Raw genomic sequence first — 84,951 nt, 5'->3', positions numbered from 1 at the left:
GCAGGTCCCCTATTCAGACGCCGACATCACCGTCTACGAGGAGACCTACGAGCCCGAGGTAGCCTTCCCAGCCCAAGCCGCTGCCCCCGCGATCCCGCCGTCGAACCCGGCGCCCGCCCCCGCCGACAGCCCCGCCGTCGCTCCCGCCGCGACTCGCGAAGCGAGCGAGCCGCAAAGCGGCGAGCGGGGAGCGGACGGGAGCGACGGCGGGGCTGTCGGCGGGGGCGGGCTCACGCCCGAGTTCGCGGACATCGCCTCCATGCTGGCGGAGGCGTTTGGGCAGCCGCTCGAGGTGAGCGTGGAGCCGGCGGTGACGACCTCCGACGAGGACGCCGCGGCCGAGCTCGCCTATGATGGTGACCCCGCCTCGGACGACGGCTTCACGGCCGAGCCCGAGGAGGACGGAGACGACGACTGACATCCCGGCATGCCGGGAGACGAAAGGAGCCACGATGGCCAAGGGATTCAACATGGGCGGCATGAACCGCAACCAGATGATGGCGCAGGCCCGCAAGATGCAGGAGCAGCTCATCGCCGCGCAGCAGAAGGCCGCCGAGACCGAGGTCTCCGCGAGCGCGGGCGGCGGCGCCGTCAAGGTGACGGCGACGGGCGACATGCGCCTGACCTCGCTCGCCATCGACCCGGACGCGCTCGACCCCGAGGACGTGGAGATGCTGCAGGACATGATCCTCGCCGCCGTGAACGACGCCCTCGAGTCCGCCGAGCGCATGGCGAGCCAGCAGATGAGCGCCGTCACGGGCGGCCTCAACATCCCGGGCCTCTTTTAGGGCGGTCCTTGGCATGGTTGACCCGGTCAACGACGGGCGTGCGCTCCAGCGGCTGCTCGACGAGCTCGGCAGGCTGCCCGGCATAGGGCCGAAGTCCGCCCAGCGGATCGCCTACCACCTCCTGGAGGCGGACGTCGAGGAGGCGCGCCGGCTCGCCGCCGCGATTCTCGACGTCAAGCAGCAGGTGCACTTCTGCCCCGTGTGCTTCTCGTATGCCACGCGCGAGACCTGCGACGTCTGCGCTGACGGCACGCGCGACCGCGCATCCATCTGCGTGGTCTCGGAGCCGCGCGACGTCACGGCCATCGAGCGCACGGGGACGTATCGCGGCCTCTACCACGTCCTCGGTGGGGTCATCAGCCCCATGGACAAGATCGGGCCGGAGCAGCTGCACGTCCGCGAGCTGCTCGCCCGCCTTGCCGACGGCACCGTGGACGAGGTCATCCTTGCCACCAACCCGGACGTCGAGGGGGAGACCACGGCCACGTACCTGGCCCGGGTCATCCACCCGCTCGGCGTGCGCGTGACCCGGCTGGCGAGCGGCCTGCCCGTGGGCGGGGACCTTGAGTACGCAGACGAGGTGACCCTCGGCCGCGCCATCGAGGCGCGCCGGGAGGTCTAGCTAAGGGGGAGCGCAATGGCTGACGGACAGAGGAGGCGTCCTGCGCACGGCGCGCCGCAGGCCTCGACACGAGGGGCGCGCGACTCTCGTGCCGCCGGGGCGCGCCAGCGCCTGGCGAGCGACTCCGACCAGATTTCCACCATCCGGGCGGGGCAGGGCGCGCGGGTCACCACGAGGGGCAACGCCGCCGAGGCGGCGGGCCGCGCGCGCCGCAACGCCGAGGAGCGCTACTACGAGCGCCACCCCGAGGCCCGCTCCGCGCACGGCGGCCCGGAGCGCAGCCGCAAGAACGTCGTTCTTCTCGTCCTCGCGGCGGTGGCGGCCATGGTGCTCGTCTTCTTCCTGGGGCGCTGCGCGGCCTCGATGCTCGCCCCCGCCCCCGAAGAGAGTGCGCCCCAGCAGGGGCACGGCCAGGCCGCCCTCACCGAGGCGGAGCTCGAGTACCAGGAGCAGCAGACGCAGCATGACACCGGCTCCGAGCAGGTCGGCGTGGACGGGACCGTCTCGTACGCGGGCGACACCTATGCCCTGAGGCAGCTTGACGACGGCGCCACGGGCCTCGTCAGGACGGCCTCCGACGGCTCCGAGGAGGTTCTCGCCGAGCTGGAGGGAACGCCCGTGGCCCTGGTCCGCCGCGCGGAGACCCTGCTCGTCCCCGAGAACCGCGACGGCGGCTGGGACGTGGTCTGCTACGTGATCGGCGGCCACGGCTCCGCCACGTACGTCGCCGGCCCTGACGGCTCGATGGTCCAGGGCTCCGGCGAGGCGACCTCCGTCGAGCTCTCCGACACCACGCTGTTCGTGACGGACGCGTCGGGCTCGGTCACCGAGGTCGCCCTCGAGTAGGGCCCGGAGGGGGCGGGCGAGGCAAGGGGGCTCCCCTTGTCTCGCACGACCTTCTGAGCAGGCATTTTGAAAAAATCTGGCGCGGCAGAAACTTTTTTCAAAATTCCTCTTGCCAGAAGGGGCCGACCTATGTAAGAATAACTTCCGCGCAAGGCGAACGGGGTGTTAGCTCAGCTGGTTAGAGCGCCGGCCTGTCACGTCGGAGGTCGAGGGTTCGAGTCCCTTACATCCCGCCATTGCACCGTACGAGGGGCCCTTCGGGGCCCCTTTTTCGTATGTCTGACCACACTGGACCTTACGTCGCCGTCACCCGGTTTTTACATCTCCAAATGCTCACTTCGGAGTATCATATTCCCATCAGTTTTGAATCTGACAGGGGGACGAGGATGGGGCCCAGCGCCGAGCAGCCAACATACCGCGTTGCCGTCTTCGACTTTGACGGGACCTCCATCCGGGGTCAGTCGGGCGCGCTCTTCACCGAGTACCTGCTCCTGAGCGGCACGATGTCCCTCTCGCGGGCGCTCAGGCTCATCTGGTGGGGCATCCGCTACAAGCTGCACCTGCCGTATCGTCAGGACGAGGCACGCGAGCTCGTCCTCGGCGCCCTCAAGGGGAGGAGCGCCAACGAGGTGGACGCCCTCATGGTGGACTTCCATGACAAGGTGCTCGTCCCGCGCTACCGCGAGCGGGCGCTCGCGGAGGTGCGGCGCTGTCACGACGAGGGCATGGTGACCCTGCTCGTCTCGGCGACCTTCGACGCCATCGCCGCCGCGGCGGCCGGGAGGATGGGCTTCGACGGCTTTGCCGCCACCCACATGGAGCGCGACGAGCGGGGCAACTACACCGGCGCGGTGGACGGCCCCGTGGTGGCGGGCGCCGAGAAGTACCGCGCGGCCGCGGCCTGGTGCGACGAGCATCTGGGCGTCGGGCGCTGGGAGCTGGCGCGCGCCTACGGCGACCACCACAGCGACCAGGACCTTCTCGCCCGCGCCGACGAGGCGCTCGCCGTCTGCCCGGGCAAGACCCTGAAGGTGCTCGCCAAGCGCCGCGGCTGGCAGATTCTCGACTGGAACGCGTAGGGTTCGTCGGCGCGGGGGAGGCGCCGAGGGGAGGGACCATGGAGATATCGAGAAAGACGGACTACGCGCTGCGGATGCTCGCGGCGCTCGTGAGCAACCCGGACGGGATCATCTCCGTCCGCACCGCGGCGAAGGAGAACAGCATCCCGTACTCCTTTGCCCGCTCCATCCAGCACGACCTCGCCGTCGCGGGGATCGTCGAGAACTCGCGCGGCGCCACGGGCGGCATGCGGCTCGCCGTGGACCCGCGCGAGACCACCCTGCTCGACCTCGTCGAGGCGGTGCAGGGCCCGATCATCGTCTCCGGCTGCGCCGGCGCGCTTGCCGGCTCCGGGCCGTGCCCGCGCCGCGGCGCGTGCCACTTCACCTCCGTCTGGTGCAACGCCGAGCGGATGCTGCGCCAGCTCTTCTCGTCCGTCACGCTGCACCAGCTCGTGGTCGAGCGTCGCTCGCCCGTGTTCCGAGGCACCTTCGAGCTGGTGGACGAGGACGAGGCCCGCGAGACGGCGCACGTCGAGGGGGCCGCGTGAGCGAGGCTCCGGACCGCGGGGGGCGCGCCCTGGACGAGTTTCGCGCCCTCGTGCTCGCACGCGGGCGCGAGCTCTACCGCGACCTCCCGTGGCGCCGCACGCGCGACCCCTACGCCATCTGGATCTCCGAGGTCATGCTCCAGCAGACCCAGACCACGCGCGTGGACGGCCGCTGGCAGCGATGGCTCGAGCGGTTCCCCACGGCGGGCGCGCTCGCCGCGGCGGATGCGGCCGACGTGCTGGACGAGTGGCAGGGGCTCGGCTACAACCGCCGGGCCCTCTCGCTCCTGCGCGCGGCGCAGGCGGTCTCGGCCGCGGGCGGCGTCATGCCTGCGGAGGCCGCGGCGCTCGAGGCCCTGCCCGGGATCGGGCCGGCCACTGCGGCGGGCATCCGCGCCTTCGCCTTCGACCTGCCCGGGGTCTACCTGGAGACCAACGTCCGCACCGTCTTTCTCCACGAGCTCTTCCCGGAGGCCGAGTCCGTGCCGGACCGCGAGCTCGTGCCGCTCGTGCGGGGCACCTGCCCGCCGGACGCGAGCAACCCGGAGGACGACCCGCGCACCTGGTACTACGCCCTGCTCGACTACGGCGCCTACCTCAAGCGCACCGTGCCCAACCCCTCGCGGCGCTCGCGCACGCACGCGCGCCAGTCGCGCTTCGAGGGGTCGCACCGCCAGAAGCGCGCCGAGCTGCTGCGCGTTCTTCTCGCCCACCGCGAGGGCGCGGCCGGCGGCGCGGACTTTGAGACGATTTTCCAGGAGCTGGTTAGCGCGGAGCTCGAGGCGGGTAGAAGCGCCATAGACGCGTCCGCCGTGCGCGGGCTTCTGGACGAGCTCGAGCGGGAGGGTTTCTGCCATCATGGCGATGGCATTTGGCGTGTCTAGGTGATACAGTGTCTCAATACCGGGCGGAGGGCCCGGGGCACGTCGAGCGTCCCTGCGGGGACAGGAGAGGAGTACCAATGGCCGTTGACTTTGAGAGTTCCCAGACCAAGAAGAACCTCGAGGCTGCCTTTGCCGGCGAGTCCCAGGCCACCAACAAGTACGCCTACTACGCGAGCAAGGCCAAGAAGGAGGGCTACGAGCAGATTGCCGCGATCTTCACCGAGACCTCCGGCAACGAGAAGGAGCACGCCAAGCTGTGGTTCAAGTATCTCCACGGCGGCGAGGTGCCCGACACCCTGACCAACATCAAGGACGCCGCGGCGGGCGAGAACTACGAGTGGACCGACATGTACAAGGGCTTTGCCGAGACCGCCGAGGCCGAGGGCTTCGCTGAGATCGCGGCCAAGTTCAAGATGGTCGGCGAGATCGAGAAGCACCACGAGGAGCGCTACCTCAAGCTCGCCGAGCGCGTCGAGAAGGGCGAGGTCTTCGCGCGTGAGGGCGTCAAGGTGTGGAAGTGCCGCAACTGCGGTCACCTGCACGTGGGCGCCGAGGCCCCCGAGGTCTGCCCCGTCTGCAACCACCCCAAGGCCTACTTCGAGGAGCAGGCCCTCAACTACTAGGGTTAGTCGCCTGACCTGAGTCGGAGGGGCGGCCCCGGGCCCCTGAGCGAGGATGCGCTGAAGCGGAATCCTCGCTCAGGGGCCCGGGGCCGCCCGTCTCATGTCGCTCCTGCCGCCGGGAACTGGAAGCGCCGGTGGGGTGGCGTGTCCAGTCCCCGGTCCCACGCCCTTTGCGCCCTCGTTCCCGCTGTCGGGGCGAGGGGGTTAGAAGACTGGGGTTGTTGCGCGTTTGCGCCTGGGGGCGGTTAGCATTGCGGGATCGTTGCACCGCGGGGCGAGAAGAACGGGCCGGGAGTGCGGCCGCTCTGGGGGAGCTGCTTAGGGAGTCGGGGTTGTTGCGCCCGCCGGGGCCGGTTTGAGCTTGTGCCAGGACTGCTCTCGATGCAATGGCCTCCGTTCTTTAAGCGTGGCGCGTGCACAGCGTGCAACGCCCCACGTTTTCTAAGCGGGGGCGCCCGCGGGCTCGTTGGGGGCGCGACGAATCGCGCGGAACAATGGGGCGCCCGTGCGGCGTTTTGGCCATCTCCGGACGAGCGGTGGCCTCCGCGCCCGCGAGCGGCTGTCCCGGGGAATTATTTTCGGCCGGACGGCTCTTCTCGCCAAGCGTTCTAGCTGCGCCGATGTCCTCTTTTGAGCGCTACCGGTCAGCTTGGCGTCAGCTGCCGGGAGAGGTTTTTCCCGATGAGGCCCGCAGCCCTTTTGCGGGGAGGTAGGCTGGGGCCATGAGCATCCTGCTGTCACATACCACCGCCCTTGAGGTGCTGCGCAGATGGGAGCTGCGCGGGCGCCTCGCAAAGGGGGAGCGCTGTGCCGCGCCACCTCCGGCCGCGCCGCCCACCACAGAGGAGATGGAGGAGCTCGCCCGGCGCGTCCCGCTCGTCACGGCGTGCGCCCGTCCGCTCGAGGTGCTTGTCAGCGAGGGGCGCCCCGGGGTCCGGGGTGAGGTGAGGGCGCATCTCCAGCGCGCCCCGCTGCCCGCCGGCTCTGCGATCGAGGTGGCCCCGGGCGTTGCCTGCGCGTCCCCGGAGCAGCTTGCCGTCCAGATGGCCCCTCGGCTCACGGACCTCGAGCTCGAGGTTCTTCTCTCCGAGCTCATGGGGACCTACGCGATCTTCCCCGACGGCGAGGAAGGGATGTTCCGGCGAGAGGAGCCCCTCACCACGCCGGAGCGCACGCGCGCCCATCTGGCGAGGCTCGGCGCGCGCTCCGGCACCGCCCGCGTGCGCCGTGCCCTTGAGGCGGCCTGCGTGCGGTCGGCCTCGCCAAGGGAGACCAAGCTCTCCCTGAGGCTGGGGCTCAGGCCCGGCCGGGGCGGCTACCACCTCAACGTCCTCTCCATGAACGAGCCCCTTGAGGTGCGCCGCATTCACGACAGGATGCGGCGCGGCGTCAGGGTGCCGGACATCCTGGTGTCGAACCCCGCCACGGGCCAGGTGAGCGCGGTCGAGTACCATGGGCGCCATCATGACGGGCCGCTGCGCGCGGCCCAGGACGCGGCCCGTTCCAACGAGCTCAAGGCCCTGAGCATGAGCGAGTCCATCGTGCGGCGCGAGCAGTATGCGGACCTCGCCTACCTGGACGGGCTCGTGGAGACCATCCGAAGGGAGCTCGGCCTTCCGAGAATTGGGCTCGGCGCTGCCGAGCGCGCCCGGCGCCGGGAGCTCCGGCAGCGGCTCTACGAGGAACTTGAGCTCATTGACGGCGTGAGCTGGCAGGGGCTGGAGCGCGAGGCCAGGCGCGCCGTGCACGCGGCCGCCGCCGAGCGCGAGGGCGAGGAGCTTGCCGCATACGAGAGCGCCCGCGTTGACGTGCCCGTGGAGGCATACGGGCTCCAGTGAGGCGTCCCGGCCGCGGCGCGCGACGGGCGCGGCGTTAGACATCCGGGCGCGTTGCGGGCGTGTGCGGCGGCGCGCTTAGTATTTTGGGATCGTTGCGCGCACTCGCGCGAGCGCGGTTAGTAAAACAGAGCGGTTGCGCGCGGAAAGCGGGGCCGGACGTCCGGATGGCCTGTCAGTCCAAAAAAAATTAAAATAAACCGATAAGTACGACGTGACGAGACGGCAATCGCGGACACTCCCCGGCCGCAGTCGGAGCAACGGCCGCCATCCTCTAACCTCGCCCGCGCCCCGCTCCGCAACGACCGCCACTTTCTAACCGCCCCGCCCGCGCTGCCCCGCCTCCGTGACGCAACGGAAGCCGAGCGTCCAAACCCGCGCGTGCTCACGGCCCCAGAGGCCTCACTCGCGGGTTTTTTATGGACATCAGGTTGACGGAACGCGCAGAATAAGTGTTGTTCTGTCTGCGCATCGTTGGACGGGACGCCCGCATGGCGGGCGCGACGTACCGGACTCGGAGGAGTGAGACATGGAATCTCTCGACAGCACCCTCTATCTGAGCAACGACGACCTGTTCCTGCTCGCGAGCGGAAAGTGGTATCGGAGCTACGAGAAGCTGGGCGCGCACCCCGCGGTGGACGACGCCGGGACGAGCGGCTATCACTTCGCCGTCTGGGCCCCCGACGTCAAGAGCGTGCACGTCATCGGCGACTTCAACGGCTGGGACGAGGCCGCCAATCCGCTGGCCTGCACGGAGTCCGGCGGCGTCTGGGAGGGCTTCATTCCCGGGATCGGCCACGAGGCGCTCTACAAGTACCTCATCGAGACCGCGGACGGCCGCAAGCTCTACAAGGCGGACCCGTACGGCTTCTATGCCGAGCAGATTCCCGGCACGGCGTCGCGCACGTTTGACCTCGCCGGATATGACTGGGCGGACGGCGCCTACATGAAGGCGCGCGCCAAGCGCGACATGTTCAAGGAGCCGCTCAACATCTTCGAGGTACATCTCGGCAGCTGGCGCCGCCACGGTGACGAGCCGCAGGGCGAGCCGCGCCCCGACGGCACCTACCCGGGCCCCGGCGACCCGTTCCCCGCGCAGCGCGGCGTCGTCTACTCCTACGACGACCTCTCCGTGGAGCTTGTGGCCTACGCCAAGGACATGGGCTACTCGCACATCGAGATCATGCCCGTGAACGAGCACCCCTTTGACGGCTCCTGGGGCTACCAGCCCACCGGCTACTACGCCGCCACCTCGCGCTACGGCAACCCCAAGCAGTTTATGCACTTCATCGACGCCTGCCACGAGGCGGGCATCGGCGTGATCCTCGACTGGGTGCCGGGCGGCTTCTGCGCGGACGCCCAGGGCCTTGCCACCTTCAACGGCGGCATGCTCTACGAGCACAAGATCCACCCCAACTGGAGCACGCACCAGTTTGACTACTCGCGCGGCGAGGTCCGCAGCTTCCTCGTCTCCAACGCGCTCTTCTGGGCCGACCTCTTCCACGCCGACGGCATCCGCATGGACGGCGTCTCCTCGATGCTCTACATGAACTTCGGCATCGACGACCCGGGCCAGAAGCGCTTCAACGAGAAGGGCACCGAGGAGGACCTCGACGCCTCCGCCTTCATCCGCCAGACCAACGAGGTCATGGGCACGCTCCACCCCGACGTCATGATGATCGCCGAGGAGTCCACGGCCTGGCCGCTCGTGACGTACCCGCCCGAGGACGGCGGCCTCGGCTTCCACTTCAAGTGGGACATGGGCTGGATGAACGACACCCTGCACTACATGCAGACCGACTTCCCGTGGCGCCCGGGCAACTACCGCATGCTGACGTTCTCCTCCATGTACCAGTTCAACGAGAACTTCATCCTGCCGCTCTCCCACGACGAGGTCGTCAACGGCAAGTGCTCGCTCATCACGCGCATGCCCGGCGACTACTGGCGCCAGTTCGCGGGCATGCGGGCGCTCGCGTTCTACCAGGTCACGCACCCCGGCGGCAAGCTCAACTTCATGGGCAACGAGATTGCCCAGTTCATCGAGTGGCGCTACTACGAGGGCATTCAGTACTTCCTCGCCGAGCAGTACGAGACGCACCGCCACCAGCAGCAGTTCGTCCGCGACCTCAACCGCTTCTACAACGAGCACACCGCCCTCTGGCAGTGCGCCTTCGCCTCCGAGGGCTTCGAGTGGATCGACGCGGACAACGCCGACCAGTCGATCATCACGTTCATCCGCCGCGGCGACAAGCCCGGCGACGAGCTCGTCATCCTCATCAACTTCGACGTCAACGCGCGCGAGGACTTCCGCATGGGCGTCCCGGAGTGGGGCGTCTACGAGGAGCTCTTCAACTCCGACGACGAGCGCTACGGCGGCTCCGGCGTCATCAACACCGGCAAGCTCAAGTGCCAGGACGAGCCGTGGAACGGCCGCGAGCAGTCTGTCGTGGTGCGCGTCCCGCCGCTCGGCGGCATGATCCTCAAGAAGACGGGCACCCTGCGCCGCCCGGCCAAGAAGAAGCCCGCCGCGGCGAAGGCGGCCGCGAAGACCACCGCGAAGGCGGCGCCGAAGAAGGCGCCCGCCAAGAAGCCCGCGGCCAAGAAGGCGACGTCTCCGGTAAAGACGGCGTCATCGAAGAAGCCCGCCGCTAGAAAAACAACGAAGGCGGAGTAAACTTTTATGGGGCCACCCGAGGGGGTGGCCCCAGACGGGTGACGGCCAAGCGACAGCCGCCGCCCTCGTGCGGGCACGTCCCGCGCGCCCCCGAGTTCTTGTCGCCCGACGCTAGGAGAGGCTTTGACTGACAACAAGATCTTTGAGAACGAGCAGGACTTCGTCGAGCAGTACCGCGAGGCGTGCGTGGCGCGCTACGGCACCCCCTTTGAGGGCCTGGCCGACCACGAGCGCTTCTATGCCCTCGCCGAGCTCATCGCCAACAAGGGACGCGCCATCTTCCCGGAGTCCCACCCCAAGGGAGCCAAGAAGGTCTACTACTTCTCCCTCGAGTTCCTCCTCGGTCCCCTGCTCGACAACTACATGATCAACTTTGGCATTCGTGATCTCGTCGCCAAGGGCGTCGAGTCCATGGGCTCCGACCTCGAGACCCTCTGCCGCGAGGAGGTCGACCCGGGCCTGGGCAACGGCGGCCTGGGCCGTCTGGCCGCGTGCTTCCTCGACTCCATGGCCCACGAGGGCATCGCCGGCTACGGCAACGGCATGCGCTACCGCTACGGCCTCTTCCGCCAGTACATCGAGGGCGGCCGTCAGGTCGAGCGCACGGACAACTGGCTCGCGGGCGGCTTCCCGTGGGAGACCCGCAAGGACGGCAGCGCCGTGCTCGTGCGCTTTGGCGGGCAGGTCGTCCGCCACGAGGAGAACGGCCAATTCTGGTTCACCCAGGAGGGCGGCGAGGTCGTCCGCGCCGTGCCGTATGACGTGCCCATCATCGGCTACGGCGGCAAGGTCGTGAACAAGCTGCGCCTGTGGTCGGCCGAGCCCTACACCGAGGACTTCGACCTCGACGCCTTCAACGCCGGCGACTACGCGCGCGCCAACAAGTTCCGCTCCGACGTGGAGGCCATCTCCACGATCCTCTACCCCAACGATGCCGGTGAGCACGGCCGGATGCTGCGCCTCAAGCAGGAGTACCTCTTCGTCTCCGCCGGCCTGCAGACGATCCTGCGCACCTACGAGCGCGAGTTCGGCCCCGACTGGGAGCACCTCGGCGAGCACGTGTGCGTCCACACCAACGACACGCACCCCGCCATGTGCGGCCCCGAGCTCATGCGCATCCTCGTTGACGAGAAGGGCGTGGGCTTTGAGGAGGCCTACAAGATCTGCAAGCAGACCATCTCCTTCACCAACCACACCGTCATGCCCGAGGCGCTGGAGAAGTGGCCCATCAACACCTTCCGCAACCTCCTGCCGCGCCTCTACATGTTCATCGACGAGGTCGACCGCCGCTACCGCGAGAGCCTGGCCAACCACCTCTCGCCCAACGAGGGCAACTGGACCAACGTCCTGAGCAAGACCGCCATCCTCTGGGACGGCCAGGTCCGCATGGCCAACCTCTCGATCATCTTCTCGCACTCGGTGAACGGCGTCTCCGCGCTGCACACGCAGATCCTCAAGGACAGCGTGTTCCACGAGTTCTACGAGATGGTGCCGCACTACTTCAACAACAAGACCAACGGCGTGACGCACCGCCGCTTCCTCGGCGAGGCCAACCCGGCCTACGCCAAGCTCATCACCGACGCCATCGGCGACGGCTGGATGGACGACGCCATGGAGCTCGAGAAGCTCCTGCCCTTCGAGGAGGATGCCTCCTTCCTCGATGGCATGGAGGCCGCCAAGAAGGCCGACAAGGAGCGTCTGGCCGCCTACATCAAGGAGACCTCGGGCGTCGAGCTTGACACCAACATGGTCTTCGACGTGCAGGTCAAGCGCTTCCACGCCTACAAGCGCCAGCTCCTGAACGTCTTCAAGGTGCTCGACGTCTACAACCGCATGCTCAAGGACCCGTCCTGGAGCCCGCGCCCGACGGCCTTCATCTTCTCCGGCAAGGCGGCCCAGAGCTACACCTTCGCCAAGGAGGTCATCCGCCTCATCAACTCGGTCGCCGACGTCATCAACAACGACGAGCGCGTGAACGACAAGATCAAGGTGGCCTTCGTGCCCAACTTCGCGGTCTCCAACGCGCAGCTCATCTACTCCGCGGCGGAGATCTCCGAGCAGATCAGCGTGGCCGGCGCCGAGGCCTCCGGCACCTCCAACATGAAGCTCATGATGAACGCGGCCATCACGCTCGGCACCCTCGACGGCGCCAACATCGAGATCTCCGAGCTCGTGGGTCCCGAGAACATCAAGATCTTCGGCCTGCACGCCGACGAGGTGGAGGCCCTGCGCGCCTCCGGCCGCTACTACGCGTGGGACATGTACAACAGCGACCGCGACCGCATCGGCCGCATCGTGGACATGCTGACCGACGGCACGCTCGCGCGCCTCTCGGGCAACTTCGACAGCATCCACGACTACCTGATGGTTGACAACGACCCGGACCTGGTCCTGCGCGACTTCCACGCCTACGTCCAGGCCTGGGAGGAGCTCACCGGCGCCTACGGAGACCGCCGCGCATGGAACAAGTCGGCGCTCCACAATACCGCCAAGGCCGGATATTTCTCTTCTGACCGAACTATCCGTGAGTACATGGCGGACATCTGGCACATTTAGGCTTACGTGCGGGGGCCCTCCGCGGCCCCCGCGTCTGGTTGTCGAAAGGAGTGGGGGTATGAGTAAGAAAGAGTGCATCGCAATGCTCCTGGCAGGCGGTCAGGGCAGCAGGCTCGGTGCGCTGACGAGCAACGTCGCAAAGCCGGCGGTTTCCTTCGGCGGGAAGTTCCGCATCATCGACTTTGCCCTCTCGAACTGCGCCAACTCGGGTATCACGACGGTGGGCGTCCTCACGCAGTACCGTCCGTACCTGCTGCACAGCTACATCGGGACGGGCGAGGCGTGGAACCTCGACGAGCGCGGCGGCGGCGTCTCCATCCTCCCGCCCTACGCGACCCAGACCGGTGGCGCCTGGTACGAGGGCACGGCCGACGCCGTCACCCAGAACCTCGGCTACATCGAGACCAACGACCCCGAGTACGTCCTCATCCTGTCCGGCGACCAGCTCTACCGCATGGACTACGACGACATGCTCGAGTCCCACAAGAAGAACGACGCCGACCTCACCATCGCGGTCATGCCCGTGCCCTGGGAGGAGGCCTCCCGCTTTGGCATCCTGACCGCCGAGGAGGACGGCCGCATCACCAAGTTCTCCGAGAAGCCCAAGAAGCCCGACTCAAACCTCGCCTCGATGGGCATCTACATCTTCAACGCCGACCTGCTCGTGGAGACGCTGAAGGAGGACGCCAACGACAAGAACTCCAGCCACGACTTCGGCGGCGACATCATCCCCAAGCTCCTCGAGGCCGGCAAGCGCCTGTTCACCTACAAGTTCGAGGGCTTCTGGCGTGACGTCGGCACCATCTCGAGCTACCACGAGACGAGCATGGACCTCCTCGGGCCCAACCCCGCCTTCGACATCTTCAGCAACGAGTTCCCCATCATGAGCAACTCGTCCACCCGCCCGCCCGCGTTCGTGGGCAAGGACGCCACCATCGACGACTGCCTCGTGTCCAACGGCTGCCAGGTCTACGGCACCGCCAAGCACTCGATCCTCTCGACCGACGCCTACGTCGGCGAGCGCGCGACGGTCATCGACTCGGTGCTGCTCCCGGGCGCGAAGGTCAAGGACGGCGCCCACGTCGTGCGCGCCATCCTCGGCGAGAACTCCGTCGTGGAGGACAACGTTAGCGTCGGCAGCGTCGACCAGACGAAGGACACCGCCGTCATCGGCAACGACGTCGTGGTCGGAAAGGGGGAGAACTAATCATGGAGAAGGTCATCGGCCTTATCACCTGCAACTACTCCGCAAAGGAGTCGACCGCGCTCACCGAGAGCCGCCCCGTGGCCTCGCTGCCGTACTTCGGCCGCTACCGCCTCGTCGACTTTGCCCTCTCCAACATGGTGAACTGCGGCATCCGCACCGTCGGCATGGTCATGCCGTACAACTACCGCTCCATCATCGACCACGTGGGCTCCGGCAAGGACTGGGACCTCGACCGCAAGAACGGCGGCCTGTTCATCCTGCCCGGCTCCGCCTTCGGCACCTCCCGCACCGGCGCCCGCTTCCTGCTGCGTGACCTCGTCCACAACAAGGCCTACTTCACCCGCAGCACCTCTGACGCCGTGTTCTTCTCCACGGCCAACTTCGTGTTCAACGCGGACCTCAACAAGGTCTATGACGCCCACAAGGAGTCCGGCGCCGACATCACGGTGATCGTCAAGACCGCCTCCGAGAAGGACCCCGACGTCACCGCCTTCGACGTCGAGGACGGCCGCGTCTGCAGCGTGCACCACGGCGCCAACTTCGGCGAGACGATGTTCCTCGACTGCTTTGTCATCAACCGCCAGCTTTTGCTCGACATGTTCGACTGGTACGGCCCGACGGACTACCTCGACCTCTTCGAGGCCATGTCCGGCGACTTCGGCCGCGTGAACGTGCGCACCTACGAGTACGACGGCTACGTCGCGCCGATCTTCAACAAGCGCTCCTACTTCCGCGCCAACATGGACCTGCTCGACCCGCGCATCACTGCCGAGCTCTTCCCCGACGACCGCACCGTCAAGACCAAGACGCACGACACCCCGCCCGCCAAGTTCGAGGTCGGCTCCCACGTGCTCAACTCGGCCGTCTCCTCCGGCGACCGCATCTACGGCAGCGTGAGCGACACGATCCTCGGCCGCAACGTCATCATCGAGGCCGGCGCCACCGTGCGCAACTCGATCGTGATGCAGGGCTGCGTCGTCAAGAGCGGCGCGCGCGTCGAGAACGCGATCGTGGACCGCGCCAACGTCGTCCCCGCCGGCACCGAGCTCAGGGGCACCCCTGAGGACGTGCTCATCAAGGAGAAGTCTCGCGACTAGTACCGAGGGAGAACCACCGTGTCAACCAATGCCAAGCGCAGGAAGTTGAGGGTGCTCTTCGCGTCTTCCGAGGCCGTCCCGTTTGCCAAGTCGGGCGGCCTCGGGGACGTCGCCGGCTCCCTTCCCCGCGCCCTCAAGCACGCCGGCGCCCGCGTCGCCGTCATCCTGCCCAAGTACTCCACCATCCCGCAGGAGTACCTCGACCAGATGAAGCACGTGACGGAGTTCTACGTGCCGCTCGCCTGGCGCAACGAGTACTGCGGCATCGAGAAGCTCACGATGCAGGACCTCGACTTCTACTTCATCGACAACGAGGCCTACTTCAAGCGTGACAGCCTCTATGGCTACTTCGACGACGGCGAGCGCTTCGCGTTCTTCTCGAAGGCCATCTGCGAGGCCATCGCCAAGGTGCCCGAGCTCGAGTGCGACGTCCTGCACTGCAACGACTGGCAGACCGCGCTCTGCTGCGTGTTCCTGCGCGAGTTCTACCAGGACGTCCCGCAGTGCGCCAACGTGAAGACGGTCTTCACGATCCACAACGTCAAGTTCCAGGGCCAGTACAGCGACGAGATGCTCGAGCAGGTGCTCGGCCTCGCCCACATCCCGGCCGCCCGCGACCAGCTCCGCTGCGACGAGCGCTCCATCAACTTCATGAAAGGCGCCCTGCTCTACACGGACTTCCTCACCACGGTGAGCCCGAGCTACGCCTACGAGCTGCAGATGCCGTTCTACGGCGAGGGCCTCGACGACATCTTCCGCCGTCGCGCCGGGCAGCTGCGCGGCATCCTCAACGGCATCGACCAGTCCATCTGGAACCCCACGACGGACCCGATGATCCCGGCGAACTACTCCGCCAAGGAGATCGAGAACAAGGCCGAGTGCAAGCGCGCCCTCCAGGAGGAGCTGGGCCTGGCCCAGGACCCCACGCGCCCGCTCGTGGTCTCCATCGGCCGCCTCACGGACCAGAAGGGGCTCGGCCTCGTCCGCTACGCGATGGACCACCTCATGCAGCGCGGCGTCCAGGTTGCCATCCTCGGCACGGGCGACAAGGACCACGAGGACGCGTTCCGCTACTTCGACGCCAAGTACCCCGGCCAGATGTGCGCGCGCATCGCGTTTGACAACGCGCTCTCGCACCGCATGTACGCCGGCGGCGACCTGCTGCTCATGCCGTCCGAGTTCGAGCCCTGCGGCCTGTCCCAGATGATCGCCATGCGCTACGGCACGCTTCCCGTGGTGCGCGAGACGGGCGGCCTGCGCGACTCGGTCATCCCGTACAACAAGTACACCGGCGAGGGCACGGGCTTCTCGTTCGCCAACATGAACGGCGACGAGATGGCCGACACCCTGCTCGGCGCCTGCGAGATCTTCTGGACCGATTCTGATGCTTGGTCTAACCTGATGCAGCAGGCCATGGCGACAGACTTCAGCTGGCGCCGCGCCGCGAACGACTACATGGACATCTACCATGACCTCCACCCGGAGATCATTCGGTACAACAAGCGGAGAGACAGGTAAGTTTGAAGGCACGTCACGTCACTTCCGATTTGGAGTACAGAAGTCCGTTCGGTGCCGTCCAGCTGGGCGGCACCGTTTCGCTGTCCATAGACGTGTGGGGGGACGACGTCGTCTTCTGCACGCTGCGCGTCTGGACGGACGCCCACGGCGAGGAGCTGATCGAGATGCACGGCTCGATCGTGGGGGACTGCCTGCGCTTCTCGGCAAACTACCGCCCGGCCGAGACCGGCGTGGTCTGGTACAGCTTTGACATCGAGGCCAAGGATGGCTCGGTCTGGCGCTACGGCGCCAAGCCGGGCTGGACCACGGGCGAGGGCGCCTTTGCCTACGGCGACCCCCCGTCGTTCCAGATCACGGTCTTCGTGCCGCGCAAGGAGCAGCCCAGCTGGTACCGCAACGCGGTGGTCTACCAGATCTTCCCCGACCGCTTTGCGCGCGGGGAGGACTGGCAGGAGCGGGCCAAGACGCTCGAGCGCCCGCGCAAGGGGCCGGGGCACCGGCTCGTGGACTGGGACACGCCCGTGGACTACGAGCGCACGCCGGAGGGCGGCATCGCCGTGTGGGACTTCTACGGCGGCACCCTCGAGGGCATCCGCGAGAAGCTCGAGTACCTCGAGGACCTCGGCGTGACCGCCATCTACCTGAACCCCATCTTCGAGGCCTCCTCCAACCACCGCTACGACACGGCGGACTATCTTGCCATCGACCCCCTGCTGGGCACCGAGCAGGACTTCAGCGCCCTGTGCCTTGACGCCGAGGACCACGGCATCTCCGTCATCCTGGACGGCGTCTTCAACCACTCCGGCCAGGACTCGCGCTACTTCAACTCCTACGGGAACTATCCCGAGCTCGGTGCGTACCAGAGCCCGGACTCCCCCTACCGCGACTGGTACTTCTTCAACGAGGACGGCACCTACGCGGGCTGGTGGGGCAACGGCGACCTGCCGGCGCTCAACGAGGACAACCCCGAGTACCACGAGCTCATCTGCGGTCGGCACGGCGTGGTGCGCAAGTGGCTGCGCGCCGGCGCGCGCGGCTGGCGCCTCGACGTGGCCGACGAGCTCTCGGACGAGTTCATCGCCGACATCAAGCGCGCGCTCGTCATGGAGCGCCCGGACGGCGTGCTCATCGGCGAGGTCTGGGAGGACGCCTCCAACAAGCTCGCCTACGGCAAGCTCCGCCAGTACTTCCAGGGCAAGGAGCTCGACGGCACGATGAACTACCCGTTCCGCACCGGGGTCCTCGCCTTCCTGAGGGGCGAGATCGGCGCTCCGGAGCTGGCCGCGCGCCTCGAGCAGCTGCGGGAGAACTACCCGCGCGACAATTTCTACTCCGCCCTCAACCTGCTCGGCAGCCACGACCGCGAGCGCCTCTTCACCGTGCTCGGCGGCGCGCCCGACCCGGACTCCATCCCGGAGGGCGAGCGTGCGGGCTGGCACCTTGCTGACGACCAGGTGGGCCTCGCGAAGGCGCGCCTGTGGGTGGCCGCGCTCCTGCAGATGACGCTGCCGGGCGTGCCCTGCGTCTACTACGGAGACGAGCTCGGCCTCGAGGGGCTGCGCGACCCGTACTGCCGCGCGAGCTTCCCGTGGGACGGCAGCCGCGGGCACGCCGACTGCCGGCAGACCTATCGCAACGCCATCGCCATCCGTCGCACGCTCCCCGTGCTCGTGGACGGCGAGTTCGAGCCCTTCTCGTTTGGGGACGACGTCTTTGGCTTCTGGCGCACGGGCGCGGACGAGAGCGTGTGCGTGCTCGTCAACGCGAGCCTCTCCGAGGCGCATGACGCCAAGGTCCCCATGGTGGGCGACCTCGTCACGGACGTGGTGTCCGGCCAGGCCCCCAAGGTCGAGGGCGGCCAGGCGTCCACCTTCCTGTGGCCGCTCGGCACGGCGGTCCTGCACTTCCACAAGACGCAGCGCCTCCAGCTCCCGCTCGAGCGGGGCATGGGCGTGCTCTGCCACATCACCTCCGTCCCCAACGACGGCAAGCCCGGCACCCTCGGCGCGCCGGCCCGCCGCTTCGTGGACTGGCTCGCCGAGCACGGCCAGACCTACTGGCAGGTGCTCCCTGTGAACCCCACGGACGAGTACGGGTCGCCCTACGCGGGCGTCTCGGCCTTCGCGGGCAACACGGACCTTCTCGAGAAGGACGTGGCGACAACGCTCACGAGCCTCGAGAAGATCGGCGCCTCCGAGGACTACCTCGAGTTCTGCCATGACAACGACTACTGGCTCACCCCCTACGCCACCTTCCGCGCCATCAAGGAGCTCTTCGGCGAGGGGCCGTGGCAGAGCTGGCCCGCGCGCTACCGCCACTACAGCCCGGCGCTCACGCGCAACCCGCGCATCGCCGCCGCCGTGGAGAACCACCGCCGCCTGCAGTACGCCTTCGACTGCGAGTGGCGCGACCTGCTCGACTACGCGCACGCCCGCGGCGTCCAGATCATCGGTGACATGCCCATGTACGTCTCAGGCGACTCCGCCGACGTCTGGAGCGAGCCCGACCTCTTCGACCTCGACGAGTCCGGCCACGCCCGCCGCCAGGCCGGCGCTCCCGGCGACGCCTTCGCGCCCGAGGGCCAGGTGTGGGGCAACCCCACGTACCGCTGGGACATGCTGCGCGAGCAGAACTACGGCTGGTGGCTGCGCCGCTTCAGCCGGATGCTCGCGCTCTACGACTACGTGCGGCTCGATCACTTCATCGGGTTCTCGTCGTACTTCTCGGTGCCGTCCGGCAAGCCCGCGAGCGAGGGCTCCTTTGCCTTTGGCCCGGGCGCTGAGCTCTTCGAGGCGGCGCGCCGCCAGTTTGGCCCGCTGCCGTTCATCGCAGAGGACCTCGGCGCCATCACGCCGGCGGTCCGCGCGCTCATGAGCTCGACCGGCTTTGCGGGGATGGACGTGGTCCAGTTCTTCGACGGCGACGTCCGCGAGGCCTACGAGCCGCGCCCGGAGACCGTGGTCTACACCGGCACGCACGACAACCAGACGCTCGTGGGCTTCTGCGAGAGCCGCTTTGGCGCCACGGGGGAGGATGCCGTCGAGCTTGCGGACTCCATCCTGCGCCGTGCGCTGGCGTCTGCGGCCGACGTGGCCATCGTGCCGCTCCAGGACGTGCTCGGCCTCGGTGACGAGGCGCGCCTCAACGTGCCCGGCATCGCGGGCGGCTGGCGCTGGTTCGCGGACGCCGAGCTCGTGGAGGCCGCGGGCGCGCGGCTCTCCGAGCTCGCGGAGGAGTCCGGCCGATAGCGCGTGCGGCCCCCTGCACGCCCACGCCGCAGAAACGCCGCCAAGCCCCCGCACAGTAACTCCGCGGGGCTTCGCGACGTTCTGTGGCCGCAGGATGTCGCCTCACCCCCGCTCGGCAGCCGCGCGGGGGCTTCGCGACGTTCTAGGGTGGGGAAGTGTCGCCAAGCCCCCTGCATCAGAATCGTGCGGGGGCCTCGCGACGTTTCGCGCCAGGGAAGTGTCGCCGTAGCCCCGCACGGCGACCCTGCGGGGCTACGGCGACATCCCAGGGCGGAGGACCGGCGCCGGGCGAGAAGAACCTGTGTACGCACGCCCGCGCGGGTACAATAGCCGGGAAAACCAAGCCGCCTCACACCGACCCCGAGCCCGGGGCCGGCGCGTCCTCATGTAGGGAATCCCATGCTGATTGATCGCGTCTCCCGCAAGCTCCTCTCCGCGCCCGAGCTCGAGCCGCTCCTGCGCGAGCTCAACGCCGGGCGGGACGCCACGCTCGCCGTGGCGCAGTCGGCCCGTCCGCTCGTGCTCGCGGCCCTCTGGGCACGCGACCCGCGCCCGTGCCTCTTCGTGGTCTCGGGCGAGGAGGCCGCCGACCGCGCGGCCCGCGCGCTCGCCGCGTGGCTCGGGCAGGACGCGGTCTGCCGCTACCCGGAGCGCCGGGACCGCCCGTGGTCTGACGCCGCGCCGGACGACGCCGTGATCGGCGCGCGCTGCCGCGCCGTCGCGCGCCTCGCCGAGGGCGAGAGGTGCGTCGTGGTGGCCTCGGCGCACGCCCTGCTGCGCCGCGTGCCGCCGAGGGGCTCGGGCTACTTCGCCTCGAGCACCTTTGCGGTGGGGGAGGAGGTCCCCTTTGAGGACGTTCCGGCGCTGCTCGTGGGCATGGGCTACACCGACGCCGGGGACGTGGACGCGCCCGGCACCTTCCACGTGCACGGCGACGCGGTGGACGTCTTCCCCGCGCAGGCAACGAGCCCGGTGCGCCTGGAGTTCTTCGGCGACGAGATCGACCGCGTGCGCCGCATGGTCCCCTCCACGGGCCAGACCATCGGCGAGCTCTCCGAGGTGACGGTCTCGCCCTGCCGCGAGCTTGCCTTCACCGACGAGACCGTGGCCCGCGCCGAGCGCGCGCTCTACAACCGCGCGCAGGACAACGGCAAGATAGCCGCGGACCTCGAGCTCATTCGGCAGCGCGCGGCGGACCCGGCGCTCGATCGCTATCTGCCGGCGCTCTACGGCGGCACCGCCAGCCCGCTCGAGCACATGGGCGCGGACGCCCTCGTGGTCCTGGCCGAGCCGCGCGCCCTCTTCGACGACTGCATGCGCGCCTACGACGAGATCTCCGTGGCGGCGGGCGCCGCACACGTCTCGCTGGACGGCCTCTACACCGCGCCGCGGGAGATGGATTTCGGCAGCCAGCAGCGCCTGTCCTTCTCGTCCATCCTGCGGGCGGGCACGGGCGCGGCCACGGCCGAGCTCGCCGTGCGCCAGCCGCAGATCGCGGGCTCTGACGCCAAGCTCATGGGACGCGTGCGCCAGCTCGTGGACGATAGGGCCTCGGTGCTCTTCGCCGTGCCGGACCGCGCGGCGCGCGAGGCCCTGGAGCTGCGCTTCACCGACGAGTCCGTCCCGGTGGTGGAGTCGCTCGGAACCTCCGCCGAGAACAACGACCCGCAGGTCCCGCCCCTCGAGCGCGGGCGCGTCACGTTCATCGACGCGCCGGTGCCGGCGGGCATCGTGATCCCCACGGCGGGGCTCGCGGTCTTCTCGGTCTCCGACCTCACGGCGCGCACGGCCAAGAACCGCCGCCGCGCCCGCCGCGTGGACCCCACGAGCGTGACCTTCCCCTTCAAGCCCGGGGACTACGTCGTCCACGCCACGCACGGCATCGCGCTCTTCTCGGAGATCGTGCGCCAGGAGGTGGCCGGCCGCGAGCGCGACTACTTCCTGCTGGAGTACGCCGGCGGCGACAAGCTCTTCGTGCCCTTCGAGCAGGTTGACCGCATCACGCGCTACGTGGGCCCGGACGGCGCGAGCCCGCGCCTCACGCGCCTCAACACGGCCGACTGGTCCCGCGCCACGGGGCGTGCGCGCCGCTCGGCCAAGAAGCTCGCCTTTGACCTGGTGGACCTCTACACGCGCCGCAGCTCCGTGCCCGGCTACGCGTTCTCGCAGGACACGCCCGTCCAGGAGGAGATGGAGGCGAGCTTTGCCTACGAGCTCACGCCCGACCAGCGCTCCGCCATCGCCGACATCAAGGCGGACATGGAGGCGCGCCGCCCGATGGACCGGCTGCTCTGCGGCGACGTGGGCTTTGGCAAGACCGAGGTCGCCCTGCGCGCGGCCTTCAAGTGCTGCCAGGACGCCAAGCAGGTCATGGTGCTCTGCCCCACCACCATCCTGGCGCAGCAGCACTTTGAGACGTTCTTCTCGCGCTTTGCGCCCTTTGACCTCAAGGTGGCCGTGCTCTCGCGCTTTGTGACGCCCGCCCAGCAGCGCCACGCGCTCGAGGGCTTTGCGGACGGCTCGGTGGACGTGCTCATCGGCACGCACCGGCTGCTCTCGGCCGACGTTAACCCCTATGACCTGGGGCTCGTTATCATCGACGAGGAACAGCGCTTTGGCGTGCAGCACAAGGAGCAGCTCAAGAACATGCGCGAGCAGGTGGACGTGCTCACGCTCTCGGCCACGCCCATCCCGCGCACCATGCAGATGGCCATGAGCGGGGTGCGCGACATGAGCCTCATCATGACGCCGCCGCCCGGCCGCCTGCCGGTCAAGGTGACGGTGGGGGAGTGGGACCCCGACGTGGTGAGCGCGGCGATCCGCGACGAGCTCGCGCGGCACGGCCAGGTCTACTACGTGTCCAACCGCGTCCACACGATCGACGACGCGGTGGAGCGCGTGCGCGAGGCGGCGCCGGAGGCCCGCATCGGCGTGGCGCACGGCAAGATGAGCGCCCGCGAGGTCGAGGACGTGATGCTGCAGTTCCAGGAGCACGAGGTCGACGTTCTGGTGGCCACCACGATCATCGAGAGCGGCATCGACAACCCGCACACCAACACGCTCATCATCGAGGACTCCCAGCGGCTGGGCCTGGCGCAGCTCTACCAGCTCAAGGGTCGCGTGGGCCGCGGGCGCATGCAGGCCTTTGCCTACTTCATGTTCCCGGCGGAGCAGCCCCTTACGCCCGAGGCCACCGACCGCCTCACGGCGATCAACGAGTACCAGGACCTGGGCAGCGGCATGAAGATCGCGATGCGCGACCTGGAGATCCGCGGCGCGGGCTCGCTCATGGGCGCCGAGCAGCACGGCAACCTCTCCAGCGTGGGCTTTGACCTCTTCACGCAGATGCTCGGCGAGGCCGTGGCCGAGGCGCGCGGCGAGACACGCGACGTGGAGCAGGCCGAGGTCACGATCAACCTGCCGGCTGACTTCTTCCTGGCCGAGGAGTACCTGCCCGACGTGGACAAGCGCGTGCTCGTGTACCGCCGCCTGGCGGCGGCCGTGGACCTGGCGGAGATCGACGCGCTGCAGGAGGAGTGCGAGAAGGACTTCGGCGCGCTGCCGCTGGCGGGGCGCAACCTCTTCGACCGCGCCCGCGTGCGCATCCGCGCGCAGCGGCTGGGGTGCTCCTCCGTTGCGCTGTCCAACGGGCGGCTTCTCTACCTGGGCATCGAGGTGCCGCGTCCCGTGGCGCTGCGGCTCAAGGAGCGCGGCGCCCTCGTCTACCCTAAGACGCACAAGGTGGCCTACCCCTTCCACCGCACGGAGGAGGAGGTCATGCCCGCCGCGCTCGGCGTGCTGGAGGAGATCGGTGGCGACGACGAGGCGGAGGAGTAGCGGCGGGAGGTTCTTCTCGCCCGGCGCGCTGTTGCCGCTTACCGCGACGGCCGCGCCGAGGGACGCCCGCGCCGAGTGACAGCTTCTGACCGGACGGGGCCGATTTCCGGGCCTCATCCGGTCAAAACCCGTCACTCAGCCACGGGTGCGCCTGGATGCGGGCGCGCCCGTGGGCCCGGGGACCCGCTCTCACCCGCGTGAGTTGCCGCTTACGACACCGCGCATATCGCTTGCCGCTCCGGAGGTTTGCCGGGGCGCGAGGGCGGGTATCGGGCCCGATAGGGCCTCCGTGCCGCGGGGGCAGGCAACCACCGACCGAAAGGGGTGCGCCCATGAAGGGTTACGCAATGCTCAAGATCGGCGAGTCCGGCTGGATCGAGAAGGAGCGCCCGGCGTGCGGGCCGATGGACGCGATCGTCCGTCCGCTGGCCGTCGCCATCTGCACGTCCGACGTGCACACGCTCTGGGAGGGCGCCATCGGCGAGCGCCACAACATGATCCTGGGCCACGAGGCCTGCGGCGTCGTCGACGAGGTCGGCGAGCTCGTCCGCGACTTCAAGCCCGGCGACAAGGTCCTCATCCCCGCCATCACCCCCGACTGGAACTCCCTCGAGGCCCAGGCCGGCTACTCCATGCACTCCGGCGGCATGCTCGCGGGCTGGAAGTTCTCCAACTTCAAGGACGGCGTCTTCGGCGAGTTCTTCCACGTCAACGACGCTGACGGCAACCTCGCCCACCTGCCCGAGAACATCAACCCCGTCGACGCCTGCATGCTCTCCGACATGGTCCCGACCGGCTTCCACGGCGTCGAGCTCGCCGACGTGCAGTTTGGCGACGAGGTCCTCGTCATCGGCATCGGCCCCGTGGGCCTCATGAGCGTCGCCGGCGCCAATCTGCGCGGCGCCTCCCGCATCATCGCTGTGGGCACGCGCCCGAAGTGCGTCGAGGCGGCCAAGGGCTACGGCGCCACCGAGTTCATCTCCTACAAGGACGGCCCGATCGCCGACCAGGTCCTCGAGCTGACCGACGGCAAGGGCGTCGACCGCGTGATCGTGGCCGGCGGCGGCTGCCAGACCTTCGAGGATGCCGTCAAGGCCCTCAAGCCCGGCGGCAAGATCGGCAACGTCAACTACCTCGGCGGCGGCGACTTCGTTACCATCCCGCGCGTGGAGTGGGGCGTCGGCATGGGGCACAAGGACATCCGCGGCGGCCTCATGCCCGGCGGCCGTCTGCGCATGGAGAAGCTCGGCGCGCTCGTGAGCTCCGGCCGTCTGGACGTGGCGCCGCTCTCCACCCACGTCTTCCACGGCTGGGACCACCTCGAGGAGGCGCTCTTCCTCATGCGCGACAAGCCGGCCGACCTTATCAAGCCGGTCGTCGTCATCGACTAGCGTTACATGGTGAGTCGCGGGCGGGGGTCCTTCTCGGCCCCCGCCCGCCCGTTTGTCTGGGGGCCGCATGCGCGTGCTGGTGGTGTCCGGCTTCCTCGGGGCCGGAAAGACGACGTTCATCCAGGAGCTCGCCCGTCGCACCGGGCGTGACTTCGTGGTGTACGAGAATGAGTACGGCCAGGCGGACATCGACGCCCAGGTCCTCTCCCAGACCGACGAGCTCTCCGTCTGGGAGTCCACCGAGAACTGCATCTGCTGCTCGGGCAAGCAGGACTTCGCCGCATCTGTGCTCACCATAGCCAACACGCTGGACCCCGAGTACCTGGTCGTGGAGCCCACGGGCGTCGCGCGCCTCTCCAGCGTGCTGGAGAACGTCGACCAGGTGAGCTACGAGCGCATCTCGCTGCTCGCGCCGCTCGTGATCGTGGACGCGGTCGCCTGGGAACGTCAGCGCGAGCGCTTCTCGGACATCTACCTCGACCAGGTTGCCACGGCGCCCGTGGTGGTGCTCTCCAAGGTGCAGCATGCGGGGCCGGGCCAGGCCGCCGCCGCGCGGGCGTGGGTGGCCGAGAGGAACCCGGCCGCGCGGATCGTGGACGTGCCGTACGGGCAGCTGCCCGACGAGTTCTTCTCGGCGCTGCTGGAGCACGACCTCGACCCGGATCGGGCTGCGGCGCGCCCGGACGCGGCGCCGGCGGAGGACGAGTTTGAGAGCCTGTCTCTGGCGGGGGTCTCGCTGCCCACCGAGAACCACCTGCTGTGGTTTCTGGACGCCTTGGTCGCAGGGGTCTTCGGAGAGGTCGTGCGCGCCAAGGGCCTGCTGCCCTGCGGCGGCCAGTGGCTGCGCTTCGACGTTGTTGACCGGGCGTGGTCCGTCACCGGCGCCGAGCCGCCCGCCGAGGGCGAGAAGGACGGTGCGCTCGCGGTGTTCATCGGCCCGGAGGTGCGCAGGCCCTGGCTGCGCGAGACGCTGCTGCCGCTCGTGCGGGACGCCGTGGCCGCGGGCCACGCGGAGGCGGCGCTGGATGATGCCGGCGACTATCACGGCGAACATCACGGCGGGCACCACGATCACCATCACCATCATCACGAGTAGCGCGTTCTTCTCGCCGCGCGCTGTTGCGTCCCGCCCGGCTGAGTGACGCGTTTTGGACGGATGAGGCCCGTACGAGGCGGCCGTCCGTCCAAAACGAGCCACTCGCCCGGCGGCAGGGCGCCCCGCGGTAGAATCGCAGGCGAGAAGAACCTGCTGCAGAAGGAGCCGTCATGTCCCAGATCGCCGACCGCGTGGACGCCGAGAACGCCGCTCGCCCGGGAGCGCCGGCCACGCACCCCGAGTTCGATCGCCTGGTCCGCACGATGTGGCGCCTGCGCCAGCCGGACGGCTGCCCGTGGGACCGCGAGCAGACGCACCGCTCCATCACGCGCAACATGGTCGAGGAGGCCTACGAGGCTGTGGAGGCCATCGAGGCGGATGACGCCACGCACCTGGCGGAGGAGCTCGGCGACGTCCTGGAGCAGGTGGTCCTGCACGCGCAGATAGCCGCGGACGACGGCGCCTTCACGATCGATGACGTCATCCACGGCCTGAACGAGAAGCTCGTGCGCCGCCATCCCCACGTCTTTGGCGAGCATGCGGCGGCCGGCGACGGCGGTGAGGTCCAGGACATCTGGGACGAGGTGAAGGCCGCGGAGCGCGCCGCCTCCGGCGAGGACGAGCGGCCGCAGGGGCTGCTCGACAGCGTGCCGCGCTCCCTCCCCGCGCTCATGCAGTGCCAGAAGATCTCCAAGCGCGCCGCCAAGGCGGGCTTTGAGTGGCCGGACGAGGCGGGCGTGTGGGAGAAGGTCGCCGAGGAGCGCGCGGAGATGGAGCGCGAGGCGCCGGGCTCCCCGGAGCGCGCCGCGGAGTTTGGCGACCTGCTCTTTGCGCTCGTGAACGTGGCCCGCTGGGAGGGCATCGACGCCGAGGAGGCGCTCGCGGCCTCCAACCGCAAGTTCAGGGCGCGCTGGGCCCGCATGGAGGAGAGGGCCCGCGAGCTGGGCGTTGTTCTCGACGAGCTTGACGCTGCGGCCCTGAATGAGCTTTGGGACCGTGCGAAGGCGGAGGAGAACCTCTGAGCGCGCCCCCGTGCCGCCGCCCGTCTGGTATAACCTGACTTTTGCAGCTGAAAAGGGCGGTTCTCCACCGTCTAGCTGGGAGAACCGCCCTCTCCGCGATGACTTTTCACGACGTGGTACGCCTCAGCTCCTCGGTTTGATCGCGTCGCGAATTGTGGTGTAAGGAAGATTCGATATAGGAGCGGCCTCCGACCTAGAATCTCTTTCGACCAAGAGAAGGATTCGAGGGGACGGAGACCGCAATGGAAACTGTACAGCAAGACGCCTTCGCGATGAAGGAGCTGCTCGACGAGGATGGCGACGGACTGACGGGCCTTGCTCGGACGCTGCTCGAGGCGGGAGTCAACGAGATGATGGCCGCCCGGGCAGACGCGATGTGCGAGGCGGCCGGGACCACGAGGAACGGGCTCCGCGAGAGGCGGCTCGAGACGCAGGTCGGGATCATCACGCTCAGGATGCCGAAGCTGCGCCGGGGCACCTACTTCCCGGACGGCCTGGTCGAGAGGCGGGGCCGGGTCGACCGCGCCGTGATCTGCGCCGTCGCCGAGACGTGCGCGCTCGGCGTGTCCACGAGGAGGGTCGGGCGCGTCCTCGAGCGCATGGGGGCCGACCGGCTCTCCAAGGACGCCGTCTCGCGCATCTGCGCGGCGCTCGACGCCGAGGTGGCGGAGCTCAGGTCGCGGCAGCTCCCGGGCATGCGCCTCCCGTGCCTGTGGGTCGACGCCACCTACGTGCCCTGCCGCAGGAACGGGCACGGCGCCACCGCCGCCGCGGCCGCCGCCATCGCCGTGGGCGAGGACGGCCTGAGGCGCGTCGTCGGCCTGGCCTGCGTCGACGCCGAGTCCTACGCCAGCTGGAAGGGCTTCCTGAGGGGCCTGCGCGAGCGGGGCCTCTCCGGGGTCCAGTGCGTCACCTCCGACGCCCACGGCGGCATCGTCCGGGCCGTGCGGGAGCTCTTCCCGGGCGCGGCGTGGCAGAGGTGCGTGGTGCACCTCGAGCGCGACGTCATCGACGCGTGCCCCACGCGCGCGAAGCGCGCCGCCGCCGGGCGCGTCCTCCACTCGGTGTTCGACGAGGACGACCCCGGGAAGGTGAGGGCGCTCTACCGCGCGGCCTGCGACGTCGTCTCGTCCCTGTCGCCTGACGCCGGGGGGATCATGGAGGGGGCCGAGGAGGACGCCCTCGCATACCTCGACTTCCCCGAGGCCCACCGCCGCCGCATCAGGACGAACAACGTGCAGGAGCGCCGTGACCGCGAGATCAAGCGCCGCACGAGGGCGGTCCAGAGCTTCCCGTCGGAGGAGGCGCCGGTCCGGCTGGTCGGCGCGGTCTGCTGCGAGGCGTCGGAGGACTGGTCCGGCCGCAGGTGCATGGACCCGTCGGCGATCGAGGAGCTGTGGGAGCGCGTGGCGGCGCCATCCCCGGACCCGACGGCCGAGCAGCTGAGAAGGGCGAGGGCGAGGATCGCGGCGCTGTCGGGACTTGACGAGAGCGCGCTGGCGGCGTAGGTTCGGCTCATCAGAGATTCCGGGTGGAGGCCACTACACCACTTTTCGCGACACTACCCGCCGAGAGGGTGATTCTCGGCGGCGCGTTTTTTATGCCAGTCGTCCCGTCTGGGCTATGCGCTTGAACCAGTAGGCGCTCGCCTTCGGCGTGCGCTTCTGCGTCTCGAAGTCGACGTAGAAGAACCCGTAGCGCTTGTTGTAGCCGTTGGTCCAGGAGAACTGGTCTTGCAGGCTCCACATGAAGTAACCGGTGACGTTCACGCCGCATTCAACGGCCTTGAGGATCCAGCGCAGGTGGTCCTCGACATAGGAGATGCGCTCGGAGTCATCGACCGCGCCGTCCACGAGCTCGTCCTTGCGCCCCATGCCGTTCTCGGTGACGAGGAGTTCCTTGTAGTTGGGGTAGCGCAGGGAGATGTCCATCATGAGGTCGAAGAGCCCCTTGGGGTAGATGATCCAGTCCCAATCCGTGGTGGGGATGCCGGGGCGCAGCGCGCGCTCGCCCACGCCGGCAACGCGCCAGCGGCCGGTGCCCTTGTCACCCGTGCCGTTGTGATGCAGGTCGTTTTCGCCGTCATAGGCCTTGAGGAAGCGGCTCTGGTAGTAGTTGATGCCCATGCAGTCGTTGAGCTGGGCGGCGCGCCGCATGATGGCGAGGTCGCCCTCGGGGGCGCGGAACGTACCGCCGCTCACGGCGCACAGCGCCTCGATGCGGGCGAGCGTGTCGGGCGCGTAGTCGCCGCGGAAGGTGGCGTCGAGCAGCAGGCGGTTCTGCAGCACGTCGTCGTTGGCTGCGGCTTCGATATCCGCGGCGCTGCGGGGGTCGTAGGGATACTTGTACTCGAGTGCGTGGATGACGCCGATCTTGCCCGGATGGCCGCACTCCTCGAAGGCGAGCACCGCCCGCGCGTGGGCGAGCATCATGTTGTGCTGGGCCTGGAGGCACTCGTGCAGGCAGACCTTCTTTCCCAGGGGCCAGGTGCCCTCGACATAGCGATTGATGGTCGCCGCCGCTATCTCGTTGAAGGTGAACCAGTTCGCGACCTCGGGGAACTCCTCAAAGCAATAGCGCGCGTAGGCTTCGAAGGCGTCGATGGTGGCGGGGTTGAGGAAGTCGCCGTCGGCATAGAGCGCGGCGGGGGAGTCGAAGTGATGGAGGGTCACGTAGGGCTCGACGCCGTGGGCTCGGCAGCTGGCGAAGAGGTCGTGGTAGAACCGGACGCCCTCTTCGTTGACCGGACCGGTGCCGCCCTCGGGGAAGATGCGGCTCCAGGCGATCGACACGCGGATGCCGTTCATGCCAAAGCGCTCGCACAGCTCAAGGTCGGAGTCGTAGCGGTTGTAGAAATCGCAGGCGGGCTCGGGTGAGAAACGCCCCTGCTCGGCGAGGTAGTCGTCCCAAGCGACCTTGCCTTTGCCGTGGCTTTGGCAGGCGCCCTCCACTTGGTACGCGGCGGTGGCGCCGCCAAAAACAAAGCTGTCGGGAAAGCGCTGGGAGGTATCGGCGGGGGACATGTGGCTCATGGCGAATCCAATCTTGTTTGAAGGGCTGTTAGGGCTGAAGGGGTTAGGGGCGGTCCGGGAGAAGACGGTAGAGCGTGCTGCCCCCGGACCGCGGAAATGGGGGGCTCTATTCGAGCGCGCCGTCGCACGTGCAGGGATCTAGAGGCCCAACTGCTGGGCTACAAATGCCAGCGATGCCTCGCCGTCGCGGGTGAGGTCGATGTACTGCTTGCCGCGGGTGACGCAGCAGGCAACGCCCATACGCTCGCCGTCGGCCTTGAGGTCGTCGAAGTAGGACGCTGCCTGGGGCGCCAGGATAACAAGGTCAAAGTCCGGCATGATGTCCAGATGGCTGCCGTAAGCGTCCGCTGCGGTCTCAAGGTCGATGCCGTGCTCGCGGGCAGCTTTGGCCAGCGCGTTGGCGAGCAGGCCGGAGGTTCCGCCTCCCTGGCACAGGACAAGGACGCGACGACCGTTGAGCGCTGCATAGGGGTCGCTCGCAGCGGCGATGGTGCTGGACGAGGCGCTGGCAACGGCGTTATCAGATGCAGCGGGGGTGGTGTTGCCCGCAGATTCTTCGTCCATAGACTGGCCGGCGGCACGCTTTTTCTCTGCTGCCATGCTCGCAGCGGCCTTGGCGACGGCACCGGTGGCGACGCTTGCGGTGTCGGCCTTGCCCTGGAATGCGGCGTTCATGGCAGCCTGCTTTTGGGCGGCGCGCTGGGCGACCTCAGCCTGATCGGCCTCGGCTTCTTCAGCGCACTTCTCGCGGTCGTATACCTTGAAGAAGGGGAAATAGATGAGGAAATCGACAATCAGCAGGGCGGGGATGAGCAGGAACGCAAGGGGCTGAAGTCCCAGGCCCATGGCGATGCCAACGGGTGCGGGGGTGGTCCAGGGAAGGCTGAACATAAAGCCGTTCATACCCAAGACGTCGATGAAGAACTTGGTGATCCAGATATTGGCGATGGGCGCGAAGATGAAGGGGATGAAGAAGATGGGGTTCAAGACCATGGGCGCGCCGAAGAGGAACGGTTCGTTGACGCCAAAGCAAACCGGTACGGCTGAGGCACGGCCCACGGCGCGCATCTCTTTGGACTTGGCGAGGAAGGCGAACATGAAGCAGATCACCAACGTGGCACCAGTGCCGCCCATGGCGACGACGAAATCCTGAAGCGGTTTGGTGAGGACGGCGGTTGCGTGCTCGCCGGCCTGGTACATGGCCATGTTGAGCTCGAGGTTGGAGATGAGGGCGGCGGAGATTGCGGGCTCGATGATGGAGGGGCCGTGGACGCCTACAAACCAGAAGAGAGACATGGCGCCGTAGATGATGGCGAGGCCAACATAGCCGTCTGCCGCGGAGAAGAGCGGCTGGAACACCTGGATAACGCCTTGGGCGAAACAGAAGCCAAAGATGTTGCGGAATGCAAAGTCAAAGCCCCAGAAGAAGACCAGGCAGACGCCAAAGGGGATGATGTCCTTGAAGGTCTGGGAGATATTGGGCGGCACCTGTTCGGGCATCCTGATGGTGATGTTGCGCTTGATAAAGAACTTGTAGATGATGCCGGTGGCGAACGCGCAGATAAAGGCGGTTAGCAGGCCCTTGGATCCCATGTAGCCGTTGGCGAGGCCGGAGATGGAGACCCCGTTATCCGTGAAGCTGATGGCGTCGCTGGAGAGCAGCAGAAAACCGATGAGCGATGCGATCATGACCGAGATGAAGTTGATCTGGTTGTTCTTGGGCAGGTCGCGGTTTTGCGCATCGCAGAAGTGCTTGGCCGTGGTGGCCGCTGCGCAGATGCCGACGATGCCCATCGAGTAGTTGTAGGCCTTCATGAGCACGTCGTTGATCTCTGCGGGCCAGTAGAAGCCCCAGACGTTGGGGACGGCGCTGACGAGCAGGAAGACGCTCGACACGATGATGATGGGCATGACGGAGATGAAGCCGTCGCGAATCGCCTTGAGGTACTTGTTGCGCGCGATGGCGTTGAAGAAGGGCTTTCCCTTCTCGATGAGCGCGATGAGTTTTTCCATGGATCCTCCGTTCACATGGCAGGTTGTTCCGCAGATGTCAATAGCCAGCTGAAAACAGGTGTCTGCGGTGGGCGGCGGCTGCATGACGGGCCTGTTGCCCGGATGCGATCCCGTAATGAGCACGTGCCCATAACTACAATGAGCACGTTAACATACGGCATGCGAGATCGACCGAGCCGCCGTGAGGCGGCCTGTGAAGGGCGTGAAATCGTCCGTGAGCGGCGTTGGCCGCTCGGCGGCGATGATGATAGAGTGGGCCAGTGCATCTTGAACAAGTCGAGGGGGTGCCCGAGTGGGGCGGTCGGTAGCAGGAGAGACGGGTGCGGCGGCGGGCCGGCGCGGAACCCGCGCGGTGTCGATGGCGGACGTCGCGCGCTTGGCGGGCGTCTCGCGCCAGACGGTCTCGCGCGTGGTGAACAATCAGGCGTGCGTCGTCGAGGAGACACGCAAGCGCGTCGAGGACGCCATGGATGAGCTCGGCTTCTACCCAAGCTTCGCCGGCAGGTCCCTGCGCGGCGGGAAGTACGGCTGCATAGGCCTGTGCATGTTCGACATCACCCGCGCCGGCAACGTGGCGACTCTCGACGGCATCGTCTCCGCGGCGCGCGATTGCGGCTACGCGGTGACGCTCGTCGAGTTCGACGAGGGGGGGCCGGTGCGCCTTCGCAACGTCGCGCGCCGCCTGGCGGAGCTTCCCGTTGACGGCATGATCTTCAACACCAACCGCGCGGTGGAGGACTTCGACGAGTTCAAGCCCGTGCCCGGCCTGCCCACGATCATCATCTCGATGAAGGAGCATCCTCGTTGCACGACGATAGACTCCGATCAGTACGGCTGCTCGCGCATGGTCGTCGACTATCTGCGGGAGCGCGGCCATACGCACATCAGGCACCTCGCCGGACCCGAGGGCTCGATCACGGCCGACTTCCGCCTGCGCGGCTGGGCCGACGCCCTCGACGTTGCCGGGCTTGAGCGGCTCGAGCCCCTGCGCGGCGATTGGACGGCGGACAGCGGTTATGAGCTTGGCGTCAAGCTTGCGCAGGACAAGGACATGACAGCGCTGTACGTCGGCAACGACCAGATGGCGATGGGGGCGATGACCGCCCTGAGGGCCCATGGGCGTCGGGTGCCCGAGGACGTGAGCGTCGTGGGTGTGGACGACTCCCTGCAAGGCGTGGTGCCGCACAACACGTTGACCACGGTTCGATTTGACCTGCGCGAGCGGGGAAAGAGGACGTTCGACCACTTCTTCGCCCAGATGTCGGGGGAGGAGCGCGTCGAGGCGGTGCGTCTTCCGGGTGCAATAGTCGAGCGCGCCACGGTCGCGGTGAGACCGTAGCGCGCTCGGATTCGCATACCCTGGGGCGATGCTCGGAGTGTTTTGATTCGCCGCGAGCCCAGGGTGAGCGTGTGTGACCGTGCCGGGGCGATAGGACCTTGGCGCCCGCCTAGGCGAGCTTCGCCTCGAGCGAGGCGATTCGCTCATAGGCGTCTATGGTGAAGCGGGTCTGCTTCTCGAGCATCATGGTGGTCATGAGGGTGTCCTGGGCGTGGACCATGATGAAGGTGACGTCCATTTCGCAGCCGCCCGCCTCTTGGGAAAGCAGCCGGGTTTGGACATCGTGGGCGTCGATGAGCGCCTGCTTCGCCGAGGCGTGGAGTTCGCGCGCCCCGGCGATGTCACCGGAGCTGGCCTTCTCGCATGCGGTGAGCAGGTCGGTCTGGGCGTCCCCCGCGTAAGCGATGATTTCAAAACCGATCATCGAGATTTCTTCTTTAGATGCCACGAGGCTCCTCCTTTCTAAATGAGCACGTGCTCATTTTGGTGGATAATAAAAGATGCGTAGAGCATCCGGGCACAACGCAGCCTAGCATAGCAACAAAAGTAAACACTTTGCTATACGAATGGAGATGGATAGATGGTATGAATAGGCCGGTAAACGGTGGATAGTGCAAGATTCGAACGAATATCCTCGAAGATTACGTGAGTTTGAAATAGTTCTTGCATGATTGAAGTGTTTGATAATGTTGAATAATGTGAATAGGCACAATGACCCGCAACGTGAGCGTCATGGGAAAAGGAGGAGGGCAACATGAGGGTTGTCATCGGTTCTGACGCGGCTGGCATGCCGCTCAAGGAACTCGTCAAGGAGACGCTGATAGAGGACGGCCACGAGGTCGTGGACCTGTCCGAGACCCCTGCCGCGGACTTCGTGGACTCCGCCTGCGCGGTCGCCGCGGACCTGCTTGAGAACGAGGGTTCCCAGGGTCTTTGCTTCGACGAGTACGGCGTGGGCAGCTACCTCGCCGCCACCCGCGTGAAGGGCATGGTTGCCGCCAACATCTCCGACGAGCGCAGCGCCTACATGACCCGCGAGCACAACAACGCCCGCATGGTCTGCATGGGCTCCGGCGTCGTCGGCCCCGAGGTCGCCAAGAAGATCGCCCGTGAGTTCCTGAAGGCCGACTACGCCGCCGGCCGTCATCAGATCCGCGTCGATATGCTCAACAAGATGGCCTAAGGGGGACAAGAAATGACCAAGAAGATCGTCGCCCTCGGCTGCGACCACATCGTCACCGACGAGAAGACCTACCTGCACGACCGCCTCGAGGAGGCCGGCTACGAGGTGCTGGACTGCGGCACGTTCAGCCACACCCGCACCCACTACCCCATCTACGGCAAGGCCGTGGGCGAGGCCGTGGCCTCCGGCGAGGCCGACCTGGGCGTCGTGCTCTGCGGCACCGGCATCGGCATCACCAACTCGGTGAACAAGGTTCCCGGCGCCCGCTGCGCCCTGGTCCGTGACATGACGAGCGCCCTGTACGCCCGCCGCGAGCTCAACGCCAACGTCGTCGGCTTCGGCGGCAAGATCACCGGTGAGTTCCTCATGGCCGATATCATGCTCGCCTTCCTCGAGGCCGAGTACGAGTCCACGCCCGAGCGTGACGCCCTGGTGGTCAAGATCGACGCCGTCAACAAGGCCGACGCCGAGGCTCAGGCCGATCCGCACTTCTTCGATGAGTTCATCGAGAAGTGGGATCGCGGCGGCTATCACGACTAGTGCGGGCTTGCGTCCTGTGGCATAGCACCTCCTCATCAGACGGGCCCGGGACTCCCGGGCCCGTCTGCGCTATGCGGCGCGGGTCGCTCGAACTCACCGGCGCCCTGCGGTACATGGTGCCGCACGCCGCGAACGCCGTGGGAGTACAACCTGACTTTTGCAGCTGAAAAGGGCGGTTCTCCACCGTCTAGCTGGGAGAACCGCCCTCTCCTCGATGACTTTTCACGACGTGGTACGCCTCAGCTCCTCGGTTTCCTCACGGACGCCATGATCTCGCGCACCCTGCCCTTGGACGCGACCCGGCGCGTCAGGTCGATGCCTGCCGCCTCGCCGAGCGCGTCGGTCAGGTCGGTGCGGTAGTCGAAGATCCAGTGGTTCCCGTCGAGGCGGTGCCCAACGACGCCCGAGAGCGCCTCCTGCACCGCGCCGGCCGAGGGCCTCGACCCCGTCGCCCGCCCGACGTCGGCCTGCATCAGGCGCATGACGAGCAGCGCCAGGAAGCACACGAGGAAGTGGGAGCGGATGTGCGCCTCGGTTGACACGTAGACCGGCCGCGCGTCCACCTCCCCCTTGACCACGCGGAACGACTCCTCGATCCTCCGCAGGCCCCGGTAGCAGTCGATGACCTCCCCGTCGGCCATGTCCTGCTCGGAGGTGACGATGCAGTAGTACCCGTCGCAGCGGGCGTCCTCGGCGATCCGGGCCTCGTCGAGGACCCAGGCGGTGGCGCCGACCTCGCCGGTCTCGGGGTCCACGGGCACCGGCCTCGCGTAGCGCGAGCTCGACCTCTCGTAGGCGCGCGCCGCGTCGCCGCGCGCGATCGCGCGCAGGCTCTTCTCCACCACCTTGGCGCGCTCGGCGCGGCTCCTCTCCGCGTACCTCCTGGACCAGAACGCCACCTGCTTGACGGGCACCATGACCCTCTTCCTGCGGCCGTCCTCGCCGGTGACGTAGACCGCCTTCTCGCCGATGCGGGACTTCACCTTGTACGTCCCCTCCTCGTTCGAGGCGTAGCCCTCGTCGGCCAGCACCCAGGACCTGAGCCCGGCGTCCGCCCTGCGCACGCTCTGCGAGAAGACGTAGCCGCTGCCGTCCAGGATGCAGCGGGCGATGTTCGCCGAGGCGTTGAGGCCCTTGTCGGCGACCACGACGACCCGCTCCGGGCTGTCGGGCCCGAACCGCACGCCCGCCCCCTCCATCGCCGGCACGAGCGTCGCGACGTCGGGCGCGTTCCCCGGGAACAGCGCGTAGTCCAGCGGGATCCCGTCGGCGTCGAGGAACAGCCCCATCTGCACGATCGGGCTCGGCCGGTGCTCCTTGGAGACCCCGCGCATGCGGAAGCCGTCCTCGCCCTCGACCTCGAAGAAGAAGTTGGTGACGTCGTGGTAGAGCACGCGGGTGTCCCGGGGGCCGCGCGCCGCCTCGAGCGAGGCGTTCGCGTGCGCGACCAGCTCGCCGCGCCTCTCGTCGAGGTAGGTGAGCGCGCGGTAGACGTCGCCGAGCGAGAAGGGGCACTTGCGCGGGAAGGCGGATCTGTCCTCCCAGGCGCCCTTCTTGGACGACGGGTGGGCTATGCGGTCCCACACCAGCAGCTCGAGCACGCGGTAGGGGTCGAAGGAGACCCCCCTCGCCGTCCTCCTGCGCTCGAAGAACGACCACAGCCCCAGGTCCCGGTTGAGGTAGGCGTCCACCACGGCCGCCCCGAGCTCGACGCGGGCCTCCCCGTCGCGCTTGTCGATCCTCTGCAGGGGGCCGATCTTCACGATCACCGGCTCGGTCCCGGCGCGCCTGGCCTCGTTGCGCCTCGCGCACTCCTCGGTGAAGTGCCCGATCGGGTCGGCGATCCCGGAGCGCTCCAGGTCGTCGACGTAGCCGAGGCTCTCGACGGTGCGGGACATGTTCTTGCCGCGCTCGTCGCGGTAGGCCTCCACGATCGTGAGGTACGCGCGCCCGTTCTTCTTCTTTGACTTCCTGAGGTACATATCCGGCCCCTGACCTGCGGGAACAATATGTCCCATCATGTCATGCACCGACAAGCACCTAGTATAATAGTCATATGATCGACACAAAGAAAAAGGCCCTCTAGCAGGGCCGATGGCGCGCTATTTATCCGATACGGCTGCAAAACTCGGGAGGGCCCGTGAGCTGGGCGTTGTTCTCGACGAGCTTGACGCTGCGGCCCTGAATGAGCTTTGGGGCCGTGCGAAGGCGGAGGAGAACCTCTGAGCGCGCCCCCGTGCCGCCGCCCGTCTGGTATAACTAAGGCAGACACAGCGTACAGCCCAGCCAAACACGAACCAGAAACGAAGCAGCGGCATGAGCGAGAGAGTACTCACAAGACCCAGCCTGAGAGTCGGCATGGGGGCACGCCCGGCATCCGCGGGCGCGCCCGGCCGGCGCGTCTCGCGCGCCCAGGGCGTGGCGAGGAGGGCCCCCGGTCGGCGCGCGGAGAAGGGCGCGCCCGCGCGCGGCGACGCGGGAAGGCGTCCGTCGGACCCGTCTCTCCTGCGCGGCGTGCGGGAGGTCGACGCATCCGGCCTGCTCTCGCGCCTTCGCGCGCCGATCGTCATCGCCGCCGTCGTGCTCTTCGTCCTCGTCTCGGTCTACCCGCCGGCGCAGGGCCTCTATCGCGCGTGGCGTGACCAGGGCGTGAAGCAGGAGACGCTTGACGGGCTCAACGCCAGCATCGAGGAGTATCAGGGAGACATCAGCCGCCTCCAGACCCGCGAGGGCATCGAGGACGAGGCGCGCCGTCGCGGATTTGTGGACGAGGGCGAGGTCGGCGTCGTGCTCGAGGGCGCGCCGGAGGAGTCCGACGACGCCCCCGCCAACGAGGGCGAGGCGCTCCCCTGGTACGTGGTCATCGGCGACCTCGTCTTCCAGTACAAGGGAGAGTAGCATGACGCGCGTGGCCTGCATCGACATCGGGACCGTGACCGCCCGCCTCGCCGTGGCGGACGTCGAGGGCGGGCGCGTGACCCGCCTCATCAAGCACTCGGAGATCTGCAACCTCGGCGAGGGGGTCGACGCCACGGGACGGCTCCGGCCGGACGCCATCGAGCGCGTCTTCTCCTGCGTGCGCGGCTACGTGGCCCTGGCCGTCGAGGCCGGAGCCCCCGCGGCGTGCTGCACCCTCACGAGCGCGGCCCGCGACGCGGAGAACTCGCGCGACATGACGTCTGCGCTCGAGTCCCTGGGCCTCTCGCCGCTCGTCATCCCCGGCCGGATTGAGGGCTCGCTGACGTTTCTCGGCGTGGCCCAGGACTTCCGGGGCCGGCGCATCCTCGTGGCCGACAACGGCGGCGGCTCCACCGAGCTTGCCCTCGGGTCGCTGGGGGAGGACGGGGCGTTCGACCTCACCTACGTGCGCTCGGTCGACGTGGGCTGCCGCCGGGTGACCGAGAAGTACCTCCAGGCTGCCCCGCTGCCGACCGCGGGCGACCTGGCTGCCGCCCACGCCTTCGTCGCCGAGGGGTTTGTCCCGGCCGTCGAGGAGGGCGGGCTCTGGGCAGCCGGCTCCGAGCGCGCCGTCGCGGGCGCCCCGGAGGCGCTCGTCGTCTGCGGTGGCACGGTCACGAGCCTCGTGGCCATGGATGCCGAGCTGGAGCCCTATGACTCCGCGCGCGTCCACCTTGCCAGCCTCACGCGCGAGAAGGTCGAGGCGCTCGAGGCCCGCCTTGCCGGCCTTACCGTCGAGCAGCGCGCCGAGCTGCCGGGCCTGCAGGCCAAGCGCGCGCCCGTGATCCTGGGCGGCGCCGTTGCCATCTCCGAGCTCATGCGCCAGACGTCCTTCTCGGCGCTTCAGGCGAGCGAGTCCGACCTGCTCTTTGGCCTGGCCCTGACGGCCGCGGCCTCGCTCGACGGGACGGCCTCGCCGGTGGGCTGGCGCCCCGAGATGCATGCCCTCCCGGAGCGCCCGCTGCGCTAGGATGGTATGAGCGCGCACGCGGGGGCGTGGCGGAATTGGCATACGCAGGAGACTTAAAATCTCTCGCCGCGAGGATTGTGGGTTCGAGTCCCACCGCCCCTACCAGCGATTTCTTGCCCGGGAAGTGCCGTCCCGGGCATTTTGCTGTCGGATGGTTTCGGATGCGCTTAGGCTTTTGGGGTCATTGCGCGCCCGCGGCGTCCGCGCGTTAGCGATTTGGGCTTGTTGCGGCGCCTTGCGCATATGGGGTTAAGAAATCCGTGCCATTGCGCGCCCACGGTGGCGAGAAGAACCTGCGGGCCGCGCTCTCCGCGCCCGTCCGCGCGCAGCGGGCCCCGACGGGCCGCCGCCGGGCGCCCCGCGCCCGCAACAGCCCCGAATCCCTAACGCGCCTTGCGCCGCCACCTGCAACGACCCCAGGATACTAACCCCCACGTGCTGCCAGCGCCACAATGACCCCGAAATCCTAACGGCACCCCGTCTGGTATACTCTCCCGTGCGTCCCCATCGTCTAGTGGCCTAGGACATCGCCCTTTCAAGGCGACGACACGGGTTCGACTCCCGTTGGGGGCACCACGAGCCTGAGGCCCGGATCGCCGCGCGGTCCGGGCCGTCTGTCAGCGGGGGATGTTCCCAGCTGCCCGGCGAGAAGGCCGTCGCGCCCAAGCTACCAGTCCAGATCGTTCTTCTCGGCAAACCGCCGCGCGGATGCCACGAGCCAGTCATGGCCCTGGCACCAGTTGATGAAGTCGGGCACGTCGGCGATGATGGGCTCCGCCTCGCGCACGGCAAAGACGCTCTCCTCGAAGCCGCCCGGCGTGACGTCGGGCCGGTCGGGGAGGTAGGGCTCCACGTAGGTGGGGCGCAGCAGCGCGTAGGCCCCGCCGGGGCAGAGCTGGTCAAAGCCGCGCAGGGCGCGCCGTGCCGCGCTCATGCGGTCGAGCTTGTAGAGGAGGATCACCCGCGCGAGGTGGGACCAGGGGTCGCCCTGGCGGGAGAAGCGCGCGTCGAGCTCGTCAAAGCCCTGCTCGTCCTCCAGCCGCGCGAGCGCGAGGGCGTAGGTGTGGCGGGCGCCGAGCGGGTCGGACGGGGAGGCGTCTATCACGGAGGCGGCCGCGCGCCCGGCCATGCCGTAGCGCGCCGTGTCGAGGCAGGTCCTGGCCAGCGCCGCGCGCAGGCGCAGGTGGGGCCGGTAGAAGACGTCGTCCCAGGCGTCGCCCGCGGGCACGTCGTCCGAGGAGAAGTCGCGCTCGAGCTCGATGAGGCCCCGGAACAGGAGGTCGGGCTCGCGGTCCTCCGTGAGCAGCTCGAGCAGGCATGCGTCGAGGCTGCTCTCGTCTATCTCGCGCGCGAGGGTGAACTCCGCGTGCGCCTTCGCGAGCCTGCGCGAGCGCTCCGCCTCGAAGGCCGCGTCGTCGAGCAGGTCGTCGTTTCTGCAGCTCGCGCGATAGGCGTCGAGCGCCCGCGCGATCACGAGCATCGCGCGCTCGGGCGTGTGCTCGATGAACGACTCGGGGTTCTCGCGCACGGCGAGCACCAGCTCGGCATAGGCCTCGTCGGAAAGCGGCCCCAGCTTCTTCAGGCGACGCTGCGCGCAGCGCTCCACGAGCTCGTCCCATGCGTTCACGACTGCTGCGCCCCCTCTCCCGCCGCTATCGCCTCGCGGGCCGCCTTGGGGTCGATGCGCGCGGCCTCGCGGGCCACCCAGGCGCCGAAGGTGCCCCTCCCGGAGCGGTCCGTCCCCTCCTGCAGCAGCACGATCCCCTCGCTGACGGCGAGGATGAGCTCGTCCTCGCTATAGGGGGCCACGTGCAGCCGGGCAAACTCGCCGTCGGGGAGCTCGGCCTGGCGGATGAGCGCCATGGCGCCGCCCGGGTACTTCCGCAGCAGCTTCTCGATCCCCGTGCGCGCGACCATGGGGTTGCCGTTGTGAAACGCGAGCGAGGCGCCGGCGAGCAGGGTCCAGGCGTCGTCGGCCGGCCGGCCCGAGGCGAGCGCGGGGTAGCGCTTTGTCAGCGCCAGCCAGCCCTGCAGGTCCTCGAGCTTGGCGAGGGCGTAGGCGAGCGTGAAGCGGACGTCTGAGGTGTCGCGCGGGTCGGACGCGAGGAGCCGCTCGGAGGCCTCGGCCGCAACGCGGTTGCGGCCGCAGATGAGCGCCTCCTCCGCAAGCGAGGCGAGCCAGCGCCAGTAGGGCCGCATCGCGATGTCCGCCGCCAGGGCCGCCCGCTCGCCGCGCTGCTCGGCCAGCGCCCGGTCGCGCGCCTGCTCGCAGGAGGCGCGGACCTCGTCGGCCCGGTCGCTGAGGAAGCGGTAGCGCTCGTCGAGCGAGCTGGTGCGCGAGGACGAGAGCATGCGCACCGCGTCATGGCACGCCGGGTCGAGCCGCAGGGCCTCCTCGAGGAGCTCCTTGCCGCGCTTGATGAGGCCGGGCGCCTGCTCGTCGGAGGCAAAGGGGAGCCGCTGGTCCACCACGTCGCTCGCCATCACCACAAGGTGGAAGGCGCGGTCGGCGTCCGTCTGGGGGAGGCTGTCGCGGTCCTGCGCGAAGCGCCGCCCAAACGAGGCGAAGGCGCGCGCGGCAAGCGCGGGGTCGCCCTTGTCGAGCTCCTCCGCAAAACGCAGGCTCAGCCGCTGGTAGTCCTCTCGCCGTGGGTCGTGCGCCATGGTGCCCCCTCTCGTCTTCCTATGGTAGCCGAGAAGGGCGCGCGCCGCGCGGCTGCGATGGCGCCGGGGGGCGCCCGGGAACCCGTTTTGCGCGGGAAACAGCGCAATGTTGCCGGACCATTTCGCTATACTAAATCCGGCCGAGTCGCCGACCCCTTGACGGCCCGGGTGGTACTTCTCGTTCGGCGAAAACGGGGGAGATGGTCCCCCGCTCGAATCCGTCGCGGTGGCGGCGGCATAGGAATTGGAGGAGTGTTATGGGACGTTTCACCAACCCGCGCGACCTGTACTTTGGTGAGGGCGCTCGCCACGAGGTCAAGAACCTCAAGGGCTCCCGCGCCATGATCGTCACCGGCGGCGGCTCCATGCGTCGCGGCGGCTTCCTGCAGGACGTGGAGGCTGACCTCAAGGAGGCCGGCTTCGAGGTTGAGATCTTCGAGGGCGTCGAGTCCGACCCGTCCGTCGACACCGTGAAGCGCGGCGCCGAGGCCATGCAGAAGTTCCAGCCCGACTGGATCATCGGCATCGGCGGCGGCTCGCCCATCGACGCGGCCAAGGCCATGTGGCTCTTCTACGAGTACCCCGAGGAGACCTTCGAGCAGGCCATCGTGCCCTTCAGCTTCCCCGAGCTCCGCACCAAGGCCAAGTTCTGCGCCATCGCCTCCACCTCCGGCACCGCGACCGAGGTCACGGCCTTCTCCGTCATCACCGACTACGAGAAGGGCATCAAGTACCCGCTCGCCGACTTCAACATCACGCCTGACGTGGCCATCGTCGACCCCGAGCTCACCTACACCATGCCGCAGAAGCTCTGCGCCCACACCGGCATGGACGCGCTGACCCACGCCATCGAGGCCTATGTCTCCACCGCGGGCTCCATGTTCACCGACGCCAACGCTCTCCACGCCATCCGTGAGATCGTCGAGTGGCTGCCCAAGTCCTACCAGGGCGATCACGAGGCCCGTCAGCACATGCACGAGGCCCAGTGCATCGCCGGCATCGCCTTCTCCTCGGGCCTGCTCGGCATCGTGCACTCCATGGCGCACAAGACCGGCGCCGCCTTCACCGGCGACCACATCATCCACGGCTGCGCCAACGCCATGTACCTCGGCAAGGTCATCCAGTTCAACGCCAAGGACGAGCGCGCCAAGAGCCGCTATGCCTACATCGCCAAGGAGGTCCTGCACCTCGCCGGCGAGACCGAGGACGAGCTTGTTGCCGCCCTCGTGCAGGAGATCCGCGACCTCAACGACAAGCTGGACATCCCGCAGGGCATCAAGAACTACGGCAAGGGCGGCGTGAAGGCCGACGAGTCCATCATCGACTACGCCGAGTTCGAGTCCAAGAAGGCCGACGTGGCCGCCAACGCCATCCTCGACGCCTGCACCGGCTCCAACCCGCGCCAGCCGTCCCAGGAGGAGATGGAGAAGCTCCTCGAGTGCGTCTACAACGACGTCGACGTGGACTTCTAAGCCGCGCGTTCCCATCGCCTTTGTGGGGGTCGGGCCTTCGGGCTCGGCCCCCCTTTTTGCTGGCGAGAAGGACGGCCCGCCGCGCGCCCGCTTCCGCCCGCGCGCCGCTTCCGGTGCCCGTCCGCGCCCGCCGCGCGCCCGCTGCCCGCCGCGTGCCGCTTCCGCCCGCGCCCACCGTTTCTGCTGCCACCTCCCATCCGCTTAGGGAATCGGGGCCGTTGCACGGTCATCCCGCGCGCCCGCCTAGAGAATGGCGGTCGTTGCGGGACGACGGGGCGCGTGCGTTAGAGAATGGGGTTCGTTGCATCGCCCGCGGGCTGCCGGCGCCACGTTCTTCTCGCCTGCGGGGCCGTCCGGGCGCAATGGCCCCGGATTTCTAACAGTTCTTTAGATCAGGCCCGCAACGACCGCCGTTCTCTAAGCAGGTAGGGGCCGTAGTATCGCAACGACCGCGCTCCACTAACCCACGCCGCCCGCCGCTCGGTGTCCCCGCGCCTTTCATGACGCTTACCTTTGTCAGGTACAATGCCCCATCGGAAACAGTGCGCGAGGAGGATTGATGGGCGAGAAGAACGGCGCCGTCGCGTTTTTTGACGTTGACGGCACGCTGGTGTGGCACGACTTTGAGAAGCTGCGGAAGCGGGCGAAGGAGGACACGGCCTCCGAGGCTCTCCAGATTCGTCCGAGCGAGGCGGTCTACGAGGCGTTTTCCCGCATGCGCGCGGCTGGCAACCTCACCTTCATCTGCACCGGCCGCCACCTGCCGTTCATTCCGCAGGCGATTCGCGACCTCAATCCCGACGGCTTTGTGGCCGGGGCCGGGGCGTTTGTGTGCGTGGGCGATGAGGTGGTGCGCGCCGAGTTCATCGGACGCGACCTGCTCCTCGAGACGGCGCGCCGCTTTGTGGGCGCGGGCGTTGACGTCACCTTTGAGGGCGACGAGGACAATGTGGAGCTCAACCCCTCCGGACGTCCCGCGCGCCTGCCGGGCTCGCGTCTTGCGCGCACCGTGGAGGACGTGGCCGCGCTTGCCGCGGAGCGCCGCTACAGCAAGTTCTGCACCGCCAACGTCGCCGTCGAGGATCTGGAGCCGCTGCGCGACTTTCTCGATGCGCACTACACGATCTGCGACCTCCAGGGCGGCGTGCTCGAGTTCTCGCTCCTGGGCGTCGACAAGGGAACGGGCATCGAGGCGGCCCTCGCGTACCTGGGGCACGGGCGCGAGAACACCTTCGCCTTTGGCGACTCGGAGAACGACCTGCCCATGAGGAGCGCCGTCGAGACCTTTGTGGCCATGGGAAACGCGCTGCCCAACGTGCGTGCGGTGGCCGACTACGTGACGCTCACCGCGGCCGAGGAGGGCGTGCCCGCGGCGCTCGAGCACTTCGGGCTCATCTAGGCGCGCAGCGAGCTGTGGGTGGCTCCGCGGGGCCGTCCGCGAGCGACACTTCGCGAATGACGCCCCGCGAGTGACAGCTTTTGGACGGATGGCCGGCTTTTGAGGCCCTCGTCCGTCCGAAAGGTGTCACTCGGCGTATCGGCGGCCACCACCCGGCGCGTCGGTGCCGGCCCGCTGGCGCTACGCCGGGTGGCGCGCGTCGTGGGCGGCCACGCCCCGGCGCGCAAGCTCGCAGTCGGAGACGCAGGGGACAAAGCCCTCGCGCGTGAGCTGGTAGGCCTCGTGCCCCTTGGCGAGGAGCAAAACGACGCTCTTCTCGCCCTCCGCGAGCTCGAAGGCGCGCGCGGCCGCGGCCTCGCGGTCGATCACGACCTCATGGGGATAGCCCTCCGGGAGCGCGCGCTCCATCTCGCGACAGATGTCGAGCGGGTCCTCCGTCCAGGGGTCGTCCGCGGTGAGCACCACGTAGTCCGCATAGCGGGCCGCGACCTCGGGGAGCTCGTGGCGGCGCTCCCGTGCCTTGCCGCCCACCGCGCCAAAGACGGCGATCACGCGGGCGCCTGCGAAGGTGCCTGCGACGGCGGAGAGCAGAGACTCAAACGCGAGCTTGTTGTGCGCGTAGTCGACGATGGCGGTGAGCTGGCGGTCAGCGCTGCGATAGAACTCCATTCGGCCGGGCACGCGCGTGCGCGCGAGGCCGCGGACGATGTCGTTGGGCCCCACGCCCAGCAGGTGCGCGGCAAGCGCGGCGGCAAGCGCGTTGGAGACGCTGAAGTCCCCCGGGAAGGGGAGTTGCACACGCCGCTCCCAGCCATCGAGGTGCAGCGTGAAGGCAACGCCCTCCTCCGAGTGCGCGATGCCGTCCGCCCAGGTGTCCGCCTCGGGGCGACCGATCCCAAACGTGAGCGTGTGCGGCGCTCGCGCGGCCGCTTCAAGAACGCGGTCGGCGTGGTCCGAGTCCAAGTTCACGACCGCGGTCCTGCACTGCGAGAAAATCTTGAGCTTGGAGGTGAAGTAGTCCTCGAAGTCGACGTGCTCGACGGGCGAGATGTGGTCAAGCCCGATGTTGAGGAAGCAGGCCACGTCGAGGTCCACGCCGTAGGTGCGGTCGTACTTGAGCGCCTGGCTCGAGACTTCCATCACCAGGGCGGCAAGCGCCGCGTCGCGCGCGTTGGCAAGATGGCGCCAGAGATCCGGTGCCTCGGGCGTGGTGTTTCTCGAGGGCTCGTCCGCGCGGCCGTCGAAGGTCTCCACGGTGCCGATCATGCCGCAGCGCCTCTCGCCGTGTGCCGCGTCCACGATGGAGCGGAGCATGTAGGCCGTCGTGGTCTTGCCCTTGGTGCCCGTGATGCCCACGGTGGGAAGGTCGCGGTCCGGGTGGCCAAAGGCCTCGGCGGAGGCAATCGCCATGGCGCGGCGCAGGTCGGAGGCCACAAGGGCAGGGACGCCGGGTGCGTGCGCGGCAAGCTCGTCCGCGCGGGCGGCGTCGCAGAGATACGCCGTGGCGCCCGCGGCGAGCGCCGACTCGAGAAACGCCGGCGTGAAGGCCGCCCCCTTGCAGACGAAGAGGTCGCCGGGCCGGACGGAGCGCGAGTCGCAGGAGGCACCCGTCACGGCGACGGTGCCCGCCCCCTCGGGCGCGGGCACGGCGAGCGTCCCGGCCGCCTCGACGGCCCGCGCGATGTCTCTGAGCGTCGTAGTCTTCATAGGGCTAAGTATAGCCGCGTCTCGGCGACGCTGCGCCGTATGCTAGACTTCAGGTGCCCGGGCGATTGGCGCAGCGGCTAGCGCAGGTGCCTTACACGCACAAGGTCGGCGGTTCGAACCCGTCATCGCCCACCAGCCATCCTCCGGCCCCCGCCTGCCGCGCGCGACGGGGGCCTTTTCATGGCGGCTCGCGGCAGCTGCTAGAATTAATCCGCCCTGTGGAGGGGTCCGGAAGAAAAAGCGCAGGTCGCTGAAGCGCCAGCCGCCTACAGGGCGGATTAATTTTGAGGGGAGATGCCATGACGGAAGAGTCCGCTCGCTCATATGGCCGCACGGCCTCGGAGATGCGCCCGGTCACGCTCACGCCCGGCGTCATGAAGAACGCCGACGGGTCGTGCCTCGTGGAGTTTGGCGACACGCGCGTGCTCTGCTCGGCGACCGTCGAGGAGGGCGTGCCCAACTGGCGCAAGGGGTCGCATGCCGGCTGGGTCACCGCCGAGTACGCGATGCTGCCAGCCTCGACCAACCGGCGCACGCCGCGCGAGTATCGCGGCCGCAAGGGCCGCTCGATGGAGATCGAGCGCCTCATCGGGCGGAGCCTGCGCGCCGTCACGCGCCTCGACCGCTTGGGCGAGATTACGATTACGCTGGACTGCGACGTCATCCAGGCGGACGGCGGCACCCGCACCGCGTCGATCACCGGCGCGTGGGTGGCGCTCCACCAGGCGCTGCTCGGGCTCGTCGAGGCCGGAAAGCTCCCGCGCCTGCCGCTCACGGGGCGCGTGGCCGCCGTTTCTGCGGGCGTGGTGGGCGGCATCGCCCTGCTTGACCTGGACTATCCCGAGGACTCCCATGCCGAGGTCGACCTCAACCTCGTGGGCACGGGCGCCGGGGACATCGTGGAGGTCCAGGGTACCGGCGAGCGCGCCTGCTTCGACCGCGCGCAGCTGGACGCCCTGCTTGACCTCGGCCAGGCCGGCATCGCCCGCCTGGTGGACCTTCAGGCCCAGGTGACCGGCTATCGTGCCTAAAAGGGGTCTGTCCCCTTTTAGGCAAGTTTTCAAGGAGGAACGACATGGCTGAGACCAACATCGCCGAGCTCGACCCCGCGCGCACCGTGGTCGTGGCAACCGGCAACGCGCACAAGGTCGTGGAGATAGAGACCATTCTTGCGCCCGTGATGCCCGGCGTGCGCTTTGTGGCGCTTGGCGAGCTGGGGGACTTCCCCGATCCGGTGGAGGACGGGGAGACGTTCTTTGACAACGCCCTCATCAAGGCGTGCGCGGCGCAGGCCGAGACGGGCCTGCCCATGGCGGTGGCCGACGACTCCGGCCTCTGCGTGGACGCCCTGGACGGCGCCCCCGGCATCTTCTCGGCGCGCTGGGCCGGCGAGCACGGCAACGACGCCGCCAACAACGAGAAGCTCATGGCGCAGATGGCGGAGGTGCCCGACGAGGCCCGCTCGGCCCGCTTCCACTCCTCGGTGGTGCTCGTGCGCGGGGACGAGGTCCTGCGCGGGGACGGCGACTGCGAGGGTGTGGTGGGCCGGGAGCCCCGTGGCGAGCATGGCTTTGGCTACGACCCGCTCTTCCTGCCCGACGAGACCCCGGGCCGCACGATGGCCGAGCTCACGCTGGGCGAGAAGAACCTCATCTCGCATCGCTTCCACGCCCTGGAGGACCTCGCCGCCAAGCTGTAGGTGCCGGCGGGCGGCCCCGCCTGCGGCGTTTTTGCGCCGCTCGTCCAAATGGGTGGCGAAACATGTTGGCAATGAGGCACAATCGATAATCGTCCGGGATGGGGAGTCCCGGGTCGTCGTGGACGGGCAGGGGCCTCGACGCGACGGGTCCTTCTCATAGCTTTTGGCGGCCTCGCCCTGGTGGTCGCAGTCACATTGGCCGCGGCCGATGGGGCCGCACGGCGGGCGAGGAGCTTGCCGATCTATGGAAGGGATGCATTATGAGAATCGTTCGCGCCAAGGACTACGAGGACATGAGCCGCAAGGCGGCCGCCGTCATCGCGTCGACCATCACCCTCAAGCCCGACTGCGTGCTCGGCCTTGCCACCGGCTCCACCCCCATTGGCACCTACCAGAACCTCGTGGCCGCCTATGAGGCCGGCGAGCTCGACTTCTCCGGGGTCAAGACCTACAACCTCGACGAGTATCGCGGCCTGCCCGGCGAGCACGACCAGAGCTATCGCTACTTCATGAACGTGAACCTCTTCGACCACGTGAACATCGACAAGGCCAACACCCACGTGCCCGACGGCCTGGCCGAGGACTACGAGGCCGCCTGCGCCGCCTACGACGAGGCCGTCGCCGCTGCCGGCAGCCAGGACCTGCAGCTCCTGGGCATCGGCAACAACGGCCACATCGGCTTCAACGAGCCCGGCGACGCCTTCGTGAAGGGCACCCACTGCGTGGACCTCACCGAGTCCACCATCCAGGCCAACAGCCGCCTCTTCGACAGCATCGACGACGTGCCGCGCCAGGCGTTCTCCATGGGCATCGGCACCATCATGGCCGCCAAGATGATCCTCGTCGTGGCCAACGGCGACGCCAAGGCCCAGGCCGTTCACGACATGATCTACGGCCCGATCACGCCGGCTTGCCAGGCCTCCATCCTGCAGCTGCACCCCAACGTGGTGGTCGTGGCCGACGAGGCCGCGCTCGCCAAGTGCCCGGAGGCGTAGGCGCGCGTCGCGCATCTTGCGTCCGTCAGGGGGGCGATTCCCGGCAGGGGGGGGGTCGCCCCCCTCGTCATGCGGGTCCTTCTCGCCCGACCCCCATCCGGGAGGGGCATACACGCGAGTGTGTTCCGGGAGTGCGGCCGCACTGGGCGTAAAAAGGACGCCGGTGCGGCCCGATGGGGCCGATGCGTCAAGAAGTGCCCGCCGCGACGCCGCAGACTGACCGCACTCGCGAGCGCGGTCCACGAGTGCGGTCTGGGAGCGGGCTCGCACGCGTGGCGCCGTGCGGCAGGGGCGCCTGCCTCTACCAGACCGTGAGCGGCCAGTCCTGCGCGGCGCAGCAGATGGTGAGCCGCCCGTCAGGCGTGCGCGCCTCGGTGAAGGCGTCGTTTGCGGCCTTTGCGCCAAGCGCCCCCGCGAGCGCGCGCACGCAGACGCTCGGCCGGTTGTTCTCCTGCGAGAGGTGCATGGCCACCACGGTCTCGGTGTCCTCGCCTACGAGCGAGCCCAGGGCCTCGGCCGCCTGGGCGTTGGAGAGGTGCCCCGTCCGCCCGGCCACGCGCGCCTTGAGGTAGCCGGGGTAGGGCCCCGTGGCGAGCATGCGCTCGTCGTGGTTGGACTCGAGGGCGAGGATGCGCACGCCCGCGAGCGCCTCGCGCGCCTCGGGGCCCAGCTCGCCGGTGTCGGTGCAGAACCCAAGCGCGTCGTCGCCGGTCGAGAACCGGAACCCCATCGGGTCCGCGACGTCGTGCGAGGTGGGGAAGGCCTGCACGCGCATGCCAGCCAGCTCGAAGGCGTCGCTGTGCCCCACGATGGTGAAAGGCAGCGCCGAGAGATACGGGCGCGCCGCCGCCGTGCCCGCGGTGGTCACGAGCTCGCCCTCGAAGTGGTTGCAGAAGACGGTGAGCCCGCCCACGTGGTCGGAGTGCTCGTGGGTGAGAAGGACGGCGCGGATGCCCGCCATGTCCAGCCCGAGCTCGGCGGCGCGGGCGAGAAGCGCCCTGCGCGAGATGCCGCAGTCCACGAGGACCGACCCCTCCGGCCCCTCGATGACGGCGGCGTTTCCCTTGGAGCCGCTGGCCAGGACGTGCAGGTGAATCTCGGGGGTCATCGGTGTCCTCTCGCTGTCGTACACTCTTCCCGTGCGGCGCCGCCCGGGCCGCACGTACTAGGGTAGCCGTTGGGAGGCAGCGCATGCCAAGTGTTTCTCGCCGATATGCCATGGGCCGCAACCGCTTTGCCCGGCCGAGCGGCCGGCCGGACGAGGAGCGCGCCGCCCCCGTGGTGCTCATGGTCTCGGGCGGGGCGGACTCGACGGCCCTGCTCGTGCTCGCGGCGACCTCCGCGCTCGACATAGAGGACGGCCGCGGGACCGCCCGCATCGCCCGCGAGCGGCTGCACGTGCTCCATGTCAACCACGGCCTGCGCGGCCTGGACGCGGACGAGGACGAGGAGTTCGTCTGTGACCTCGCCGCGCGCTTCGGCATCCCGTGCACGATCCGGCGCGTGGACGTGGCGGCGCTCGCCGGGTCCGTGCCGGGCGGAAACGTGGAGAACGCCGGCCGCGAGGCACGCTACGCGGAGGCGAGCCGCCTCGCGAACGAGCTCTCCTCCCGCTTTGGCACGCCGCGCTCGGCCGCGCGCATCGTGACGGCGCACACGGCGGACGACCGCGCGGAGACCTTCTTCATGAACGCCATCCGCGGCACGGGTGCGGCGGGCCTCTCGTCCATCCCGCGCCGTCGCAACCGCATCGTGCGGCCGCTGCTGGACCGCACGCACGCGGAGCTCTGCGACCTCCTGCGCATGCGCGGGATCGTCTGGCGCGAGGACAGCACCAACGAGGACACGCACTACCTGCGCGCCTTCGTGCGCCACGAGCTGCTGCCCATCGCGCGGGAGCGCAACCCGCGCGTGGTCGCGAGCCTGGCCACGACCTGCGACATCCTCTCGGAGGAGGACGCCTACCTCACCTCGGTCTCCTCGCGCGTCCTGCGCGAGCTCACGCGGCGCGAGGCGGAGGGCCTTATCGTGCTCGACGCGGCGCGCCTCGCGGCGACCGAGGTTGCCATCGCGCGCCGGGTGGTCCGCCAGGCGATCCTCTCCGTCTGCCCGGAGGCCCGCCTCGAGGCGCGGCACGTTGCCTCGGTGCTGGAGCGCGTCGCGGTGGGGGAGGGCTCGCTCACCGTCCCGATGGGCGCGGACGCCCGCGTCGAGCACGGGCTTCTCGCCATTCGGGCGCGCATTGCGCCGCCCGCGCCCGTCGCCGCCTGGCTCGAGGTGCCCGGTCGGCTGGAGCTCCCGGACGGCCGCGCGCTCACGGCGCGCGTGCTGCGCGCCCCCGAGGGCGCGGACGCGGCGGCGCGCGCCCGGGCCCACGCGCTCGAGTGGGAGGGCGCCTCGGTGCTGCTCGATGCCATGGCGGTCGGGGTGGACCCGGCGCGCGGCGGGCGCCTCTGGGTGGACGTCCCGCACGCGGGCGAGGTGCTCTGCCCCCTGGGCATGCACGGGCAGTCCAAGAAGCTCTCCGACCTGCTTGGCGAGGCCCGCGTCCCCCTCGCGGAGCGCGCGCTCCTGCCCGTCGTGCACACCTCCCCCACGGGCTCGGTCGCGTGGGTGGCGGGCGTGCGCGCGGACGAGCGCATGCGGTGCGGCCCGCAGACGCGATGGCTGCTGGAGTTGACGCTCATCGTGGGCGAGTAGCAGGTCGTGCGCTATTCTGGAACAGTCGAGCCGCCGTGGGGCGTCGGGTGACGCCCGGAAAGGGGAGTGCCATGGAGTCGCTGCATCCCGACGTTCAGGGGATTCTGCTCAGCGAGAAGGACATCCAGGACGTCGTGAGCCGCATGGGCGCGGAGATCTCACGCGACTACGCCGAGAAGAACCCGCTGGTCGTGGCCGTTCTGCGGGGTGCCGTGGTCTTCATGGCCGACCTCATGCGCGCCATCGACTGCCCGATGGCCATCGACTTCATGGCGGTCTCGAGCTACGGCGAGGGCGCCAAGAGCTCGGGCGTCGTGCGGATCGTGAAGGACCTCGACACCAAGATCGAGGGGCGTGACGTCCTTATCGTCGAGGACATCCTCGACTCCGGCCTTACGCTCTCCTACCTCATGCGCATGCTCTCCAACCGCAACCCCGCCTCGATCGAGGTCGCGGCGTTCCTCGTGAAGGACGTGCCGGGCAACCGCCCCGCCGTCACGCCGCGCTACGTGGGCGCCCACGTGCCCGACGAGTTCATCGTGGGCTACGGCCTCGACTTCGCGGAGCGCTACCGCAACCTGCCCTACATCGGCATCCTCAAGCCCGAGGTCTACCAGAAGTAAGACGTCCGGCCCCCGGCCGGCGGGGCGAGAAGCCCGTCGCACACCGTAAGGAGAACTGTGTCCCAGCAGAACAAGCCCGACCGTCCGACCCCGCCGGGGCTGCCCGGCCCCGAGCGTCGCCGCTCCATCGTCATCTCGACGGCCATCGTCGCGGCCATCGTGCTCTACCTGGTCTTCTCGATGGGCGGGGCCCTCGCCCCGGGCAGCCAGGCGCCCGACACCCTCGCCACCAACGAGTTCGTGACCGCGGTCAAGGACGGCCGCGTGCACGATGCCACCTACAAGACCTCGGACGGCAGCGTCTCCGGCACCTACTGGCATGACGAGAAGGACGCGGAGGCGGAAAACGAGGACGCCCTCGTGCGTTACACGAGCGTCTACGTGGGCACGGACTCGCTCGCCGAGCTCATGGCCGACCATCCGGACGTCACCTACAAGATCGACACCTCGGACTCGGCGATGCTCGAGACGATCCTGCTCTCCGTGGTGCCCACGCTCCTTCTGGTGGGCGTCTTCGTGTTCTACATGAACCGGATGTCCGGGCAGCAGGACAAGACGATGTCGTTTGCCAAGACCAAGGCCAAGACGGCCGAGAGCGAGCGGCCCAAGGTCAAGTTCTCCGACGTCGCGGGCATCGACGAGGCGGTGGAGGAGCTTCAGGAGGTCCGCGACTTCCTCTCCGACCCCGAGCGCTACCACAGCATGGGCGCCCGCATCCCGCGCGGCGTCTTGCTCGTGGGCCCTCCGGGCACGGGCAAGACGCTGCTCGCCAAGGCCGTGGCCGGCGAGGCGGGCGTGCCGTTCTTCTCGATCTCGGGCTCCGACTTCGTGGAGATGTTCGTGGGCGTGGGCGCCTCGCGCGTGCGCGACCTCTTCAAGCAGGCCAAGGAGGCCGCCCCCTGCATCGTCTTCATCGACGAGATCGACGCGGTGGGCCGCCAGCGCGGCGCCGGCCTCGGCGGCGGGCACGACGAGCGCGAGCAGACCCTGAACCAGCTGCTCGTGGAGATGGACGGCTTCGAGGAGAAGTCCTCGGTCATCCTCATCGCCGCGACCAACCGCCCGGACATCCTCGACCCGGCCCTCCTGCGCCCCGGCCGCTTTGACCGGCGCGTGACCGTGGACCGCCCCGACGTGCGCGGCCGCGAGCAGATCCTGCGCGTCCACGCCGAGGGCAAGCCCTTCGCCAAGGACGTGGACTTCGAGCGGCTCTCCAAGATCACGCCGGGCTTCACGGGCGCCGACCTCGCCAACCTCATGAACGAGTCGGCCCTGCTCGCCGCGCGCCGCCACAAGGACACGATCGGCCCGGGCGAGGTCGAGGAGGCCATGGAGCGCGTGATGGCCGGCCCGGAGCGCAAGAGCCGCGTGATCACCGAGCGCGAGCGGCGCGTGATCGCCTATCACGAGTCGGGCCACGCCCTCGTGGGCCACGTGCTCGAGAACTCCGACCCCATCCACAAGATCAGCATCGTGAGCCGCGGCCAGGCGCTCGGCTACACCATGCAGGTCCCCGAGGAGGACCACTTCCTCGAGACGCGCGACGGCATGCTCGACCAGATCGCCGTCCTCCTTGCTGGGCGGACGGCCGAGGAGCTCTTCTGCGACGACATCACCACGGGCGCGAGCAACGACCTCGAGCGCGCCACCAAGCTCGCGCGCACGATGGTCACGCGCTACGGCATGAGCGACGAGCTGGGCGCGCAGGTCTTTGGCGAGGCGCAGCACGAGGTCTTCCTCGGGCGCGACTACGCCAACCACCAGGACTACTCCGCCGAGACGGCCAAGCGCATCGACGACGAGGTCGAGCGCATCATGCGCGAGGGCCACGAGCGGGCGCGCGCGGTGCTCGGGGATCGCCGCGGCCAGATGGACACGATGGCGCGCGTGCTCCTGGAGCGCGAGACCGTCGAGGGGGAGGCCGTGGACGCCCTGCTCGAGGATCACTGGGACGAGTACGCCTCACGCGAGAAGGGTGCCGGCGAGAAGGACGCCGGCGAGAAGGAGGCGCCCGAGGCGTAGCCCTCTCAGAGCATAGTGAACGGTGCTGCCGGTTATGGAGTTCTTCTGAACGCATGACCGGCAGTTTTTCTGTCTCTCACAAAAAAGTGAGAGGAGTTCCTATCAAAAACTGCGGACCTTGCCAAAGCCCTGCTCGTCAGAGAATGGGCGGCGGGGCGTAAGAGGTGGGGTACGTTCAAATAACGAGCAGCTAGATGCGGGTAACGCAAGGGTTTGGCGCGCGCCGGGATGTTACGTTCTGCAGGTGGATGCGGGAATGCTTCCGAAGGGGGTCCCGCCGGAGCGTAGCGCAGGGGAGGTATCACGGTTGGCCAGGCAAGCGCCGCAGAGCGTCCGTGTTCAGATCAACGAGACCGACCGAGCGCTCCTCGACGTGGTGGGCGAGCATGTCGGCGGGCCCAACGTGACCGCCTCCATCCCCAACCGCGCGTTCGTGGACTGCATCAACAAGTCCGCGCAGACGGTCAGGCGCTCCTGCCAAAAGCTCGAGCGGATGGGCCTCATCCGAAGCTGGCGCTGCAAGCGCGCGGACGGGAGCTTTGACGCCAACAAGTACGAGGTCACGCTCGTGGGGTGGGCGGTGCTCGCCGGCTCCCCGGAGCGGGATAAAACCTGATAATGGCTGGGGGCGGAGCGTCCCAGAGGGTCCCTCGCGCGAGTACAATGGGCCGCAGCAACGTGCGAGCGGCGGTGCCGCGAGAGGAGAGCAGCATGTCACTTAACGAGAAGAGCGTCGCCTACGGCGCGCAGAAGTCCTCCATTCGAGAGATCTCCGCCTATGCGGGGGAGCGAAAGGCCCAGATCGGGGCCGAGAACGTCTTTGACTTCTCCCTCGGCAACCCCTCGATCCCGGCGCCGGATGCCGTGCGCGCCTCCATCGAGAAGAGCCTCACGCTGCCGGCCACCCAGCTTCATGGCTATACGCCCGCCAGCGGCCTGCCCGCGGCGCGCGAGGCCGTTGCCGCGAGCCTCCGCCGCCGCTTCGGCGAGGGCGCGGCTTGCGCCGGGGACCTCTATCTCACCTGCGGTGCCGCCGCGTCGCTCTCCATCTCGTTCCATGCCGTTGTGAATGCGGGCGACGAGGTCATCGTGATTGCGCCGTACTTCCCCGAGTACCGCGTCTGGATCGAGACGGCGGGCGCCACGTGCGTCGAGGTGCTTGCCGATGCCGCCACGTTCCAGGTGGACGTGGACGCCGTCGCGGACACCGTCACGCCGCGCACCAAGGCCGTGGTCATCAACTCGCCCAACAACCCGGTGGGATCGGTCTACTCCCGCGCCAACCTCGAGGCGCTTGCGGGCGCGCTGCACGAGGCGGAGGAGCGCCTCGGCACCACCATCTACCTCGTGGCGGACGAGCCCTATCGCGAGATTACCTACGGGGCCGAGGTGCCGTGGGTGCCGTCCGTCTACGACCGCACGATCGTGTGCTACTCCTACTCCAAGAGCCTGTCGCTGCCGGGAGAGCGCATCGGCTGGGTGCTCGTGCCGCCCACCAACCCCGAGCACGACGAGCTGGTGCTCGCCGTTGCTGGCGCCGGCCGCAAGCTGGGCTTTGTCTGCGCGCCGGCGCTCTTCCAGCGCGTGCTCATGGACTGCGTGGACTGCCCGAGCGACGTTGCGGCCTACGCCGAGAACCGCCGCGCGCTCACCGAGGGGCTCTCTGCGCTGGGCTACGAGTTCATCGAGCCCGAGGGCGCGTTCTACCTGTGGGTCAAGGCGCTCGAGCCGGACGCCAACGCCTTCTTCGAGCGCGCCAAGGCGCTCGAGCTGCTGCCCGTGCCGTCCGACTCGTTCGGCTGTCCCGGCTGGGTGCGCGTGGGCTACTGCGTCTCCCACGAGACCATCGTGAACTCCCTGCCCGCCTGGAAGAAGCTGGCCGAGAGCTATCGCTAGCCGCGTGCCAAGGGGACGGAGGAGCCGCCACCGCTCCGTCCCCCGGCACGTTCTGGGAAGCGGGGACGGAGCGGTGGCGGCTCCTCCGTCCCCCTGGCACAGGGAGGTTTCGTGCTACAGAATCGCTGCGACGTCCACACCCACACGCTCTACTCGCGCCATGCCTACTCAACGGTGCGCGAGGACGTGCTCGCCGCCCGCGACGCGGGCCTCGAGCTTCTGGGCATCACGGACCACTTCAGCGACATGCTCTTTCCCAACACCGACCTCACGCACGGCAGCCTTCGCGACTACCAGCACTTCATCAACATGAGGGTCTGGCCGCGCGTCTGGGACGGGGTCCGACTCCTGCACGGCGCGGAGGCCGACATACGCACGCTCGACGGGCGCCTCTTCGGCCAGGACGTCGAGGTCGCCGAGGACATAACCGGCCGCCCGCTGGACGGCCCCGCCACGCTCTACGAGCGCGTCGTCGCCGGCTGCGACTACGTGATCGCGAGCGTCCACTACAAGGACTTCGCCGCGCGGGCCTTGCTCGCGCAGACCACCCAGATGTACCTTGGGGCCCTTGACCAGCCCAAGGTCCTCGTGCTCGGCCACACGGGCCGCGCCGGCGTCCCGTTTGACGTCGAGGAGGTGGTGGGCGAGGCGGCGCGCCGGCACAAGCTCATAGAGATCAACGAGCACAGCCTCGAGATCAGCCGCCGCGACGGCCGGACCTGGACGAGCTGCAGCAAGATTGCCGAGAAGTGCGCAGAGCTCGGCTGTCAGGTCGTGGTCAACACGGACGCGCACATCTGCCCGTCGATTGGTCATGCGCCCAACGCGCTCGAGATGCTCGAGCGGATTCACTTCCCACAGGAGTTGATAGCCACGCGCTCGGCGGAGGCGTTTCTCGCCGCCATGGAGGCCGCGGGCCTCAAGACGCCGAGCTTCTAGTCCAGGATGGCCCGCATGCCGGTTCTTGGTGTTTTTTCGCCGTCTCGGTAAGTATCACTAAGTTAGTGTCATTTTTCTACCAGCACGTTTGCGACGGACTTTTGTCTGCTACTTCGGGTATCGTTCAAAAAACACCTAGAAACGAAACTGCGGCACCACAATCGCCGCCGCGCAGAAAGGAATGCCATGTCTCGCGAGCTGCGCCTCGTCTCCTGGAACGTCAACGGCCTGCGCGCCGTCATGAAGAAGGACCCGAGCTTCGTGGACGTGGTCGAGTCCACGGGGGCCGACGTCTTTGCCGTCCAGGAGACCAAGCTCCAGGAGGGGCAGATCGAGCTCGACCTGCCCGGCTACCACCAGACCTGGAGCTACGCCGAGCGCAAGGGCTACTCCGGAACCGCCGTCTTCTCCCGCGAGGAACCGCTGCGGGTCATCAACCACATCGGCGCGCCCGAGGCGGATAACGAGGGCCGCGTCTGCGCGCTCGAGTTCCCGGGCTACTGGTTTGTGGACGTCTACACGCCCAATGCCCAGAACGAGCTCGCCCGGATTGACACGCGTCTCGCCTGGGACGCGGCCTATCGCGACTTCCTCTGCGGCCTTGCCGCCAAGAAGCCGGTTGTGACCTGCGGCGACTTCAACGTGGCCCACAACGAGATCGACCTCAAGAACCCCGGCCCCAACCGCGGCAACGCGGGCTTTTCCGACGAGGAGCGGGAGAGCTTCACGCGCCTGCTCGACGCCGGCTTCACCGACACCTTCCGCGCCCGCCACCCGGACGTCACCGGTGCGTACAGCTGGTGGAGCTATCGCTTCAACGCGCGCAAGAACAACGCGGGCTGGCGCATCGACTACTTCCTCGTGTCCAATGACATCGCCGACCGCGTGACCGGCGCGTCCATTCTCTCAGAGGTCTACGGGAGCGACCACTGCCCGGTGGAGCTCACCATCGAGCTCTGACCTGACAAAGGTGATGACAAAGGTGTCAGGTCCGCTAGCCCAGCGTGATGTAGCCGGTTCCCGCGTCGGGGTCCTCGGGGCGCGGGCCGGCGTCGGGCGCGCCAAACAGGAACGTGCGCCAGAGCGGCAGGTCGCGCAGCCCCTGCGCGTGGGCGGCCTCGTAGGAGGCCGTGAGCCTGCGCGTGCTCACCGTCCCGCTCTCGACGCTCATCTCGTCGGGATAGACCACGTATGCGCGCCCCTCGGCGGCGAGGCGCTCGACATGCTCGATGGCAACGTTGTAGCGCTCCCAGCGCGAGAGGAGGGCCTTGCGCAGGTAGGGATAATCCTTGGCAACGCGGGCATAGAGCCGTGCCTCGCGGTCCGTCGGCGGCTGCTTGCGGTAGCCGCGCGGCCGCGTTGCCACGAAGAAGAAGCGCTCAAAGCCGTCCTCCTCCGCCATGCAGAGCGGGATGCCCGCCCCCGTTCCCAGGCCGCCGTCGTAGTAGACCACGTCGTCGATGGGCAGGGGCTGCATCGCGCCCGGAAGGGTGGAGCTCGCCCGCACGATGTTCACCATGCGCACGGGGTCCGTCATGTCCTCGCGGCCAAAGCGGACGGTGCGGCCGGTGTCGCGCTCGAAGGCCTGGATGCGCACGCGCGCGGGGTTTGCGGAGAATGTCTTCCAGTCAAAGGGCAGCGCGCCCGAGGTGAGGGCCCCCTCGTAGAGCGCGTCGGCATCGAAGTACCCCTTGCCGCGCAGGACCGAGCGCAGGCCCACGGCGGACTTGGCTGCGCCGTCCACGATGAACGACTTCCTCACGCGCGTGCGGTCGCGCGAGACATAGTTGACCGTATTGCTCGCCCCAGCCGAGAGGCCGCAGACGTAGTCAAAGTGAATCCCCTGCTCCAACAGGACGTTGGCGATGCCGGCCGAGAAGCTGCCCCGGTACCCTCCGCCCTCGAACACGAGGGCGCAGTCAAAGACGTTGTTGGTGAGCGTGTCCACGATGCCTCCTTCGCGCAATTCGCCGCTCCGGCGTGCAATACCCTCATATATGCCCCAAACCCCGGCCGGGGATTCCCCGTCGACGGTTTCTCCATGACGCTAGGGAGCGCGCGGGGTGCCTCTTTTCGCGCTACCATGGCGTGAGAGACGTCGAGGGGAGAAGACCATGGCGCAGACGATCACCGACCCATCCCAGGCCGCCGCGGAGCTCTCGGAGCGCTTCTCCCGCGCCCGCCGCGCCGTGTTCTTCGGGGGCGCGGGCGTCTCCACGGCAAGCGGCATCCCCGACTTCCGCAGCGCGGACGGCCTCTACCACCAGCACTTTGCCTATCCGCCCGAGGAGATGCTCAGCCACGGCTTCTTTGTCTCACACACCGAGGAGTTCTACGACTTCTACCGGGAGCGCATGATCTGCCTTTCCGCGCGCCCCAACCGCGCGCACGAGAAGCTCGCCGAGCTTGAGCGCGCGGGGCACCTCGCGGCGGTGGTGACGCAGAACATCGACGGCCTCCACCAGGCGGCGGGCTCGCGCGTCGTCCACGAGCTCCACGGGTCCACGCACCGCAACGTCTGCACGCGCTGCGGAGAGACCTACTCAGCGGAGTGGGTCATGGCCACGAGCGGCGTGCCGCACTGCGAGAAGTGCGGGGGCCTCGTGAAGCCCGACGTCGTGCTCTACGGCGAGCAGCTCGACGAGCGCGTTCTTCTCGCCAGCGTGCGCGCCATCTCCGAGGCGGACCTGCTCGTCATTGGCGGGACGTCGCTCGTGGTGTACCCCGCGGCGGGGCTCGTCAACTACTTCCGAGGGGACGACCTCGTGATCGTCAACCGCGACCGCACCCCGCAGGATGACGCCGCCGACCTCGTCTGCGCCTGCGACATCGCCGCCGCCTTCGACTTCTAGCGCCCGGCCGGCGTCGGCCCCGCCCGGCGCCCCCGCGCCCGACAAACCTGACGCCGGCGGCGCGGCGGCCCCTTGTCCGGGGCGGTTACAATGGTCGAGTACGCCCGAACCGAGGAGGATGCCCATGCTTCGAGAGAACTACACCACCTGGCGCTGCGGCGCGCACGAGATCTCCCTCGCGCGCCCGCGCATCATGGGCGTCCTCAACGTCACCCCGGACTCCTTTTCGGACGGCGGCGAGAACCTCGACGCCAAGGCCGCCATCGCGCGCGGCCTCGAGATGCTCGACGAGGGGGCCGACATCATCGACGTGGGCGGCGAGTCCACACGGCCCGGGCACACCCCCGTCCCCTCGAAGGAGGAGGCCGAGCGGATCGTCCCGGTGGTGCGCGCGCTCGTCGCCGAGGGGGCCGTCGTCTCCGTGGACACGCGCCACGCCGACGTGGCCCGGATGTGCGTGCGCCTGGGCGCCGCCATCGTGAACGACGTGACGGGCTTCACCGACCCGGAGATGGTGCAGGTCGCCGCGGACACGGGCTGCGGCTGCATCGTGATGCACTGGAGCAAGGACTCGCTGGCAGCCCGCCCGCCGCGCCGCCAGGTGCTCCTGGACGAGTCGCGCCCCGCCGGCTCGGCCGCCCAGCGCCCCGCGACCTCCCAGCGGCGCTTCACGCTGCCCGAGGAGGCGCCCATCATGCGCAAGGTCATGGGCTTTCTGGGCGACCAGGCGCGCACGCTCATGCGCGCCGGCGTCGCGCGCGAGCGGATCTGCGTGGACCCGGGCCCCGGCTTTGACAAGATGGCAGACGAGGACGTGGTCATCCAGCGGGCCACGCGCTCCGTGGCCTCGATGGGCTACCCCGTGGTCACCGCGGTCTCGCGCAAGCGCTTCGTCGGGGCGGTCTCCGGGGTGACGGACGCCGCGGCGCGCGACTTTGCCACGGCGGGCATCTGCATCTCCGCAATCGGGAACGGCGCCCGCATCCTGCGCGTTCATGACGTCGCCGGAATCTCCCAGGCGGTGAACGCCTACTGGGCCGTCTCCCACAAGGACGCGCGGCAGGGCTTTGTGAGCCTCGGCTCCAACGTGGGGAACCGCGTGGCCAACCTCGCACGCGCCACGCAGCTCATCGACGAGATACCCCTCACCTGCGTGGTCAACGTGAGCCACGCCTATGAGACCGAGCCCGCCTATGGCATCGCCACCCCCGTGGCCAACGCCGTGGCGGAGATTCGCACGGAGCTTCATCCGCTCGTCCTGATGGACAAGCTGCTCGAGGTGGAAAACGAGCTCGGGCGCATCCGCTCCGACGCGGCCACCCGCGACCCCAAGAAGCCCGGGACGGGGCCGCGCACCATCGACTGCGACCTCATGTGGGTCGAGGGGGAGCGTCACGCGGGCGCCCGCCTCACCCTGCCGCACCCCCGCCTCGGCGAGCGCGACTACGTCATCGTGCCCATGGAGGACCTCATGCATGACCCGGCGCGCTTCCTGGCGCACGGCGGCGTGGAGGTGCTCCCGCGCGACCAGCGCGTGGGCCTGGTGACCGCCGATCTTGGGGAGGTCGCATGGGAGTAGTCTCGCTCACGCTGCGCCCGGCGGTGCCGATGGGGCACGTGGTCGGCGTGCCGTTCGTGGCGGCGCTCGGCGTGGCGGCCGCGCTCGGGGCGCGCGTGGCGTGGCCGCATGAGGTGGTAGGCCCAGACGGCGCCTCGCTCGCCTCCGTCCGTGCCCGGGCCGGATACGATGACGAGGGCGTCTACGTGTCCTGCGACGTCGTCTCGCAGGGCGAGAAGGACCTCGATGCCGCCCTCGTCGAGCGCGCCGCCCGCGAGGCCGTTGCCGCATGGGGCTCGTCTGTCGCCGCCGGCCGCGCCGCGGCGGGGCCGCTCGCGCCCGTGCTCTCCGACTACTTCGATGCCCTGTTTGGCATGGGCGAGGCCGCGGAGGTCCTGCGCGCGGGACGCGTCGTCGCCGAGGGCACGCTCGTGGCCGTGGACGTCTGGGGTCGGGCCACGGTGCGCCTCGCGGACGGGCGGGAGCTCGAGCTCGCCCCCGAGCAGGCGGAACTGCGCCCTCTTTGCTGACGGGCCCGCCGCCTCTGTCAGCTACGCGCGCTCCCGGAGCCAGATCTCGCGGATGCCGCGCAGGGTGAGGTCGGGGTCGACGGCGTCGAAGAGGTCCGTCGCCTGCGCCACCGTACGCGCGAGGCCGCCCGTACCCACGACGGTGGCGTCCGGCGCGCCCAGCTCGGCGCGGATGCGCGCCACGAGCCCCTCGGCCTGTGCCGCCGCGCCGATGACCAGGCCCGACTGCAGGGCGGACTCGGTGGAGTCCCCGAGCGCGCGGGCCGGCGCCTCGATGGGCACGCTCGCGAGCCGCGCCGCGCGCGAGAAGAGGGCGTTTGCGGAGAGCATGAGGCCCGGCGAGATGGCGCCGCCGCGATAGCGCCCCTGCTGGTCCACGACGTCGATGTTCGTGGCCGTCCCAAAGTCCACCACGATGACCGGCGCGCCGTAGGTGCCCCTCGCCGCGATGGCGTTGGCGATGCGGTCGGCCCCGACCTGCCTCGGGTCGGGCATGGCGACCTCCATCCCGTAGCCCTCGCTCGCGCGCACGACGAGCGGCTCCCTGCCGAGGTGCGCCGTGAGGCAGCGCTTCCACGCGCGCTCGAGCGCGGGGACCACCGAGGCCACGCCCGCCGCGCTCGCGTCGGCGAGCGCGAGGCCGTCCTTCGCGAAGAACGAGAGGAGGCGCGCGTGCAGCATGTCGGCCGTGTCGCTCGCGTCCGTGGACATGCGCCAGCCCCGGGCGAGCGAGCCGTCCTTCTGGAAGAGCCCCAGCGTGGTCTGCGTGTTTCCAACATCGATGGCAAGGAACATGCGTGCCTCCCGTGGCCTGCCGCCCCCGGCGGCGCGTTCTTCTCGCCTCATCTTACGCGGAAATCTCCACATATGCGCCAGGGGGTTTCTGATATAGTCATACGGCTATTGTGTCTTGGTCGGAACCAAGACGAACCCCCGCCCTGGTCGGAAACCAGGGCCGAAGAAGAGGAGTCCTGCCATGAAGCAAGGTATCCACCCCGACTACGTGGAGTGCACGGTCCGCTGCACCTGCGGCAACACCTGGACGACCCGCTCCACCAAGAAGGAGATCGTCGTCGACCTCTGCGACAAGTGCCACCCGTTCTACACCGGCACCCAGAAGCTCGTCGACACCGGTGGCCGCGTCCAGCGCTTCGCCGACAAGTTCGGTGGTGCCGCTGCCGCGCAGCTGAAGAAGGCCCAGGAGGCCAAGGCCGCCAAGGCCGCCAAGGCCGCCGAGGAGGCCGCCGCCAAGAAGGCCGCCAAGGAGGCCAAGGCCGCCGAGAAGGCCAAGCGTGCCGCCGAGTACGCCAAGAAGGCCGAGGCCGAGGCCGCCAAGGCCGCTGCCGCCGCCCCCGCCGAGGAGGCTGCTGCCGAGCCCGAGGCCACCGAGGCCGAGTAACGCCAGGCGCATGGCATGAGAGGGCGCCCCGCGGAAACGCTCCGCGGGGCGCCCTTTTTGCGTGGCCTGCGCCCCGGGCAATTTGTCGCGTGCGCCGGCGCCCTTCTCGCCGCGCGGTTGCCCGGGGCGCGTGCGAGACTCACTTGCGCAGGGAGAACACGTCCGTGTACGAGAGCGTCTCGTCATAGGGGAAGAACAGGAACGAGCCGGTGTGGGCGTAGGTCGTCATGACCTCGGCCGTCGCGGACGTTGGGTCCTCGGCGCTTCCCAGGCGCAGCGTGAGCGAGACCACGCCGTCGACGTCCTCGGGCAGCGTGGCCTCAAAGACGAGCGAGCCGTCCGCGTCGTCCACGAGGGTTGCCGTGAACGGGACGTCCTGGAACATGACGTCGCCGTCACAGCCCTGGGCGTCCTGGCCGGGGTGCGCGTGGTAGTGCGCCACGCCCGAGACGGTGCCGCTGAGCTGCGAGACGCCGCCTTCCGTCCGCGCCTGCTCGACGGCAATGGCAAGTCCCGCCCCGCGCGCCGCAAGGCACTTGGTGCCCTCCGTCTCCTGGCGCGAGAAGGTGCCCGACCACGTCCCCACAAGTGGCTCCAGGCTGCGCGTCCTGCCGTCCTCGGATACCTGCACGTCCTCGATCTCCCACTGGCCCGTGGCCGAGCGGAAGGCAAACGTCACGGTCATGCGGCATTCGTACGACTCGAAGAGCCCCGCCCGCACGCACACGAGGTCGAGCACGTCCGTCCCCTCATTGGGGTCGAACTCCTCGCGCTCGACGGTCAGCTCGGCGTCGGCGTAGAGCTCCTCCAGGCTCGCCCCGTCGCCCTGGTCGCCGAGCTGCTGGTCCGCGCGCTCGAGCACCGACCCGATGTTCGCGGCGAGCCGCTCCTGGCTGATGCCGTTGATTGCCTCCCAGGACACGCGGACGTCCTCGGGGTCGCCGACGGCGCGCCACGCCCCGTCCCGGAACGCGTAGCCCAGGGTCGCTGACTTCTCGGCGCGCACGGCGCTTGAGCCCTCGTAGACAACAAGCACCTCGGCCCGCGCCGTTCCGTCTCCGGCCGGGCTGATCGAGCGGACCTCGACGTCGCGCGCAACAAGGACGTCATCGTTGCCAAACGCCCCCGGGGCGTAGGCGGGCGCGGAGAGGCGGGAGCGGGCGTCCTCGGCGACGAGCTCCTCAGGGGGCGTTCCCGGGGCGCGCAGCGCGAGGGCGGCCCCCGCGGCGAGAAGGACGATGGCGGCCGCCACCGCTGCCGTGACGACGCGGTGCGCGCGGATGGCGGCGGCGACGGCCGCGGCCCGCGCGCGCAGGTAGCGCCCGGCCGCGCCCGCCACGTCGTGCAACTCCGGCGCGCGCTCCTCCCCGGCGGGGCCCGAGGGGGCGCTCACCACGGGGGGCCGGCGCTGCGTGCCCCCGTCCGCGGGCTCTCCCAGCGTCGCGGTACGTCCTGCGACCGTGGCCTCGGGGTCCTCCGCCTCCTCGGGGCTGCCCGTCGCGTCGGCCGGCCCCGAGGAGGTTCGCGCCTCGTCCGCGGCGGGCGTGCGGTCCTCGCGCCCGTCCTTCTCGCTCTCGTTGGCTGCCGACATGCGTTTCTCCTTTGGTTGCCCTGGGCTCTAGTGTCTCATACCGGCGGCTCGGGGTATGATAAGACGGTTCAAGACACGTGCGGGGGAGGGGCCTGTGTACGCGAGATTCGACATGCTCTAGCGGCTCTGAGGGGGAGACCCCATCCACGCATGCCCGTATGACCCCCCACGAGGAGAAGATATGCGAGACAAGCTCACCAAGATCATTCAGGCCTACGAGGAGCTCGAGCAGAAGCTCATGGACCCGGCCGTGGTTTCCGACCCCAAGGAGTACGCGCGCCTTGCCAAGGAGCACGCGAGCCAGGCCGAGCTCGTGGCGCGCGCCCGCGAGTACCTGGGCGCGCTCGATGACATCGAGGCAGCCAAGGAGATGCTCCACGAGGCCGATGCCGAAGAGAAGGCCATGCTGCAGGAGGACATCGCCGCCAACGAGGCCAAGCTCCCCGAGCTCGAGGATGAGATCAAATTCCTGCTCATCCCGGCCGACCCCAACGACGAGAAGGACACCATCGTGGAGATTCGCGGCGGCGTGGGCGGCGACGAGGCCGCCATCTTCGCCGGCGACCTCTTCAAGATGTACCAGCGCTTCTGCGAGAGCCGCGGCTGGAAGATCCAGATCCTCTCGTCCAGCCCGAGCGAGGCCGGCGGATTCAAGACCATCGAGTTCAAGGTCACGGGTGACCGCGTCTACTCCGTGCTCAAGTACGAGTCCGGCGTGCACCGCGTCCAGCGCGTGCCCAAGACCGAGAGCCAGGGCCGCATCCAGACCTCCACGGCCACCGTCGCGGTGCTTCCCGAGGCCGACGAGATCGACATCCAGATCGACCAGTCCGACCTGCGCATCGACACCTACTGCGCCTCCGGCCCCGGCGGCCAGTGCGTCAACACCACCTACTCGGCGGTGCGCATCACGCACCTGCCCACCAACACCGTGGTGCAGTCGCAGGACCAGCGCTCCCAGATCCAGAACCGCGAGGTCTGCATGCAGATGCTGCGCGCCCGCCTCTATGAGATGGAGCTGGAGAAGCAGCAGGCCGAGCAGGGCGCCGCGCGCCTCTCCCAGATTGGCCACGGCAACCGCTCGGAGAAGATTCGCACCTATAACCAGCCGCAGGACCGCGTGACCGACCACCGCATCGGCTTCAACAGCACGTATAACGGCGTCCTGCTCGGCGATGCGCTGTCGGGCGTCATCGAGGCGCTCGCCGCCGCCGAGCGCGCGGAGAAGCTCGCCCAGGCGGTGTGACGCCGCCCCGGCATTGGCCGTGCTGCCGCCCCGTCGCGTGCGTGCGACGGGGCGGTCGTTTTTTCTCGACGTGTGCGCAGTCAGCTCGTTGGTGCGAAGCTCGGCGGCGCTCCTGCGCAATCGGCGGCTTGGTGCGAAGCGTTTTCCGGCGCGGCCGAACGGGCGGATGGCGACCATCAGGCGTTTTGCCATATGCGCTCGGCCGTATACTGCCTGTAGGGCACTTCTGCGAGCAAAAATGCTTCGCACCAAGCCACCGATTGCGCGCCGAGCCTGCCGTCTTTCGCACCAAGGCCTCGTTTGCGCGAAGAGAGGCCGGGAGGACAGACAATGCGCATCGTCGTGGCATCCGACTCGTTCAAGGGGACGCTCTCGTCGGCCAGAATCGCGCAGATCATCTCTGAGGAGGCGCCGCGGGCCATCCCCGGCGCCGAGGTGCTGGGGGTTCCGGTGGCCGACGGCGGAGAGGGGACGGCCGAGGCGCTCGTCGCTGCCTGCGGGGGAGCGCTTCGGGCGGTGATGGCGCGCGATCCCCTTGGGCGGCCCGTCGAGGCGCGCTATGGCCTTCTCGACTCCGGCGAGGCGCTCGTCGAGGTCGCGGCGGCCTCGGGGCTGCCGCTGCTCGCGCCGTGCGAGCGCGACGCCGCCCGAACGTCGAGCTTTGGCACGGGCCAGCTCATCAGGGACGCGCTTGACCAGGGGAGCAGAAGCGTCACCCTTGCCCTGGGCGGTAGCGCCACCAACGACTGCGGCATGGGCATGATGCGCGCGCTCGGCGCGCGGTTCCTCGCCGCGGACGGGGCGGAGCTTCCGGGGACGGGGGCCAATCTCGGGCGCGTCTCCCGTATCGACCTCGCGGGGCTTGACCCGCGGCTTGCGGAGACGACGTTTTACGCGATGTGCGACGTGACGAACCCCCTGACCGGACCGCAGGGCGCCACGGCGGTGTTTGGCCCGCAGAAGGGGCTCGGCCCGGCGGATGTCGAGCGGCTCGACTCCGGCATGAGGCGGTTTGCCGGGCTCCTGCGCGACCAGCTCGGGAAGGACGTCGAGGCGCTGCCGGGCGCGGGCGCTGCCGGAGGGGTGGGGGCCATGTCCGTCGCGCTCCTCGGCGCGAAGCTGGTCTCTGGCATCGAGCGGGTGCTCGCGCTCGTTGGGTTCGACGAGCTTCTGGAGGACGCCGACCTCTGCGTCACCGGCGAGGGGCACGCGGACGCCCAGAGCGCGTGCGGCAAGGTCGTGAGTGGGGTGGGGGCGGCATGCGAGCGCGCGGGCGTTCCCTGCGTTGCCGTGGTGGGCGGCTTGGACCCGGACACCCCTGACCTGCCCGGGGTAAGGGCGATCGTTCCCACGGTGACGGACCCGGGCCTCGGGCTCGCGTACTCGCTCGAGCGTGCGGAGCCGCTCTATCGGCTGGCGATTCGCCGGGCGCTCGGGCTCATCTCCCTGGGGGCGGGCCTTTCGATTTAATGTGTGTTCTCTGATCGTCGCCAATCCCCCGCGGAGCGCCTATGCGGGGCTTTGGCGACGGATTGTGCCGACGCAATGTCGCGAAGGTCCCGCTCTCGGGCTGTGCGGGGCCTTCGCGACGCTTCTGGAGGCCGTCCCGGCGGGTCCCCGCCCCGCGCCCCGTCCCATCCCGCGCTATGATGCAGTGACGCCACGCAAGCGAAGGGAGCACGATGCCACACGGCGAGCCCTGGACCATCAAGCGCATACTCGACTGGACGAGCGGATACCTCGAGCGCAAGGGTGACGAGCACCCTCGCCTCTCGGCGGAATGGCTGCTCGCCAATGTCACCGGCCTCTCGCGCGTGGAGCTTTACGTCAACTTTGACAAGCCGCTGCAGGCCGACGAGCTCGCCGCCATGCACACGGCCATCGAGCGGCGCGCGGCCGGGGAGCCCCTGCAGTACGTCACCGGGGAGATGCCCTTCCGCCACATCGTGCTGCGCTGCGAGCGCGGCGTGCTCATCCCGCGCCCCGAGACCGAGGTCCTCGTGGACGCGGCCCTCGAGGGCGTGGACGCCGCCCGCGCGCGCCAGGGTGCGGAAGGCGAGAAGGACGCAGAAGGCGAGAAGGACGAGCCGGCGGCCGACCCCGTCCGCGTGCTCGAGGTCGGCACGGGCACGGGCTGCATCGCGCTCTCGATCGCCTCGGAGCGCCCGGGGACGCACGTCACGGCGACGGACCTCTCCGAGCGCGCGGTCGAGCTCGCCTCCCGCAACCGCGAGGCCCTTGGTCTCGAGGACGCGGTGGACATCGTCCGGACGGACCTCGCGGAGGGCGTTGACCCCGAGCTCATGGGGTCCTTCTCGGTGCTTGTGTCCAATCCGCCCTACATACCCACCGCCGTGCTGCGCGAGGAGGTCCCCGCCGAGGTGGCGGACTATGAGCCGGAGCTCGCCCTCGACGGCGGCGATGACGGGCTCGACGTCTTCCGCCGCCTGCTCGAGCTCGCCCCGCGTGCGCTCGCGCCTGGCGGCATGCTGGCGGTCGAGCTATTCGAGGGCTCCCTGGACGATGCCGCCGAGCTCGCCCGCGCCCAGGGAGGCTGGTCTGCGGTCGAGGTGCGCGAGGACCTCACGCGCCGCCCGCGCGTGCTTGTGGCCATACGAGAGGAATAGAGATGGGAAGCGTCATCACGGTCGACCAGAAGAACCCGGACGGCGAGGTCGTCGAGCGCGTCGCGGCCGTCCTGCGGGAGGGCGGCGTCGCCGTGCTCCCCACGGACTCGGTCTACGGCATCTGCTGCGCCGCGACGCCGGAAAACCCCGCCCACGGGCGCATCTTCGACATCAAGCGCCGCGACCGCGCCCAGACGCTGCCGTGGTTCATCGCCGAGGCGTCCGACCTCATGCGCTACGGCCGCGATGTCCCGTCCTGGGCCGTGCGGCTCGCCGAGCGCTACTGGCCGGGCGCGCTCACGATCGTCGTGCGCGCCTCCGGCGAGGTGCCGGCGGAGTACGCGCAGCCTGCCGAGGGCGGCCCCACGATCGCCCTGCGCGTCCCGGGGTCCGCGCTCGACCGCGCCGTCGCCCGCGCCCTGGGCGTGCCGCTCGCGCAGACGAGCGCCAACACGCATGGCGCGCCCTCGGCCACGAGCGGCGGCTCCGTCGAGCCCCAGATCGTCGCGGCCGCGGACCTCACGCTCGACGGCGGCGAGGCGCCGGTTGGCGTTGCGTCGACGATCGTGGACGCCACGCGCCCCGAGCCGCGCGTGCTGAGGGAGGGCGCCCTCACGTGCGACGAGGTCCTTCTCGCCGTTCGCGGGGCGTAACACGGCGCTCACGGAGACCTCGCGTCGTCGTGCTACGCTATACCAAGCGCACGCCGCAGGGGTGCCCTGCGGATCGGCGAGCCGGGCCGCGCGGGACGCGTGATGGCGCTCGGGGCGGCTCCCAACCAGAGGAGGTCCCATGTTCTGCGAGCACCTGAGAGCGTCCGATCCCGAGGTCTTCTCCACGGTCGAGGACGAGCTGCGCCGCCAGCGCTCCTCCGTCGAGCTCATCGCGTCGGAGAACTTCGTTTCGCTGGCCGTCATGGAGGCCGTGGGGTCGCCCCTCACCAACAAGTACGCCGAGGGCCTGCCCGGCAAGCGCTACTATGGCGGCTGCTGGGCGGTCGACAAGGCGGAGAACCTCGCGCGCGACCGTGCCTGCAAGCTCTTCGGCGCGGGCTTTGCCAACGTGCAGCCGCACTCGGGCGCCCAGGCCAACTACGCCGCCCTCGCGGCGCTGGCCACGCCCGGCGACACCGTCATGGGCATGGCGCTCGACAACGGCGGCCACCTCACGCACGGCTCGCCGGCCAACTTCTCCGGCAAGCTCTACAACATCGTCTCCTACGGCGTGGACTCCCAGACGGAGCGCATTGACTACGACGCCGTGGCGGCGCTCGCCGAGAAGCACCGCCCCAAGGTGATCATCGCCGGTGCCTCGGCCTACCCGCGCGTCATCGACTTCGAGCGCTTCGCCCAGATCGCCCATTCCGTGGGCGCCTCCCTCATGGTGGACATGGCCCACATCGCCGGCCTCGTGGCCACCGGCCGCCACCCCAGCCCCGTGCCCTTTGCGGACGTCACCACCTCCACCACGCACAAGACCCTGCGCGGACCGCGCGGCGGCCTCATCCTGGCAAACGATGCGGACCTTGCCAAGAGGCTCAACTCCGCGGTCTTCCCCGGCAGCCAGGGCGGCCCGCTCGAGCACGTCATCGCCGGCAAGGCCGTCGCCTTTGGCGAGGCGCTCTCCCCGGACTTTGCCGCCTACACCGACGCCATCCTCGCCAACGCAAAGGCGCTCGGGCGCGGCATGGAGTCGCGCGGGCTGCGGCTCGTCTCCGGCGGGACCGACAACCACCTCCTGCTCGTCGACCTCACCCCGGCGGGCGACGTCACGGGCAAGGATGCCGAGGGCCTGCTCGACTCGGTGGGCATCACGGTCAACAAGAACACCATCCCCGGCGAGAAGCGCTCGCCCTTCGTCGCGAGCGGCATCCGCGTGGGGTCGGCTGCCGTCACCACCCGCGGCTTCACCGAGCGGGAGTGCGAGCGCGTGGGTGAGCTCATCGGCGACGTCGTTGCGGGCCACGGCGACGATGCCCTCATGGACCGCATCAGCATGGAGGTGCGCGAGCTGCTCGCCGAGCACCCGCTCTACCCCGAGCTCGACTAGTCTGCAAGTTGGGGACAGTCCCCAATTAGCAGAAATGTTTTATGTAAATTGGGGACTGTCCCCAATTTGCGGAAAGGAGCAGAAATGGCAGAGGAGTTCGACCCGGCACGCTTCACCGTCATCGACCACCCGCTCGTGCAGCACAAGCTCTCCATCCTGCGCGACAAGGACACGCCCACCAAGCAGTTCCGCGAGCTCGTGAACGAGCTTGCGATCTTTGAGGGCTATGAGGCCATGCGCGACTTCCCGCTCGAGGACGTCGAGGTGGAGACGCCGCTTGAGGTCACCACCTGCCGCCGGCTCTCCGGCAAGAAGGTCGCCATCATCCCGATCCTGCGCGCCGGCCTCGGCATGGTGGACGGCCTGCTCCAGCTCGTCCCCTCCGCGCGCGTGGGCCACGTGGGCATGTACCGCGACCCCGAGACGCACGTGCCGCATCAGTACTACTGCAAGTTCCCGCCTGACATCGAGAACCGCATCTGCCTGGTCGTCGACCCCATGCTCGCCACCGGCGGCTCGCTTACGGCGGCCATCCAGTTCCTCCGCGAGGCCGGCGTGCGCGACATCCGCTGCCTCACGCTCGTCTCCGCGCCCGAGGGCGTGCGCGCCACGCTGGACTTCGACCCGGATGTGCGCCTCTACACCTGCGCACTCGACCGCCAGCTCAACGACCACGCCTACATCCTGCCGGGGCTCGGCGACGCGGGCGACCGCATCTACGGCACCAAGTAGGTCGTCGGCGCGACGTTCTTCTCGCCCCGTGCGTTCTGGAAGGCGCGGTCGTGGCAGCTGGCCGCGGATGCGCGTTGTGAGATTCGGGCTTATGGCAGCAATGGGGCTGCCATAAGCCCGCTTTCTGCAACGGGTGATGACATCTTCCCAGGTGCCGGGATTCCGCGACTGCCAGAACTCGCATTTCGGCAACGTCGAGAAGCGCCCTTCACGATTGTGTCGAATCGGGGGCGGCGGCCGGCAGCCTGCTTGACCAATTTTGCGGGCGCGCTAGACTTCGAATGTCCTGAATTCGCTCGGACGGGAGGCGGTGGAGCTTGGAGCCTCAGGTTGCCATCGCCGCCGGCGCGCTCTTCGGCCTTCTGGGCTGCGTCGCTCCGGCCGTTCTGTTCGAGCGGGCTCTGAGGGGAAGTCGCGCGGTCTCGCTGGCCGCCGGCATCGCGGCCGTGGGCGTGTCGTTTCTCACGCTCACTGTTGTCCTGCTCGTGGTGTATGCTGCCACGAACGGGGGCTTCTTGGAGTTCGGTTGTGCGCTGGTCGGCTCGTTTCTGCTCTTCTGGGCAATCGAGGCAATCCGCGCCTGGAGGGCGGCCAACGGCCGTCCCCAGAGAGAAGGGAAGGATGAGCGTGGGCAATCCTCTGGACAGCCTGGGAGATGAGGTCAACGAGCTCGTCTCGAGCTTTAAGTCTCAGGCGATCTTCGGCAATCTTGATGTCGCCGGATTCACGCAGTACTCGTTCTGGTTCGCCGTGGCTATCGTCTTGATGCTTATCCTGCTCTTTGCCTTCAAGAAGCGCCAGTCCAAGGGGCTCGTCCCCAAGGGAGTCTTCGTGAACGGCATGGAGTACCTCGTGGAGTTCGTCCGCGACGACATGTGCAAGGGGCTGCTCGGCGAGTCCTGGAAGCGCCACTTCCCGTTCATCGCGTCCATCTTCCTCGTGGTGCTCGCCAACAACATCGTGGGCATCATCCCGGGCTGCAAGCCCGGCACGGGCACCATCTCCACCACGGCGGCGCTCGCCGTGTGCTCCTTCGTCTACTTCATCGTCTGCGGCGTGAAGAAGCACGGCGCGCTCGGCTATGCCAAGAGCCTCGCCCCGGCCGGGGTCGCCTTCCCGCTCAACGCGCTGGTGTGGCTCATCGAGGTCTTCTCCACGATCCTTCGCCTCATCACGCTCGCCGTCCGACTCTTCTGCAACCTCTTCGCGGGCCACGTCGTCATGGGCACCTTTGCGATTTTGGCCTCCCTCTTCTTCGAGCCGATGATCCAGGCCTTCTCCGTGGCCACGGCGATCCAGGCCGGCGCGTCCGTGCTGTGGGTCGGCATCCTGCTCGTCATCTACGTGGTGGAGATTATGGTCGCCGCCATCCAGGCATATGTCTTCGCCCTGCTCTCTGCGGTCTACATCCAGATCGCGGAGTCGGACGAGGAGTAGCAGCGGCAACTCGCGGGCACGCCCGCAGTGCATAGTACGTTTGGTTTGAACTCGCCCCAACGTGCGCGACAGGAGCGCGGGGCGGATGTCAAAGGAGGAACAGTGGGAGCTCTCGGTGTCGTTGGTTATGGTCTCGGCGTTATCGGCGCGGGCATCGGCATCGGCCTTGCCGCCAGCGGTGTCGCTCAGGGCATGGCTCGCCAGCCCGAGGTCCAGGGCCGTCTCTTCACGGTCTTCATCCTGGGCTCGGCGTTCGTCGAGGCGCTCGCCCTCATCGGCTTCGTCGTCAGCCTCATCGTCAAGTAGGGGCTGTCGGACGAGCGAGTTGGAGGCACGCATGAAGAACACACCTAACAAGGCCGCCGTGCGCGCGCTGGCCGTCTCGGGGGCGCTCGCGCTCTCGGCAACCCCGGCCATCGCGCTCGCGGAGGAGTCCGCGGTGGGGGCCGACATCCTCATCCCCAAGCCCGCGGAGTTCATCCCGGCCCTCATCGCCTTCCTCATCATCTGGGCCGTTCTCGCCAAGCTCGTGTGGCCGCAGGTCCTCCAGATGATGGAGAAGCGGCAGGAGAAGATCCAGTCCGACCTCGACGCCGCCGAGCGCTCCAAGGTCGAGGCCGCCGAGCAGGCGCGCGCCTATGACGAGAAGATCGTCGAGGCCCACCGCGAGGCCGAGGCCATCGTGGCCAAGGCCAAGCGCGAGGCCGAGGAGGAGCGCTCGCGCATCCTGGCCAAGGCGCAGAAGGAGGCCGTCGACATCATCGCCAAGGCGCACGGTGCCGTGAACTCCGAGCGCCACAAGGCCATGATCGAGCTCTCGGGCTCCGTCGTGGACCTCTCCGTGGAGATTGCGAGCAAGATCATCGGCAACGACCTCTCCGAGGAGCAGCAGCGCCGCCTGGCCGAGAAGTACCTTGCGGAAGTGGGCACCCCAAATGGCAACTAAGCGCTCCGACGTCGAGAGAGTCGAGGCCTACACCCGGGCGCTCATAGAGGCGGCCCGCTCCGAGGGGCGCGCCAACGCCGACCTCGTCCAGTGGCAGCACGCCCGGAAGTTCTCTCCCGAGGTCCTCGAGACCCTCGCCGCCATGCAGCGCGAGAACGACCTCGACCTCGTGGCGGAGGTGGCCAAGCAGTACAAGGAGCTGCTCGACACCGAGGACCGCACGGTCTCCGTGACCGTCACCACGGCCGTCCCCATGGACGAGGCGCTGCGCGCCAAGGTGCTCAGCAAGGCCGAGCGTGACCTTGACGCCCCCGTCTACCTCGTCGAGCGCGTGGACCCCGGCATCATCGGCGGCATCATGCTCGAGGTGCGCGGCAAGCGCTACGACGCCTCGGTCCGCGCCCAGCTCGCAAACATCAGAAAGACGCTTTCCTCTTCGTTCATTGGAGGTGAGGAGAAGTGACGGACACCATCAGCTCGCAGAAGATCATGGACACGCTCCGCAAGGAGCTCGCGGCCATCAACGCCACGGTCGACCAGCAGGAGGCCTCCGTCGTGACGGAGGTCGGCGACGGCATCGCTCACGTGTCGGGCCTCAAGAGCGCCATGGCCGGAGAGCTTCTCCAGTTCACGAGTTCTCTCACCGGGCGTGACGTCTACGGCCTCGCCCAGAACCTCGACCGCGACGAGGTCGGCGCGGTCCTCTTCGGCGACGTCGAGGACATCAAGGAGGGTGACGAGTGCCGCACCACCGGCCGCGTCATGGACATCCCGGTCGGGCACGCCATGCTCGGCCGCGTGGTCAATCCCCTCGGCCAGCCCATCGACGGCCTCGGCCCCATCAGCACCACGCATCGTCGTCCTATCGAGTTCAAGGCCCCTGGCATCATGGAGCGCCAGCCCGTGTGCGAGCCCGTCCAGACCGGGCTTCTCGCCGTCGACGCGATGGTGCCCATCGGCCGCGGCCAGCGCGAGCTCATCATCGGCGACCGCAAGACGGGCAAGACGGCCATCGCCATCGACGCCATCGTCAACCAGCGCACCACCGACATGATCTGCATCTACGTGGCCATCGGCCAGAAGGCGTCCACGGTCGCCACGATCCGCGAGTCCCTCTCGCAGCGCGGCGTCCTCGACAAGACGGTCATCGTGGCTGCCACGGCCGCCGACTCCGCCCCGATGCAGTACATCGCCCCCATGGCGGGCGCCGCCATCGGCGAGTACTTCATGTACAACGACGAGCACGGCAACCCCGCGGACGCCGAGCACCCCGGCGGACACGTCCTCGTGGTCTACGACGACCTCTCCAAGCAGGCGGTGGCCTACCGTCAGATGTCGCTGACGCTGCACCGTCCGCCCGGACGCGAGGCCTACCCCGGCGACATCTTCTACCTGCACTCGCGCCTGCTCGAGCGCGCCTGCAAGCTCTCCGACGCCAACGGCGGCGGCTCGCTCACGGCGCTCCCGATCATCGAGACGCAGGAGGGCGACGTCTCCGCCTACATCCCCACGAACGTGATCTCCATCACGGACGGCCAGATCTACCTGCAGTCCAACCTCTTCTTCCAGGGCCAGCGCCCTGCGGTCGACGTGGGCATCTCGGTGTCGCGCGTCGGTGGCGACGCGCAGGTCAAGGCCATGAAGCAGGTCGTGGGCACGCTGCGTCTGGACCTGGCGGCCTACCGCGAGAAGCAGGCCTTCTCGCAGTTTGGCTCCGACCTCGACGCCACGACGCAGTACCAGCTCAACCACGGAGCCCACATGATGGAGCTGCTCAAGCAGCAGCGCTACTCGGCGCTTGACGTGCGCGACCAGATCATCGCCATCTTTGCCGCCAAGGAAGACTTCCTCGACGACATCGACCTCGGCAACGTGAACCTGTTCCGCGACGGGCTCGCCCGCTACATGGCTGAGCGCCACCCGCGCCTGCGCGACTCGCTGCTCGAGGGCAAGATCGGCGAGGACCAGCAGCACCGCCTGCGCACGCACATCGCCCACTTCAAGGCGGAGTTTCTCAAGGAGCACCCCAACAAGGTGCGCGAGGACGTCGAGAAGAACGCCGAGCCGACGGTCGACCACGCCGGCGCGCCCTCGCTCGGTCAGGAGTAATGCCCGATGGCTAACCTGCGCGAGATACAGAGGCGCCGCTCCTCGATCCAGAGCACCATGCAGATCACGCGCACGATGGAGATGATCTCCACCGCGCGGATCCGCAAGGCGCTTACGAGGGCCGAGGAGGCGGAGCCCTACAAGGACGCCATCACGCGCATGCTCGCCAACGTTGCCGCCGCGGGGTTTGACGCCTCGCAGCCGCTCCTGGCGAAGCATGCCGAGGAGAGGCACGTCCTTTTCATCCTCATCGCGTCCGACCGCGGCCTCGCGGGCGGGTTCAACATCCTGCCCCAGCGCGCGGTCGAGCACGAGATGGCGGAGCTCGCGGCGCGCGGGGTCTCCTCGTCCGTCATAACCTGCGGGCGCAAGCCCACCGAGTACTTCACGTACCGCAAGACGGCCCCCGTGATGTCGTTCGTCGGCATCTCCTCGGAGCCGAACATGGACCAGGCGGACCGCATCGCCTCCTACGTCATGGACGGCTATGCCTCGGGGGCCATCGACCGCGTGGTGCTCTACTACTGGCACGCTAAGAACCGCGTGGAGCAGACGCAGGTGACCGAGCAGCTGCTCCCGCTCACCAAGGAGCAGCTCACGATGCCCAACAAGCCGCGCGAGCGCGAGGCGCTCTCGACGGTGGGCGTGCGCGAGCACACGGACTTCGCGTTTGACCCCTCTCCCGAGGAGGTTCTGGGGCACCTCATGCCGGCCTACTTCAGGACGGTCATCTTCCACGCCCTGCTCGACTCCGCCGCCGCGGAGCACGGTGCGCGCCGCCGCGCCATGCAGTCCGCGACCGACAACGCCAAGGAGGTCCTGGACTCGCTCGCACGCACGTACAACCGTGAGCGCCAGGGCGCCATCACCACCGAGCTCAACGAGATCATCGGCGGCGCGTCCGCATTGGAGGACTACTGATGTCAGAGAAGAACCTGGAGCCGCGCTCCGCGCTCGAGGAGGCGGCCTACAACAAGCTCAACCGCTCCGTGGGCGTGGGCACGGTCGTCCGCATTGTCGGGCCCGTCGTTGACGTGCAGTTCGAGGGGCAGGTCCCGAGCGTCTACACCGCGCTCACCGTCGAGGGCGACACCCCCGTCGGCCATGTGAGCACGGTTCTCGAGGTCGAGTCGCAGCTGCCGGGCGGCGTCGTCCGCACCGTGGCCATGTCCTCGACCGACGGCCTCACGCGCGGCCTCAAGGTGCGCGACACCGGCCATCCCATGATGATGCCCGTCGGCCCCTCCACGCTCGGCCGCGTCTGGAACGTCATGGGCCAGCCGGTCGACGGCAAGGAGACCCCCGACGACGTCCAGTACTACCCGATCCACCACCCCGCGCCCGCCTTTGACGAGCTCACCACGCAGACGGAGATCTTCGAGACCGGCATCAAGGCCATCGACCTTCTCGAGCCCTACGTCCGCGGCGGCAAGACGGGCCTGTTCGGCGGCGCGGGCGTTGGCAAGACGGTCCTCATCCAGGAGCTCATCAACAACCTCGCCCAGCAGCACGGCGGCACCTCGGTCTTCACGGGCGTCGGCGAGCGCACCCGCGAGGGCACCGACCTCTACCTCGAGATGAGCGAATCGGGCGTCATCGAGAAGACCTGCCTGGTCTACGGCCAGATGAACGAGCCGCCCGGAGCGCGCATGCGCGTGGCGCTGGCCGGCCTCACCACCGCGGAGTACTTCCGCGACCAGGGCCAGGACGTGCTGCTGTTCATCGACAACATCTTCCGCTTCTCCCAGGCGGGCTCCGAGGTCTCGGCCCTTCTCGGCCGCATGCCGTCGGCCGTTGGCTACCAGCCCACGCTGGCCACCGAGATGGGCGAGCTCCAGGAGCGCATCACCTCCACCAAGGAGGGGTCGATCACCTCGGTCCAGGCCGTCTACGTTCCCGCTGACGACCTCACGGACCCGGCGCCTGCCACCACGTTCACGCACCTCGACGCCACGACGGTCCTCTCGCGCGCGATCACGGACCTCGGCATCTACCCGGCCGTCGACCCGCTTGCGAGCTCGAGCTCCGCGCTCGACCCCTCGATCGTGGGCGAGGAGCACTACCGCGTGGCCATGGCGGTGCAGGAGACGCTCCAGGAGTACTCCGACCTGCAGGACATCATCGCCATTCTCGGCATGGACGAGCTCTCCGAGGAGCAGCAGAACGTGGTCTCGCGCGCCCGCAAGATCCAGCAGTTCCTCTCCCAGTCCTTCCACGTGGCCGAGAAGTTCACCGGCAACCCCGGCACGTACGTGACCGTCGAGGACACCGTGCGCTCCTTCGCCGAGATTGTCGACGGCAAGTGCGACGACCTGCCCGAGCAGGCCTTCCGCTTTGCGGGCACGATCGAGGACGTCCGCCAGAGGGCGGCCGCGATGTCCGGCGGGGCAAAGGGCTAGGGGAGCGAGATGGCTGAGCTCAACTGCCAGTTCGTGCGGCCTGACGGGCTCATGTTCGACGGGCCCGTCGACCACCTCATCCTCGTCACGTATGCCGGGGAGCTCGGCGTCTGGCCGGGCCACGCGGCCGAGATCGTCGCGCTCGGGGACGGCGTCGTTCGCATCACCGCCCTCCAGAGCGACGGCGGCCACGAGTATGACGTCGTCGTCTCCGGCGGCTATGCCGAGATTGACGACGACGGCGTCATCATCCTCGCCGACCACGCGCGCCGCGTTGACGACATCGACCCGGACAAGGTCCGCGAGACGCGCGAACGCGCCATCGAGCATCTCGATCAGGTTGAGGACGGCGACCATCGACGCGCCTACTACGAGAGCAAGGTCCGGTGGTGTAACCTTTTGCTCAAGCAAGTCACGAAGGGCCCGGCCGCGGGCCCGCGCTAGCACGGAGGCCACATGGACGTCATTCAGATCGAGGGCGGGCATCGCGTCACGGGCGAGGTGCGCGTTGAGGGTGCCAAGAACTCGGCCCTCAAGCTCATGGCCGCCACCATCATGGCGCCCGGGGTGACCACGCTCACCAACGTCCCCAACATCGCCGACGTCCACGTCATGGGGAAGGTCCTCAAGAACATCGGCGCCAAGATCGAGGTCGTGAACGAGCACGAGCTCAGGATCGACACGTCGAGCGTCGACTCGTGGGAGACGCCCTATCACCTCGTCGCCCAGATGCGCGCCTCGACGGCCGTTCTGGGCCCGCTTCTCTCGCGCTTTGGCAAGGCGGTCGTGGCCATGCCGGGCGGCTGCAACATCGGCGCGCGCAAGATTGACATGCACATCCTCGGCCTCGAGGCGCTCGGCGTCGAGTTCAAGGTCGATCACGGCAACATCCACGCGAGCGCCCCGCACGGCCTCAAGGGCGAGACCGTCACCCTCTCCTTTGCGAGCGTCGGCGCCACCGAGAACCTCATGATGGCCTCGGTCTTCGCCGAGGGCGTCACCACGATCGACAACGCCGCCCGCGAGCCGGAGATCGTCGACCTGGCAAATCTCCTGAACGAGATGGGCGCCAAGATCAAGGGTGCCGGCTCGCCCGTCATCGAGATAGAGGGCGTCTCCGAGCTCCACCCGGTCACGCACAAGGTCGTGGGGGACCGCATCGAGGCGGGGACGTTCCTTGCCATCGGCGCGCTCACCGGCGAGCCCGTGACGGTGCGCGGCTTCGAGCCCAAGCACCTCGGCCTCGTCCTCAGGAAGTACGAGCAGATGGGCGTGACGATCGAGTGCGGCGATCGCGTCTGCACTGCCTGGCGCGACCGCCCGCTCGTCCCGACCGACATCCAGACGCTCCCCTTCCCCGGCTTTCCCACGGACATGCAGGCCCAGACCATGTGCCTGCTCGCCCTCGCCAAGGGCAGCTGCATCATCACCGAGAACGTCTTCGAGAACCGCTTCATGCTCGCGAGCGAGCTCTCACGCATGGGCGCCAACATCACGATCGAGGGACACCATGCGATTGTCCACGGCGTCGACGGCTTCTCCGGCGCCCAGGTGAAGTCCCCCGACCTGCGAGGGGGCGCGGCGCTCGTCATGGCGGGCCTCGTGGCGGACGGCATCACCACCGTCTCGGACATCCACCACATCGACCGTGGGTACGAGGGATTCGTCGAGAAGCTGGCCTCGCTCGGCGCGCGCGTGAGGCGTGCGAGCATCGAGTGCGAGGACGGCGACCTGTAGGGCGTCCCGGGCGCAGAGAGAATCGGGAGACCGACATGATCAACACCGGCGTTCAGGGCGACCACGCGCTCACCCGCGCGGGGGAGGACTACCTCGAGGCGATTTATCGCCTTTCCACCGAGGGAGGCTCGGCGGACGGCTCCGTCCGCTCCGTGGACGTCGCCGAGCGGCTGGGAGTCTCCAAGGCGAGCGTCAACAAGGCGCTCTCCACGCTCAAGGAGACGGGCATGGTCGCGCAGAGCCGCTATGGGCGCGTGACGCTGACCGAGGAGGGCCGCAGGTACGCGGCCGTGGTCTGGCGCGCGCATCGCGCGCTCAGGACGTTTCTCGAGTCCGACCTTGGGGTCGATTCTCAGGTCGCCGACGAGGAGGCGTGCCTCATGGAGCACGTCCTGTCCGAGGACACCATGGGGCGGCTCATCGCCTACCTCGAGCGGCAGGGCATCGAGGTGCCAAGCTAGCCGCACGGCTTCTCCAAACTTGTGAACTCGCTGTGTTGGTTGCGCGCCCATCCCCGCGGAGGGCGCGCTTCTTCGTCCGCTTGCAGAGAAGGACGTTCGGTCGGCGGCGGGATGGGGTATGTTTCTTGTGCCGCCGGACAGCGTCGGGCGGCGCGGTCACGAACCTACCGAAGGGACACCCATGAAGGCAATCATTCCTGCCGCCGGCCTCGGAACGCGCTTCCTCCCCGCGACCAAGTGCACCCCCAAGGAGCTTCTCCCCGTCCTCGACAAGCCCGTCATCCAGTATGTGGTCGAGGAGGCTCTCGAGCCTGAGGGCGTTGACGGCGTGGTCATCGTCAACTCTCACGAGAAGCCCCAGATCGAGTCCTACTTCTCCGTCGACCACGCCTTCGAGTCCATGCTGCGCAAGCGCGGCAAGACGGCGGAGGCCGCGCGCGTCCACGAGGCGTCGACGCTTCCCGTCTCGTTCGTCTACCAGGACGAGGCCCGCGGCCTCGGGCACGCCGTCCTCCAGGCGGCCGACGAGATCGACCGTGACCCCTTCTTCGTTCTTCTCGGCGACTACTTCGTGCCCGACCGCCAGATGTGTGTCCGCATGGCGGAGGTCTCGCGCGAGCACGGCGGCGCCTCGGTCATCGCCGTGGCCCCGGTGCCCGCCGACCAGGTGAGCCGCTATGGCATCATCGCCGGCCAGTGCGTGGGCTGCCTTCCCGGGACTGAGGCCGAGGGCGAGCAGGAGGGCGCCATCTGGAAGGTCACGGGCCTCGTCGAGAAGCCGCGTCCCGAGTATGCCCCCTCGCACCTCTTCATCGTCGGCCGCTACCTGCTCTCCCCGCGCATCATGGAGCTGCTCGCGACGCAGGGCCCCGGCGCCGGCAACGAGATCCAGCTGACCGACGCCATGGAGCGCCTCCTCGCCGAGGAGGAGATGTACGCGCTCGTCGTCGACCCGGCCGAGGGCTGCGACACCGGTACCCCCGCCGCCTGGGCCGCCACCAACGCGCGGATGGCCCTTGAGGACCCTGCGTTCGCGGATGCGTTCCGCGAGGAGTTTGGCGAGAAGGGCGCGGCGATTCTTGGATAGGCGAGGCGACATCATCCGCTTTGGCAGCGACGGCTGGAGGGGGCGCTACGAGGACGGCTTTGACGCCGAGGGCGTGGCGCGCGTCGCGGACGCGCTCGGGCTCGTCTGGGCGGACGCGACGCCCGAGGCCGCCGTCTACGTGGGATATGACACCCGTCACGAGTCGCGCGACCTCGCTCGGCTCGCGGCGGGAATCCTCTCCTCGTACGGTCTGACGGTGCGCGTGTCCGACGCGCCGTGCCCCACCCCGACCGTGGGCTGGAACTGCTCGCGCGACGATTTGGCCTGCGGGGCCGTCATGCTCACGGCGAGCGAGCTCTCGTGCGAGTACGGGGGGCTTCTCGTGCGGGGCTCCGACGGGGGGCCGGTGTCGCGGGGCTTTCTCGACAGGGTCGAGCAGGCCATCTCGCTCACCCCGACGCTGGCCCGCGGGGCCTTCGAGGAGTGCGACCTCGTCGGGCCGTATCTCGGCGACCTCGCCTCGACCGTGGACGGGGGGGCGGTGGCGCGCCGTGCGCCGCGCGTGGTCGTCGATGCCATGTATGGCTCGGGCACCACGCACCTCGCCCGCCTGCTGAGAGGGCTCGGGTGTGATGTCGTCGAGATGCACGTCGAGCCGCGCGAGGACTTCGGCGGCATCCACCCAGACCCGGTTGAGCCGTGGATCGACGCCTGCGAGCAGGCCGTCGTGGCGCAGGGGGCCGACATGGGCATCGCGCTCGACGGAGACGCGGACCGCGCCGCGATCATCGACGAGCGCGGCGCGGTCCTGCCCGCGCGCGTGCTCGTGCCGATGCTCCTGGGAAACCTCGTGATGGGACATGGGGTTCACGGGCGCGTCGTGACGACGCTGACGTGCTCGGCCTGCATCGCGCGCGAGGCCGCGCGCCTCGGATGCGACGTCACGTCGGTCCCCGTCGGCTTCTCCAGAATATATAGAGAGGTGCTCGAGGGCGACGTCATCATGGGCGTGGAGGAGTACGGGGGCGTCTGCGTGCCGGCGCACCTGCGCGAGAGGGACGGCCTGCTCGTGGCTCTCCTTGCCGTCGAGATGGTGGCGCGCTCCGGCAAGTCCGTGTCGACGATGGCGGGGGAGCTCGAGCAGACCGTGGGGACGATGTGCTACGCGCGGCGAGACCTCAGGCTCGACGCGGCGTCGACCCAGGCGTTCAGGAACGTGCTTCCCGGCCTCAATCCCGGCGAGCTCGCGGGGAGAAGGCCCGTCGAGGTCGCTCATGCCGACGGCCTGAGGCTCCAGTTTGACGATGACTCCTGGGTGCTCGTCCGTCCGTCGAGGACGGGCTCCGTGGTGCGGGTGTATGCGGAGGCCCCGACGAAGCAGGACAGAGACGAGCTGCTCTCCGCAGCGTGCGACGTCGTGCGGCGCGGCATATAAAGCCGTCTCCGTGAAGAACGTCGACCACATCACCCTTCGAGGGGGAGGGCACGAGGAGTGCATCGAGGAGATAACCGACGCTTGGCCATATGTCCTCGAGCGCGCCGAGCTTGACAGGTACCCGCACCGCAGCTGTCCTTGGCACTGGCACCAGGAGGTCGAGATTTTCTATGTCCAGAGCGGGTCGCTGGAGTACCGGACTCTCCGCGGCGTCACGAGCTTTGGGACGGGGTCGGCTGGCTTTGTAAATGCGGGCGTCTATCACATGACGCGCGCGACAGACGAGGGCTCCGGGACGGTTCAGCTCTGCCACATCTTTAGGCCGAGACTGCTTGAAGATGCGGGTGGTCGGATAACCGAGCGCTGCATTCGTCCTCTTGTCGAGGCGCGTAGAGCTGAGGTTCTCTCCTGGAGTGTGGATTCGCCGCAGGACGCGCATGCCCTCAGCCTCTTTAGGGGGTCTTTTGGCCTGCGCCCAGAGGACGGTGCCGCATACGAGCTGCGCCTTCGGTCACTGCTCTCGGAGATCTGGGCGCTTGCCCTCGAGAAGGCCCGCCCGCTCATGGGCGAGGGCCCGGCCTCATATCCGACTCATCGCGATCTTCGTTTTGAGAAGATGCGCGATTTCGTGCGCGAACATTATGCCGAGACCATCGAGGTTGCCGACATCGCCTTGGCGGGTTGCACAAGCGTGCGCGACTGCTTTCGCTCGTTTAGGGATTACGTTGGCATGGGTCCCGCGCAGTACGTTCGCGAGTATCGGGTGAGACAGTCGTGCAGGCTGCTTGCCCATACTTCAAGAACCATTGAGTCGATTGCGCTGTCCTGTGGATTCTCATCTGCCGCCCAGTTCTCGCAGACGTTCAGAACAATCATGGGCAGCACTCCGTCTGCCTATCGCGCCAGGTGGCGTGAATCCGATACCTAGTGGCACAAATGAATATGGTGCAGAGGCCTTCCTCTCGGCAGACTTGCCTCAAGGCAACTCAGGCGAAAGGGGCTGATATGGCAGGGTTCAAGCACGTGATCTTTGACGTTGACGGAACGCTGGCAGATACGGACAACATCTCGCAGCGCGCGCTCTAGGACCTTCTCTTTGAGTGGACGGGTGAGGAGGAAGACCTCAAGGACCTCGCCTTTGCCCGGGGGATTCCGGGTGACGAGGCCTTCGCACGGCTGGGGATTTTCGATAAGGAGGCCCTTGCGAGGTGGGATGAGCTCGCAAGGGAGCACGCCGACGAGGTCAAGCTTTTTTATGGGGTGCGCGAGATGCTCGAGGAGCTGCGCAAGAGCGGCAAGAAGATGGGAGTCGTCTCGTCACGCAGGTATGACGAGTATGAGGCGGTAATAACCCCGCTTGGCATTGACGGGTACTTCGAGAATATAGTTCTCGCCGAGGACAGCGATCGACACAAGCCGGAGCCGGACCCGCTGCTTGAGTACCTGAGGCGTGCCGGGGCAAAGCCGGGGGAGGCAATTTACGTGGGAGATACGGCCCATGACTCCCAGGCGGCACGCGCGGCGGGAGTCCCCTTCGTGTTTGCTGGATGGGGGGCGGCATCTTGCGTCGAACAGGCGAGCTATTGGGTTCACGCCCCCTCGGAGGTTCCCCTAATTGCCAACTATGCCCTCTAGTATTAGCGGATAAAGAACGCTGCTAAACTCCTATATTTATGGAGGAATCGTGGACCTCCCGATTCTGGCCCCCGCGGGGCCGCGGGGTGCGTATAGTTAATCCCCGCGCATCGGCGGGGCGGTCGCCCCGGACCCGCGCGGCGAACCTTGAAAACC

Annotated in this window: 71 protein-coding genes, 4 tRNA genes and 2 pseudogenes; 66 read left to right on the top strand and 11 right to left on the bottom strand. The window is 68.5% G+C overall.

Annotated features, from left to right (window positions below):
- The 21 genes and pseudogenes from H6A23_RS07440 to H6A23_RS07340 form a co-directional block, all read left to right on the top strand.
- Positions 1-418, top strand: a pseudogene (locus tag H6A23_RS07440) (hypothetical protein); the annotation flags it as partial.
- A gap of 34 nt (positions 419-452) precedes the next feature.
- Positions 453-788: a YbaB/EbfC family nucleoid-associated protein gene (locus tag H6A23_RS07435; protein ID WP_204831564.1), complete on the top strand. Its 336-nt coding sequence runs from the start codon at positions 453-455 to the stop codon at positions 786-788.
- 13 nt (positions 789-801) lie between these two features.
- Positions 802-1,410 (top strand): recombination mediator RecR, encoded by a 609-nt coding sequence (recR, locus tag H6A23_RS07430; protein ID WP_204831563.1) that lies wholly within the window; start codon positions 802-804, stop codon positions 1,408-1,410.
- A 15-nt stretch (positions 1,411-1,425) separates the two neighbouring features.
- Positions 1,426-2,256 (top strand): hypothetical protein, encoded by an 831-nt coding sequence (locus H6A23_RS07425; RefSeq protein WP_204831562.1) that lies wholly within the window; start codon positions 1,426-1,428, stop codon positions 2,254-2,256.
- Positions 2,257-2,415: 159 nt separating this feature from the next.
- A tRNA-Asp gene (locus H6A23_RS07420) sits at positions 2,416-2,492 on the top strand.
- 150 nt (positions 2,493-2,642) lie between these two features.
- Positions 2,643-3,335: an HAD family hydrolase gene (locus H6A23_RS07415; protein WP_204831561.1), complete on the top strand. Its 693-nt coding sequence runs from the start codon at positions 2,643-2,645 to the stop codon at positions 3,333-3,335.
- Positions 3,336-3,373: 38 nt separating this feature from the next.
- A complete protein-coding gene (locus H6A23_RS07410) occupies positions 3,374-3,865 on the top strand; it encodes an RrF2 family transcriptional regulator (RefSeq protein WP_204831560.1) in 492 nt (163 codons plus the stop codon).
- Positions 3,862-4,749, top strand: a complete 888-nt coding sequence (locus H6A23_RS07405; RefSeq protein WP_204831559.1) for an adenine glycosylase — start codon at positions 3,862-3,864, stop codon at positions 4,747-4,749. Before H6A23_RS07410 ends, H6A23_RS07405 begins: the two co-directional genes overlap by 4 nt.
- 77 nt (positions 4,750-4,826) lie before the next feature.
- The gene (gene rbr / locus H6A23_RS07400) at positions 4,827-5,372 is read left to right on the top strand and encodes a rubrerythrin (protein ID WP_204831558.1); all 546 of its coding nucleotides are present in this window, start codon (positions 4,827-4,829) and stop codon (positions 5,370-5,372) included.
- A 722-nt stretch (positions 5,373-6,094) separates the two neighbouring features.
- Entirely contained in the window at positions 6,095-7,210 is a 1,116-nt protein-coding gene (locus H6A23_RS07395) for a hypothetical protein (protein ID WP_204831557.1), read from the top strand.
- Between the two features lie 526 nt (positions 7,211-7,736).
- Positions 7,737-9,881, top strand: a complete 2,145-nt coding sequence (glgB, locus tag H6A23_RS07390) for a 1,4-alpha-glucan branching protein GlgB (RefSeq protein ID WP_204831556.1) — start codon at positions 7,737-7,739, stop codon at positions 9,879-9,881.
- Positions 9,882-10,004: 123 nt separating this feature from the next.
- Positions 10,005-12,437 (top strand): glycogen/starch/alpha-glucan phosphorylase, encoded by a 2,433-nt coding sequence (locus H6A23_RS07385; protein ID WP_204831555.1) that lies wholly within the window; start codon positions 10,005-10,007, stop codon positions 12,435-12,437.
- Between the two features lie 58 nt (positions 12,438-12,495).
- The gene (locus tag H6A23_RS07380) at positions 12,496-13,644 is read left to right on the top strand and encodes a glucose-1-phosphate adenylyltransferase (protein WP_204831554.1); all 1,149 of its coding nucleotides are present in this window, start codon (positions 12,496-12,498) and stop codon (positions 13,642-13,644) included.
- Between the two features lie 2 nt (positions 13,645-13,646).
- Positions 13,647-14,741, top strand: a complete 1,095-nt coding sequence (glgD, locus tag H6A23_RS07375; protein ID WP_204831553.1) for a glucose-1-phosphate adenylyltransferase subunit GlgD — start codon at positions 13,647-13,649, stop codon at positions 14,739-14,741.
- Between the two features lie 18 nt (positions 14,742-14,759).
- On the top strand, positions 14,760-16,259 hold the full coding sequence (gene glgA / locus H6A23_RS07370) for a glycogen synthase GlgA (RefSeq protein WP_204831552.1): 1,500 nt from the start codon (positions 14,760-14,762) through the stop codon (positions 16,257-16,259).
- 2 nt (positions 16,260-16,261) lie between these two features.
- The gene (locus H6A23_RS07365) at positions 16,262-19,507 is read left to right on the top strand and encodes a 4-alpha-glucanotransferase (RefSeq protein WP_204831551.1); all 3,246 of its coding nucleotides are present in this window, start codon (positions 16,262-16,264) and stop codon (positions 19,505-19,507) included.
- Between the two features lie 399 nt (positions 19,508-19,906).
- Positions 19,907-23,344: a transcription-repair coupling factor gene (gene mfd / locus H6A23_RS07360; RefSeq protein WP_204831550.1), complete on the top strand. Its 3,438-nt coding sequence runs from the start codon at positions 19,907-19,909 to the stop codon at positions 23,342-23,344.
- 332 nt (positions 23,345-23,676) lie between these two features.
- On the top strand, positions 23,677-24,735 hold the full coding sequence (locus tag H6A23_RS07355) for an NAD(P)-dependent alcohol dehydrogenase (RefSeq protein WP_204831549.1): 1,059 nt from the start codon (positions 23,677-23,679) through the stop codon (positions 24,733-24,735).
- A gap of 67 nt (positions 24,736-24,802) precedes the next feature.
- Positions 24,803-25,831, top strand: a complete 1,029-nt coding sequence (locus tag H6A23_RS07350; RefSeq protein WP_204831548.1) for a CobW family GTP-binding protein — start codon at positions 24,803-24,805, stop codon at positions 25,829-25,831.
- A gap of 170 nt (positions 25,832-26,001) precedes the next feature.
- The gene (gene mazG, locus H6A23_RS07345; RefSeq protein WP_204831547.1) at positions 26,002-26,853 is read left to right on the top strand and encodes a nucleoside triphosphate pyrophosphohydrolase; all 852 of its coding nucleotides are present in this window, start codon (positions 26,002-26,004) and stop codon (positions 26,851-26,853) included.
- A gap of 242 nt (positions 26,854-27,095) precedes the next feature.
- Positions 27,096-28,361: an IS256 family transposase gene (locus H6A23_RS07340; RefSeq protein ID WP_204831546.1), complete on the top strand. Its 1,266-nt coding sequence runs from the start codon at positions 27,096-27,098 to the stop codon at positions 28,359-28,361.
- 90 nt (positions 28,362-28,451) lie between these two features.
- On the opposite strand, the gene lacG is transcribed toward H6A23_RS07340, so the two are convergent.
- Entirely contained in the window at positions 28,452-29,885 is a 1,434-nt protein-coding gene (lacG, locus tag H6A23_RS07335; RefSeq protein WP_204831545.1) for a 6-phospho-beta-galactosidase, read from the bottom strand.
- Positions 29,886-30,023: 138 nt separating this feature from the next.
- A complete protein-coding gene (locus H6A23_RS07330; protein WP_204831544.1) occupies positions 30,024-31,898 on the bottom strand; it encodes a lactose/cellobiose PTS transporter subunit IIB in 1,875 nt (624 codons plus the stop codon).
- A gap of 358 nt (positions 31,899-32,256) precedes the next feature.
- Here H6A23_RS07330 and H6A23_RS07325 point away from each other — a divergent pair, with 358 nt between their 5' ends.
- A complete protein-coding gene (locus tag H6A23_RS07325) occupies positions 32,257-33,237 on the top strand; it encodes a LacI family DNA-binding transcriptional regulator (RefSeq protein ID WP_204831543.1) in 981 nt (326 codons plus the stop codon).
- Positions 33,238-33,346: 109 nt separating this feature from the next.
- On the opposite strand, the gene H6A23_RS07320 is transcribed toward H6A23_RS07325, so the two are convergent.
- The gene (locus H6A23_RS07320) at positions 33,347-33,685 is read right to left on the bottom strand and encodes a PTS lactose/cellobiose transporter subunit IIA (RefSeq protein WP_204831542.1); all 339 of its coding nucleotides are present in this window, start codon (positions 33,683-33,685) and stop codon (positions 33,347-33,349) included.
- Positions 33,686-33,991: 306 nt separating this feature from the next.
- Between H6A23_RS07320 and lacA the strand changes: the two genes are divergently transcribed.
- Positions 33,992-34,420, top strand: a complete 429-nt coding sequence (lacA, locus tag H6A23_RS07315; RefSeq protein WP_204571337.1) for a galactose-6-phosphate isomerase subunit LacA — start codon at positions 33,992-33,994, stop codon at positions 34,418-34,420.
- A 12-nt stretch (positions 34,421-34,432) separates the two neighbouring features.
- Positions 34,433-34,960, top strand: coding sequence for a galactose-6-phosphate isomerase subunit LacB (gene lacB / locus H6A23_RS07310; RefSeq protein WP_204831541.1), 528 nt, complete (start codon positions 34,433-34,435; stop codon positions 34,958-34,960).
- Positions 34,961-35,199: 239 nt separating this feature from the next.
- Here the strand turns inward: lacB and H6A23_RS07305 are convergent, their stop codons facing one another.
- Positions 35,200-36,942: an IS1634 family transposase gene (locus H6A23_RS07305; protein ID WP_204831540.1), complete on the bottom strand. Its 1,743-nt coding sequence runs from the start codon at positions 36,940-36,942 to the stop codon at positions 35,200-35,202.
- Between the two features lie 334 nt (positions 36,943-37,276).
- Between H6A23_RS07305 and H6A23_RS07300 the strand changes: the two genes are divergently transcribed.
- The 4 genes from H6A23_RS07300 (at position 37,277) to H6A23_RS07285 (ending at position 39,464) form a co-directional block, all read left to right on the top strand.
- Entirely contained in the window at positions 37,277-37,858 is a 582-nt protein-coding gene (locus H6A23_RS07300) for a hypothetical protein (protein ID WP_204831539.1), read from the top strand.
- 1 nt (position 37,859) lies between these two features.
- The gene (locus H6A23_RS07295; RefSeq protein WP_204831538.1) at positions 37,860-38,888 is read left to right on the top strand and encodes a Ppx/GppA phosphatase family protein; all 1,029 of its coding nucleotides are present in this window, start codon (positions 37,860-37,862) and stop codon (positions 38,886-38,888) included.
- Between the two features lie 20 nt (positions 38,889-38,908).
- Positions 38,909-38,993, top strand: a tRNA-Leu gene (locus H6A23_RS07290).
- A 395-nt stretch (positions 38,994-39,388) separates the two neighbouring features.
- Positions 39,389-39,464 (top strand) — tRNA-Glu (locus H6A23_RS07285).
- 91 nt (positions 39,465-39,555) lie between these two features.
- On the opposite strand, the gene H6A23_RS07280 is transcribed toward H6A23_RS07285, so the two are convergent.
- Positions 39,556-40,515 (bottom strand): hypothetical protein, encoded by a 960-nt coding sequence (locus H6A23_RS07280; RefSeq protein ID WP_204831537.1) that lies wholly within the window; start codon positions 40,513-40,515, stop codon positions 39,556-39,558.
- Positions 40,512-41,552 carry a response regulator receiver protein gene (locus tag H6A23_RS07275; RefSeq protein WP_204831536.1) on the bottom strand — a complete coding sequence of 347 codons (1,041 nt, stop codon included), beginning with the start codon at positions 41,550-41,552 and terminating at the stop codon, positions 40,512-40,514. The genes H6A23_RS07280 and H6A23_RS07275 overlap by 4 nt, the downstream gene beginning before the upstream one ends.
- A gap of 257 nt (positions 41,553-41,809) precedes the next feature.
- Between H6A23_RS07275 and H6A23_RS07270 the strand changes: the two genes are divergently transcribed.
- Positions 41,810-43,024 carry an iron-containing alcohol dehydrogenase gene (locus H6A23_RS07270; protein ID WP_087319497.1) on the top strand — a complete coding sequence of 405 codons (1,215 nt, stop codon included), beginning with the start codon at positions 41,810-41,812 and terminating at the stop codon, positions 43,022-43,024.
- A 559-nt stretch (positions 43,025-43,583) separates the two neighbouring features.
- Positions 43,584-44,423, top strand: a complete 840-nt coding sequence (locus H6A23_RS07265; protein ID WP_204831535.1) for an HAD family hydrolase — start codon at positions 43,584-43,586, stop codon at positions 44,421-44,423.
- Positions 44,424-44,603: 180 nt separating this feature from the next.
- Here H6A23_RS07265 and H6A23_RS07260 read toward each other — a convergent pair whose 3' ends face one another.
- The gene (locus H6A23_RS07260; RefSeq protein ID WP_204831534.1) at positions 44,604-46,130 is read right to left on the bottom strand and encodes a Mur ligase family protein; all 1,527 of its coding nucleotides are present in this window, start codon (positions 46,128-46,130) and stop codon (positions 44,604-44,606) included.
- 59 nt (positions 46,131-46,189) lie between these two features.
- On the opposite strand from H6A23_RS07260, the gene H6A23_RS07255 reads away from it, so the two are divergent.
- The 4 genes from H6A23_RS07255 (at position 46,190) to nagB (ending at position 48,824) form a co-directional block, all read left to right on the top strand.
- Positions 46,190-46,265: transfer RNA gene (locus H6A23_RS07255), tRNA-Val, on the top strand.
- 164 nt (positions 46,266-46,429) lie between these two features.
- Positions 46,430-47,161, top strand: coding sequence for a ribonuclease PH (gene rph / locus H6A23_RS07250; RefSeq protein ID WP_204831533.1), 732 nt, complete (start codon positions 46,430-46,432; stop codon positions 47,159-47,161).
- Positions 47,162-47,205: 44 nt separating this feature from the next.
- Positions 47,206-47,829 carry an RdgB/HAM1 family non-canonical purine NTP pyrophosphatase gene (gene rdgB, locus H6A23_RS07245; RefSeq protein WP_204831532.1) on the top strand — a complete coding sequence of 208 codons (624 nt, stop codon included), beginning with the start codon at positions 47,206-47,208 and terminating at the stop codon, positions 47,827-47,829.
- 260 nt (positions 47,830-48,089) lie between these two features.
- Complete coding sequence (gene nagB, locus H6A23_RS07240) at positions 48,090-48,824, top strand: glucosamine-6-phosphate deaminase (protein ID WP_204831531.1); 735 nt, start codon at positions 48,090-48,092, stop codon at positions 48,822-48,824.
- Positions 48,825-49,125: 301 nt separating this feature from the next.
- On the opposite strand, the gene H6A23_RS07235 is transcribed toward nagB, so the two are convergent.
- Positions 49,126-49,932 (bottom strand): MBL fold metallo-hydrolase, encoded by an 807-nt coding sequence (locus H6A23_RS07235; protein ID WP_204831530.1) that lies wholly within the window; start codon positions 49,930-49,932, stop codon positions 49,126-49,128.
- Positions 49,933-50,015: 83 nt separating this feature from the next.
- On the opposite strand from H6A23_RS07235, the gene tilS reads away from it, so the two are divergent.
- From tilS to H6A23_RS07200, 7 genes are all read left to right on the top strand, one after another.
- Positions 50,016-51,524, top strand: coding sequence for a tRNA lysidine(34) synthetase TilS (gene tilS, locus H6A23_RS07230; RefSeq protein WP_204831529.1), 1,509 nt, complete (start codon positions 50,016-50,018; stop codon positions 51,522-51,524).
- Positions 51,525-51,595: 71 nt separating this feature from the next.
- Positions 51,596-52,147: a hypoxanthine phosphoribosyltransferase gene (gene hpt, locus H6A23_RS07225; protein WP_204831528.1), complete on the top strand. Its 552-nt coding sequence runs from the start codon at positions 51,596-51,598 to the stop codon at positions 52,145-52,147.
- Positions 52,148-52,204: 57 nt separating this feature from the next.
- The gene (ftsH, locus tag H6A23_RS07220; protein WP_204831527.1) at positions 52,205-54,169 is read left to right on the top strand and encodes an ATP-dependent zinc metalloprotease FtsH; all 1,965 of its coding nucleotides are present in this window, start codon (positions 52,205-52,207) and stop codon (positions 54,167-54,169) included.
- Between the two features lie 307 nt (positions 54,170-54,476).
- Positions 54,477-54,785, top strand: a complete 309-nt coding sequence (locus H6A23_RS07215; RefSeq protein ID WP_204831526.1) for a winged helix-turn-helix domain-containing protein — start codon at positions 54,477-54,479, stop codon at positions 54,783-54,785.
- Between the two features lie 95 nt (positions 54,786-54,880).
- A complete protein-coding gene (locus tag H6A23_RS07210; protein ID WP_204831525.1) occupies positions 54,881-56,065 on the top strand; it encodes a pyridoxal phosphate-dependent aminotransferase in 1,185 nt (394 codons plus the stop codon).
- A gap of 111 nt (positions 56,066-56,176) precedes the next feature.
- Complete coding sequence (locus tag H6A23_RS07205; RefSeq protein WP_204831524.1) at positions 56,177-57,004, top strand: phosphatase; 828 nt, start codon at positions 56,177-56,179, stop codon at positions 57,002-57,004.
- Positions 57,005-57,190: 186 nt separating this feature from the next.
- Complete coding sequence (locus tag H6A23_RS07200; RefSeq protein WP_204831523.1) at positions 57,191-57,964, top strand: exodeoxyribonuclease III; 774 nt, start codon at positions 57,191-57,193, stop codon at positions 57,962-57,964.
- Positions 57,965-57,998: 34 nt separating this feature from the next.
- Here the strand turns inward: H6A23_RS07200 and H6A23_RS07195 are convergent, their stop codons facing one another.
- Positions 57,999-58,952 (bottom strand): patatin-like phospholipase family protein, encoded by a 954-nt coding sequence (locus tag H6A23_RS07195; protein WP_204831522.1) that lies wholly within the window; start codon positions 58,950-58,952, stop codon positions 57,999-58,001.
- A gap of 166 nt (positions 58,953-59,118) precedes the next feature.
- On the opposite strand from H6A23_RS07195, the gene H6A23_RS07190 reads away from it, so the two are divergent.
- The 3 genes from H6A23_RS07190 to H6A23_RS07180 all read left to right on the top strand — a co-directional run bounded on the left by H6A23_RS07190 (position 59,119) and on the right by H6A23_RS07180 (position 61,944).
- Complete coding sequence (locus H6A23_RS07190) at positions 59,119-59,856, top strand: NAD-dependent protein deacylase (protein WP_204831521.1); 738 nt, start codon at positions 59,119-59,121, stop codon at positions 59,854-59,856.
- A 124-nt stretch (positions 59,857-59,980) separates the two neighbouring features.
- A complete protein-coding gene (gene folP / locus H6A23_RS07185; protein ID WP_204831520.1) occupies positions 59,981-61,435 on the top strand; it encodes a dihydropteroate synthase in 1,455 nt (484 codons plus the stop codon).
- Entirely contained in the window at positions 61,426-61,944 is a 519-nt protein-coding gene (locus H6A23_RS07180; protein ID WP_204831519.1) for a hypothetical protein, read from the top strand. The genes folP and H6A23_RS07180 overlap by 10 nt, the downstream gene beginning before the upstream one ends.
- Positions 61,945-61,965: 21 nt before the next feature.
- Here H6A23_RS07180 and H6A23_RS07175 read toward each other — a convergent pair whose 3' ends face one another.
- Positions 61,966-62,739, bottom strand: a complete 774-nt coding sequence (locus H6A23_RS07175) for a type III pantothenate kinase (protein WP_204831518.1) — start codon at positions 62,737-62,739, stop codon at positions 61,966-61,968.
- Between the two features lie 181 nt (positions 62,740-62,920).
- Here H6A23_RS07175 and rpmE point away from each other — a divergent pair, with 181 nt between their 5' ends.
- Entirely contained in the window at positions 62,921-63,343 is a 423-nt protein-coding gene (rpmE, locus tag H6A23_RS07170; protein WP_204831517.1) for a 50S ribosomal protein L31, read from the top strand.
- A gap of 139 nt (positions 63,344-63,482) precedes the next feature.
- On the opposite strand, the gene H6A23_RS07165 is transcribed toward rpmE, so the two are convergent.
- Positions 63,483-64,934, bottom strand: coding sequence for a hypothetical protein (locus tag H6A23_RS07165; RefSeq protein WP_204831516.1), 1,452 nt, complete (start codon positions 64,932-64,934; stop codon positions 63,483-63,485).
- Positions 64,935-65,115: 181 nt separating this feature from the next.
- On the opposite strand from H6A23_RS07165, the gene prfA reads away from it, so the two are divergent.
- The 21 genes and pseudogenes from prfA to H6A23_RS07060 form a co-directional block, all read left to right on the top strand.
- Complete coding sequence (prfA, locus tag H6A23_RS07160) at positions 65,116-66,180, top strand: peptide chain release factor 1 (RefSeq protein ID WP_204831515.1); 1,065 nt, start codon at positions 65,116-65,118, stop codon at positions 66,178-66,180.
- 330 nt (positions 66,181-66,510) lie between these two features.
- On the top strand, positions 66,511-67,650 hold the full coding sequence (locus tag H6A23_RS07155; protein ID WP_204831514.1) for a glycerate kinase: 1,140 nt from the start codon (positions 66,511-66,513) through the stop codon (positions 67,648-67,650).
- Positions 67,651-67,862: 212 nt separating this feature from the next.
- Entirely contained in the window at positions 67,863-68,807 is a 945-nt protein-coding gene (prmC, locus tag H6A23_RS07150) for a peptide chain release factor N(5)-glutamine methyltransferase (RefSeq protein ID WP_204831513.1), read from the top strand.
- Between the two features lie 2 nt (positions 68,808-68,809).
- Positions 68,810-69,460 (top strand): L-threonylcarbamoyladenylate synthase, encoded by a 651-nt coding sequence (locus tag H6A23_RS07145; protein WP_204831512.1) that lies wholly within the window; start codon positions 68,810-68,812, stop codon positions 69,458-69,460.
- Positions 69,461-69,599: 139 nt separating this feature from the next.
- Positions 69,600-70,856 (top strand): serine hydroxymethyltransferase, encoded by a 1,257-nt coding sequence (glyA, locus tag H6A23_RS07140; protein WP_204831511.1) that lies wholly within the window; start codon positions 69,600-69,602, stop codon positions 70,854-70,856.
- Between the two features lie 84 nt (positions 70,857-70,940).
- The gene (gene upp, locus H6A23_RS07135) at positions 70,941-71,588 is read left to right on the top strand and encodes a uracil phosphoribosyltransferase (RefSeq protein WP_204831510.1); all 648 of its coding nucleotides are present in this window, start codon (positions 70,941-70,943) and stop codon (positions 71,586-71,588) included.
- A 317-nt stretch (positions 71,589-71,905) separates the two neighbouring features.
- The gene (locus tag H6A23_RS07130; protein ID WP_204831509.1) at positions 71,906-72,247 is read left to right on the top strand and encodes a hypothetical protein; all 342 of its coding nucleotides are present in this window, start codon (positions 71,906-71,908) and stop codon (positions 72,245-72,247) included.
- Positions 72,216-73,025, top strand: a complete 810-nt coding sequence (atpB, locus tag H6A23_RS07125; protein ID WP_353653032.1) for a F0F1 ATP synthase subunit A — start codon at positions 72,216-72,218, stop codon at positions 73,023-73,025. Before H6A23_RS07130 ends, atpB begins: the two co-directional genes overlap by 32 nt.
- Positions 73,026-73,127: 102 nt before the next feature.
- Positions 73,128-73,331 (top strand): ATP synthase F0 subunit C, encoded by a 204-nt coding sequence (atpE, locus tag H6A23_RS07120; RefSeq protein ID WP_075278954.1) that lies wholly within the window; start codon positions 73,128-73,130, stop codon positions 73,329-73,331.
- A 31-nt stretch (positions 73,332-73,362) separates the two neighbouring features.
- Positions 73,363-73,971 carry a F0F1 ATP synthase subunit B gene (gene atpF, locus H6A23_RS07115; protein WP_204831507.1) on the top strand — a complete coding sequence of 203 codons (609 nt, stop codon included), beginning with the start codon at positions 73,363-73,365 and terminating at the stop codon, positions 73,969-73,971.
- Positions 73,961-74,434, top strand: a complete 474-nt coding sequence (locus H6A23_RS07110; RefSeq protein WP_204831506.1) for a F0F1 ATP synthase subunit delta — start codon at positions 73,961-73,963, stop codon at positions 74,432-74,434. The genes atpF and H6A23_RS07110 overlap by 11 nt, the downstream gene beginning before the upstream one ends.
- Positions 74,431-76,080 (top strand): F0F1 ATP synthase subunit alpha, encoded by a 1,650-nt coding sequence (atpA, locus tag H6A23_RS07105; protein WP_204831505.1) that lies wholly within the window; start codon positions 74,431-74,433, stop codon positions 76,078-76,080. The genes H6A23_RS07110 and atpA overlap by 4 nt, the downstream gene beginning before the upstream one ends.
- 6 nt (positions 76,081-76,086) lie before the next feature.
- Entirely contained in the window at positions 76,087-77,001 is a 915-nt protein-coding gene (atpG, locus tag H6A23_RS07100) for an ATP synthase F1 subunit gamma (protein WP_075278950.1), read from the top strand.
- Positions 77,001-78,479, top strand: coding sequence for a F0F1 ATP synthase subunit beta (atpD, locus tag H6A23_RS07095; RefSeq protein ID WP_204831504.1), 1,479 nt, complete (start codon positions 77,001-77,003; stop codon positions 78,477-78,479). The genes atpG and atpD overlap by 1 nt, the downstream gene beginning before the upstream one ends.
- 9 nt (positions 78,480-78,488) lie before the next feature.
- A complete protein-coding gene (gene atpC / locus H6A23_RS07090; RefSeq protein WP_204831503.1) occupies positions 78,489-78,923 on the top strand; it encodes an ATP synthase F1 subunit epsilon in 435 nt (144 codons plus the stop codon).
- 12 nt (positions 78,924-78,935) lie between these two features.
- Positions 78,936-80,216, top strand: a complete 1,281-nt coding sequence (gene murA, locus H6A23_RS07085) for a UDP-N-acetylglucosamine 1-carboxyvinyltransferase (protein WP_204831502.1) — start codon at positions 78,936-78,938, stop codon at positions 80,214-80,216.
- A gap of 35 nt (positions 80,217-80,251) precedes the next feature.
- Positions 80,252-80,677, top strand: coding sequence for a metal-dependent transcriptional regulator (locus tag H6A23_RS07080; RefSeq protein ID WP_204831501.1), 426 nt, complete (start codon positions 80,252-80,254; stop codon positions 80,675-80,677).
- 181 nt (positions 80,678-80,858) lie between these two features.
- On the top strand, positions 80,859-81,764 hold the full coding sequence (locus tag H6A23_RS07075; protein ID WP_204831500.1) for a UTP--glucose-1-phosphate uridylyltransferase: 906 nt from the start codon (positions 80,859-80,861) through the stop codon (positions 81,762-81,764).
- Positions 81,757-83,160 (top strand): phosphoglucomutase, encoded by a 1,404-nt coding sequence (locus H6A23_RS07070; RefSeq protein ID WP_286165883.1) that lies wholly within the window; start codon positions 81,757-81,759, stop codon positions 83,158-83,160. Before H6A23_RS07075 ends, H6A23_RS07070 begins: the two co-directional genes overlap by 8 nt.
- A 10-nt stretch (positions 83,161-83,170) precedes the next feature.
- On the top strand, positions 83,171-84,088 hold the full coding sequence (locus H6A23_RS07065; RefSeq protein WP_204831498.1) for an AraC family transcriptional regulator: 918 nt from the start codon (positions 83,171-83,173) through the stop codon (positions 84,086-84,088).
- Between the two features lie 203 nt (positions 84,089-84,291).
- Positions 84,292-84,795 (top strand): annotated as a pseudogene (locus H6A23_RS07060) (HAD family hydrolase); the annotation flags it as partial.
- Positions 84,796-84,951: the final 156 nt, after the last annotated feature.

The organism is Olsenella uli (assembly GCF_016900775.1).
Lineage (GTDB): Bacteria > Actinomycetota > Coriobacteriia > Coriobacteriales > Atopobiaceae > Thermophilibacter > Thermophilibacter uli_A.
This window is presented reverse-complemented; position numbering and strand designations above follow the sequence as displayed.

Bases quoted from the DNA above. Each gene is read 5' to 3' on its own strand.
- H6A23_RS07435 (WP_204831564.1), top strand. From the start codon at position 453: ATGGCCAAGGGATTCAACATGGGCGGCATGAACCGCAACCAGATGATG.
- recR (WP_204831563.1), top strand. From the start codon at position 802: ATGGTTGACCCGGTCAACGACGGGCGTGCGCTCCAGCGGCTGCTCGAC.
- H6A23_RS07425 (WP_204831562.1), top strand. From the start codon at position 1,426: ATGGCTGACGGACAGAGGAGGCGTCCTGCGCACGGCGCGCCGCAGGCC.
- H6A23_RS07415 (WP_204831561.1), top strand. From the start codon at position 2,643: ATGGGGCCCAGCGCCGAGCAGCCAACATACCGCGTTGCCGTCTTCGAC.
- H6A23_RS07410 (WP_204831560.1), top strand. From the start codon at position 3,374: ATGGAGATATCGAGAAAGACGGACTACGCGCTGCGGATGCTCGCGGCG.
- rbr (WP_204831558.1), top strand. From the start codon at position 4,827: ATGGCCGTTGACTTTGAGAGTTCCCAGACCAAGAAGAACCTCGAGGCT.
- H6A23_RS07395 (WP_204831557.1), top strand. From the start codon at position 6,095: ATGAGCATCCTGCTGTCACATACCACCGCCCTTGAGGTGCTGCGCAGA.
- glgB (WP_204831556.1), top strand. From the start codon at position 7,737: ATGGAATCTCTCGACAGCACCCTCTATCTGAGCAACGACGACCTGTTC.
- H6A23_RS07380 (WP_204831554.1), top strand. From the start codon at position 12,496: ATGAGTAAGAAAGAGTGCATCGCAATGCTCCTGGCAGGCGGTCAGGGC.
- glgD (WP_204831553.1), top strand. From the start codon at position 13,647: ATGGAGAAGGTCATCGGCCTTATCACCTGCAACTACTCCGCAAAGGAG.
- mfd (WP_204831550.1), top strand. From the start codon at position 19,907: ATGCTGATTGATCGCGTCTCCCGCAAGCTCCTCTCCGCGCCCGAGCTC.
- H6A23_RS07355 (WP_204831549.1), top strand. From the start codon at position 23,677: ATGAAGGGTTACGCAATGCTCAAGATCGGCGAGTCCGGCTGGATCGAG.
- H6A23_RS07350 (WP_204831548.1), top strand. From the start codon at position 24,803: ATGCGCGTGCTGGTGGTGTCCGGCTTCCTCGGGGCCGGAAAGACGACG.
- mazG (WP_204831547.1), top strand. From the start codon at position 26,002: ATGTCCCAGATCGCCGACCGCGTGGACGCCGAGAACGCCGCTCGCCCG.
- H6A23_RS07340 (WP_204831546.1), top strand. From the start codon at position 27,096: ATGGAAACTGTACAGCAAGACGCCTTCGCGATGAAGGAGCTGCTCGAC.
- lacG (WP_204831545.1), bottom strand. From the start codon at position 29,885: ATGAGCCACATGTCCCCCGCCGATACCTCCCAGCGCTTTCCCGACAGC.
- H6A23_RS07330 (WP_204831544.1), bottom strand. From the start codon at position 31,898: ATGGAAAAACTCATCGCGCTCATCGAGAAGGGAAAGCCCTTCTTCAAC.
- H6A23_RS07325 (WP_204831543.1), top strand. From the start codon at position 32,257: ATGGCGGACGTCGCGCGCTTGGCGGGCGTCTCGCGCCAGACGGTCTCG.
- lacA (WP_204571337.1), top strand. From the start codon at position 33,992: ATGAGGGTTGTCATCGGTTCTGACGCGGCTGGCATGCCGCTCAAGGAA.
- lacB (WP_204831541.1), top strand. From the start codon at position 34,433: ATGACCAAGAAGATCGTCGCCCTCGGCTGCGACCACATCGTCACCGAC.
- H6A23_RS07305 (WP_204831540.1), bottom strand. From the start codon at position 36,942: ATGTACCTCAGGAAGTCAAAGAAGAAGAACGGGCGCGCGTACCTCACG.
- H6A23_RS07300 (WP_204831539.1), top strand. From the start codon at position 37,277: ATGAGCGAGAGAGTACTCACAAGACCCAGCCTGAGAGTCGGCATGGGG.
- H6A23_RS07295 (WP_204831538.1), top strand. From the start codon at position 37,860: ATGACGCGCGTGGCCTGCATCGACATCGGGACCGTGACCGCCCGCCTC.
- H6A23_RS07275 (WP_204831536.1), bottom strand. From the start codon at position 41,552: ATGGCGCACGACCCACGGCGAGAGGACTACCAGCGGCTGAGCCTGCGT.
- H6A23_RS07270 (WP_087319497.1), top strand. From the start codon at position 41,810: ATGGGACGTTTCACCAACCCGCGCGACCTGTACTTTGGTGAGGGCGCT.
- H6A23_RS07265 (WP_204831535.1), top strand. From the start codon at position 43,584: ATGGGCGAGAAGAACGGCGCCGTCGCGTTTTTTGACGTTGACGGCACG.
- H6A23_RS07260 (WP_204831534.1), bottom strand. From the start codon at position 46,130: ATGAAGACTACGACGCTCAGAGACATCGCGCGGGCCGTCGAGGCGGCC.
- rph (WP_204831533.1), top strand. From the start codon at position 46,430: ATGACGGAAGAGTCCGCTCGCTCATATGGCCGCACGGCCTCGGAGATG.
- rdgB (WP_204831532.1), top strand. From the start codon at position 47,206: ATGGCTGAGACCAACATCGCCGAGCTCGACCCCGCGCGCACCGTGGTC.
- nagB (WP_204831531.1), top strand. From the start codon at position 48,090: ATGAGAATCGTTCGCGCCAAGGACTACGAGGACATGAGCCGCAAGGCG.
- H6A23_RS07235 (WP_204831530.1), bottom strand. From the start codon at position 49,932: ATGACCCCCGAGATTCACCTGCACGTCCTGGCCAGCGGCTCCAAGGGA.
- tilS (WP_204831529.1), top strand. From the start codon at position 50,016: ATGCCAAGTGTTTCTCGCCGATATGCCATGGGCCGCAACCGCTTTGCC.
- hpt (WP_204831528.1), top strand. From the start codon at position 51,596: ATGGAGTCGCTGCATCCCGACGTTCAGGGGATTCTGCTCAGCGAGAAG.
- H6A23_RS07210 (WP_204831525.1), top strand. From the start codon at position 54,881: ATGTCACTTAACGAGAAGAGCGTCGCCTACGGCGCGCAGAAGTCCTCC.
- H6A23_RS07200 (WP_204831523.1), top strand. From the start codon at position 57,191: ATGTCTCGCGAGCTGCGCCTCGTCTCCTGGAACGTCAACGGCCTGCGC.
- H6A23_RS07190 (WP_204831521.1), top strand. From the start codon at position 59,119: ATGGCGCAGACGATCACCGACCCATCCCAGGCCGCCGCGGAGCTCTCG.
- folP (WP_204831520.1), top strand. From the start codon at position 59,981: ATGCTTCGAGAGAACTACACCACCTGGCGCTGCGGCGCGCACGAGATC.
- H6A23_RS07180 (WP_204831519.1), top strand. From the start codon at position 61,426: ATGGGAGTAGTCTCGCTCACGCTGCGCCCGGCGGTGCCGATGGGGCAC.
- H6A23_RS07175 (WP_204831518.1), bottom strand. From the start codon at position 62,739: ATGTTCCTTGCCATCGATGTTGGAAACACGCAGACCACGCTGGGGCTC.
- rpmE (WP_204831517.1), top strand. From the start codon at position 62,921: ATGAAGCAAGGTATCCACCCCGACTACGTGGAGTGCACGGTCCGCTGC.
- H6A23_RS07165 (WP_204831516.1), bottom strand. From the start codon at position 64,934: ATGTCGGCAGCCAACGAGAGCGAGAAGGACGGGCGCGAGGACCGCACG.
- prfA (WP_204831515.1), top strand. From the start codon at position 65,116: ATGCGAGACAAGCTCACCAAGATCATTCAGGCCTACGAGGAGCTCGAG.
- H6A23_RS07155 (WP_204831514.1), top strand. From the start codon at position 66,511: ATGCGCATCGTCGTGGCATCCGACTCGTTCAAGGGGACGCTCTCGTCG.
- prmC (WP_204831513.1), top strand. From the start codon at position 67,863: ATGCCACACGGCGAGCCCTGGACCATCAAGCGCATACTCGACTGGACG.
- H6A23_RS07145 (WP_204831512.1), top strand. From the start codon at position 68,810: ATGGGAAGCGTCATCACGGTCGACCAGAAGAACCCGGACGGCGAGGTC.
- glyA (WP_204831511.1), top strand. From the start codon at position 69,600: ATGTTCTGCGAGCACCTGAGAGCGTCCGATCCCGAGGTCTTCTCCACG.
- upp (WP_204831510.1), top strand. From the start codon at position 70,941: ATGGCAGAGGAGTTCGACCCGGCACGCTTCACCGTCATCGACCACCCG.
- atpF (WP_204831507.1), top strand. From the start codon at position 73,363: ATGAAGAACACACCTAACAAGGCCGCCGTGCGCGCGCTGGCCGTCTCG.
- H6A23_RS07110 (WP_204831506.1), top strand. From the start codon at position 73,961: ATGGCAACTAAGCGCTCCGACGTCGAGAGAGTCGAGGCCTACACCCGG.
- atpG (WP_075278950.1), top strand. From the start codon at position 76,087: ATGGCTAACCTGCGCGAGATACAGAGGCGCCGCTCCTCGATCCAGAGC.
- atpD (WP_204831504.1), top strand. From the start codon at position 77,001: ATGTCAGAGAAGAACCTGGAGCCGCGCTCCGCGCTCGAGGAGGCGGCC.
- atpC (WP_204831503.1), top strand. From the start codon at position 78,489: ATGGCTGAGCTCAACTGCCAGTTCGTGCGGCCTGACGGGCTCATGTTC.
- murA (WP_204831502.1), top strand. From the start codon at position 78,936: ATGGACGTCATTCAGATCGAGGGCGGGCATCGCGTCACGGGCGAGGTG.
- H6A23_RS07080 (WP_204831501.1), top strand. From the start codon at position 80,252: ATGATCAACACCGGCGTTCAGGGCGACCACGCGCTCACCCGCGCGGGG.
- H6A23_RS07075 (WP_204831500.1), top strand. From the start codon at position 80,859: ATGAAGGCAATCATTCCTGCCGCCGGCCTCGGAACGCGCTTCCTCCCC.